The organism is Candidatus Regiella insecticola LSR1, assembly GCF_000143625.1.
Taxonomy (GTDB): Bacteria; Pseudomonadota; Gammaproteobacteria; order Enterobacterales; family Enterobacteriaceae; genus Regiella; species Regiella insecticola.
On sequence record NZ_GL379589.1, the window covers coordinates 550,373 to 652,272 of the forward strand.

Annotated in this window: 87 protein-coding genes, 2 tRNA genes and 17 pseudogenes; 53 read left to right on the top strand and 53 right to left on the bottom strand. The window is 42.6% G+C overall.

The window, feature by feature from the left end; translation table 11 throughout:
* Positions 1–489, bottom strand: a pseudogene (locus tag REG_RS03075) (IS5-like element ISRein1 family transposase); the annotation flags it as partial.
* A gap of 215 nt (positions 490–704) precedes the next feature.
* Between REG_RS03075 and istA the strand changes: the two are divergent.
* Positions 705–2,592, top strand: a pseudogene (istA, locus tag REG_RS14020) (IS21 family transposase).
* Positions 2,593–2,818: 226 nt separating this feature from the next.
* Here the strand turns inward: istA and REG_RS03090 are convergent.
* The 3 genes and pseudogenes from REG_RS03090 to REG_RS14025 form a co-directional block, all read right to left on the bottom strand.
* Positions 2,819–4,095 (bottom strand): annotated as a pseudogene (locus REG_RS03090) (PqiB family protein); the annotation flags it as partial.
* A complete protein-coding gene (gene yebS, locus REG_RS03095; RefSeq protein ID WP_260200185.1) occupies positions 4,064–5,299 on the bottom strand; it encodes a membrane integrity lipid transport subunit YebS in 1,236 nt (411 codons plus the stop codon). The gene yebS and the pseudogene REG_RS03090, both read right to left, overlap by 32 nt.
* Complete coding sequence (locus REG_RS14025; protein ID WP_260200175.1) at positions 5,188–5,478, bottom strand: hypothetical protein; 291 nt, start codon at positions 5,476–5,478, stop codon at positions 5,188–5,190. Before REG_RS14025 ends, yebS begins: the two co-directional genes overlap by 112 nt.
* Before the next feature lie 325 nt (positions 5,479–5,803).
* On the opposite strand from REG_RS14025, the gene proQ reads away from it, so the two are divergent.
* From proQ to REG_RS03125, 5 genes are all read left to right on the top strand, one after another.
* Positions 5,804–6,442, top strand: a complete 639-nt coding sequence (gene proQ / locus REG_RS03100; RefSeq protein WP_006704425.1) for an RNA chaperone ProQ — start codon at positions 5,804–5,806, stop codon at positions 6,440–6,442.
* A gap of 18 nt (positions 6,443–6,460) precedes the next feature.
* Positions 6,461–8,509: a carboxy terminal-processing peptidase gene (gene prc / locus REG_RS03105; RefSeq protein WP_006704426.1), complete on the top strand. Its 2,049-nt coding sequence runs from the start codon at positions 6,461–6,463 to the stop codon at positions 8,507–8,509.
* A 140-nt stretch (positions 8,510–8,649) separates the two neighbouring features.
* The gene (gene htpX / locus REG_RS03110) at positions 8,650–9,537 is read left to right on the top strand and encodes a protease HtpX (RefSeq protein WP_006704427.1); all 888 of its coding nucleotides are present in this window, start codon (positions 8,650–8,652) and stop codon (positions 9,535–9,537) included.
* 276 nt (positions 9,538–9,813) lie between these two features.
* Positions 9,814–10,637 (top strand): IS5-like element ISRein1 family transposase gene (locus REG_RS11840; RefSeq protein WP_260200023.1). Its coding sequence is split into 2 segments (ribosomal slippage): positions 9,814–10,201 and positions 10,201–10,637, totalling 825 coding nucleotides; the frame shifts between segments, so codons are not numbered across the junction.
* A gap of 23 nt (positions 10,638–10,660) precedes the next feature.
* Positions 10,661–11,488 (top strand): N-acetylmuramoyl-L-alanine amidase, encoded by an 828-nt coding sequence (locus tag REG_RS03125; RefSeq protein ID WP_006704428.1) that lies wholly within the window; start codon positions 10,661–10,663, stop codon positions 11,486–11,488.
* 262 nt (positions 11,489–11,750) lie between these two features.
* On the opposite strand, the gene REG_RS14550 is transcribed toward REG_RS03125, so the two are convergent.
* A complete protein-coding gene (locus tag REG_RS14550) occupies positions 11,751–11,948 on the bottom strand; it encodes a group II intron maturase-specific domain-containing protein (RefSeq protein ID WP_407078942.1) in 198 nt (65 codons plus the stop codon).
* A gap of 284 nt (positions 11,949–12,232) precedes the next feature.
* Between REG_RS14550 and REG_RS11845 the strand changes: the two genes are divergently transcribed.
* A protein-coding gene (locus REG_RS11845; protein ID WP_260200023.1) for an IS5-like element ISRein1 family transposase occupies positions 12,233–13,056 on the top strand; the annotation gives its coding sequence in 2 pieces (ribosomal slippage) (positions 12,233–12,620 and positions 12,620–13,056; 825 coding nt in all).
* 23 nt (positions 13,057–13,079) lie between these two features.
* A complete protein-coding gene (locus tag REG_RS03145) occupies positions 13,080–13,325 on the top strand; it encodes a hypothetical protein (protein ID WP_039906993.1) in 246 nt (81 codons plus the stop codon).
* A gap of 483 nt (positions 13,326–13,808) precedes the next feature.
* Here REG_RS03145 and groL read toward each other — a convergent pair whose 3' ends face one another.
* From groL to REG_RS03160, 3 genes are all read right to left on the bottom strand, one after another.
* The gene (gene groL / locus REG_RS03150) at positions 13,809–15,449 is read right to left on the bottom strand and encodes a chaperonin GroEL (protein ID WP_039906994.1); all 1,641 of its coding nucleotides are present in this window, start codon (positions 15,447–15,449) and stop codon (positions 13,809–13,811) included.
* 58 nt (positions 15,450–15,507) lie between these two features.
* Positions 15,508–15,798 (bottom strand): co-chaperone GroES, encoded by a 291-nt coding sequence (locus tag REG_RS03155; protein ID WP_006704431.1) that lies wholly within the window; start codon positions 15,796–15,798, stop codon positions 15,508–15,510.
* Positions 15,799–15,988: 190 nt separating this feature from the next.
* Entirely contained in the window at positions 15,989–16,456 is a 468-nt protein-coding gene (locus REG_RS03160; protein WP_039906996.1) for an FxsA family protein, read from the bottom strand.
* Between the two features lie 461 nt (positions 16,457–16,917).
* Between REG_RS03160 and aspA the strand changes: the two genes are divergently transcribed.
* Positions 16,918–18,384 carry an aspartate ammonia-lyase gene (gene aspA / locus REG_RS03165; RefSeq protein WP_050749308.1) on the top strand — a complete coding sequence of 489 codons (1,467 nt, stop codon included), beginning with the start codon at positions 16,918–16,920 and terminating at the stop codon, positions 18,382–18,384.
* A 193-nt stretch (positions 18,385–18,577) separates the two neighbouring features.
* Positions 18,578–20,311 (top strand): protein-disulfide reductase DsbD, encoded by a 1,734-nt coding sequence (locus REG_RS03170; RefSeq protein ID WP_039906997.1) that lies wholly within the window; start codon positions 18,578–18,580, stop codon positions 20,309–20,311.
* A 156-nt stretch (positions 20,312–20,467) separates the two neighbouring features.
* On the opposite strand, the gene REG_RS11850 is transcribed toward REG_RS03170, so the two are convergent.
* Genes REG_RS11850 through sdhE form a run of 3 tightly spaced genes read right to left on the bottom strand, consistent with a single transcriptional unit; the run spans position 20,468 to position 21,235 of the window.
* Positions 20,468–20,767 carry a protein YgfX gene (locus REG_RS11850; RefSeq protein ID WP_087943358.1) on the bottom strand — a complete coding sequence of 100 codons (300 nt, stop codon included), beginning with the start codon at positions 20,765–20,767 and terminating at the stop codon, positions 20,468–20,470.
* Complete coding sequence (locus REG_RS14555; protein WP_176603400.1) at positions 20,656–20,988, bottom strand: protein YgfX; 333 nt, start codon at positions 20,986–20,988, stop codon at positions 20,656–20,658. Before REG_RS14555 ends, REG_RS11850 begins: the two co-directional genes overlap by 112 nt.
* Positions 20,969–21,235 carry an FAD assembly factor SdhE gene (gene sdhE, locus REG_RS03180; protein ID WP_039907155.1) on the bottom strand — a complete coding sequence of 89 codons (267 nt, stop codon included), beginning with the start codon at positions 21,233–21,235 and terminating at the stop codon, positions 20,969–20,971. The genes REG_RS14555 and sdhE overlap by 20 nt, the downstream gene beginning before the upstream one ends.
* 45 nt (positions 21,236–21,280) lie before the next feature.
* On the opposite strand from sdhE, the gene ygfZ reads away from it, so the two are divergent.
* Complete coding sequence (gene ygfZ / locus REG_RS03185) at positions 21,281–22,258, top strand: tRNA-modifying protein YgfZ (protein WP_006704436.1); 978 nt, start codon at positions 21,281–21,283, stop codon at positions 22,256–22,258.
* Positions 22,259–22,299: 41 nt separating this feature from the next.
* Positions 22,300–22,428, top strand: coding sequence for a hypothetical protein (locus REG_RS14030; protein WP_260200178.1), 129 nt, complete (start codon positions 22,300–22,302; stop codon positions 22,426–22,428).
* Here the strand turns inward: REG_RS14030 and REG_RS03190 are convergent.
* A pseudogene (locus REG_RS03190) lies at positions 22,393–23,432 on the bottom strand (ISAs1 family transposase). The gene REG_RS14030 and the pseudogene REG_RS03190 sit on opposite strands and share 36 nt — an antisense overlap.
* 223 nt (positions 23,433–23,655) lie before the next feature.
* On the opposite strand from REG_RS03190, the gene REG_RS13675 reads away from it, so the two are divergent.
* Positions 23,656–23,820 carry a hypothetical protein gene (locus tag REG_RS13675; RefSeq protein WP_218015659.1) on the top strand — a complete coding sequence of 55 codons (165 nt, stop codon included), beginning with the start codon at positions 23,656–23,658 and terminating at the stop codon, positions 23,818–23,820.
* Between the two features lie 95 nt (positions 23,821–23,915).
* On the opposite strand, the gene REG_RS03200 is transcribed toward REG_RS13675, so the two are convergent.
* The 6 genes and pseudogenes from REG_RS03200 to REG_RS03220 form a co-directional block, all read right to left on the bottom strand.
* Positions 23,916–24,188: a BrnA antitoxin family protein gene (locus tag REG_RS03200; protein ID WP_039907000.1), complete on the bottom strand. Its 273-nt coding sequence runs from the start codon at positions 24,186–24,188 to the stop codon at positions 23,916–23,918.
* Positions 24,172–24,453, bottom strand: a complete 282-nt coding sequence (locus REG_RS03205) for a BrnT family toxin (protein ID WP_006704440.1) — start codon at positions 24,451–24,453, stop codon at positions 24,172–24,174. The genes REG_RS03200 and REG_RS03205 overlap by 17 nt, the downstream gene beginning before the upstream one ends.
* A gap of 401 nt (positions 24,454–24,854) precedes the next feature.
* Entirely contained in the window at positions 24,855–25,430 is a 576-nt protein-coding gene (locus REG_RS03210; protein WP_176603401.1) for an ATP-binding protein, read from the bottom strand.
* 4 nt (positions 25,431–25,434) lie between these two features.
* Complete coding sequence (locus REG_RS13075; protein WP_176603402.1) at positions 25,435–25,722, bottom strand: hypothetical protein; 288 nt, start codon at positions 25,720–25,722, stop codon at positions 25,435–25,437.
* 442 nt (positions 25,723–26,164) lie between these two features.
* A pseudogene (locus REG_RS14035) lies at positions 26,165–26,595 on the bottom strand (helix-turn-helix domain-containing protein); the annotation flags it as partial.
* 199 nt (positions 26,596–26,794) lie between these two features.
* Positions 26,795–27,238 (bottom strand): YmfL family putative regulatory protein, encoded by a 444-nt coding sequence (locus tag REG_RS03220; protein WP_006704441.1) that lies wholly within the window; start codon positions 27,236–27,238, stop codon positions 26,795–26,797.
* Between the two features lie 199 nt (positions 27,239–27,437).
* On the opposite strand from REG_RS03220, the gene REG_RS11860 reads away from it, so the two are divergent.
* Positions 27,438–28,261 (top strand): IS5-like element ISRein1 family transposase gene (locus tag REG_RS11860; protein ID WP_260200023.1). Its coding sequence is split into 2 segments (ribosomal slippage): positions 27,438–27,825 and positions 27,825–28,261, totalling 825 coding nucleotides; the frame shifts between segments, so codons are not numbered across the junction.
* 70 nt (positions 28,262–28,331) lie between these two features.
* Here REG_RS11860 and nadD read toward each other — a convergent pair.
* The 4 genes from nadD to leuS are packed head-to-tail and all read right to left on the bottom strand — an operon-like array spanning position 28,332 to position 33,460.
* A complete protein-coding gene (nadD, locus tag REG_RS03235; protein ID WP_006704442.1) occupies positions 28,332–29,117 on the bottom strand; it encodes a nicotinate-nucleotide adenylyltransferase in 786 nt (261 codons plus the stop codon).
* Positions 29,110–30,141 (bottom strand): DNA polymerase III subunit delta, encoded by a 1,032-nt coding sequence (holA, locus tag REG_RS03240; RefSeq protein WP_006704443.1) that lies wholly within the window; start codon positions 30,139–30,141, stop codon positions 29,110–29,112. The genes nadD and holA overlap by 8 nt, the downstream gene beginning before the upstream one ends.
* Entirely contained in the window at positions 30,138–30,821 is a 684-nt protein-coding gene (gene lptE, locus REG_RS03245) for an LPS assembly lipoprotein LptE (protein ID WP_087943366.1), read from the bottom strand. Before lptE ends, holA begins: the two co-directional genes overlap by 4 nt.
* A 17-nt stretch (positions 30,822–30,838) precedes the next feature.
* Entirely contained in the window at positions 30,839–33,460 is a 2,622-nt protein-coding gene (gene leuS, locus REG_RS03250; protein WP_006704445.1) for a leucine--tRNA ligase, read from the bottom strand.
* Between the two features lie 246 nt (positions 33,461–33,706).
* On the opposite strand from leuS, the gene REG_RS03255 reads away from it, so the two are divergent.
* The 4 genes and pseudogenes from REG_RS03255 to REG_RS03270 form a co-directional block, all read left to right on the top strand.
* Complete coding sequence (locus REG_RS03255) at positions 33,707–34,168, top strand: hypothetical protein (RefSeq protein WP_006704446.1); 462 nt, start codon at positions 33,707–33,709, stop codon at positions 34,166–34,168.
* Between the two features lie 486 nt (positions 34,169–34,654).
* Positions 34,655–35,134, top strand: coding sequence for a thioredoxin-dependent thiol peroxidase (bcp, locus tag REG_RS03260; protein WP_006704447.1), 480 nt, complete (start codon positions 34,655–34,657; stop codon positions 35,132–35,134).
* 251 nt (positions 35,135–35,385) lie between these two features.
* A pseudogene (locus REG_RS03265) lies at positions 35,386–35,793 on the top strand (M48 family metalloprotease); the annotation flags it as partial.
* Between the two features lie 162 nt (positions 35,794–35,955).
* Positions 35,956–36,958 (top strand): annotated as a pseudogene (locus REG_RS03270) (M48 family metalloprotease); the annotation flags it as partial.
* Between the two features lie 66 nt (positions 36,959–37,024).
* On the opposite strand, the pseudogene REG_RS03275 reads toward REG_RS03270, so the two are convergent.
* Positions 37,025–37,486: pseudogene (locus REG_RS03275) on the bottom strand (IS3 family transposase); the annotation flags it as partial.
* Here REG_RS03275 and REG_RS13080 point away from each other — a divergent pair.
* The 4 genes from REG_RS13080 (at position 37,487) to REG_RS03295 (ending at position 41,491) form a co-directional block, all read left to right on the top strand.
* On the top strand, positions 37,487–37,636 hold the full coding sequence (locus REG_RS13080; RefSeq protein WP_176603403.1) for a hypothetical protein: 150 nt from the start codon (positions 37,487–37,489) through the stop codon (positions 37,634–37,636).
* Between the two features lie 337 nt (positions 37,637–37,973).
* Positions 37,974–38,797, top strand: a protein-coding gene (locus tag REG_RS11865) for an IS5-like element ISRein1 family transposase (protein ID WP_260200023.1) whose coding sequence is annotated in 2 segments (ribosomal slippage) — positions 37,974–38,361 and positions 38,361–38,797 — 825 coding nt in all. Because the reading frame shifts where the segments join, the coding sequence is not laid out codon by codon here.
* Between the two features lie 508 nt (positions 38,798–39,305).
* Positions 39,306–39,764, top strand: a complete 459-nt coding sequence (locus tag REG_RS03290; RefSeq protein ID WP_006704449.1) for a BON domain-containing protein — start codon at positions 39,306–39,308, stop codon at positions 39,762–39,764.
* 302 nt (positions 39,765–40,066) lie between these two features.
* Positions 40,067–41,491 carry a hypothetical protein gene (locus tag REG_RS03295; RefSeq protein ID WP_141553601.1) on the top strand — a complete coding sequence of 475 codons (1,425 nt, stop codon included), beginning with the start codon at positions 40,067–40,069 and terminating at the stop codon, positions 41,489–41,491.
* A gap of 376 nt (positions 41,492–41,867) precedes the next feature.
* Here the strand turns inward: REG_RS03295 and purL are convergent, their stop codons facing one another.
* The 10 genes from purL to REG_RS03345 form a co-directional block, all read right to left on the bottom strand.
* Positions 41,868–45,836, bottom strand: a complete 3,969-nt coding sequence (gene purL, locus REG_RS03300; RefSeq protein ID WP_039907004.1) for a phosphoribosylformylglycinamidine synthase — start codon at positions 45,834–45,836, stop codon at positions 41,868–41,870.
* Positions 45,837–46,217: 381 nt separating this feature from the next.
* Entirely contained in the window at positions 46,218–47,198 is a 981-nt protein-coding gene (gene lafU / locus REG_RS03305) for a putative lateral flagellar export/assembly protein LafU (RefSeq protein WP_006704452.1), read from the bottom strand.
* Positions 47,199–48,056, bottom strand: a complete 858-nt coding sequence (motA, locus tag REG_RS03310; RefSeq protein WP_006704453.1) for a flagellar motor stator protein MotA — start codon at positions 48,054–48,056, stop codon at positions 47,199–47,201.
* 7 nt (positions 48,057–48,063) lie between these two features.
* On the bottom strand, positions 48,064–48,765 hold the full coding sequence (locus REG_RS03315) for a FliA/WhiG family RNA polymerase sigma factor (RefSeq protein ID WP_039907167.1): 702 nt from the start codon (positions 48,763–48,765) through the stop codon (positions 48,064–48,066).
* A gap of 4 nt (positions 48,766–48,769) precedes the next feature.
* Positions 48,770–49,099, bottom strand: a complete 330-nt coding sequence (locus REG_RS11870) for a flagellar basal body-associated FliL family protein (RefSeq protein ID WP_006704455.1) — start codon at positions 49,097–49,099, stop codon at positions 48,770–48,772.
* 163 nt (positions 49,100–49,262) lie between these two features.
* The gene (locus REG_RS10670; protein ID WP_006704456.1) at positions 49,263–49,958 is read right to left on the bottom strand and encodes a flagellar hook-length control protein FliK; all 696 of its coding nucleotides are present in this window, start codon (positions 49,956–49,958) and stop codon (positions 49,263–49,265) included.
* Positions 49,933–50,301, bottom strand: coding sequence for a hypothetical protein (locus tag REG_RS03330; RefSeq protein ID WP_006704457.1), 369 nt, complete (start codon positions 50,299–50,301; stop codon positions 49,933–49,935). The genes REG_RS10670 and REG_RS03330 overlap by 26 nt, the downstream gene beginning before the upstream one ends.
* Positions 50,302–50,352: 51 nt before the next feature.
* A complete protein-coding gene (fliS, locus tag REG_RS03335) occupies positions 50,353–50,736 on the bottom strand; it encodes a flagellar export chaperone FliS (protein ID WP_006704458.1) in 384 nt (127 codons plus the stop codon).
* Positions 50,737–50,754: 18 nt separating this feature from the next.
* Positions 50,755–52,029 carry a flagellar filament capping protein FliD gene (fliD, locus tag REG_RS03340; RefSeq protein WP_039907005.1) on the bottom strand — a complete coding sequence of 425 codons (1,275 nt, stop codon included), beginning with the start codon at positions 52,027–52,029 and terminating at the stop codon, positions 50,755–50,757.
* 216 nt (positions 52,030–52,245) lie between these two features.
* Complete coding sequence (locus REG_RS03345; protein ID WP_039907007.1) at positions 52,246–53,088, bottom strand: flagellin; 843 nt, start codon at positions 53,086–53,088, stop codon at positions 52,246–52,248.
* Between the two features lie 617 nt (positions 53,089–53,705).
* On the opposite strand from REG_RS03345, the gene REG_RS14045 reads away from it, so the two are divergent.
* Together REG_RS14045 and REG_RS03355 are read left to right on the top strand one after the other, a co-directional pair.
* On the top strand, positions 53,706–54,833 hold the full coding sequence (locus tag REG_RS14045) for a winged helix-turn-helix domain-containing protein (protein WP_006704461.1): 1,128 nt from the start codon (positions 53,706–53,708) through the stop codon (positions 54,831–54,833).
* Positions 54,808–55,254: a hypothetical protein gene (locus REG_RS03355; RefSeq protein WP_039907008.1), complete on the top strand. Its 447-nt coding sequence runs from the start codon at positions 54,808–54,810 to the stop codon at positions 55,252–55,254. The genes REG_RS14045 and REG_RS03355 overlap by 26 nt, the downstream gene beginning before the upstream one ends.
* Before the next feature lie 90 nt (positions 55,255–55,344).
* Here the strand turns inward: REG_RS03355 and REG_RS03360 are convergent, their stop codons facing one another.
* Positions 55,345–55,692 carry a YegP family protein gene (locus tag REG_RS03360; RefSeq protein ID WP_006704463.1) on the bottom strand — a complete coding sequence of 116 codons (348 nt, stop codon included), beginning with the start codon at positions 55,690–55,692 and terminating at the stop codon, positions 55,345–55,347.
* Between the two features lie 357 nt (positions 55,693–56,049).
* On the opposite strand from REG_RS03360, the gene mrdA reads away from it, so the two are divergent.
* The 15 genes and pseudogenes from mrdA (at position 56,050) to tadA (ending at position 69,673) form a co-directional block, all read left to right on the top strand.
* Positions 56,050–57,945 carry a peptidoglycan DD-transpeptidase MrdA gene (mrdA, locus tag REG_RS03365; protein WP_006704464.1) on the top strand — a complete coding sequence of 632 codons (1,896 nt, stop codon included), beginning with the start codon at positions 56,050–56,052 and terminating at the stop codon, positions 57,943–57,945.
* The gene (gene mrdB, locus REG_RS03370) at positions 57,935–59,047 is read left to right on the top strand and encodes a peptidoglycan glycosyltransferase MrdB (protein ID WP_039907009.1); all 1,113 of its coding nucleotides are present in this window, start codon (positions 57,935–57,937) and stop codon (positions 59,045–59,047) included. Before mrdA ends, mrdB begins: the two co-directional genes overlap by 11 nt.
* 51 nt (positions 59,048–59,098) lie before the next feature.
* Complete coding sequence (locus REG_RS13085) at positions 59,099–59,257, top strand: hypothetical protein (RefSeq protein WP_176603370.1); 159 nt, start codon at positions 59,099–59,101, stop codon at positions 59,255–59,257.
* A gap of 19 nt (positions 59,258–59,276) precedes the next feature.
* Positions 59,277–60,445 (top strand): annotated as a pseudogene (dacA, locus tag REG_RS03375) (D-alanyl-D-alanine carboxypeptidase DacA).
* Between the two features lie 23 nt (positions 60,446–60,468).
* Positions 60,469–60,732 (top strand): DUF493 family protein YbeD, encoded by a 264-nt coding sequence (gene ybeD, locus REG_RS03380; RefSeq protein WP_006704468.1) that lies wholly within the window; start codon positions 60,469–60,471, stop codon positions 60,730–60,732.
* A 108-nt stretch (positions 60,733–60,840) separates the two neighbouring features.
* A complete protein-coding gene (lipB, locus tag REG_RS03385; RefSeq protein ID WP_006704470.1) occupies positions 60,841–61,494 on the top strand; it encodes a lipoyl(octanoyl) transferase LipB in 654 nt (217 codons plus the stop codon).
* 12 nt (positions 61,495–61,506) lie between these two features.
* Positions 61,507–62,472: a lipoyl synthase gene (gene lipA / locus REG_RS03390; RefSeq protein ID WP_006704472.1), complete on the top strand. Its 966-nt coding sequence runs from the start codon at positions 61,507–61,509 to the stop codon at positions 62,470–62,472.
* Positions 62,473–62,861: 389 nt separating this feature from the next.
* Positions 62,862–64,661: a translation elongation factor 4 gene (gene lepA / locus REG_RS03395; protein WP_006704473.1), complete on the top strand. Its 1,800-nt coding sequence runs from the start codon at positions 62,862–62,864 to the stop codon at positions 64,659–64,661.
* A gap of 236 nt (positions 64,662–64,897) precedes the next feature.
* Positions 64,898–65,896 carry a signal peptidase I gene (lepB, locus tag REG_RS03400; RefSeq protein ID WP_006704475.1) on the top strand — a complete coding sequence of 333 codons (999 nt, stop codon included), beginning with the start codon at positions 64,898–64,900 and terminating at the stop codon, positions 65,894–65,896.
* A 10-nt stretch (positions 65,897–65,906) separates the two neighbouring features.
* On the top strand, positions 65,907–66,062 hold the full coding sequence (locus REG_RS13090) for a hypothetical protein (protein ID WP_176603404.1): 156 nt from the start codon (positions 65,907–65,909) through the stop codon (positions 66,060–66,062).
* Positions 66,044–66,751 carry a ribonuclease III gene (gene rnc / locus REG_RS03405; RefSeq protein WP_006704476.1) on the top strand — a complete coding sequence of 236 codons (708 nt, stop codon included), beginning with the start codon at positions 66,044–66,046 and terminating at the stop codon, positions 66,749–66,751. Before REG_RS13090 ends, rnc begins: the two co-directional genes overlap by 19 nt.
* Positions 66,748–67,680 (top strand): GTPase Era, encoded by a 933-nt coding sequence (gene era / locus REG_RS03410; protein WP_006704478.1) that lies wholly within the window; start codon positions 66,748–66,750, stop codon positions 67,678–67,680. Before rnc ends, era begins: the two co-directional genes overlap by 4 nt.
* Before the next feature lie 313 nt (positions 67,681–67,993).
* Positions 67,994–68,746, top strand: a complete 753-nt coding sequence (gene pdxJ / locus REG_RS03415; RefSeq protein ID WP_039907012.1) for a pyridoxine 5'-phosphate synthase — start codon at positions 67,994–67,996, stop codon at positions 68,744–68,746.
* Between the two features lie 32 nt (positions 68,747–68,778).
* Positions 68,779–69,159, top strand: a complete 381-nt coding sequence (gene acpS / locus REG_RS03420) for a holo-ACP synthase (RefSeq protein ID WP_006704481.1) — start codon at positions 68,779–68,781, stop codon at positions 69,157–69,159.
* Positions 69,160–69,187: 28 nt separating this feature from the next.
* Positions 69,188–69,673 carry a tRNA adenosine(34) deaminase TadA gene (gene tadA, locus REG_RS03425; protein WP_050749303.1) on the top strand — a complete coding sequence of 162 codons (486 nt, stop codon included), beginning with the start codon at positions 69,188–69,190 and terminating at the stop codon, positions 69,671–69,673.
* A gap of 84 nt (positions 69,674–69,757) precedes the next feature.
* Here the strand turns inward: tadA and REG_RS13680 are convergent, their stop codons facing one another.
* The 4 genes from REG_RS13680 to REG_RS03445 form a co-directional block, all read right to left on the bottom strand.
* Complete coding sequence (locus REG_RS13680) at positions 69,758–69,991, bottom strand: hypothetical protein (RefSeq protein WP_039907014.1); 234 nt, start codon at positions 69,989–69,991, stop codon at positions 69,758–69,760.
* 50 nt (positions 69,992–70,041) lie between these two features.
* Positions 70,042–71,145: a C80 family cysteine peptidase gene (locus tag REG_RS03435; RefSeq protein WP_176603405.1), complete on the bottom strand. Its 1,104-nt coding sequence runs from the start codon at positions 71,143–71,145 to the stop codon at positions 70,042–70,044.
* Between the two features lie 84 nt (positions 71,146–71,229).
* Positions 71,230–71,541: a hypothetical protein gene (locus REG_RS03440; protein WP_006704484.1), complete on the bottom strand. Its 312-nt coding sequence runs from the start codon at positions 71,539–71,541 to the stop codon at positions 71,230–71,232.
* 26 nt (positions 71,542–71,567) lie between these two features.
* Entirely contained in the window at positions 71,568–72,743 is a 1,176-nt protein-coding gene (locus tag REG_RS03445; RefSeq protein WP_006704485.1) for a hypothetical protein, read from the bottom strand.
* A gap of 71 nt (positions 72,744–72,814) precedes the next feature.
* On the opposite strand from REG_RS03445, the gene REG_RS11875 reads away from it, so the two are divergent.
* The 5 genes and pseudogenes from REG_RS11875 to REG_RS03465 all read left to right on the top strand — a co-directional run bounded on the left by REG_RS11875 (position 72,815) and on the right by REG_RS03465 (position 78,268).
* Positions 72,815–73,638, top strand: a protein-coding gene (locus REG_RS11875; RefSeq protein ID WP_260200023.1) for an IS5-like element ISRein1 family transposase whose coding sequence is annotated in 2 segments (ribosomal slippage) — positions 72,815–73,202 and positions 73,202–73,638 — 825 coding nt in all. Because the reading frame shifts where the segments join, the coding sequence is not laid out codon by codon here.
* 252 nt (positions 73,639–73,890) lie between these two features.
* Complete coding sequence (locus REG_RS11095) at positions 73,891–74,124, top strand: hypothetical protein (protein ID WP_071985159.1); 234 nt, start codon at positions 73,891–73,893, stop codon at positions 74,122–74,124.
* Positions 74,049–74,534 (top strand): annotated as a pseudogene (locus REG_RS14470) (THUMP domain-containing protein); the annotation flags it as partial. The gene REG_RS11095 and the pseudogene REG_RS14470, both read left to right, overlap by 76 nt.
* Positions 74,535–74,657: 123 nt before the next feature.
* A pseudogene (rlmKL, locus tag REG_RS03460) lies at positions 74,658–76,364 on the top strand (bifunctional 23S rRNA (guanine(2069)-N(7))-methyltransferase RlmK/23S rRNA (guanine(2445)-N(2))-methyltransferase RlmL); the annotation flags it as partial.
* Positions 76,355–78,268 (top strand): ABC transporter ATP-binding protein, encoded by a 1,914-nt coding sequence (locus REG_RS03465; RefSeq protein ID WP_006704487.1) that lies wholly within the window; start codon positions 76,355–76,357, stop codon positions 78,266–78,268. The pseudogene rlmKL and the gene REG_RS03465, both read left to right, overlap by 10 nt.
* A 416-nt stretch (positions 78,269–78,684) precedes the next feature.
* On the opposite strand, the gene REG_RS03470 is transcribed toward REG_RS03465, so the two are convergent.
* The 8 genes and pseudogenes from REG_RS03470 to REG_RS03505 all read right to left on the bottom strand — a co-directional run bounded on the left by REG_RS03470 (position 78,685) and on the right by REG_RS03505 (position 86,628).
* The gene (locus REG_RS03470; RefSeq protein ID WP_176603407.1) at positions 78,685–79,203 is read right to left on the bottom strand and encodes a hypothetical protein; all 519 of its coding nucleotides are present in this window, start codon (positions 79,201–79,203) and stop codon (positions 78,685–78,687) included.
* Positions 79,175–80,170, bottom strand: coding sequence for a hypothetical protein (locus REG_RS03475; RefSeq protein ID WP_006704489.1), 996 nt, complete (start codon positions 80,168–80,170; stop codon positions 79,175–79,177). Before REG_RS03475 ends, REG_RS03470 begins: the two co-directional genes overlap by 29 nt.
* Before the next feature lie 53 nt (positions 80,171–80,223).
* Positions 80,224–81,047 (bottom strand): IS5-like element ISRein1 family transposase gene (locus REG_RS11880; RefSeq protein WP_260200023.1). Its coding sequence is split into 2 segments (ribosomal slippage): positions 80,224–80,660 and positions 80,660–81,047, totalling 825 coding nucleotides; the frame shifts between segments, so codons are not numbered across the junction.
* A gap of 141 nt (positions 81,048–81,188) precedes the next feature.
* On the bottom strand, positions 81,189–81,758 hold the full coding sequence (gene lolA / locus REG_RS03490) for an outer membrane lipoprotein chaperone LolA (protein ID WP_260200186.1): 570 nt from the start codon (positions 81,756–81,758) through the stop codon (positions 81,189–81,191).
* Positions 81,759–81,902: 144 nt separating this feature from the next.
* Positions 81,903–83,432: pseudogene (locus REG_RS14560) on the bottom strand (DNA translocase FtsK); the annotation flags it as partial.
* A 462-nt stretch (positions 83,433–83,894) separates the two neighbouring features.
* A pseudogene (locus REG_RS14565) lies at positions 83,895–84,428 on the bottom strand (DNA translocase FtsK 4TM domain-containing protein); the annotation flags it as partial.
* 61 nt (positions 84,429–84,489) lie between these two features.
* Positions 84,490–84,983 (bottom strand): annotated as a pseudogene (gene lrp / locus REG_RS03500) (leucine-responsive transcriptional regulator Lrp).
* A 151-nt stretch (positions 84,984–85,134) separates the two neighbouring features.
* On the bottom strand, positions 85,135–86,628 hold the full coding sequence (locus tag REG_RS03505; RefSeq protein ID WP_006704492.1) for an isocitrate/isopropylmalate family dehydrogenase: 1,494 nt from the start codon (positions 86,626–86,628) through the stop codon (positions 85,135–85,137).
* Positions 86,629–86,776: 148 nt separating this feature from the next.
* Between REG_RS03505 and mnmA the strand changes: the two genes are divergently transcribed.
* From mnmA to phoQ, 4 genes and pseudogenes are all read left to right on the top strand, one after another.
* A complete protein-coding gene (mnmA, locus tag REG_RS03510; protein ID WP_006704493.1) occupies positions 86,777–87,880 on the top strand; it encodes a tRNA 2-thiouridine(34) synthase MnmA in 1,104 nt (367 codons plus the stop codon).
* A 241-nt stretch (positions 87,881–88,121) separates the two neighbouring features.
* Positions 88,122–88,749, top strand: a pseudogene (gene hflD, locus REG_RS03515) (high frequency lysogenization protein HflD).
* 17 nt (positions 88,750–88,766) lie between these two features.
* Positions 88,767–90,170, top strand: coding sequence for an adenylosuccinate lyase (gene purB, locus REG_RS03520; protein ID WP_039907018.1), 1,404 nt, complete (start codon positions 88,767–88,769; stop codon positions 90,168–90,170).
* Between the two features lie 205 nt (positions 90,171–90,375).
* Positions 90,376–91,427: pseudogene (gene phoQ, locus REG_RS03525) on the top strand (two-component system sensor histidine kinase PhoQ); the annotation flags it as partial.
* Between the two features lie 203 nt (positions 91,428–91,630).
* Here the strand turns inward: phoQ and lolE are convergent.
* From lolE to lolC, 3 genes are read right to left on the bottom strand one after another with little or no spacing between them, the layout of a single operon-like run.
* A complete protein-coding gene (lolE, locus tag REG_RS03530) occupies positions 91,631–92,911 on the bottom strand; it encodes a lipoprotein-releasing ABC transporter permease subunit LolE (protein ID WP_006704495.1) in 1,281 nt (426 codons plus the stop codon).
* Positions 92,911–93,618, bottom strand: coding sequence for a lipoprotein-releasing ABC transporter ATP-binding protein LolD (gene lolD / locus REG_RS03535; protein ID WP_006704496.1), 708 nt, complete (start codon positions 93,616–93,618; stop codon positions 92,911–92,913). The genes lolE and lolD overlap by 1 nt, the downstream gene beginning before the upstream one ends.
* Complete coding sequence (lolC, locus tag REG_RS03540; protein ID WP_006704497.1) at positions 93,611–94,813, bottom strand: lipoprotein-releasing ABC transporter permease subunit LolC; 1,203 nt, start codon at positions 94,811–94,813, stop codon at positions 93,611–93,613. Before lolC ends, lolD begins: the two co-directional genes overlap by 8 nt.
* Positions 94,814–95,085: 272 nt before the next feature.
* Between lolC and mfd the strand changes: the two genes are divergently transcribed.
* Positions 95,086–98,520 carry a transcription-repair coupling factor gene (mfd, locus tag REG_RS03545; protein WP_039907178.1) on the top strand — a complete coding sequence of 1,145 codons (3,435 nt, stop codon included), beginning with the start codon at positions 95,086–95,088 and terminating at the stop codon, positions 98,518–98,520.
* Between the two features lie 40 nt (positions 98,521–98,560).
* Here mfd and REG_RS10675 read toward each other — a convergent pair whose 3' ends face one another.
* Entirely contained in the window at positions 98,561–98,971 is a 411-nt protein-coding gene (locus REG_RS10675) for a hypothetical protein (RefSeq protein WP_006704499.1), read from the bottom strand.
* A 163-nt stretch (positions 98,972–99,134) separates the two neighbouring features.
* On the opposite strand from REG_RS10675, the gene REG_RS03555 reads away from it, so the two are divergent.
* The 3 genes and pseudogenes from REG_RS03555 to REG_RS03565 all read left to right on the top strand — a co-directional run.
* On the top strand, positions 99,135–99,488 hold the full coding sequence (locus REG_RS03555; RefSeq protein WP_006704355.1) for an IS630 transposase-related protein: 354 nt from the start codon (positions 99,135–99,137) through the stop codon (positions 99,486–99,488).
* 14 nt (positions 99,489–99,502) lie between these two features.
* Positions 99,503–99,934: a transposase gene (locus REG_RS03560; RefSeq protein WP_006704140.1), complete on the top strand. Its 432-nt coding sequence runs from the start codon at positions 99,503–99,505 to the stop codon at positions 99,932–99,934.
* A pseudogene (locus REG_RS03565) lies at positions 99,935–100,381 on the top strand (S-adenosylmethionine decarboxylase); the annotation flags it as partial.
* An 82-nt stretch (positions 100,382–100,463) separates the two neighbouring features.
* Here the strand turns inward: REG_RS03565 and REG_RS03570 are convergent.
* The 3 genes from REG_RS03570 to REG_RS14050 all read right to left on the bottom strand — a co-directional run bounded on the left by REG_RS03570 (position 100,464) and on the right by REG_RS14050 (position 100,849).
* Positions 100,464–100,539 (bottom strand) — tRNA-Lys (locus REG_RS03570).
* Between the two features lie 26 nt (positions 100,540–100,565).
* Positions 100,566–100,641, bottom strand: a tRNA-Val gene (locus tag REG_RS03575).
* Positions 100,642–100,723: 82 nt separating this feature from the next.
* Entirely contained in the window at positions 100,724–100,849 is a 126-nt protein-coding gene (locus REG_RS14050) for a hypothetical protein (RefSeq protein ID WP_260200179.1), read from the bottom strand.
* Positions 100,850–101,016: 167 nt separating this feature from the next.
* Here REG_RS14050 and REG_RS03580 point away from each other — a divergent pair, with 167 nt between their 5' ends.
* The gene (locus tag REG_RS03580; protein WP_039907020.1) at positions 101,017–101,898 is read left to right on the top strand and encodes a hypothetical protein; all 882 of its coding nucleotides are present in this window, start codon (positions 101,017–101,019) and stop codon (positions 101,896–101,898) included.
* Positions 101,899–101,900 lie beyond the last annotated feature (2 nt).

Sequence of the window (101,900 nt, forward strand, 5' to 3'; positions counted from 1 at the left end):
AGCTTGTACAGATGACTGCTTTACTTTTTTTATCAACGAGCACTTGTGTTTTTAAGGTGTGTCGTTTCTTTTTTCCTGAGTAAAACGGCTTTTGTTTTTTTGGGGACGTTCAATCGGCGTTTCTGTGGCATCAATAAGAACCAGCTCATACTCCCTATCCCTTTTTAATACAGCTTTGCGTCCAGGTAGGGCAAAATCAGGATGCTTTATTAGCGTATTCTCTATCCATTTAATCGTTTCATAGCATGTGCTCTCACTCACGCCATAGCTTTGGCTGACATGAAAATAAGTGCGATATTCTCGTATATACTCCAGTGCCATTAATAAGCGCTCTTCTAAACCCCGCTTGGGTTTCCGACCTCCTTTCCCTTGCTTACTCTTATCTGCTTCATTCAATATCTTTATCATCTTTTCAAATGTACTGCGTTTAACACCCGTTAAGCGACGAAATTTTTCCTCTTCCAGTACTTTTATTACTTCATATTTCATGGCGGCTCCTTGTTCAGGAGTGTTTTACCAAAATTCTTATATGAATGCTAGTTTCCGAAGAGGTCTATTCAAGGCGATCACTGAATAACATTGAAGGAGATCACTTTTTCGGCAAAATGTTATTGAGCGATCTCCATGAATATTATTAGTTCAGCTTGTCCTCTGTAGGTGTGTTTTTACCGTTATCCTGCCGTTTTATTGACGAGCAGATAACCATGTCGGCATTCCGTATATCGATGAGAAAACTAAAAGAAATACTCAGGCTAAAATACCGTTGTCAACTGAGCCATCGTCAGATTGCAAAGAGTTTATCCGTCTCCCCCTCAGTGGTGTCTCGTTACCTCAATCAGGCTGCACAACTTGGTATCAGGGATTATCCGCTTTCTCCGGAGTGGAATGAGCTAAATTTACGGGCAGCGTTCAAACAAACCCCGGTAAAAAAGAAAAAAAGCTCGCTGCCTGACTGGAGCCTGATTTGTCAGGAACTGAAGCATAAAATCATGACGCTACAGCTGTTATACGAGGAATATCAGCAGCAAAATCCAGCCAATCATTACAGGTATGCCCATTTTGCCGCCTCTACAAAAGCTGGCAGCAAGTGCAATCCCCGTCGATGCGACAAACCCACAAAGCGGGAGAAAAGCTGTTCGTCGATTATTGTGGCCCCACCCTCAACGTCACTCACCCCAAAACGGGTGAACAGCGCACAGCTCAGGTGTTTGTGGCGGTTCTCGGGGCGTCAAATTACACCTATGCCGAAGCTACCTGGAGTCAATGCTTAGAAAATTGGGTGATGAGCCATGCGCGTTGTTTTGACTTTTTCGGGGGGGTGCCTGAGTTATAGTGCCGGATAATTTAAAAAGTGGCATCGATAAAGCGTGTCGTTACGAGCCTGATTTAAATCCGACCTATCAACAACTTGCCTACCATTACGATACCGTCGTGGTAGCGGCGCGCCCTTACAAACCCAAAGATAAAGCCAAGGTTGAAGTGGCGGTACAAATTGTTGAACGTTGGATAATGGCTAAACTGAGGCGAGAGACGTTCTACAGCTTGAAGGCGTTAAATCAGCGGATACAGGAGTTGCTGATAGAACTCAATAACAAGCCGATGAAAAAGCGACCGGGCAGCCGCTTAAGCCAGTTTCAACAGATAGATAAACCGGTGTTAAAACCCTTGCCACGCTTACCCTATCGCTATACGCAGGTGACACAAGTCCGCGTCCAGATGGACTACCACGTTGAAGTGGATAAGCATTATTACTCCGTCCCGCATACGTTACTGAAACAAAAATTAGAAGCGCATGTCAGTGGAGAACTTGTCAACCTGTTTCATCGGGGTGAGCTAGTCGCGGTACATCCACGCTCACACGACGTGGGCGGTCACTCCACGCTAGAAAATCATATGCCTGAAGCCCATAAACAACAGGGTCGCTGGACAGCGTCCCGTGTTGACTACTCAGCGTCACGCCAACTCGATAAAGCCACTATCCGCTCACTGACACAAGGGGAATGGTTGAAACACCATCAAAATATACTGATTACCGGCGCTACCGGTTGCGGCAAGACTTGGTTAGCCTGTGCACTCGGTCACCATTATTGCCAGCAAGGGATGAGCGTCTTTTACTTCAGGCTCAAGCAACTGCTAGCACAAATGTACCTGGCACAAGCCCAGGGCAGTTATCGAAAATTACTGGATACATTAGCCAATTGCTCGCTTTTGCTACTCGACGATTGGGGATTAGAGCCACTTAACTCTCAGCAGCGGGGAGATTTATTGGAGCTAATCGATGCCAGATACGATCGTACTTCCACACTCATCACCAGCCAGCTCCCTGTTGCTAATTGGTACCAGATGATCGGCGAATCCACTCATGCCGATGCCATTTTAGACCGATTGCTGCACAATGCTATCAAACTAGAACTAAAGGGCGAATCAATGAGAAAATCAATAGACCTCTTCGGAAACCTACTGCGTGATACGGATCCTGCGTTGTCCGGTGCGCGCAATCCTCATGTACTTTATGTTAACGAAGGTTGCTGTGCGCCGGGCGCCTTGACTCCGCATAACGAACTACGGTTTCCAAAGAGGTCTAATGAATAAATTGACTCAAGGAGATCACTCAGGCTAACTTAAATCTCGTTCTACAGAGACGCTGAATAAGTGATCTCCTTCATTTTATTGAGTGATCTTCTTGATGATAATATGCACTTACACAGCGCCTGCTCTTTAAACTCTTCCGAATACGTCGGTTTTTCCATGATTATATCGCCTCTTTATTAGTTCCCATTAACGAAAATTAGAGGCGACAACTAGACTGACACTGGGGGCCATTGAGCATAATAGGCTGGCCGCGACGTCAATACCGTAACTTTGCGGCGCGCTCAATTGTAATGACAAGACATTGGGCTGTTGTAGCAAACTACTGCTGCTATCAAGCACGGTAAAATGTTTTTTTGGCGCCCCCTCGCCCGGAAACAGCTCTAAGGTATTGCCGGTCAGCAGTTCGCTTAATTTCACGTCATTCAGACTCACGCGCGGGCTTTTCATTTCAATACGACTGCCGGTACGCATTAAATCAATCACCGAAGGATCGATAGCCAATTCACCACGCACTTTTTTGTCAGCTTGCAGTATTAATTTCGTCAGTATTCCTACTTGTAATCCTTGGTAGATTAAGGGCGTGCGCCCTTCTTGCAAATTATTACCATTAGGCAAATCTAAGGTAATAGAAACCCCGCGTTGGCTATGAGCCAAATCCGCATACAATGGGAAGGTTTGATCCATGGTGGCATGAAGGCTATCGGCAGGAGAATCAAAAGCAATCGCGCCATTCACTAACGCACTGATGTTTTCCATTTGTATCGAAACACCATTAAGACTGAACGCGCCTTTAAAGCCAGATACATTCCAGAAACGGCTGTCATCTTTAACCAGGGTAATAAAACGAGGGTCAATCAGGACATCAATAATCACCCCTCGATGGGCTTGACCGCTGTTTTTTTGCAAACCACTTTCCGCCGCAAGACGATAATCATAAACTTTGCCTACCGGAATTTTACGATAATAAACCAGTGAGCCGATATTGAGCGAACCGAGATCATTGGCTTGCAGATGGATCATCAATTCACCGGTGTTTTGATGAAATTTGGGCTGCGTATCGAGGGCGATAAAATGCGTTTTCGGTTTACCGTTACCCGGCATCATGCCAATATAATTCCCGCCTACCAACGCATCTAGCCCAGAGACACCGGCCAAAGACGCTTTCGGTGTCACCAGCCAGAATTGCGTGCCGCTCAGTAGCTGGTCTTTCAACTCATTTTTGATATTCGCTTTAACTTCAATCTTGCTGAGGTTGTCCGTTAAATTGACCGACTGCACCCCTCCCACATCTACCCCTTGGTAACGAATAGGCGTACGACCGGCGACAATCCCAGCGGCAGATTGAAAATCAATAGTAATTTCTACCCCACGCTGTTGCCAATTGTTATAAACCAAACTGCCAGCAATCAACAAAGCAATAAAAGGCAGCAACCAAAAAGGAGAAATTCGGTATTTATGCTTAATTTGCGCTTCAATCGGTGTAGTCGGTGTTTCCTGTGGCATGTTCATCCCAAATCAATCGGCTGTCTAACCATTCAACAGCAAGAATAGTCAAAATGACTGCTGCTCCAAAATAAAAAGCAGCAGGGCCCATGGTAAACACAATAATCTGATCTCGATTAATCAGTGACATCATTAATGCAATAACAAATAAATCTAACATTGACCAACGACCGATCCAGGTGATGATGCGTAACAAACGTATCCTGGTTTTCAAGCTGTGCTGTGTCTTTAGATGAATGCTAAGCAATAACGTCAGCAAGATAATAATCTTACTTAAGGGAACCAGCACGCTAGCGATAAAAACAATCGCCGCAATCGAAAAATGGCCTGCCGAGGCCAATGAAACCACGCCAGAAAAAAGGGTATCTTCTATCCGCATCCCGTTGGCATAAACGACTGACATAGGCAATAGATTAGCAGGTAATAACAATAGCATCGCGGCAATCAACGCCGCCCAGGTTTTTTGTAAACAATGGTGACAACGGCGCTGCAAATGCAGATGGCAGCGTGTGCAACACTGGCGCTGATCAGGATAGCCACTGTAATGGCAATGATGACACACCAACAGTTTCTGCATCATTTCGTAGCATCCGAGTGAAAATGATGGCTGAGGATAAAATCGTTGCCATAATTGCTCAACATTCAAATGTATTAAAATTAATAACGTCAATAATGTTAAAAATAAATAGGCTATCAGACCCACTCCCGCACTAATCTCGGCATATTCGTTTACTTTTATACAAGTGACGATGATACCGATAAGATAAATATCCAACATGACCCATTCTTTTAACTGCTCCAGCATTAATAAGACTGGACGTAAATTTAGCCCCATGCGACTACCGAGGGTTAAATAAAGCAGAGAAAAACTGAGGATTAAAGGCGCACCTATCGTACAAAAAGCCACCATACTGGCGGTGAAGGGATCACCCTGACGAGATATCTGCCAAATACCGCTAAACAAGCTGGCATCAATCCAAGTACCGAGCAAGCGAATACTGATTAATGGCGAGCAAAAAGCAAAGGGCATTAACACCAGCATCGCGATCACGATCACCATCAGGCGATTAAGTGACCAATCCTGCCCCATGGCTATTTTTGCTCGGCAGCGAGGACAATAAGCACGTTGTTTTTTATGTAGAACAGGCAAATTAAACAGCAGATCACACTGGATACAGCGCTGAATACATCCATTCGATAACACATGATCATGATGAAGGGGCGGCATTTATACGCCTTTGATCGGGTAGGTTTCATAATTATAATATACCCCTCGCCTTTCAAGTTACGACGGCGTTGGCTGCGGGTGTTCGCCGAATCACTTAGTATGTCTACGCTCATCGGTCGGTCGCCCTGGCCGCCTTGCCGTAACTCGAACTTCATTGGGTGTAGACCTCTTTCGAAACCTACTGCATGACACGGATCCTGCGTTGCCCGGTGCGCGCAATCCTCATGTACTTATGGCAATGAAGGCTGCTGTGCGCCGGGCGCCTTGACTCCGCATCATTCGCTACGGTTTCGAAAGAGGTCTAATAACGGATGGGTGTTCTTATTTACGCTACACAGTAATTTTTGCAATAAGTTTATACTTATCCATTCCATTTTTACGAACTTATGTAACATCAGGTGGTAATTGTTAATCATGCCATTATAATGACGACTGTGACGCCGATGCTGATTGGCAAACTCGTTGTAATCAGGAAACTTCATGGAAAATCAACCTAAGTTGAACAACAACAAAGAAATTATAGCTTTTTTAGCCGAACGCTTTCCGCAATGTTTCACCACAAAAGGTAAAGCGTTTCCATTAAAAATCCGTATCTTTCAAGACTTAGTCGCACGAATTGAAGAGCTCAATAACGTCAGTAAAACAAAATTACGCGCCGCGTTACGACGTTATACCTCAAGTTGGCGCTACCTTTACGAAATAAAAATAGGCATTGAACGTGTTGATCTAGAAGGTAATCCCTGTGGAAAATTGGAACAACAACACGTTGATCATGCTAAAAAACAACTAGAAGAGGCCAAAGCACATCTACAGCTAAAAAAAGCAGAACAACAAATTAAAAAACCGAAACCCGCGGCACCGAATGCTAAAATTCCCACACAGCAACAACCCAAGCATTCACCGCTGCCAGATTCAGCGCATCAAATAGTAAAGCCGATCCCCGCCTCTTCTACGCCTTCGACAACGATGCCTGAACTAAAAATTGGTCAAACAATTAAAGTCAAAGCGGGGCAAAAAGCAATGAATGGAACGGTATTAGAATTTGTTAAGAATGGCATACGAGTACAGCTCTCTTCTGGTCTGGCGATGATTGTACGCGCTGAGCATTTGCAGCTCTGATACAAGGCGAATTTAAGCATGAACAAATTAGTCAAGCTCACCGTCGTTGCTTGTTTGTTTTTAACAACGGGCGGCAGGTGTGCACAGGATAAAATCCACCGTATTGATCAGTTACCACAGTTGCATCAAGAGCCTCAGCACGAAACCGTCAGTAAACGTATTACTTCACGCTTCCTTCACTCCCATTATCGTCAATTTGATCTAGACGACACATTCTCTAGTCAAATTTTTGATCGCTATCTCAATATGCTTGATTACAGTCACAATGTCTTACTGGCATCTGATATAGCGCATTTCGCGGCTAAAAAGACAGAAATAGGTAACGAATTAAAATCGGGTCAATTAGACACGCCCTACGCATTATTTAATCTCGCCCAAAAACGACGCTTTGAACGCTACCAATATGCGCTCTCTCTACTCGACAAGCCGATGGTTTTTACCACTAACGATAGTATTGATCTTGATCGTGCTAAAGCACCCTGGCCAACTAGCGAAGCTGAATTAAATAAACTTTGGGATGCTAAAGTTAAATTTGAACAGCTCAATCTTAAACTGAGTGGTAAAACAGACAAAGAGATTAAAGACACACTGAACAAGCGTTATTATTCAGTATTAAAACGCATTGTACAAAGTAATAGTGAAGATGTGTTTCAACTCATTGCCAATGCATTCGCCCGCGAGATTGATCCGCATACCAGTTACCTCTCGCCACGCAATACAGAACAATTTAATACCGAGATGAGTCTGTCTTTGGAAGGCATTGGAGCAGTGTTACAAATGGATGAGGATGATTACACCTTAATTAATTCCATCGTTCCAGGGGGGCCGGCGGCAAAAAGCAAATCGATTGTCATTGGGGATCGTATCGTGGGTATTGCTCAGGAAAATAACTCCATGGTTGATGTGGTTGGTTGGCGTTTGGACGATGTGGTGGCATTAATAAAAGGCCCCAAGGGCACTAAGGTGCATTTAGATATTTTACCCGCAGCTAAAGGCAGCAAACATAAAACCGTTACCTTGATTAGAGAACGCATTCGCTTAGAAGATCGGGCAGTAAAAGTGTCAATAAAAACGGTCGATAAAAAGCAGGTCGAAGTATTTGATATTCCTGGTTTTTATGTTGGATTAACTGAAGATGTAAAAGTCCAGTTACAAAAATTAGCCGCAAAAAATATCCAGAGTATTGTTATTGATCTACGCGGTAATGGCGGTGGTGCTCTGAGTGAAGCGGTGTCGCTTTCCGGATTGTTCATCCCCAGTGGCCCTGTTGTTCAGATACGTGATAATAACGGCAAGATACGTGAAGACAGTGATACCAATGACCGTATTGACTATACCGGCCCATTGGTGGTCTTGATCGACCGTTACAGCGCCTCTGCTTCAGAGATTTTTGCTGCCGCTCTACAAGATTATCAGCGGGCAGTGATCGTAGGTGAACCTACCTTTGGCAAGGGAACAGTGCAGCAATATCGTTCACTCAATCGTATGTATGACCCACTATTGCGGCCAGAATGGCCGATACTGGGTTCAGTGCAATATACCATCCAAAAATTTTATCGGGTGAATGGGGGCAGCACCCAGCGTAAAGGTGTCAAACCGGATATTGTTATGCCAACGATTAGCGATTCAGAAGAAACGGGTGAAAGCCTTGAAGATAACGCGCTACCCTGGGACAGTATTCCAGCGGCAACTTATGCCAAAGTAGATAATTTACACCCCTTAATTGCGGCTCTAAGCAAGGAACATGCAGCACGGATAGCAGTTGATGCTGAATTCCAAAATATTAAACAAGACATTGCTCGCTATAACGCATTAAAAGATAAAAAGAACATCGTTTCACTTAACTATGATCAACGTGTCAAAGAGAATCAAAATGATGATGCAATTAGTTTAACCCGTCTCAATGAACATTTTAAACGGCAAGGTAAGAAACCATTAAAATCATTGACGGATCTGCCCAAAGACTATCAAGCACCGGATCCTTATTTGGATGAAAGTGTTCGTATTGCACTTGATTTGGCTTATTTCAGCAACACGAAAATTAACAATAACGAGATTAAAAATTAAAAACACAGCATTAGATATCATTACGCTGCAATAACACTTGAAAATTTTCCAAATGGCCATAGGATAAGTGCAATGATTCAATATACTGGCTGAGTTAATACTGCAAACAACAGTGGCCAAAAAATAGGGAATAAATTTTTATGATGCGTATAGCGCTTTTTCTGCTTACCAACCTAGCGGTAATGCTTGTTTTCGGATTAGTACTTAGCTTAACAGGAATCAAATCAAGTAGTATGTCAGGTCTGATGATTATGGCGGCACTATTTGGTTTTGGTGGTTCCATTGTCTCTTTGCTACTCTCTAAGTGGATGGCATTACGTTCAGTCGGAGGCGAAGTCATAGAACAACCACGTAACGAAACTGAACGCTGGTTACTCGATATCGTTCAGCAACAATCAAAGCAAGCGGGCATTGCGATGCCTCAAGTCGCTGTTTACCCCGCCCCGGATATCAATGCTTTTGCTACCGGAGCACGCCGAAATGCTTCCTTAGTGGCGGTCAGTAGTGGGTTATTAGAAAACATGAGTCGTGATGAAGCAGAAGCGGTTATTGCTCATGAAATCAGCCACATTGCTAATGGTGATATGGTAACCATGACGCTGATCCAGGGCATTGTAAACACCTTCGTGATTTTTATCTCACGCATCATTGCTCAAGCGGCTAGTAGTTTTCTTTCTGGCGATAGAGAAGAGGGAAGCGAGGAAAATAACTCAGGTAATCCCATCGTCTATTTTGTCATCTCTATGGTATTAGAGTTAGTCTTCGGTATTCTTGCTAGTATGATTACGATGTGGTTTTCACGTCATCGTGAGTTTCATGCGGATGCCGGTTCGGCCAAATTGGTCGGGCGTGAAAAAATGATTGCCGCTCTACAACGATTAAAAACCAGCCATGAACCGGAAGAAGCCAGTAGTATGATGGCATTTTGCATCAATGGTAAATCGCGATCTTTCAGCGAATTCTTCATGTCGCATCCACCACTGGATAAACGTATAGAAGCACTGCGTTCAGGACAATATCTAAACTAGTCAAGACTTCTTTCATAACCCCTACTATAAGCTACTGCGTGATGTGAATTTCTGCGTTACGCGGTGCTCGCAATCCTCATGTATTCGCATGAGCACTACGGTTACTGTGCGCCGAGCACCTTGCCTTCACACCACTAGCGACGGTTCTGCAAGAAATCTATTGTATGCTTAAATAAAACATCACGAATATCACTGGGAAAATAACACAATAGACCTCTTCGGAAACTAGCATTCATATAAGAATTTTGGTAAAACACTCCTGAACAAGGAGCCGCCATGAAATATGAAGTAATAAAAGTACTGGAAGAGGAAAAATTTCGTCGCTTAACGGGTGTTAAACGCAGTACATTTGAAAAGATGATAAAGATATTGAATGAAGCAGATAAGAGTAAGCAAGGGAAAGGAGGTCGGAAACCCAAGCGGGGTTTAGAAGAGCGCTTATTAATGGCACTGGAGTATATACGAGAATATCGCACTTATTTTCATGTCAGCCAAAGCTATGGCGTGAGTGAGAGCACATGCTATGAAACGATTAAATGGATAGAGAATACACTAATAAAGCATCCTGATTTTGCCCTACCTGGACGCAAAGCTGTATTAAAAAGGGATAGGGAGTATGAGCTGGTTCTTATTGATGCCACAGAAACGCCGATTGAACGTCCCCAAAAAAACAAAAGCCGTTTTACTCAGGAAAAAAGAAACGACACACCTTAAAAACACAAGTGCTCGTTGATAAAAAAAGTAAAGCAGTCATCTGTACAAGCTTTACGAATGGGAGGCGCCATGATTTTAGGTTGTTTAAGGAGTCTGGTGTGCGAATACATCCTGACATCAAAACAGTTACCGATACAGGTTACCAAGGGCTTGGCAAGATTCATTCAAACTCGGCGTTGCCTAAGAAAAAGACAAAGAAAAATCCCTTAACAAAAGAAGATAAACGCAACAATCGTGCGTTATCAAGCCAGCGTGTATTAAACGAACATGTCATTGGTATGATTAAAAGATTTAAAATTGTATCAGACCGTTATCGAAACAGGCGAAAACGTTTTGGATTAAGATTTAATCTGATTGCTGCAATTTATAATATGGAAATTAGATAAATGATAGTTTCCGAAGAGGTCTAATGAATAGATTGTCAATTCTGTTTCTCATACTGTTAATGGCTGGATGTAGCTCTGATCGATTTGTTGATCGAGGTGACTATAAAGCGGATACAAGTTTCCCTGCTGTTGGTCAAAATGATCGGGTAAGTTCTTTAGTTCTACACTACACGGCGCTCAATGACGAAAAATCAATAAAAGTCCTCACCCAAAGACAAGTCAGTGCCCACTATCTTGTTCTTGAACATCCTGAAAAAGAGCGAGGTAAACCTGTCGTTTTACAATTGGTTGATGAAAAGGCAAGAGCTTGGCACGCAGGTGTCAGCAATTGGCGAGGCCGTAGTAATTTAAATGACTCTTCTATCGGAATTGAAATTGTTAATTTAGGTTATACCAAAACGTTTTTCGGTAAAAAATGGTATCCGTTTAATCAGCAGCAGATCGAACTGATTACCCATTTAACCAAAGATATTGTGAAGCGTTATAAGCTTGATCCAACCAATGTCATTGCTCACAGTGATATTGCACCACTCAGAAAATCCGATCCAGGCCCTCTTTTTCCATGGAAAGGCCTAGCTAGCATAGGGGTGGGAGCATGGCCAGATGAAAATGTGGTCAAAAAATACATCGCGCATAGAGATAAATACGCGATAGCTTCAGTCAGTGAGATCCAAAAAGCATTGGCCAAATATGGTTATACTATCCCGCAAACGGGTGAATTAGATAAAGAAACCAAGCGAGTTATCAGCGCCTTTCAGATGCATTTCAGACCCGCCGATTTTAGTGGCACGCCTGATGTAGAAACGGAAGCCATTGCCCTGGCACTGGTAGAGAAATACCGCTCTAAATAATACGCTTTTATCCTCATACTTTTCAGTGTGAGGATAAAATGTAGGATGCCATTATTATTTTTTGTATGGCAGTAAAAAAATCAAATACGGGTCGAGTAGCCCAAGGGGATCTCACCCTCAGGCTCTCACGCAACCGGACGTGAATCTCTCGATTCATCCGGCTCCTATCGTCCAGCACGGGTAATCGACCAATGGACAAAGAGTCTTGGCCAGAGCGTGACCACAGGCTTAAGCCACGCTGTCGCCCTTGAGGCACTATTACCTAGCCGTTTGTATTTCCGTTTGGCCAACGCACAAGTGCAAAATCGAGTTGGTCAAAGAGCGAGGCTAATTTCGACTTGTAGAACTTACCGTAATAGTTCATCCAGCCCAGTAGGACGCGATTGAAGCTATCGGCCAGCTTCTTGATCGTCAACTGTGTCCATCGATGTATTTTCCAACTTCGAATCTTCTCGCGCATCGCTTTGGCAGATTTCACGCTCACTGCGGGCAGAAAACTGAGGAACAATGTACCATCACGACGTTGTGCACATCGCGGTTGGAATCTGTACCCCAGAAAATCGAAGTGGATCACTGGATAGTGACCTTTCCTCGACCCATCCTTGCAGTAGACCACTTTCGTCTTGTCCGGGTGAAGGGCAGGGCGGGATCCAACTCATTAATTAATCAATTTTAGATTAGACCTCTTCGGAAACTAGCATTCATGAGGAATTTTGGTAAAACACTCCTGAACAAGGAGCCGCCATGAAATATGAAGTAATAAAAGTACTGGAAGAGGAAAAATTTCGTCGCTTAACGGGTGTTAAACGCAGTACATTTGAAAAGATGATAAAGATATTGAATGAAGCAGATAAGAGTAAGCAAGGGAAAGGAGGTCGGAAACCCAAGCGGGGTTTAGAAGAGCGCTTATTAATGGCACTGGAGTATATACGAGAATATCGCACTTATTTTCATGTCAGCCAAAGCTATGGCGTGAGTGAGAGCACATGCTATGAAACGATTAAATGGATAGAGAATACGCTAATAAAGCATCCTGATTTTGCCCTACCTGGACGCAAAGCTGTATTAAAAAGGGATAGGGAGTATGAGCTGGTTCTTATTGATGCCACAGAAACGCCGATTGAACGTCCCCAAAAAAACAAAAGCCGTTTTACTCAGGAAAAAAGAAACGACACACCTTAAAAACACAAGTGCTCGTTGATAAAAAAAGTAAAGCAGTCATCTGTACAAGCTTTACGAATGGGAGGCGCCATGATTTTAGGTTGTTTAAGGAGTCTGGTGTGCGAATACATCCTGACATCAAAACAGTTACCGATACAGGTTACCAAGGGCTTGGCAAGATTCATTCAAACTCGGCGTTGCCTAAGAAAAAGACAAAGAAAAATCCCTTAACAAAAGAAGATAAACGCAACAATCGTGCGTTATCAAGCCAGCGTGTATTAAACGAACATGTCATTGGTATGATTAAAAGATTTAAAATTGTATCAGACCGTTATCGAAACAGGCGAAAACGTTTTGGATTAAGATTTAATCTGATTGCTGCAATTTATAACATGGAAATTAGATAAATGATAGTTTCCGAAGAGGTCTAGTGATATCTGTTCCAAAAAATGAAGCATTGATTGAAAATAGTATCAAGTCGACAGGTCTCCCAGATGATCTGGTAAAGATACTGGATGCAAAAGATAAAACATTAGATAGAACTTTAGATGGAGGAGCATCATTATTATCAGAGGTCATGTCCTCATTACGTGATAATGAAAATACAGTGAGTCATAATAATTTTAATCGTAATATATATAGTGATAGCACTAATTTCTTGGCGGTAGGAAATTAGTGTTTTCGTATAATTTTTATTTATTTTTTCTGAACGGTTTATTATAAATTTAAGGCCAAATAGAAAAAATATATTTGGCTTTCTGGCATTTTTTCCTTTTTGTTATTAATCGATATCTCTATCTCGCACTCCTATTATTATTTAACCAGTAATAAATCAATTTTTCTCAAAAATCGAGCGGTTAAATTTTATCTGTTTTAAATCAAAACCAATCAATTTTACTGATTATTATTCAGTAAAGGGTAAAAATTATAAAGTGCGTTTGTTGTAATATACCCAATAAATTTCGAGTTACGGCAAAGCGGCAATCAATCGAATCCCAGGGGTGTGGTACGTGACAGAGGATGAATGATCGCTGCCAAAAACGCGGCGACTTGAAAGGCGAAGGGTATAGACAATAAAAAAACAGCGAACAGATGATCTGTTCGCTGTACTATAGATAGTGGACTTTGTAGAAAGTAGAAACTTTCTACGCAGCGGAGATTACATCATTCCGCCCATTCCGCCCATACCAGCAGCGCCCATATCAGCACCTTTGTTTTTATCATTCGGCAAATCACCAATCATACAAGCAGTAGTAATCATTAGGCCGGCAATAGATGCAGCATATTGCAATGCAGAACGTGTCACCTTGGTTGGATCCAAAATGCCGATTTCTACCATATCACCGTACTCTTCAGTCTGTGCATTGTAGCCGTAGTTACCTTTACCACTTTTTACATTATTAGCGATAACAGAGGCTTCTTCACCCGCATTGATCACGATTTGACGTAATGGGGCTTCCATCGCGCGTAAGGCAACTTTAATACCGACATTTTGGTCTTCGTTATCACCTTTCAGATTACCGATCAACGCAGCAGCACGGATCAAGGCCACCCCACCACCAGCAACCACACCTTCCTCTACTGCGGCACGAGTGGCTTGCAGCGCATCTTCCACACGCGCTTTTTTCTCTTTCATTTCTATTTCAGTAGCAGCACCTACCTTAATCACCGCTACGCCACCAGCAAGTTTCGCCACACGCTCTTGTAGTTTTTCTCTGTCGTAATCGGATGTGACGTCTTCAATCTGTTTCTTGATAGAACAAACACAGTCAGCTATAGCAGCTGGATCACCTGCGCCATCAATAATAGTAGTATTATCTTTAGTGATAATGACACGTTTTGCTTGACCTAAATCTTTCAAAATAGTTTTTTCAAGCTCTAGACCAATCTCTTCAGCAATAACAGTACCTTTAGTTAGTACAGCAATATCTTGCAACATGGCTTTACGACGGTCACCAAAGCCAGGTGCTTTAACCGCAGCTACTTTGACAATACCACGCATGGTGTTAACTACCAGTGTTGCCAATGCTTCACCTTCAACATCTTCAGCAATAACGAGCAGTGATTTACCTGCTTTCGCGACAGCTTCCAAGATAGGCAGCAGTTCACGAATATTACTTATTTTCTTATCGACTAACAGGATAGACGGAGTGTCAAGCTCAGCAGTCATAGTATCTTGCTTATTACAGAAATAAGGAGACAAGTAACCACGATCAAACTGCATACCTTCTACCACATCCAGCTCATTTTCTAAACCGGAGCCATCTTCAACGGTAATAACACCTTCTTTACCGACTTTTTCCATCGCTCTCGCAATCAATTTACCGACGGTTTCATCAGCATTAGCAGAGATAGTCCCAACTTGGGTGATAGCTTTGCTATCGGTGCAAGGCTTAGAAAGTTTTTTCAGCTCTTCTACAGCAGCAGTCACCGCCTTATCAATACCACGTTTTAAATCCATTGGATTCATGCCGGCAGCAACGGCTTTTAAGCCCTCAGTAATGATAGCTTGTGCCAATACAGTTGCTGTAGTAGTACCATCACCCGCGGCATCATTAGATTTAGAGGCAACCTCTTTTACCATCTGCGCGCCCATGTTTTCGAACTTGTCTTCGAGTTCGATTTCTTTAGCAACAGAAACACCGTCTTTAGTGATAGTAGGGGAACCAAAAGATTTATCTAACACCACATTGCGGCCTTTAGGTCCCAAGGTTACTTTTACTGCATCAGCAAGAATATTCACACCGCGTAACATTTTTTTGCGGGCGTTATCGCCAAATTTTACATCTTTAGCTGCCATGGTTCTTTCCCTCAAATTCGTTCAGTTCAGAAAATTGATTGATCGTACTACTTACGCTTTACGCTTCAACAACTGCCAAAATGTCACTTTCTGACATGATCAAAACTTCTTCATTATCGATTTTTTCTACTTTTACGCCGTAGCCATCATTGAAAACAACAACATCACCTACTTTTACATCTAACGGTACGACTTTACCGTCTAAGATACGACCGCTACCGAAGGCAATGACTTCACCACGGTTTGATTTACCCGCCGCTGAGCCAGTCAGAACAATACCACCCGCAGATTTGCTTTCAGCTTCTTTGCGCTTGACGATAACACGGTCATGCAATGGACGAAATTTCATCTTTATCGCTCTCCTGTAGAAAAGTTCGTATCGAATTTAGAATTGATACCCGTTTATTTTAATCAGCGGGACCATGGTTCACTAAGTGGGGGCATTATCACTTCCTTCAAGGGAGAAGCGAAAAAATTTTTCAGGAGCAAACATTTCTTTGAAAAAGGTCAAAAACGCGCTCAAAAAGCTCCTGTTTTTCTTACTCTTTATCGTTTTGACGCTTTTCTAGCCGATCGGGAACGTCATCTTTACGTTGATATTCACCATCAAAAATCTCGCCAGTACGAGAGCTCCCTGTAGTAGCAGAAGCATAAATATTTAAATGAGGCATTAATTTAATTATCAATAACTTTTGCACTAATGGTAATAACAATAATAATCCCAAAAAATCAGTAAAAAATCCTGGTATCAACAATAAAAATCCAGCTAGAATTAATGAAACACTTTTCACCATTTCCTGGGCTGGGCTCTCACCTGTCGCTAATCTTTGTCGCATTTGTATTAACGTTTTTATCCCCTGATTGCGTACCAAAGAAATACCAACGCAGGAGGTAAAAATGATTAATAATAACGTGATAGCCACACCCAAAACCGCAGCGACTTTAATAAATAAAGAAATTTCTATGTATGCTAATGAAAATATTACGATAAACGGTAACCAACGCACCCTGCTCTCCCTAATGATTTAAAAAATCAAGCTTATATGCCCTTCGCCTTTGAAGTTGCCTTCGGCTGCCAGGGCGACCGATGAGCGTATACCCAATGAATTTCAAGTTACGGCAAGGTGGCAATCAATCGAATCCCAGGAGTTGTACAGGTAGTACATGACAGAGGATGAGTGATCGCTGCCAACGCTGCCGTAATTTGAAAGGCGAAGGATATACAAATAAATACTATAAACACTGGAGGTAAAATTTGAGCCAACCAGATTGACATTGTGGGTGTTTAGGATGCTTTCAAGTCTAACGGTGCGAATTTTCATTATTACTTCACTCATGAAGCTATACCATACCAGCAATAAATAAAACGCTTTATTATTACACTAATCGCCTACACCAACTAAAATTAACCTGTCAATAATCACCCCAAATTTAGATAACACTTACCGAGGGTTTTATGTCAAATAGCATGGGTATCAAAAAAAATCAGGCAGCCGCAGAATACCGTACCGAAAAGGATTTATTAGGTGAAAAAAAAGTCCCCATAGAGGCATATTACGGTATTCATACTCAAAGGGCGATTGAAAATTTTTGTATTAGTGATAGTAAAATCAATGATATCCCTGAATTTATTCGTGGCATGGTGATGGTAAAAAAAGCAGCGGCCATGGCAAATAAAGAACTGAACGCCTTTCTTTCAACAGAAGAAGAAAATGATCAAGAAAAAATAAAAAATGCAGAAAGAATAGCCCACGCCATTATAGAAGCTTGCGATATAATGCTCGAAGGAAAATACATGGATCAGTTCCCCATTGATGTGTTCCAAGGTGGGGCGGGCACTTCATTCAATATGAATATTAATGAAGTGCTTGCTAATATTGGATTAACATTGATGGGACGTAAAAAAGGAGAATACCAATATCTCAACCCCAATGATCATGTTAATAAATCTCAATCGACTAACGATGCTTACCCCACAGGGTTTCGAATCGCCGTTTATAATTCAATCCTGAAGTTAATCGATGCAATCGCATGTCTTAGGGAAGGTTTTGGCAGAAAATCGGGAGAGTTCTGCGAAATTTTAAAAATGGGACGCACCCAGTTACAGGACGCCGTCCCAATGACATTAGGACAAGAGTTTAAGGCTTTTCAGGTATTAATGAGTGAAGAAATAAAAAATATAGCACGTACTGCTGAATTTTTACTTGAAGTAAACTTAGGGGCGACTGCGATTGGAACCAAACTTAACACACCAGACAATTATCAAGATAAGGTGTTAGAAAAATTACGTGAAGTGAGTGGATTGAAATGTGTCCCAGCGGAAGATTTAATTGAAGCCACATCTGATTGTGGTGTTTACGTTATGGTACATAGCACACTCAAGCGCTTAGCGGTTAAGCTATCGAAAATTTGCAATGATTTACGTCTACTCTCATCAGGCCCACGAGCAGGCTTGAATGAAATTAATCTACCGGCGTTGCAAGCTGGCTCTTCGATCATGCCAGCTAAAGTCAATCCAGTGATCCCTGAAGTGGTTAATCAAGTCTGTTTCAAGGTGATAGGTAATGATCTTTGTGTAACAATGGCGGCGGAAGCGGGTCAACTACAGTTAAATGTCATGGAACCGGTCATCGGACAGGCAATGTTTGAATCGATCCATATTCTGACAAATGCCTGCTACGCTCTGCTGGATAAATGTGTTATTAGTATCACCGCCAATAAAGAAGTTTGTGAAAATTTTGTTTTTAATTCAATCGGGATCGTCACTTATCTTAACCCGCATATTGGTCATCATGAAGGTGATGAGATCGGTAAAATTTGTGCTGAAACCGGTAAAAGCGTGCGTGAAGTAGTATTGGAGAAAGGTTTGCTATCCGAAAAGAAACTTGACAGCATTTTCTCTGTCGAAAATCTGATGCATCCAACCAACCTGTAAGACTATAAAAAAACGACTAGAACCACTATCACTTTTATACCCAATGAATTTCGCGTTACGGCAAGGCGGCCAGGGCGACCAACCGATGAGCGTAGACATACTACCTGATGAGGCGAGTACCCTCAGCCAACGCCCCATAACTTGAAAAGCAAAGGGTATAGTCTCGCTTCATAGGGAAATCAATATCACTGTTATGATGCATCGTATTTTTACCTTGGCGCTACTGCTCTGTAGCGTCTTTTTATCGACGCTACAATATCTCCATGCTGAGCCTATCAAACCATTGAATCAAGAGGCTGAGCAGAACGAATTTATGCCTTCCCAACGTGCGTTTGCCTTTGATTTTAAGCAACAAGACAATCAACTTGTGCTGCATTGGCAAATCCAACCCGGTTATTATCTTTACCGTCAACAATTAAAAATAGTACCGCAACAAGCCATGTTAGGCGCATTTGTGATACCTGAGGGCATCAGTTATCAAGACGAATTTTATGGCGCAATACCTATTTTTAAACAAGAATTGACAGTCACCCTCCCCATCACGCGAGCAGCAGAAGGCTCCCATATCCAAGTAACTTATCAAGGATGCGCGGCGGCGAGATTTTGCTATCCACCAGAAACCCGTACTATTCCACTGCATGCGATTACGCCTAAAGATCCACAACTTCCCTTACAGAGATCGCTCAACCCCACTGAACTGCCTTTCTCTCCGTTTTGGGCTTTATTGATCGGTATAGCCATTGCCTTTACCCCTTGTGTATTACCGATGTATCCCCTAATTGCCGCGATTATTTTGGGGTCTGAAAAGCCTCGAAGTCCGCGGCAAATCTTCTGGTTAGCTTTAACTTACGTGCAGGGCATGGCACTGACTTATACTCTTTTGGGATGGGTTGTCGCGCGGGCAGGACTACAATTCCAAACTGCGCTACAGCACCCTTACGTGCTTTTTACTTTATCTGCACTTTTCATCCTATTGGCACTATCGATGTTTGGCTTTTATTCAATCAATTTACCTAGCCACTGGCAGACGCGCTTAGTAGCGTGGAGCAACCATCAAAAAAGTGGTTCAGTGGCAGGCGTTTTTATTATGGGAGCATTAGCGGGTCTGATCTGTTCTCCCTGTACTACAGCGCCCCTCAGCGCCATCTTGTTGTATATTGCACAGAGCGGCAATACACTCGCCGGGGGAGCTACCCTATACCTGTATGCATTAGGAATGGGTCTCCCTTTAATTATAGTGACCCTCTTCGGCAACCGAATATTACCCCGTAGCGGCCTGTGGATGCAGTACACTAAGGAAGCATTTGGTTTTGTTATTCTGGCTTTGCCCGTATTTCTGCTCGAGCGAGTATTAGGCAACATTTGGGGAGCGCGGCTTTGGAGCTTATTAGCTGTCATCTTCTTTAGTTGGGCATTCGTCTCAAGTTTAACCTTCCAGCAACGTTGGAAGCGTTTGATCCAAATATTACTATTAGTTAGTTTGTTAATCGCAGTACAGCCGCTACAAAACTGGGTATTTACTGCGGATTTATTTTCTAGAAACATTAAGCATTATTTACGTTTCCAGCGTGTTGAAAATTTATCACAATTACATGAAGCACTCAGGCAGGCAAAAGGCAAATCGGTGATGTTGGATTTATATGCCGATTGGTGTGGTGCTTGTAAAGAATTAGAAAAATATACCTTTAGTGATCTAGAAGTGCAGAAACGATTGGCGAATACGGTATTATTACAAGTCGATCTGACCAAAAATAGCCCCGAACAATTGGCAATACTAAAAAAACTACAGGTATTAGGATTACCCAGCATCCTCTTTTTTGATCCACAAGGGCAGGAGATAAATCAAGCACGGATCAGCGGATTTATTAATGCTCGCGACTTTACCATTCATCTACAGAATAAACCTCTTTCCAAACCTGCTCTGTGACGCGAATCCTGCTTTGCCCGGTGCGCGCAATCCTCATGTACTTCATGTTAACGAAGGTTGCTGTGCGCCGGGCGCCTTGACTTCGCATAACGAACTACGGTTTGGAAAGAGGTCTAATGTTTTATTCTGACGCAATGGCCAATAGGCTTTAAGCGCTTATTCGCTATCGCCTAAGCCTTGCATAAGCTGGCAAAGCATACGCCACTCCCTTTCTGTCATGCTGTCAGATGCCAACCACAAACGCCGATATATACCCTTCGCCTTTGAAGCTCCCGCGTTGTTGGCTGCGGGTGTTCGCCGAATCACGTAGTCATCTACGCTCATCGGTCTCACCCCCTGGCCGCCTAGCGGCAACTGCAAAGGCGAAGGGTATATTTTATGATTAGCTTGGCTAGCAATACGCCATAACGGGTGATCCAAGGAGGTTGGATGATGTTCCATTGTTGCTGATTCCATTCCAACACATTGTCAGTATTCAATTTTATCATCATGGGACGGTACTTTATTTGACGCTGAAAATATTCAAATGTAATCGACGTCAATAATAGAAAACAAACAACAGCACCACCTATCGGCCAAGGCGTAAGCAAAATCAAGCAGGCTAACCCTACATATATCAAAAGTGAAAACCAACGAGTGCGCAATGAAACACGCAACTTACATTGCCAGCGAGCCACGCGCTTTATTTCTCATTTGAATTAATTTAATCATTCTTTGTAACTCGCTATCTTGTGGTTCTCCATAATTCATTAACCAATTAAACAAATCGGGATCATCACTCTTTAGCAAGCGCATAAACAAGCCTTTATCATCATTACTTAAAGTCTCGTATTCATATTCAAAAAACGGCATAATGACGATGTCTAACTCACGCATACCACGGCGACACGCCCAGTAAACACGGGCTTTATTATCGATTTTCACATTCTGGATTTTCATATCCTGATAGATACCTCAGGTAATATCATTATGGCTCATATAATTTCGTTTCCTGCACAAATTCCTCATGCTTCATCCCAATTACCCTTAACCCTTATGACTTTAGATGACTGGGTTTTAGTGACAATAACAGGAGTGGACAGAGTAAACTATCTTCAAGGTCAAGTCACCGCTGATGTCGCAGCAATGACAGCTGAACAACATATTATGACTGCACATTGCGATCCGCGTGGAAAAATGTGGAGTAATTTACGTTTGTTTCATCGAGAAGAAGGACTCGTGTTTATTGAACGCCGTAGTGTATTGGACAATCAACTAAAAGAATTAAAAAAATATGCGGTGTTTTCTAAAGTTAACATCAGTGTAGATACAAAAGCAGTACTATTGGGCGTTGCAGGATTAACGGCAAGAGAAACACTAGCCACTTTATTTTCAACGCTACCAAACACAAAGCATCCCGTGGTACAGCAAGGCATCACGACATTATTACATTTCACTCAACCTACAGAACGTTTTCTGCTAGTAACTGACGCCTTCCAGGCACAGCAATGGATAGAAATATTGCGTTCTCGCACTCAATTTAACAATAGTAATCAGTGGATGGCATTAGATATCCAGGCAGGCTTTCCTATTATCGATGAAAAAACCAGCGCATTATTTATACCTCAGGCAACAAATATCCAAACTTTAGGTGGTATTAGTTTCACTAAAGGCTGTTATACCGGGCAGGAAACTGTCGCGAGGGCGCAATACCGGGGTGCTAACAAAAGAGCGCTATATTGGCTGGCGGGCAACGCCAATCGTGTTCCCCTACCTGGCGACGATCTTGAATGGCAATTAAATGAAAATAGTTGGCGCCGAACAGGGACGGTATTATCAGCAGTACAACTGAGTGACGGCACCCTGTGGATCCAAGCGGTGCTCAATAATGATTTCACTGAAAACACGAATCTGCGCGTACGAGACGACAACAGCAGCCAGCTCAGGATACAACCTTTATACCCATAGCCCTTCAAGTTGCCGCTAGGCGGGGTCAGGGCGCGAGACCGATGAGCGTAGACATACTAGCTGATGGGACGAACGCCCGCAGCCAACAACGCGGCGACTGCAAAGGCAGGGCGGGATTCCACTTTGCTGATATTTTATCCAAAAATAAGTTGACTGCGAAAATCGGCTGACCAGGCGGCTTTTCTACGTTTACTGGCAATGCTGTCTTGTTTGCCTTTATGTTGTTTAATCAGGCTCAAGGCAACACGATTGAAAAGCGCCATATGGGCGGCGCCCTCCGGCGCCTTTATCGAGAGTTCATCTTCTTTAAACACCACATCCAGAACCCAGTGAAGTTGATTTTCTATCCCCCAATGTTGCCGAATCGCCAATGCCGCTTGTTCTGCATTTAAAGGGAGTGAACTGACATACCAACGCGAACGACAGTGGGTTACCTCATTCTTTGTTCGCTCACTGGCTACCTCAATAAAGGTGCGAATGGAAGGCCATTTGGCTTTTAATTCCTCCGGTAATTCCGCATTGATTTGCATGACGGTGCGTTTCTCTACTCGCCCCTGTCCCTGATTAGTCTGCGTGTATTCATGCACTTTATCCGTGTAATAGGCGGTAGCAAATAGTGTCTTTTGGTTGGCTTTAAGCGGCACGACAAAATCACCGTTGCGTTGCGTGATAAGTGATAACGTTGAGGTTTGGCAATGCAATGAATCGAGCGTCACAACCGCATTATCCAACGCTAATGCATCGATGATTTGACGAGCGAGTTCGCCTTCTTTGCCCTTACTGTTTGCCGCTTTTTGATAGAGCGTAATACCGGCGTCAACATCATAGGCACTGACGGTATGTAAGGCGGTACAAATCTCTTCAGACCAGCTTCTGCGTAAGGTTTTACCGTCGAGTGCTATCAGCGTCCTACCCGTTCGCTCACGTCGTTCATTAATCCATGATAGCAAGGTTTGAACCAGTAAATCCGTATCTAATGCATTGATAATGTTAGCAATGCAATGGCGGCGGGGGATGCCGTTTTGATAAGTGCCATACTTTGATTGATTTCCATCCCGAGGCTCCACTTAACCACCGTGGCAAAAACTAAGAAAATCACATCGATCAATTGGTGCTTAATATTGATATCTTTACGTGGGTCAGGAATCAGGGCTAATTGCTTTAAAATGCTCATGGTTAGATATTCATTAGGACAAATACTCTTATGATCATTCTGCCTACATAGAGTTCAAATTAAAGTGGGATCCCGCCCTGACTGCAAAGGCGAAGGGTTATACCCTACTATCATGATAAAGGCAAGACTTCAGGGCTTAACACATCGACAAAGCGCTCTTCATCTTGCTCGCTAACGCGACGATCACCGCCGCTCCAACTCAACTGCGACAGCAAACAAACTCATGAAAACTGGTTTTTGTACTGAGATGAGTCTAGTCCTTATTTGGCATCAAATAAAAAGACTAGCAGAAGGAGAGCAAATTACATTCACTATGCGTAAAATCAGCGATCACTGTTGGGTGGAAATGAAAACAAAGGATAATATTGACGTACAATGGCACAAATAACAGGTCGAAATTAATGGGTAACTTATTGATAAATAATGACTGAAAAGTTGTGTTTTGTTGCCTATTTTTATAGTGTAAAATCTAGGTGAGGACAATTACTCGCTCTGAATTTTCGATAACATAGCTCCCCGTAGAATACAGTTCATACGTGACTGATAGCCGTCCCCTTGTGATTTGAGCCATTCTACGACGTCTGCATCTATACGCACGGTAAGTTGTTTTTTCAGTGGGCGGTAGAATTTCCCCCTTACAGCACCTTGCCATTCTTCCTTGCTCGTTGCCGGAATATCTGAAAAATCTATTTTGTTTTCTGGCTTCGCCGCCAAAAGGGCGAGTTCTTTTCGAATAGATTCAGGAATTTTGTTCATACACCTTCCTCTCAGTTTTACTTGCTCGTCGTGCTGAAATAATACGGATATGTTCTTCTCCGTCATCATTCCAGGTATGTGCGACTAATAAAAGTGCAATATTGTCGATCATGCCGATAGTTTGCCATCTTAATTCGCCCCCTTCAGTGCGATCTTGACGTGTTATGTGCCAAGGATCGTCAAATACTAACTTGGCGGCTGTGAAGCTAATACCATGTTTGCACTGATTATTTTTGTCCTTTGTTGTATCCCATGAAAATTTCAATTTGTCGCACCTAAACTGTAATTACATAATTGTAATTTAAACAACTTAAAGATAAAAGTGAATTCTGAGTGAACAAGGGGACTAAACGAGAAAAATGTGAGGATTTTAGATGTTAACCAAGTAATACTGGAAATTAGTATGGATGGTGATGTGGCATGTTCGAGGGGAATAACATTACGTACCATACCTTTTTGAGGGAGACTGATAGTTGTTGATATTTTTTGATGTTTCGTTACGTAATAAATACGATCATTTTATTATAAATCAATATGTTAAAATTTATTCTACTATAATTTTTGCCTCGGGCATGTCGCCAATAGCTATTCAGGGTGGGCGGGTAAGGCAGCACGAGTCGGTATGGGTTCATGTTTGCTCTGTCCTTGCGGTTGCCGGTTGATGGCTTATGCTGCACGGGTGCGATAGCTCTCCCAGGTAAACGCCAAGGTGCAGCAGCCGCCTTCGTGCATGCGATCGAGCACCCGTTCTCCAAGGTAGGCCGACAAGGCTTCCCTAGGTAAATTGCTTAGCAGCAACGTCGGTTTCATGTTTTCATAGCGGGTGTTGATGATGTCAAATAAAATCAGTTTTTCTGTCTCACTGCCAAATTGCACGCCGATTTCATCGATAATCAACAGATCGATACCGGTCACCCGTTTCATCACCTGGGATTCTGTTTTTGTCGCCTCTTTCGCCCAGGTATTCTTGACCTCGCGGGTCAGACGTAAGGCGGAGGTCAATAACACCGAAGCCTGATGCACGCTGATGATGTGTTTGGCAATCGCCACCGCCAGATGATTTTTGCCGGTGCCGGGTTTACCACACATCACCAAACCGCCGCCCTGAGCCAGCCGCTCCGGCCATTGCCGGGCATAGCCCTGACACACCTGGTGACAACGTTGTGAGGCGGTGTTAACGGGCTGATACGAGTCAAAACTAGCACTGGCAAAGCGAGCCGGGATACCCGTCTGGCTCAGCAAATTTTTAAAACTGTGCCTGATTTTGCTGTCGTTCTGAGGCGATACGCTTTGCCAACGCCGCAATTTTGGCACGTAAGCAAGCAGGGCATTCTGTTTCCTGCTGGACGTGGGGTAGCACCTGCAAGGTTCTACGCCGTTGTTCAAATAGGCCATGTTGCAAGCAATGCCCCTCGCTCACCTCCACCTGTGTCCCCACGATGTCTTTCAGGGGCGCCAAGGCATTTTTTAACCGCTCTTCCAGATGACGCAACGCTTGCTGCGCGTCATTAGCATTTTTTTCGATGATATTCATCGTGTTACCCTTTCATCCACGCCGGCAACACCGTGGTGCCATAGTCTTGACTGGCGAAATTGTCTCCGGAAACCGACTTGAATTTTTGACGGGCGTAACCCACCCCCATGGCTTGCTTGTTTTGGTAATTGAGCTTGGCACTGGCGGTGCTGAACCAACTTTTTGGCCTGTCGTGACTAAATTCCAAATCCAAGCGTGTTAGCTCTGCGGTTAACGCGAGATGCGGAAAAAGGGCTTGCCAGCGGGCAAAATCCTGTGGGTTCAAGCGAATAACACTGCCCTCAAAGGCGTAGCGGCTCGACAGGGGAGTACTGGCCGTCTGAGGGTCAGCAGGAGCACGGTTGGGTTGAGCAGAAAATCTTTCCCCGTTGGGGATGAGACCTTTTGGCTTGCTAGACCCACTTCCTCTCTCGATTGAATGAATTTTGCTCGCCGTTTGGGTGTTAGGTTCTATGACTGGTTCAAAAGAGTGACTGATTCTGGTGCCAGCAGGCGGCATAGGGGTGCCAGCAGAGGTGGCATAGGGCTGTCACTCTGCGGCATAGCTATTATGCTATCTGCTGGCACAGGGGCTGTGCTTTTTGGCGGCATAGGGGGTGCATTAAGATGCAGGTAATACAGGTTAGAGGTGTTGCCTTTGCCATTGTTAATGCCCAGGCGATTTTCTTTACGCAGCAGTCGCTGCTGTATCAGGGTATCGATATGCTCTCTGACGGCACTTTTGCTGCATTCACAGTAATCAGCAATGTGTTGATAGGAAGGCCAGCATTCGCCTTGATCGTTAGCATTATCAGCCAATTTGAGTAAAATCAGTTTTCTCAAGGGATTTCCTACTTTGATACTCATGGCTTCTGTCATTAATTTCATACTCATTGCGTGCTCCTTAAGCTGCCTTTTCCCTGGTTTTCAACACACCTGCGTCAATGGCTCTTTTCATATTGTCGTGAAGTGACTCCACCCACTTGGCGATGTCTCGACTTCCTATGCTGGGGTTTACGGCGTTGGATAATGCATTCATAATCACTCCGTGTGTTTGTGTAGGGTTACTGTTCTGTCGCAGTAACGGTTTTTTTTATTTACCGTAAACTTGCAGCGTGGCACGGATTTCGCCATCTCGTGTCGCGATGTGTTTCCGGTGCGCCTCTAGAATTTTCTGTTGTGCTTGCTCATTGATTGAACCGTGGTTTCTGATCGCCTCCAGAATTAACTGATCGACCGCACTGCGTTTCACTGCGGTGTTCAGGCACATATGATGCAATTCCACCGTATCTACCTCCGCCGACGGCGTCGGTACTACTATGGCATCCGAACGGGTAGCGAAATACTCAGCCACTAAACTGGAGCCACTCAGCGTTTGCAGTGCGACCAGTTCATCAATGCTAAAAAATCGACTCCCTTTATTTTCATACAAGTGATTGTTAAATTTCGATTCGGATATGCCTAAATAAGCCGCCGCGACCGCCCTGCCTCCGGTCACTCGTTCACACAGCCGGTTAATTAATGCACGTTTATCCATAATTTGCTGTGTTCCTTTTGGGTTAACTATTCTTTTTTATTATGAGAAAGTAGTGCATATTATCATCAAGAAGATCACTCAATAACATGAAGGAGATCGCTCAATAACATTCAAGGCGATCACTGAATAACATTAGACCTCTTCGGAAACTAGCATTCATGAGGAATTTTGGTAAAACACTCCTGAACAAGGAGCCGCCATGAAATATGAAGTAATAAAAGTACTGGAAGAGGAAAAATTTCGTCGCTTAACGGGTGTTAAACGCAGTACATTTGAAAAGATGATAAAGATATTGAATGAAGCAGATAAGAGTAAGCAAGGGAAAGGAGGTCGGAAACCCAAGCGGGGTTTAGAAGAGCGCTTATTAATGGCACTGGAGTATATACGAGAATATCGCACTTATTTTCATGTCAGCCAAAGCTATGGCGTGAGTGAGAGCACATGCTATGAAACGATTAAATGGATAGAGAATACGCTAATAAAGCATCCTGATTTTGCCCTACCTGGACGCAAAGCTGTATTAAAAAGGGATAGGGAGTATGAGCTGGTTCTTATTGATGCCACAGAAACGCCGATTGAACGTCCCCAAAAAAACAAAAGCCGTTTTACTCAGGAAAAAAGAAACGACACACCTTAAAAACACAAGTGCTCGTTGATAAAAAAAGTAAAGCAGTCATCTGTACAAGCTTTACGAATGGGAGGCGCCATGATTTTAGGTTGTTTAAGGAGTCTGGTGTGCGAATACATCCTGACATCAAAACAGTTACCGATACAGGTTACCAAGGGCTTGGCAAGATTCATTCAAACTCGGCGTTGCCTAAGAAAAAGACAAAGAAAAATCCCTTAACAAAAGAAGATAAACGCAACAATCGTGCGTTATCAAGCCAGCGTGTATTAAACGAACATGTCATTGGTATGATTAAAAGATTTAAAATTGTATCAGACCGTTATCGAAACAGGCGAAAACGTTTTGGATTAAGATTTAATCTGATTGCTGCAATTTATAATATGGAAATTAGATAAATGATAGTTTCCGAAGAGGTCTATTGTTGTTAATAGACTTTTGCGATCCGTTATGGGTTTCAAGTGATCATTAACGATATAACCCCTTTAACTCAATATATTGCTGAACTGCAGGCGGTAACAGATTATCGCAGCGTTGTCCTTGATGATAACGGTGACGAATATCGGTAGCGGAAATATCTAATAATGGTGTATTGGCCAAATAAATATAACCTTTTGGCTGATGACAGAGTTTTTTAACGTCTTTTATTTGATATTTATCTAACCACTGTTGCAGTTCAGGAATCGGTTTTTCATTAACATGATGGGGGCGAGCACAAACCAACAAATGGCAAAAATCCAGTAGTGATAACCAACGCTGCCACGTAGGCAAAGACAGTAATGAATCCTCACCAATAATAAACGCTAATGGCATTTTATTCCCCTTTTCCAGGCGCACCCTCTCAAGAGTATCAACAGTGTAAGAAAGACCATCATGCATAAGCTCTCGTCTATCCACACTAAATAATGGATTATCCGCCACGGCTAATTCAACCATTTTTAAACGTTGTTGGGGACTGGCTTCCGGTTGCCTACGATGGGGAGGAACATGGTTAGGCATTAGCATCACATGTTGTAACCCTATCTGACGCGCTAATGACTCTATTGGCCGTAAATGACCGTAATGAATGGGATCGAAGGTACCGCCTAGTAAAGCATGTAGCTTATACCCTTCGCCTTTCAAGTTACGGCGGCGTTGGCAGCTCGCACTCACCCTGTCATGTACTACTGTACACTTCAGGGATTCGCTTGATTGCCGCCTTGCCGTAACTCGAAATTCATTGGGTATATTTATATCAATATGTTTGCTAGACATTTAAAAAACTCTCAGCTAACACTTCACCGCACAGCAGCATGGATAGTGTTTCTAATCCAGGCCATATTGAATAACTGTGATCATTTTTAAAATGGATTTCTATTTTTGTGAGCAAATGAATGGCTTGGTAAATTTGTTGTATCGAGAGACGTTGCAGTGCCTGAGTCAAGGCATTACGGCGATTTTGCCAAACGTGATACTGCTCGAACAGCACAGTTAAACCCGTTTGTTTCATCTGGCGTTTGAGTGTTGTCAATAATAATAATTCACGTTGTAATATTCGCAACAGAATAACAGGGGTATCCTCTTCTTGTTGCAGTTTTTTCAATATATGCCAAGTTCGTTGACGTGATCCTGCCAATACCGCATCTAACCAATGATAAGGGGTGAAACACGCCGAATTATGCACAGCTTGTTCGACACGCGGCAAGGTGAGTTTACCATCAGGGTAGCATAACGACAGTGTTTGCAATGCTTGAGAAAGTGCTAACAAATTACCTTCATAACAATCACACAGTAACAAAATTGCCGCCTCATCCACCTCCAGTTTCATTTTTTTGGCACGAGTATTCATCCAACGCGGAAGCTGGGTGTGATCCGGTGTTTGACAGTTAACTAATACCGCATTTTGGCTTAATGCCTTATACCACTGACTATTTTCTTGAGTTTTGATCAATTTATTGATACCCAGTATCAATAAAATATCAGGATGTAGCAAAGTCACTAACTTAATGAGCTGTTGACTCATCAAGGCGCTTAATCCTGTTTCCGGAAAAGTCAGCGATAATATCTGACGGCTAGCAAAAAGACTTAAGGACTGACAAATACTAAAAATCGCCTCCCAATCAGTATGTGCATCTAATGTAATATTAAAATATTCACTGAAATTATGTTGCTGAGCAGCATGATGGAGACTTTCTTGGCTCTCCTGTCGCAATAACGGATCGTTACCACAGAATAAATAGCAACCGTGCAACCCTGCATTCAATTGCCTGGCAAGCTGCTGCGGATAGATGCGGATCATCGTTGATTAAGACGTTGCGTATACCCTTCGCCTTTGAAGCCGCCGCGTTGTTGGCTGCGGGGATTCGCCTCATCAGGTAGTCTATCTACGCTCATCGGTCTCACCCCCTGGTAGCCGAAGGCAACTTCAAGGGCTGTGGGTATATCATTAATAGCGAGTGGTTCATTTTTTTGATTCTCCTTACTGTCACTGTTTTCAACATCCACCGTCAATAGTTTTCTTATTAATTGTTCAGCAGCCTGATCGCGCATTTGTTGATGAATAATTTCACTTTCAGCCTCTTTGGCTAACGCGGTTAATGGATTATCAAAGAAAGAGCGAAAAACCGTGACATCGAGCGGATAAATGCCCCGTCCTGGCATCAAAATTTGCGTCTGCACTTTTAACGCTAACTGATTTTCCGCACTGGTTCCGTTTTTAAAAATGGATACTGTGCTTTGACTGTCAGATGAACCTATAATGCGTAACGTTGGCAGATCTTTACGTGTCGCGTCATCAACAATATTCACATTGTTAAGCCGCAATTGCTGACGGATAGATCTGGTTAATGAACCGTAAGGATCACTGCTTTCCAGTAGCATGTTTTGTAGTTTTGCGGGTACCTGCGTACTGCCCCGTAAATGAAAACCACAGCCAGTACTCAACAGTACAGCAAGTCCCAGCAGCAGTATGCCAATCATACGTCGCACTATCCCTCCTATTTGTTTTCAAAAGTTTCATTTTTGACCTGACGAGTCTTAACAGTAACCAAATTCATCAGTTTACCAGGAACATAAAATACCTCAGGCTTGGTCAACTCGTCTAAATATTTAGTCACTGAATATTCTCGACACGCATACTCATAAACTTGTTCTTTTTTGGCATCAACAGGCACAGTGATTTTGCCACGTACTTTGCCGTTGACTTGTACAATCACTAAATTAACTTCTTCAATCATTGCCTGCTGATCGACAACCGGCCAAGGGGCGGTATCAATATCGCCTTCACCCCGTAATTGTTGCCATAGGATAAAACAAATATGGGGGCTGAATGGATATAACATTTTCACCACCGCCAACAATGATTCTTGCATCAATGCGCGAGCGGATTCAGTATCCTGTGGTGCATTATTAAGCTGTTTCATTAATTCCATGATAGCTGCTATAGCGGTATTAAATGTCTGACGACGGCCAATATCGTCAGTAACTTTAGCGATAGTTTTATGGAGATCACGTCGCAAAGATTTCTGTTCGGGATTTAAACAAGTCTTGTCCAATTCTTGCGTAGCGCCTTTTCCAACATGATTAAAAACCAGGCGCCAAAGACGTTTCAAAAAGCGGTTCGCCCCTTCAACGCCGGATTCTTGCCATTCTAATGTCATTTCAGCGGGCGCAGCGAACATCATAAATAATCGCACCGTATCCGCCCCATATTTTTCGACCATTAATTGTGGATCGATGCCATTATTTTTCGATTTTGACATCTTACACATGCCAGTATACTCAAGCTGATGACCTTCATTATCGACCGCTTTAACGATACGCCCCTTATTATCGCGTTCGACAATGGCATCAATCGGAGAAACCCAAATCCGTTGACCATTATCACCAATATAATAAAACGCATCCGCCAACACCATGCCTTGACAAAGCAAACGTTTGGCAGGCTCATCAGAATTAACGAGGCCAGCATCGCGCATCAATTTATGGAAGAAACGAAAATACATCAAATGCATGATGGCATGCTCAATACCGCCGACATATTGATCTACCGGTAACCAATAATTAGCAGCAGCAGGATCTAACATACCGCGATCATAGTTTGGACAGGTATAGCGCGCATAATACCAAGATGATTCCATAAAAGTATCAAAGGTATCCGTCTCACGCAGACCCTGCAAACCATTAACGGTCGTTTTAGCCCACTGTGGATCGGATTTAATTGGGCTGTTAATGCCATCCATTATTACATCTTCTGGCAGAATAACGGGCAACTGATCGGCAGGAGCGGGAACTACACTACCGTCTTCCAGGGTGATCATCGGGATAGGTGCCCCCCAATAGCGTTGACGCGAAACCCCCCAATCACGCAAGCGATAGTTAACTTTTTTCTGACCCGCACCGACCGATACGAGCTTATCGACAATAGCATTAGCGCCATCTTGATGATTCAAACCATCGAATTGATTTGAATTAAATAACCTACCTTTTTCAGTCATCGCTTGTTGATTTAAGTCAGGCACTTGATCATCAGCGGTCAATATTACCGCTTTAATCGGCAAACCATATTTTACAGCAAATTCCCAATCGCGTTGGTCATGAGCAGGAACTGCCATCACAGCACCGGTGCCGTAATCCATCAGCACAAAATTGGCGATCCAAATCGCAATTTTTTCGCCGCTGAGAGGATGAATAGCAAACAAACCTGTTGCCATGCCTTTTTTTTCCATTGTCGCTACGTCAGCTTCAGCAATTTTAGTATTACGGCATTGCTCGACGAATTCAGCCACGCCGGAGTCGATGGCAGCCACTTGTAAAGAAAGTGGATGACCTGCCGCTACCGCTAAGTAGGTGACCCCCATAAAGGTATCAGGGCGCGTACTGTAAACCGTTAACTTTTCTTTCATACCCACAACATCGAAACTGATTTCCACCCCTTCAGAGCGACCAATCCAGTTCCTTTGCATGGTTTTCACTTGCTCTGGCCAGCTTTCTAGCTTGTCTAGATCATCGAGTAATTGATCGGCGTAAGCAGTAATTTTAATGAACCATTGCGGGATCTCTTTACGTTCAACTTTACTATCACAACGCCAACAGCATCCATCGATCACTTGCTCATTAGCCAATATGGTACGATCATGAGGGCACCAGTTAACCGCTGATGTTTTTTTATAGGCCATGCCTTTTTGATATAACTGGGTAAAAAACCACTGTTCCCAATGATAATAATCCGGTTTACAGGTCGCAATTTCACGATCCCAGTCGTAACTGAAGCCCAATAATTGCAACTGTTTCTTCATATAATCGATATTTTCATAAGTCCAAGGGGCAGGAACGGTATTATTTTTCACCGCCGCGCTCTCTGCCGGGAGACCGAAGGCATCCCATCCCATAGGCTGTAAAACATTTTTACCTAACATAAGTTGGTAGCGAGAGATGACATCACCGATAGTATAATTACGAACGTGCCCCATATGCAGGCGACCAGAAGGGTAAGGTAACATCGAAAGGCAATAGTATTTTTCTTTACTGCTGTCCTCGACCACCTTAAATGTTTTTTTCTGCTGCCAATGAAGCTGTACCTGTGGTTCGATATCTTCTGGACAATATTGTTCTTGCATAGCGGCGGCTAATCCTATTAATAATAAAAATTTTTCCTATCCTCCTAGCATAACTGATAAGCAGTGGAGGCAACAACTGCCAACAGAAATCTAAGAACAGGCGCTAAGGAGCGAATTGTGCTGGCAAGCTGCTGTCAGTAGAAATCTACTTCCCCGCTCATACATTTGATAATGAACTATAATAAGATTATTTATTGATCAGATAACGCATTTGTTATTTTAATCTAATGTAATAGCGAGGTCATTATGCAACTATTTAGAATAAATTTAACAAACCTTGTCGAAGAAATAAAAAAAAACTATTCACAATATGATGAAATAAGGACTAACCTTAAACAAGTTGGAAATACCTTTCATAAAAGTTGTCCTGCAATTACAGCAAGAAAAAAAGAATTTTTGTTTAATAATTTAAATAAAAAAATTAAAGCCGTAAGAAAGATTATTGATCATAAATTGGCAACCACAGACAAGAAAATTATTCGATTAAAAAATAAAAATTCAATTACCATTGAAGCAGCAGAAAACTTTATTATTGAAGGTAGAGATTCTAAGATTGTCGATTTATTAATGGGAGAAAATTGCTTCTGGTATAAATTAGGCGAAAAAGAATCAAATCGAAACGATTTATTTAAAGCAGTAGAATTATTTAAAAAACAAAAAAAATATAAGGCACTGCTGGAGGAAATTAATCATGGTATTAAATTATAATCGTACTTGCCGGAAAAAATTAAAATACTTATTTACTTTATATAAATTGTGCTGTTAGAGATCTTTTTCATCGGTTGAGCCGCCATAGAAAGAAAATGCACAATAGACACTAGACCTCTTCGGAAACCTACTGCGTGATACGGATCCTGCGTTGTCCGGTGCGCGCAATCCTCATGTACTTTATGTTAACGAAGGTTGCTGTGCACCGGGCGCCTTGACTCCACATAACGAACTACGGTTTCCAAAGAGGTCTACTATAAGACTTCTCGAAAAATCGTAGTGTACAATCAGGCAAACACAGCGCAGAATTCATGCCATGCAGTCGGCTATGCAACAAGTCTATTTTATCTGGCGTAGACACAAATTATTAAACAACTTTCAAACAATTATGTACAGAGCGGAATACACTGGGCACAATTAGTATTAGACTTCTTGCATAAATCTATTATGAATTATTCATAGCCTAGATCAGACGGAGAGCTAATAATGAACACATTAAAAGCCGGTGATAATGCGCCGGAATTTGTTTTACTCGATCAGAATGGCCTGAAAACCAGCTTGGCAGACATTCCGGGAAAACGCGCCTTAATTTATTTTTATCCCAAAGCCATGACGCCAGGTTGTACCGTTCAGGCCTGTTGTTTGCGTGACAATATGGCTAAATTGGCGGCAGCTAACGTCGAAGTAATGGGGATAAGCACCGATAAACCCGAAAAACTCCTCCGTTTTTTCGAAAAAGAATTATTAAATTTTACCCTGTTATCTGATGAAACACATGAAGTCGCTGAAAAATTTGGCGTGTGGGCGAAAAAATCTTTTATGGGAAAAACGTACGAGGGGATCCATCGAATTAGCTTTTTAATTGATGAAGCAGGCAAAGTAGAAAAAGTGTTTGATGATTTTAAAACCAGCAACCACCATGATATCGTGCTTAATTATTTACAACAAAAAACCACATCGAAATAAAAATAACAACTTTTAACCGGTGATCGTCCTGCATTGAGCAAAGAAAAAAACCTTCATGGATTGGCGATGTCATAAATAGTATTAGACCTCTTTCGAAACCTACTGCGTGACACGGATCCTGCGTTGCTCGGTGCGCGCAATCCTCATGTACTTATGGCAATGAAGGGTGCTGTGCGCCGAGCGCCTTGATTTCGTATCACTCGCTACGATTTCGAAAGAGATCTATTACATCAAAAGGAGAGTTTTTTTATATGGTTTTTTTCAAGCTCAGCAAAACAGTGATCACCCTATTAAGCCTCTTACATTGCTGGCCAACCACCGCCGCGGCAGTATCAGATCCGCTACCTGATATCGGCACAACAGCGGGCGGTATACTTAGCATCAATCAAGAATTGGCGCTGGGTGATTTTTATCAGCGCCAAATGCGTGCTCGGGCACCCATAATTAATGATCCACTGTTAAGTCAATATATTAATCAATTAGGTAATAAATTAGTCCTCAATGCGCATTCGGTTCTGACACCTTTTCATTTTTATTTAATTAATAACGATCTGATCAACGCTTTTGCTTTTTTTGGTGGCAACGTGGTATTACATTCGTCCCTGTTGTGGCATACCGAAAATGAAAGTGAATTAGCTTCGGTCATTGCCCACGAAATTGTACATGTCACCCCAGGGCGGGATCTAACTCATTAATTAATCAATTTTAGATTACAAAACACACAATTTGTGTATATTAATTAAACATATGAGAAAATTTCGTCTGCGAAATGCTTAAATATTGATCTTATTGATGACAAAAAATACAAAGTGGAATCCCGCCCTGCATGTCACCCAACGTCATTTAGCGCGTGCCATGGAAGAAACAAAAAGCACAGCTCCACTAACCTGGGTCGGCATGCTAGGTTCTGTTTTGTTAACCATGGCTAATCCACAAGCAGGAATGGCAGCACTAAATTCAACTATCGCCGGTAACCAACAAGGTATTATTAGTTTTACTCAGTTAAATGAGCAGGAAGCCGACCGTCTTGGGATTCAAATTTTGCAACGTTCGGGGTTTGATCCACAAGCAATGGCGAGTTTTTTGCGCAAGCTAGCTGATCAAGCCCGTTATGCTGACGTCCCTCTTGAGATATTACAAACTCACCCCTTACCAGAGAGTCGTGTATCGGATGTACGAAATCGCGCAGATCAGATGCCAGCACGTCCCGTGAATTCTTCACAAGAATATTGGTTTGCAAAGGTACGTATTCTTGCCATGTATTCACAAAAAAATAACTTGCGGGATGATTTATTTACTCGCCTTAATAAAAGCACTCGCGAGCAACAATTAGCCGCTAAATATGGTCAAGCCATTATGTTTTTTCAAACTAAAAATTATGGCCATGCTCGTCATATATTAGAGCCTTTATTAGCACAGCAACCGGATAACATCTGGTTTCTTGATTTAATTACCGATATCGATCTGGCAGAAAACAAAAATGAGAAGGTATTACAGTTAAATCTCGCTAACGCCTACATTAAAGGAGGCCAACTGGTTGCAGCCAGTAAATTATTATATTCCTATACCTTCGCTTATCCCGATGATCTGAATGGCTGGGATTTACTGACCGAAGCGATGGCGAAACAAGGGAAGCGCGATGAAGAATTGGCGGCGAGGGCGGAGCGTTTAGCGCTCTGTGGTGCTCTCTCTCAAGCCATCGAAGTATTAAGTAATGCCAGCACACAGGCAAAGCTCGGTAGCCTGAACCAAGCACGCTATGATACGAGAATTGATCAATTACGGGCATTAAATCAGCGCTTTCGCCAATATACCTCTTTCTAAACCTACTGCGTGACGCGAATCCTGCGTTGCCCAGTGCGCGTAATCCTCATGTACTTTTTGTGGTGGTCAAGTAAAATTGGCCAGTATCTTGTGTTCCTCCCAGTACAGCCGCTCGGATTCATTTGGTGTTAATCCGCCGTTGTATTGATGAGGGCGAGTTTGACTGTAGTAGCCAATGAGATAATCAATAATGTCCTGCTTGGCTTGTTGCCCAGTTGGATAGCCTGCTTTGGGTAGCCATTCGGTTTTGAGGCTTCTGAATAGGCGTTCCATAGGAGCGTTGTCCCAACAATTTCCTTTGCGGCTTAGACTTTGGGTCATACGATAGCGCCAAAGTTGCCGCCTGAACGTAAAGCTAGTGTAATGGCACCCTTGATCCGAATGAAACATAACGCCATTGGGACGCCCTCTTGACTCATAAGCCATACACAATGCCTTGCAAGTTAATTCACTGTCTGGGGAGGAAGAGAGTGCCCAGCCTACCGGTTTACGGGCAAACAGGTCTATCACCACGGCGAGATATACCCAATGAATTTCGAGTTACGGCAAGGTGGCAAGGGCGACCGACCGATGAGCGTAGACATACTACGTGATTCGGCGAGCACCCGCAGACAACAAAGCCGTAACTTGAAAGGCGAAGGGTATAAATCCAACGATTTGCTGCCCAGATGTAGGTAACGTCGCCGCACCAAACCTGATTAGGGGCAGCAACAGCAAACTGACGCGCTAACAGGTTAGGAATGGCCAAATGCTCTTGTGCCACCTTTTTATGTAACGCTATACCCTTGTTTTGTCACTAATTGAGCTGCTTCTAGCTTAAATTCAGCGCTATAGGGTAGTTTGGGTTTCTTCTTCATTATTCCACCTGTTTTGATAACCTGAGTTTATCACTTGGTTTTTATCAGGTGGCCAAATTAACTATGCCACTACACTGCCGTAAGGAAATATTAGACCTCTTCGGAAACTAGCATTCATATAAGAATTTTGGTAAAACACTCCTGAACAAGGAGCCGCCATGAAATATGAAGTAATAAAAGTACTGGAAGAGGAAAAATTTCGTCGCTTAACGGGTGTTAAACGCAGTACATTTGAAAAGATGATAAAGATATTGAATGAAGCAGATAAGAGTAAGCAAGGGAAAGGAGGTCGGAAACCCAAGCGGGGTTTAGAAGAGCGCTTATTAATGGCACTGGAGTATATACGAGAATATCGCACTTATTTTCATGTCAGCCAAAGCTATGGCGTGAGTGAGAGCACATGCTATGAAACGATTAAATGGATAGAGAATACGCTAATAAAGCATCCTGATTTTGCCCTACCTGGACGCAAAGCTGTATTAAAAAGGGATAGGGAGTATGAGCTGGTTCTTATTGATGCCACAGAAACGCCGATTGAACGTCCCCAAAAAAACAAAAGCCGTTTTACTCAGGAAAAAAGAAACGACACACCTTAAAAACACAAGTGCTCGTTGATAAAAAAAGTAAAGCAGTCATCTGTACAAGCTTTACGAATGGGAGGCGCCATGATTTTAGGTTGTTTAAGGAGTCTGGTGTGCGAATACATCCTGACATCAAAACAGTTACCGATACAGGTTACCAAGGGCTTGGCAAGATTCATTCAAACTCGGCGTTGCCTAAGAAAAAGACAAAGAAAAATCCCTTAACAAAAGAAGATAAACGCAACAATCGTGCGTTATCAAGCCAGCGTGTATTAAACGAACATGTCATTGGTATGATTAAAAGATTTAAAATTGTATCAGACCGTTATCGAAACAGGCGAAAACGTTTTGGATTAAGATTTAATCTGATTGCTGCAATTTATAATATGGAAATTAGATAAATGATAGTTTCCGAAGAGGTCTATTGAAAAACAGCCGAAAGTGAATACGCATCGCCACGACGGCCGGAGTACATTTTTACGTGCCCGCATCATCATGATAAAGGCAAGACTTCAGGGTTTAATACATCGACAAAGCGCACTTTATCCTGCTCGCTAACTTGACGCTCACCGCCGCTTCAATTACGACAGTAAGCAGACTCATAAAAACTGGTTTTTGTACTGAGATGAGTCTAGTCTTTATTTGGCATAATATAAAAAGACTAGCAGAAATGGCATAAATAACAGGTCGAAATGAATAGGTAACTTATTGATAAATAATGACTGAAAAGTTGTGCGTTGTTGTGTTTTGTCGCCTATTATGTAAGCAAAAATATTTTATTTATTTGTTTTTAATGGATTATTTTTCCTTACTGTAACTATCTTGATAATAGTCTATATTGTTTACTGAAATAACCGGTTAATACTTTTCACTAACTACTGGTTTCATAACTAACACAGGAATAGATGGATGAAAAATAAAAAATTTACTTATTCACTTATAGCCGCCGCTTTAGGGATGGCCAGTATGAGCGGTAGCCTCTTCGCTAAACCCGTATCGAATAAAGCAGAAAATTCGGTTGAACAAACAGGAAGCAAAATCGATGAAGTGGTGTCGAAAGACCCTGCTCAGGCTGAAAGAACCGCCGCAGAGGCCGCTAAAGCGGGCGGTGCAAAACCACCGAGCGAGAGCCAATCCATCACTGCATCTGCCCATGATGCCTTCATTACCACCAAAGTAAAAGCGGTATTACTCGCGACCAGTGGCGTACCTTCACATGATGTAAAGGTAGAAACTAATAGCGGTGTGGTGCATCTTAGCGGTGATGTAGAAAATAAAGAACAAATAGAAAAAGCACAAAAAGCGATTGAAGATAAAAAAATTGACGGTGTGAAAAGTATTAAAAATGATCTGAAGGTTAAACACTAGTACTTTGGCCGGCTGGTCGTTATATCGACCAGCTTCAAACAATAAAAAACACGTTATCTCGTTAAAATAAAAAATTATCTAAGTTGATCCAATAAATAATAATTCTGTTATGCTATATTGGTATTTGCATTATAAATATTATTTATATTCGATCATTTAAATATTAATTCATGTTATGAACTAGGAAGTAAGATAGAAGATTTATCCGTTGTAAATTATTAATGCATAATATTACCTTGCATATTAAGTTAATAAATATACAATTTTATTTATATAAAAAATCAAATAATGGATCCTCATATATGAATCAATATTTATCTCACACTAATACCCTTGCGTTAATTGCGGGTGGCCCCTTTCCTACTATAAGCATGCAAGACTATCGTTCATTAAACGCCATCAATAAAATGATCGTAGATAAAACCGCTCAGCTCCATCGATACAATAATGATACTTCATCCGCTATTGGTGCAGAAAAAAAATATAAAATCGTTGACGATAATGCGCACATACATATACAAGAATTTAAAGATAATAAATTAATCAATGTTTTTATACTTAACTATATCGATGATAATTTCATCGGCTATGAAGAAGTCATCAATAAGTATGATAAAAATAATCAACTCGTCAGCTGCTCACGTTCTACCTACGATATCAATAATCATTTTACTTACCGGGTAGTGTCTCACTATAACACTAGAGGTGAGTTGGTAAATACCGTTAAAACCCTATTTGAATACGATTCAAGTGATGTGATGACAGGCAGTCTTGAACTAAAGTACGATGCCAATAATCAATTAATTCAGAAAGTAAAATCGAAATATGATCTCACTGAGAGGGGCATGAGTATCAGAAAAAGAGAATTTAACTACGATACCAAAGGTTTAATGACTGACAGTAGTGAAGCCGTCTATGATGCTCAGGGTCTGTTAACTTATCATACTCAGTCAGAATATAACGCCAATAAAAAAATGGTTAAGCAAATAAATAGCGAATTTGATTACGATCCAAAGGGTCGTTTGTTAACGGAAAATCAAATACATTATGATGCAGATAATCAACCCACTGAATATGTAAAAAATTTCCAAGATTATGGCACCGAAGGACGTTTACTGAAAAAAAGCACGTCAAGATATGACCCAAAAGGTGTATTGATCGGCACTGCTGAGGTTAAGTATCAATATGATGCTAATGGCCAATTGGTTTCCCAGCAAGAAGCGGAATATGACGCCGATAAAAAAATCGTTGGCACAAATAGCATGACATTTAATTATGATGCTGAAGGTAACTTATTAACTATCCGGCATGAATTTACCGATCAAAAAGATAAATTAATTCATCTAATCGAATCAAAATACGATGATGATAATCAGTTTATAGGTCGTAGTGAAGTCGATTATTTCTATGATAGTGAGGGTAAATTATTTAAGAAGTGCACTGAACATTACGATGCTAATCAAAAATTAATCAATAGCTTTTTTTTAACAAAAGAAAATACTGAAGCCCCGCTTACCACTAATGCAACTGAATCTGAGGTTAATCAAAGTGACCTATTGACCAATGCCGATAGCAAAAACAAAGAAGTTAACTTAATGGACACATTAATCGCAGAAATTCATGGCTGGGCAAACCCTGAAAAAATAAATCTTTTCAATGTTATGTCCAACGTGCCCAATGCATTTTTACCGACATTACCCACACTTCTGGTGAATAGATTTAATTAGCTTTTAGCTTCTCAGAGCCTGTTCCAAATCTTTAGGCTCTCAGTGGCTAATGTTAACGATTAAAAAATAGACTTAAAATAATATTTTTAGTGATGGTAGGAAATTAAAAAACGGCTCAGAGAGCCGTTTTTTTATACCCACCGTCCTTCAAAGCTGCCGCTAGGCAGCCAGGGGGCTGATGAGCATATAGCTGAATCGGTACATGACTGGGATGAGCGATCGCGGCCAACGCCGCCGTAACTTTAAAGGCGAAGGGTATAGCCGAATTAGTTTAATTTGATTCAAGGCGGAGGAGCGCAGACAGTACAAATAGTACGGCAAGCGACGACAACGCAGAATCAAATTAAACTGCTTTGGCTATATATAATCAATTATGCTATTTAAATCGCTTACCTGCATTACGAAACATACGCATCCAAGGGCTGTCTTCACCCCAGTCCGCGGGATGCCAAGAATGGCTAACCGTACGGAAAACACGTTCTGGGTGCGGCATCATGATGGTCGCCCTGCCACTGGTACTGGTTAGCGCTGTGATCCCCTTGACAGAGCCATTTGGATTAGCGGGGTATTGCTCAGTGCATATCCCTTTATTATCGACAAAACGGAGTACCACCTGATTTTTTTCTTCCAATAGCGTTAAATCTTTATCTGCTACTGCAACTCGCCCTTCACCATGTGAAACAACAATAGGTAAACGTGAACCGGCCATATCCTGTGTAAATAAACAAGGGCTGGCAACCACTTCCACTAAGCTGAAACGCGCCTCAAAACGTGTCGATAAATTACGCTTAAAATGAGGCCAATGCTCTGCGCCAGGAATTAATGCCCGTAAATTAGACATCATCTGACAGCCATTACAAACCCCTAATGCCAACGTGTTTGAGTGATGAAAAAAAGCGGTAAATTCATCTCGTAAGCGGTTATTAAACAGAATAGATTTCGCCCATCCCTCACCGGCACCTAACACATCGCCGTAAGAGAACCCCCCACAGGCAACCAAGGTTTGAAAATCGGTTAAATTTATTCTTCCCGTGAGTAGATCACTCATATGCACATCGACAGCATCAAACCCCGCACGATGAAACGCCGCCGCCATTTCAACCTGAGAATTCACCCCTTGCTCACGCAATACCGCCACTTTTGGCCGTATTCCCTGGGCAATATAAGGCGCTGCAATCTTTTCGTTGAGATCAAAAGTTAATTTCACGTTTAAACCGGGATCAGTATTGTCTTTTTTCGCCTGATGCTCTTGATCAGCGCACTCTGGATTATCACTTAACCGCTGCATTTGCCAGGTGGTTTCAGCCCACCAGCAACGTAAAGTGGTACGACTCTCCTGGTATAGCTCTTCATTGCCGTGGCGGATAATAAAATCATCCCCGGCAGTCGCACGGCCTAAATAGTGCACGCAATCTGCTAAACCATGGTCGGCTAAACATTGTTCCACTTTGCTACGCTGCTGAGCAGAAACTTGGATCACCGCGCCCAATTCTTCATTAAATAGCGCCGCTAAGGTATCTTCCCCTAAGGATGCAATGTTCACATCAATACCACAGTGTCCTACAAAGGCCATTTCGGCTAATGTCACCAACAAACCGCCGTCAGATCGATCGTGATAAGCCAACAGTGCGCGATCGGCAATCAAAGATTGCATCGCATTAAAGAAACCGGCTAATTGGGACACATTACGAATATCAGCCGCTTTATCCCCTAATTGTCGGTAAACTTGCGCCAAGGCGGTTGCCCCCAATCCATTGTGACCCGCCCCTAAATCGATCAATAAAAGCGCATTTTTATCATTATTATCTTTTTTATCATCACGGTCTTCCGGAGCAAGCTGTAGCTGTGGCGTGACGGTACTACGAACATCTTCAACCCGCGCAAAGGCCGTGATCACCAATGACAATGGCGAAATCATCTCCCGTTGTTTATCGCCTTGCTGCCAACAGGTTTTCATCGACAGCGAATCTTTTCCTACTGGGATAGTTAAACCGAGCTCCGGGCAAAGTTCCTTGCCCACCGCACGCACAGCATCAAACAACCCAGCATCTTCACCTGGATGATCCGCGGCAGACATCCAGTTAGCCGAAAGCTTAACCCGTTTTAATTCGCCAATCTGAGTCGCGGCAATATTGGTCAATGCTTCACCGACCGCTAAACGCGCAGAGGCAGCAAAATCCAACAGCGCCACTGGCGCGCGTTCACCAATAGACATCGCTTCGCCATGATAACTGTCTAAACTGGCACTGGTGACGGCACAATCGGCTACCGGAACTTGCCAAGGCCCCACCATTTGATCGCGCGTCACCATTCCCGTCACACTGCGATCGCCTATGGTGATCAGGAAGGTTTTTTCAGCTACCGTCGGGAGATGCAGAATACGCTCTACGGCGTCAGCAATGGCGATCTTTTCACGATTCAGCGCTTCAGCGCAGACGGGTAAACGAGTCACCTCTCGTACCATTTTGGGCGGTTTTCCTAATAATATATCCAGTGAAATATTAATAGGCTGATTATTAAATTCACTATCCTTCACTGTCAGATCTTGTTTTGCGGTGGCTTTACCAATTACCGCATAAGGCGTACGTTCACGCTGACAGATTTCATCAAATTCTTTCATTTGATCGGGATTGACTGCCAACACATAACGTTCTTGTGATTCATTACACCATATTTCCAATGGGCTCATGCTGGGATCATCGCTCGGGATGGCGCGTAATTCAAAATCTCCGCCCCGCCCCGCATCATTGACTAATTCCGGCATCGCATTTGACAGACCCCCTGCGCCGACATCATGAATAAATAAGATTGGATTCTTATCGCCCCGCTGCCAGCAGCGATCGATCACTTCTTGGCAACGGCGTTCCATTTCTGGATTATCCCGTTGTACCGAAGCAAAATCTAACTCTGCCCCTAACTGGCCAGAGGTGACCGAAGAGGCAGCGCCTCCCCCTAAACCGATATTCATCGCTGCACCACCGAGGACGATCAGCTTTGCGCCGACAGGAATTTCACCTTTTTGTACATGATCAGCGCGAATATTGCCTATCCCCCCCGCCAACATAATCGGTTTATGATAACCCCGTAATTCATAGCGATTTTCATCGCTATTATCGCTCTTCAACCGAGCCTTCACCCGTTCTTCATAAGTGCGGAAATAGCCCAATAATGCCGGGCGGCCAAATTCATTATTAAATGCTGCCCCGCCAAGAGGCCCCTCGGTGATAATATCCAATGCAGTGGCAATACGATCCGGTTTACCGAAGTCTTCTTCCCAAGGTTGTTCAAACTTAGGAATACGTAAATTAGAAACGGAAAAACCGACTAAACCGGCTTTCGGCTTAGCACCCCGCCCGGTGGCACCTTCGTCACGAATTTCACCGCCTGAGCCAGTAGCCGCTCCCGGCCAAGGAGATATCGCCGTCGGATGATTATGCGTTTCCACTTTCATCAAAATAGGCGTTTCTTCTTGATGATAATCATAGATCCCAGTCTCAGCATCGGGGAAAAAACGTCCGACTCGTGATCCCTCCATGACTGCCGCATTGTCTTTATAGGCTGATAACACATAGTCTGGCGTTTGCTCGAAAGTATTTTTAATCATGTTAAATAACGAACGAGGTTGCTTAATACCATCAATAACCCAATCGGCATTAAAAATTTTATGACGACAATGTTCTGAATTGGCCTGCGCAAACATATACAGCTCAACATCGGTTGGATTACGCTCCAAACGAGTAAAAGAGTCGAATAAATAATCAATTTCATCCTTGGCTAAGGCAAGACCGAGCTGGTTATTAGCGTGCTCTAATGCGGTGCGCCCTTGGCTCAGGATATCGACCTGTTTTAAAGCAGGGGGTATATGAGAAGCACTTTGAGGAAAAATCTCTTTCGCGGAGGGAAAATCGGTAAATACCGCTTCAACCATACGATCATGCAGCATTGCTGCCAACTGCTGCCATTGCGTCGATGTCAACTCGACACTTTGAATATAAAAAGCCACGCCTCTTTCTAGACGTAATACCTTAGATAAACCACAATTATGCGCAATATCACTGGCTTTAGAAGACCAGGGAGAAATAGTACCTAATCGCGGTGTTACCAGCAGTAAACGCCCTGGCACAACGCGCTCTGAGGTAGCTTGCCGAGGAGAAACAGAAGAATCATACTCAAGCAAACGTGCCAGCTTAGTGTTTTCCTCTGCATTTAATGGAGCACTGAGATCAGCAAAATGAATATATTCAGCGTAGATATCATCTACCGGTAAACACAAATCCTTACAACGAGACAGCAGTTTAGTGATTTTAAAAGCCGACAAAGCGGCAGAGCCGCGCAGTATTTCCATAAGCAAAGTTTCTCTTGTTTGCAAAGCATTGGGGGACAGCATTAAGCGTCTGTTCAAAATCTCTTAACCCCACACAAGAGATTTCGAACAGACGCTAAAAAAACGCGGTGCCATTATAGTCAATGCTTAGCGATGACGAAACTGCTCTGTCGCTATCACCTGTTTTCTTCCTTGCCACGCAAAACCATCTCGTCATCAAAAATACCCCCCGCTTTCGACAGTACATTCAATGGCAGATCAACCATAAAATCAGTTGGTACCTCGATCTCATGTAATAATTCAAAAAATTCATTCCATGTTTTGGCACCGGGTCAATTCGACAACACTACATCGCCGGTCGTATCGTCTCGCGTGACATACACTTCGTCATCTATCATTTTTCTATCTCAGTTTGAGCTCTTTTGTAAGGTGATCACTTAAATCGGTTTGGATCACCTTTGTATGCTGATCACTCAAATCGGTTTGGATCACCTTTGGGTTATGATCACCAAAAAATTGATACAGCATCTCGGTGGCGGCTTTCGTCAACACCATAATTTCAATACGACGATTTGCGGCGCCTAAAGGATCCTTTTCATCAAGCAACATCTGATCAGCCATCGCGTTGATTTGTAAAATATGAGCATCATCTAATCCTCCTCTTTCTAACGCCCGTCGCGCCGCCATCGCCCTTTCTCCTGATAGATTCCAGTTGTTATAAAGCTCTTGATCACGATAACGCGCACCATCGGTATGACCGGTAATAATAACTTTATTATTGAGATCATTTAAAACAGGGGCTAATTCAGCTAATAAGCGTGTGAAAAAAGGCGTGAGCAATGCACTACTCAGCGGGAACATTTCTCGCTTTTTATCGTCCTGTATCAAAATGCGTAACCCTTGTGGAACCATTTCTATGTTTAAATTGGATTGCGCATTATGTGCTTTGCTGATTTCCAGTACCATCCGCGATAGATCTTGCATTTCTGTCGCCGATTTATCGACAACCTCTTTGCGTATTTGATCGGGCTCCTTGAAAGGCTCCTTCAAACGATTTTCGCGCGCCCTTTCTTTCATGCTGTCACGTGTCTTATTGGTGTGAAGCATCTCAAAATTTTTGTCTGCGCCATTTTTATTCTTCAACGGAATAGAAAGAAATGACTGATTAGAGAATATGGTATTGCCATGGATATGGGACATAATTTCATGTCTTTCTTCTTCCGAAACGGCTCCGACTATCCATAACACCATAAACAACGCCATCATTGCCAAAGTAAAATCAGCAAAGGCGACTTTCCAAGCCCCAGTATGAACACCAGCATGATGTTTCTTGGCGGAACGTTTGATAATGGTGGTATGTGTACTTCGAGCTTGCCCTCTCATTTAGGCGCCTTCCATTTTGTTGATCCAGGAATCAAGGGTGGCGAAAGTGGGTTTATTATCAAGCGGTAACATTTTACGCCCTGAATCCACTGCCAATAAGGAAGGTTTACCCGCGACATGATTGACCAAAACGATACGGACACATTCGAAAAAAGAAAGTCTCTTTTTCATTTCTTGCTCCATGGCATTGGCTAAGGGATCCATAAAGCAATAACAAATAAATACCCCGAGGAAGGTGCCGATCAATGCCGCGGCAACTTTAATACCAATTAAAGCAATGGAGCCATCTATCGATTGCATGGTAATAATAATACCTAGCACCGCAGCACAAATACCAAAACCAGGCATGGCTTCTGCTGTCCGTTGCATAGAACGCGACGGCACCAGCAGTTGTTCCTCAACAGCGCCTAATTCTTGCTCTAGAATACCTTCTAGTTCATGTTCATTTATCTTGCCCATCGCCATTAAACGAAAATTATCTGAGATAAAGGTGACTAAACCTTTATGTTTCAAAATAAGCGGGTATTTTTGAAATAGCGTACTATTTTCCGGAATTTCGATATGTTCATCTAATTTTTTCAATCCTCCTTCATCAACCATTTCTAATAATTCATACAATAACAACAATTGTTGTTGAAATTCTAAAGTATATTGATTTTTACTGACGACACTTTTTATTTGTTGCCACATTTCTACTAATACATATTTAGGATTAGCCAAAATCATGGCACCCATCCCAGCCCCTAAAATAATAATAATTTCGCCTGGCTGCCAAAAAGAGGACATAATGCCTCCCGACATTAAATAACCGCCAATAACGCAGAACATAATAATAATCAAACCCAATAACTTCTGCATAACTTCCTCAATGGCTACAAAATTTTTTAATTTTTTCTGCTATTTTTTTATTTAGTTGACAAACTCTCGCTTCAGTCAGCTCTAATACCAATGCAATTTCCTTCAAACTCAGTTCTTGCTGATAATAAAGACTTAAAATAAGCTTTTCTCTGTCATCCAATGTACCAATGGCTTGCCTGAGACTGTCTTGGATAATCATTTGCTCCTCTAACTCTCGGCTTTGCAGCGCATCGTTATGCGTTTCTAACGAGAGAAGATCATCTAAACTTTCCATAGCCTTGGCATTTTCTAATAACAGATACTCTTGATATTCTTGCGGGGTAATGGATAACTCTGCGGCAATCTCATCGTAATTAGGTTCATGCCCTAACCTTTTTCCCAATTCTCTTATCGCTTCGTTTGTTTTGTGTGTTTTTTGCCTTAATCTTCGGGGACGCCAATCATGCTCACGCAATTGATCCAGTATTGCACCGCGAATACGATGCACCGCATAAGCGGCAAATTGTTGATCGGGATGCCCATAGCGGCGCAGAGCCTCAAGCAATCCCATTAATGCAATTTGCTGCATATCTTCTCTTTCTAAAACGCTGTCGGCTTGAAACGATAGCTGCCGAACGACACGTTTTACTAGGGGTAAATAAGCATCAAGATATTTCCCTTCATCCAGAGAGGTCAATGCTATATTTTCATCAATACATATCATTGTCATAGAATTATTGAAAAACCATTTTACTAATAACAACATCATCGAATGGCATAGGAACTTTTAATTCATTAAAGTTTCTTTGATATTCACTCATTAAGCTTTGGCGTAAATCAGCAATAGTAAAACTACGGATTTCTTGATAATTCATACCAGAAAGTAAATTCACAGTGGCACCACGAATGGCAGGTGTTAGCGCTGTTACTTTTTTAACATCCGCGTCATCACCGGTGGCAATGCCCAATTCTAATAGCATATAACGCTCTTCATCATCGATATTCTTAAGCGTGATAACCATATTTTTAATTTCAACAAACTGTACCGGTTTACTTCCCCGCACAAAATGTTTTGGGCACCATATGGGTGGATTAATTCGCTCCTTTTTATATTACGCTGATAATTAAATGCCATCCATCCAGCAACAACAGTGGCAACAATAACTAAAAATATCAGTATTTTTGACCTCTTAGACATAATCATAAATAACCCACTAAACTAATCCATTAAACGGTTGCTAAAAGAGTGCCATCACCACCTGCACTCTGCTCTTCTTCAATAGTCATATTTCCAGCAGCACTGATGTGTGATCCTGATTCAAGTGTCCGTTGTTTCTGTTGTTGTTGTTTGTCACCAGAAGAAATTTGCACTTCCACCTGATGGGTCGTCACTGACGTTAGATTTTGCCGCAGTTCGTCACTGCTTTGTTGCAACATATGATAAATATCCCCTTGACTGGCATTAATCTGAATCTGTAATTTTCCCGCGTTGACACTGACAGAAATATCTATTTTTCCCATCTCAGGGGGATCAAGACGAATACTGGCGTGCTGCGTTCCCTTTTCTATTTGCAGCTTTAATCTTTCCCCCAGCAGCGTACGTAATTGCTGTGGCCATTGATCTTTATCGTTTGTTAGAGTGAACGGTTTCTCTAAAGCGCTAATCCCCTCCCCCGCTGGAGCATGATTTAAATTAGATTGCGCTATTAAGGTTGTTGGCACATTGGTTGGATTAGCAGGCGTCGGATTTGAGCGTACAATGAGGCTATCAGATGTCTCCTTTGCGTTTGCCGTGACCAAATTGACTTTAGTTTCAGCCGTTGACCATCGCCCCGGTGTTTCTACTGATATTAAAGGGGGGTTTTGGCTGAGAGCGGATGCATTATCATGCTCAGCATCAGATGAGGATACAGATTGCTGCATCCCCATCGGCGCTAAATAAGGTGGCAAAGAGGCTAATAGCGTCTCTAATAACGGCTGATTTTGCGCTTATTGCCTCATTGTGAGGCATTTTTTCCTGCCCTTGCGCCGCTAACACAAAATCCAAAGGATCAACAACAACAGCCGGGCTGTCGATTTCTTCACTCACAAAGCTAGCCGGGGTTAAGGGGGGGGATAGATCGGCTCCCATCTGCGTGAATACATCATTAAATGTTTCCCGCAACTCTACAGCCCCAGCCTCAGATATTTTAGAGATTGCAATAGGTATTTTGTTTTCGCTTTTTTGCCCGCTTGGTAGCGCAGAATTGATCGACGGCGTATTCACTTTACTGTCCTCTTATCAGCGTTGCATAAATTTCCATTCATTCCTTATTCCTTATTTTTTTCCTAATGTTTGCCAACCGTTATAAAGATTAGTGATGATGCCTTCGACCTCTACAATTAACTCGATGGATAACTGATTACTGGCGTCATACAGCCGATACACACAATAGTCATATAAACGTGCTAAATTCGCCGCAACGGAGCCGCCGTTGTCAAAATCGAGCACTGCCGTCAACGCATTGATAATATCAATGCATTTATTGACGCTTGTCGCCTTGTGTTCATAACGCTTAGCTTTGATATGGCTTTTGGTTCGTATCAACTCATCCATCAGCGCTGAAAACAACATCAACACCAGTTGATGCGAGGTCGCAACACAAGCTTGAGCAGCGATATCATCCTGCTGATACAAACGATAATCTTGGTTTTGATACATACACCGGGTTCCGTTTTTCTAATAATTGCGCCTTGACGGGAAATGAGTTTCGACGAACCTTTTGTTCTTAAGCTCATTTATTGCATTTTGTCTTAATCTTTTTTCTGACTCTTCTTTAAATTTCTCCAGCGCTGTCTGGTGTGCTTTTTCCTTAGCGGTAAGCTCCTTATCTTTTTCTGCTAAGCGCCTTAAATTCAATTGAATAAAACTCTCACTGCTTTTACCTTTAATGTTTTTGGGAGGATCAAAATAAACCGATAACTTATTTATCATACGGTTAACCAATCCGTTTTCTCCGTTAAATATTGTCGTCAAAGCGTTAGGATTTTGTTTTAATAAAGTGGCTAAATTTTTATCAACTGTCAGTTTTCCGCTTCTTTCTATTTGTACCACTCGTGTCTTCAGTTCTCTTATTTCATTTAGACATGAACGTTTTAAGTTAATAATATGGTCATTACCGGCAGCATCGAGTGCGTTATATGCCTGAACAAATTTTTCTACTTGTTGTGTCGTTGCTGATGTATCGAGAGAAAGAGAGAAAGAGACGGGACTAGAGCCGGTAAGTTTTTTCAGCTCAATGGAAAAGCCGGACACAATATCATCAAATTGATTGCTTGGATTGCTCGTTGCTTGGCCATCAATATTAATGTGTGCATCTTGCGCTTGGCGCTCCTCTCCTCCAGTCAATAGGCTGGAAGTCACGCTCATTGTATTGGCGACACCGCTTTCACTGCTTGCTAAGCTAAATGTTTTTTTGCCATCGAGACGATAAATTAAAGCAACGATTCCTTTATTATCGGGATGCGTATTGATAGCTTGTTGCAAACCTTCTAACGTCTTGTTCTGTAGTGCAGATAAATCGATTTCAAATGACTTACTGTTGATGGCCAATGTTAATAAACCACTCGCCTTAGCAATCTGATCATCATCAAGGGATTTATAAATAATTTTATGCTCACTGGCTAACGCGAGCACGTCCACTGTATGCGAACTTCTAATCGCTTTACTATCGTGGCTGATCTTGACGTATTTTTCTTGAGGATCACTGCTGATAACAGAATTTTGTACCATATCAGCATTATTCAATACGTTAAGATCAGCACGAAAAGTCTCTAATGTCTTTTGGAATTCTCCCCATCTATTTTCTTCAGCCTGAAAAATTTTTCGTTCATTTTTTAAGCTAACATTTTTTAAGCTAACGGATTGAGCATAAAACTGATTCTTCGCCATTTCTTCAGCCTGTTTTTTAAACTCAGGATTATCGATTTTAAATCCACTAATACTATCAACCATTATCCCTCTCACTATGTTGAAGTGATCCATATCTTAATTAAATGCAATAAGCATACCAACAATAAGCCATTGATTTAAAACTATATAAAAATCATTGCGGAAGCATTTTTTCTCTTTTTGGTTTCTAGCGGAAAGCGGCAATAAAATGAGTACTAAAAACACCGCCCTAAAGCGGTGTTTTTAATTATCGAAAATCTAAACTAAAGTTTGAGGGCTTTAATTCAATACACTACGTACCAATGATTGCTGTGCTTCTTGCTTTTTAGCCAACATCTTCAAAGACAAATCATTGTTTTGCATCGCATTATGAAAATTTTCCATTTCTTCAGCGAGATTGATAGCCGTTAGGTTGCTTTGAGAATCAGTGTTGCTTTTTAATGTATTGTTTACACTATTGGTTATGTGCCCCAAAAGATTAATATTGACAGATAACTCTGCACGTATATTACCTAACTGTTGCCGTGCTTTACTTAATATATCAATGGCTTTGGCGGGAACATCAGCAGCAGCTAGATCTAAGCTTTTAAGAGCATCAGAATCCCCCGCCTTAATAAGGTCACGTAATGCCTTTACGGCTTCTTTTAAGTTCAGTTTTAACTGATCGTCTTTGCCGGTACCCGTTTGGAATTTCAGCCCTGCCTCACGGCTCAACAGGCCGTCTTCACTCAGGATTTTTTCGTTTCTGTAGTTACTCTTTTCAAATATAGACTCCAATTGCTCGCCCAATTTGTTAAATTCTTTGGTTTGTGCCGCTTTCTCTTCAGCGGAAAAGGTATCATTAGCCGCCTGCAAAGCCAGATCATCCATTTTCACAATGATCGCGCCTACTTCTTCTAACTCACCCTTCATTGTTTGCAACATAGAGGTTGCGTCAGAAAGGTTACGCAAAGTAACACGTGTCCCACTAGCAGCCGCTTTCATACCGTTAAGAATTTGTTCTTCAGATGGACTTAAATTACGTGAATTACGGGCAACTTTATCCGAAGCTATATTCATTTCTTTGTTACTGTCTCTAATCGCTGCATGGGCATTAGTCGAAGTTATTGAGCTTATTGGCATGATTAATATCTCCTTAATGAAGGGGCTACCTATTAGCTCCTTGTTGGTACCTGATATAAGCGACATTTGCATCGGAGAAATTAAATCAATTTAATTAAGATAATCGGCGATTAAAATAATAAAATCAGGGATAAAAGGAATGAGAAATCGACATTTTCTGGCTAATTTTAAATAAAAAATGGCTTATTTAAGCTTGTTATAAAATTATTTATATCGGGTCAAATAAACATATTTATTACATAATTAATTATATTTATTAACATTCGCTGAATTCAATTGAAATCTTTATCATGGCAGTATGAAAATTAAATATTTATCAATTAAATTCAATAATATAGAAAAACAATTCAATCTTGGCTTGACGCAAAATCAAAAGAAATCAGTCTATTAATCATCAAACTATTGATTATTTTTTCTTTGTAGAGTAAAAATATTAAATTGATTAAATAACTTAAATTTTATTTAAAATGTCTATCTCTTGTTTCAACAAGGTTGAAAAACACAAAATTAAAAAAAAGACAATCAAAAATATTCATTGTCTTATATTAAAACTATTATCATTTAGGTAAAAATAAGGATTGACATGACACTTTTTTCTTATATGTTGAATCATTGCCATGAAAAAACGTTTATATTCTGTTAATAATTGGCGGGTTGATCTTTATTCCGGGTGCATGACTCATCAATATTCTGGTGAGACAAAACGCCTTGGTGAGTATCAGCTGAAATTGCTCGATATCTTGTTACAGCATGCGGGCGAGATCCTTTCTCGTGATCAACTGACCCATTTAGTGTGGGAAAAACGTGTGATTGGTAACAATAGCCTGCCCAATGCAATTCATACCTTGAGGAGTGCGCTGAATGATAATAAAAAACAACAGCGTATTATTCAAACCATCCCTAAAAAAGGTTATTTACTCGATGCTTCTTATTGTATCGCTATCGAAAAAGAGGATCACTCATCGGCAAATGAGAACATGCCTCCGAAAAATATACCCTTCGCCTTTGAAGTTGCCGCTAGGCGGCCAGGGGGTGAGACCGATGAGCGTAGACAACTACGTGATTCGGCGATCCCCCGCAGTCAACAATGCGGCGGCTTCAAAGGCGAAGGGTATAACCTCACTGATGACAATAATCATGATGCGGATAAAGATCAAAATAAACCATATCAAGATAATAACAGCGCTTTTCAGCCAGCTGAAAAAGATCGCTTTCAGCTAGCAGTAACCCATTGCCCAAACTTTAGCGAAAAAAAATCGATTCTGGTTTCTTGGTGGTTGTTAGCAAAAAAAATATTTTTATTAGCGAGAGTCAAAATAATTTTCGCTATTTTATTAACCATTGCGGTGAGTGGCTGCATTTTGTTTGTTATCGATCCTCATAACCATTCATCATCCCATTTCTTTGCCGAAGAACAAAAACAGAGCCTTTATAGCCATATCCGTTTATTTAAAATAAAGGATCCGACGCAACGCATAAAAAATGAAGACGATCTTCATGATAGATTGAAAGATACGCTGTTTTTACTTAATAAAAACAGTAAAACAAAAAAAATGCACTTGAGTATTTATTATCATCTATCACTAGACAAACTCGATTACACCTTCGTCATTGAGAATGATTGTAAAAAACAACAGCTCAATATGAGTATCTACCATTGGCGTCTTGACAATAAAAATCTAAATCATCTCATTTACCGTGAAACAGAGAGAAAGATGAATGAAATTCTTCCCTGTGATAACTAATTTTATCCTGTTAATAATAATCCAATGGCTAGCCTCGTCTTCCGTTTTCAGTGCTAGCGAAATGACAAATAAAAAAATAAATCACCTACAAATTGGTTTTTACGATTTACTGTCGAAAAAAAAAGAAATTTATGATGTCAAAATAGTTATCAACCAAAATACACTGCTCAGTACTATTGTTGACCCTAATGATAATCGCTTTATTTTTAAAGGGAAGTTCGTGCAAAAATCTTTACCAGGACGGCCACTTGAATACCATTACACGCCTATTTTTTACCATAATCCCACTTCCGGTCTTATGGTCGATGGATTAATAGATGATTTTACACAGCATAATACGCCACCCTTTACCCCAATATGGGTAAACGGACAATTAATAATGTTTGGACAAGGGGGAATATTTGTTGATGAGAACGGATGATTTTTATTCAAAAAAGTAGACTTCTGGCAAAACCTACTGAAGATTTAACTTCGTACTACGCAGTAGGTTTTGCCAGAAGTCTATTAAAAATCACAGTTCCTTATCGCTAAGATCGCGCACATCCGTTGTCTTGCCATTACGACTAACAGAAGCGATCCCCTTTTGGGCTGCCGCATCAGAATTGTAAAATTCGCTCTTACCAATGACTTGATGATTTTTAGCTTTCAATAAGAAATAAGGTTCATTTCTAACATTAAGCTTCACTTCATATTGCTTCTCATCGGGGGAATTGGTTTGTACCGAAGCAATACCATTTTCTGCCGAGGCTTTACTAACATACATCTCACTCGTCAAAATAATCTCGTGGTTGCCTGCTTTTAAATTAAAATAATATTGCCCGTTTTTCGCTTTTTTAATTTCATAGTAACCGTTAATCATGATATTTTCCTTTCTTTGTTGGCTAGAAATCTCTAACCAGTTTAGTCTAGGTTAACAGTTTTGCTGTTATTTAGAGCAATTATTTAGAGCAATATTTGTTCTTATGAAGGGAAGTTTTATCTTAACCTGTTATTTTGGGGGGTAACGTGGTGCTCCCTCTTTTTTTACGATATATTTTATTCAATGCGCTGTAAAACCCCGCCTTTCAAGGCGGGCTCCCCTCAACAATTTCAGTCAGAGAAGGTATCAACGCACAATCAGTATCAAGAGCCATCAACATCAATAAGAGCAGCCACCCTTACCCATCGGGGATAATTGGAAGATCAACCTGAATAATAATGAAATAGCATTAGCCGAATGAAAAAAAAATGTACCTCTTTTCGTGATTACTCAGCAGAGTCTGACCTTTTCGTTCGCCGTGCTTTAATTGCCGTTTTTGGTGTTCTAGTGTTAAGCGCGGTTTTAATCGCGAATTTATACCATTTGCAAATTACTCGTTTTGAAATTTATCAAACACGTTCTAATGAAAATTGTATCAAGCTGGTTCCCATTGCACCAAGTCGTGGCATTATTTATGCCCGTAATGGCGAGCCATTAGCGTTAAATCGTACTATTTATCAGCTGGAATTGATGCCAGAAAAAGTAGAAAATTTGCCGGCAACACTGAAAGCATTACGGCCAATCGTTGAATTGACCGACGAAGATATCGCTAATTTTGAAAAAGAACGCAAACGTTCACGCCGCTTTACTTCAATTGTACTAAAAACCCCTCTTACCGAAGTACAGGTTGCGCGTTTTGCCATCAATCAATTTAATTTTCCCGGTATAGAAGTCAACGGCTATCAACGGCGTTATTATCCCTATGGGGCTAGCTTGACTCATGTCATCGGCTATGTTGCCAAAATCAACGATAAAGAAGTGGAACGCCTGAATAAAGAAGGCGTGCTAGCGAATTACGCCGCAACGCATGATATAGGTAAATTGGGAATAGAACGTTACTATGAATCCATTTTACACGGCAAAACAGGTTATGAAGAAGTGGAGGTTAATAATCGAGGCCGAGTAATAAGGCAATTAAGGGAGCAACCTCCGCAAGCGGGAAAAGATATTTATTTAACATTGGATTTAAAATTACAAATCCACATCGAAAAATTAATTAGTGGCAGCCGTGCTGCCGTGGTGGTGACTGATCCGCGATCCGGCGGTATATTAGCTTTGGTGTCTAATCCAAGCTATGACGCAAATTTATTTGTCAATGGCATTTCGACGAAAAATTATCAAACATTACTCAATGATCCTAACCGCCCTCTCATCAACCGTGCTACTCAAGGCGTTTATCCGCCCGCCTCAACGGTCAAACCTTATATCGCAGTTTCAGCGCTGAGTGCCGGAGTGATCAACAAAAATACCAGCCTGTTTGATCCTGGCTGGTGGCAATTGCCTGGCTCAGAAAAACGCTTTCGTGATTGGAAAAAATGGGGTCATGGTCGTGTCAATATTGTGAAAGCCATAGAAGAATCATCCGATACTTTCTTTTATCAGATAGCGTACGATATGGGTATTAATCGATTATCGGAATGGATGACAAAATTTGGTTATGGTGAGTACACTGGCATCGATTTATCCGAAGAAGCTTCCGGTGTAATGCCAACCCGTGAATGTAAGCAAAAACGTCATAAAAAACCTTGGTATCTAGGAGATACTATCCCCGTGGGCATAGGTCAAGGTTATTGGAGCGCAACCCCCATTCAAATGGCAAAGGTGTTAATGACACTGGTCAACAACGGGGTTGTCAAAAGTCCTCATCTATTATCAAACACAAAAATAGAAGGCGTATTGATACCTTACCAACAGAAAGAACAGGTTCAGATGAGCGATATTGATTCCCAGTATTGGGAAATAGCAAAAGAAGGGATGTATGGTGTTGCTAATCATCCTAATGGTACCGTTCACAAAAGTTTTGCAGACGCCCCTTATAAAGCGGCGGTTAAATCAGGTACTGCACAGGTTTATAGTTATGAAACCTACAATGCAAGTAAAATTGCCGAACGTTTGCGCGATCATAAATTAATGACGGCCTTTGCGCCTTTTAATAATCCAAGGGCAGCCGTTACTATTGTGTTGGAAAACGGGGGCTCGGGTGCCAGTATAGGAAGTATTACACGCCAGATCCTCGACTATACGCTGCGCAATGACAACGGAGCGGAACGTCAGCTCCCCAACACAGAAAGGCCATTACGCGATGACGGATAATCACCAAAAACAGGCGCTCTTGTCTAAAATTCATATCGATATACCGTTACTGATCTGTATTTTGCTCTTATTAGCTTATAGCGCCTTTATTATGTGGAGTGCCAGTGGGCAGGATGTCGGCATGATGGAGCGTAAGATCACACAGATAGTGTTCGGTTTGTTTACGCTGTTGCTGATGGCGCAAATCCCGCCACGAACCTACGAAAACTGGGCCCCTTATCTTTACCTTATTTGTATTTTCTTACTGGTGCTGGTTGATGTATTTGGCCAAATCAGCAAAGGAGCAAGGCGCTGGCTTGATCTCGGTTTTATCCGTTTTCAACCCTCCGAAATTGCTAAAATTGCAGTACCTTTGATGGTGGCACGTTTTATGAATCGTGATCTTTGCCCGCCATCGTTTAAAAATACCCTGATCGCCCTCATTCTTATTTTTACTCCCACTTTATTGGTAGCAACACAACCCGATTTGGGCACCGCGATCCTTATTGCACTCTCTGGCTTATTTGTGCTGTTCCTCGCAGGAATGAGTTGGCGTTTAATTAGCGTTGCTGTTTTATTGATCGCTGCTTTTATTCCTATTCTTTGGTTTTTTTTGATGCATGATTATCAGCATGATCGCGTCATGATGCTGCTTGATCCGGAAAAAGATCCTTTGGGAGCCGGGTATCACATTATCCAATCAAAAATTGCCATTGGCTCCGGGGGATTATTCGGTAAAGGTTGGTTACATGGTACTCAGTCACAGTTAGAATTTTTACCTGAACGCCATACTGACTTTATTTTTGCTGTCTTGGCGGAAGAATTAGGATTATTCGGCGTATTAGTTTTATTAGTACTTTATTTATCTATCATTATGCGAGGCTTGATCATCGCCGCTCGTGCACAAACCACTTTTGGCCGAGTGATGATCGGAGCCTTGATGCTGATTTTGTTTGTTTATGTTTTTGTTAATATTGGTATGGTAAGTGGGATCTTGCCCGTTGTGGGCGTACCTTTGCCTTTAGTTAGTTACGGAGGCTCAGCCCTCATTGTCTTAATGGCCGGATTTGGCATTATTATGTCAATACATTCCCATCGAAAAATGTTATCCAAAAATTTATAAAATATACTCTTCGTCTTTGAAGTTGCCTTCGGCGGCCAGGGCGACCGACCGATGAGCGTAGGCACGCTACGTGATTCGGCGAACACCCGCAGCCAACGCCGCCGTAACTTGAAAGGCGAAAGGTATATCAACTTTTGTTATAGTGGCGGCACTATTGACTTGTTTTTACTGATAGCGGGACAGCTGATGAAACATATTTTTAATCAATAGCATCGTGTTTTTCAGTGCGATGGTGATAGGTACCACTTCTTTCGCGGACACCTCTTTTACAAAAAATACCAGTTTAAATAATCCTCTCCCTAACGTACCTAAGATAAACGCTGAAGCTTATATTTTGATGGATTATCATTCAGGCCAAGTTTTAGCAGAAGACAATGCAGATGCCCGACGTGACCCCGCCAGTCTCACTAAAATAATGACGAGTTATATTATTGGGCAAGCGGTTAAGTCAGGAAAAATCAGTCATAGTGATCGGGTTACCATCGGTACCGATGCCTGGGCAACCGGTAATCCTCAATTCAAAGGCTCTTCCTTGATGTTCCTCAAACCAGGTGATAGCGTTTCTGTTGCTGATCTGAGTCGAGGCATTAATCTACAATCCGGTAATGACGCCTGTGTTGCTATGGCGAATTATGTTGCAGGTGATCAAGATCACTTTGTTAGCCTAATGAATAATTATGCAGCGACCCTCGGACTACAAAATACACATTTTAAAACCGTACATGGGTTAGATGCGCAAGGGCAGTACAGTTCGGCTCGTGATATGGCATTGATTAGCCAAGCATTGATTCGCGATGTACCTGAAGAATACGCTATCTATAAAGAAAAAGAATTTACCTTCGATAAAATTCGGCAATGAAACCGTAACAGTTTACTCTGGGATAAAGATTTGCAGGTGGATGGGATCAAGACCGGCTATACTAAAGCAGCGGGTTATAATCTCGTTACCTCGGCAACCCAAGGATCCATGCGTTTGATCTCGGTAGTATTGGGCGCGAGTTCAAGTAAAAAACGTGAAATCGAAAGCAAAAAATTGCTGACCTGGGGTTTTCGTTTTTTTGAAACCGTGGAGCCTTTGAAAGCCAATAAAGAATTTGCCTCAGAGCCTGCTTGGTTTGGCGACAGTGATCGCGTTCAATTAAGTGCAGAAAAAGATGTCTACTTAACTATTCCACGCGGTAGAATGGCTGATCTGAAAGCCAGTTATGTTCTCAATAGCACAGAGCTCCACGCGCCCCTCTGGTAAAAAATCAAGTGGTAGGTACCATTAATTTTCAACTTGATGGTAAAACCATCGATCAGCGTCCTTTAGTCGTCATGAATGAAGTAAAAGAAGGTGGTATCTTCAGCCGTGCTCTCGACCATATCATTCTGCTATTTCATCGCTGGTTCGGTTAAAGAAAAAGGAATAAAAATAAATAATGAAAACAAAATTAAATGAACTGCTTGAATTTCCTTGTTTTTTTACCTACAAAGTAATGGGGATCGCTGATCAAAAATTACCTGATCAGGTGGTTGAGGTAGTGCAACGCTACGCGCCAGGGGATTACGCACCGAAAGTGACAACCAGCAGCAAAAATCGCTATCATTCGATCTCTATTACCATTAAAGTGGTGAATATTAAACAAATAGAAACCTTATATAGAGAATTGGCAAATCTGCCGTTGGTTCGTGTGGTCTTGTAGCCAAATCATGTTAACTTGATTTAAGTGTTGTCGTCGCTTGCCGTACTATAACTCTTCGCCTTGAATAAAATTAAAATGATTCGGCTACACAAATATAAATGAAATGCTATGTCAACATGTTCGCCTCCAGAGCACATTATTTTGCGACAACTCGAGTTAAAACCCTACCATCTGGTATGGCAGGCGATGCACGATCTGACAGAACAGCGCAAGCCAACAACGCTAGACGAAATCTGGCTGGTACAACATCACGCTATTTTTACCCAAGGGAAAGCGGGTAAAGCTGAACATCTCCTGGCACCGGGTGACATTCCGGTTTTTCAAAGTGATAGGGGAGGACAAATTACGTATCATGGCCCAGGTCAGCAGGTGATGTATTTGATGATAGATCTCAACCGGTTAAAGATCAGCCCACGTCAATTAATTACAGCAATGGAGAAAACAGTAATACAAACATTAGCTTGTTTCGGTATTCTTTCTTACGCTGATGCTAAAGCGCCTGGTATTTATGTTCAGCAACAAAAAATTTGCTCTTTAGGCTTACGAATACATAAAGGTTGCTCGCTACATGGATTAGCACTGAATGTCGCCATGGATCTCACCCCTTTTTCGTCTATCAATCCTTGCGGTTATGCGAATATGAAAATGACGCAAGTCAGTGCATTGGTGAGTAGCCCTATTACGCTTGAAGAGATACAACCGATTTTGGTCAAAAAATTTATCCAACAGCTTGGTTACCGCAACCTCCTCCAACTCCAATAGAAATTTTATAATATGAACAAACCGATCCACATCGAGCCAGGAATAAAATACCGTGATGCCGATAAAACAGCATTAATTCCGGTTAAAACGGTGATGAGCGAGCCTGAGCCATTATTAGCTAAGCCTGACTGGCTGAAAATAAAACTGCCGGTTGATTCCCATCGTATTCAAGCCATCAAAGCCGCCATGCGTAAAAATGGTCTGCATTCGGTATGTGAAGAGGCATCTTGTCCTAATCTCTCTGAATGTTTTAATCATGGTACCGCGACTTTTATGATATTGGGCGCCATCTGCACTCGCCGTTGCCCCTTTTGTGATGTTGCACATGGGCGCCCCCTGGCACCCGATAGCAATGAACCCAAAAAATTGGCGCAAACCATTAAAGATATGGGGTTGCGTTATGTGGTGATCACCTCGGTAGATCGCGATGATTTACGTGATGGCGGCGCGCAACATTTTGCTGATTGTATTGCGGCGATCCGCGCAGAAAATCCAGGCATTAAAATTGAAACATTAGTACCTGATTTTCGTGGACGTATGGATCGGGCGTTGGATATTTTAGTTAACCCCCCCCCTGATGTATTTAACCACAATCTGGAAAATGTGCCCCGAATTTACCGGCAAGTACGTCCAGGCGCAACCTATGAAAAGTCTCTAAAACTATTGAAAGCTTTTAAAGCGGCACACCCCAGTATCCCAACCAAATCAGGCCTCATGGTGGGGTTAGGTGAAACTAAAGCAGAGATTATTGAAGTTATGCAAGATTTGCGGCGCCATGATGTCACTATGTTAACCTTAGGACAATATTTACAACCGAGTAGGCACCATTTGCCCGTGCAGCGTTATGTAAGTCCAAGTGAATTTGATGAAATGAAAGAGCAAGCTACGGCGATGGGATTTACTCATGCGGCTTGTGGTCCTCTTGTTCGTTCTTCTTATCATGCCGATTTGCAGGCTAAAGGGGTAGACGTGAAATAATGTCATTCTTTACTAGACCTCTTAAGCACTACGTAACTTAGAATTTTCACCACCTATGTTAGGTTATGCAAGCAGTCTAGTGTAATATGCCGGCAAATTTGAATTGATATACCCTTCGCCTTTGAAGCCACCGCGTTGTTGGCTGCGAGCCCTCGCCCGAATCACGTAGTATCTCTACGCTCATCTGGTCTCACGCTCTGGCCGCCTAGCGGCAGCTTCAAAGGCGAAGGGCATATAGCCGAATCAGTTTAATTTGATTCAAGGCGGAGGAGTACAGACAGTACAAATAGTACGGCAAGCGACGACAACACAGAATTAAATTAAACTGATTCGGCTATAGTGTATAAAAAACAGCAATCACCTCTCTAACTAAGAGCAAGAATTTATCAATGAAGTTAATACGAAATTTCTCCATTATTGCCCATATTGATCACGGTAAGTCAACCCTATCTGACCGTCTTATTCAGATCTGCGGCGGATTAACCGAACGTGAAATGGCGGCACAAGTGCTCGATTCTATGGAATTAGAACGCGAGCGTGGCATCACGATTAAAGCACAAAGTGTTACGCTAAATTACCAAGCTCAGGATGGTCAGACCTATCAGCTTAATTTTATTGATACCCCCGGGCATGTTGATTTCTCTTATGAAGTCTCCCGCTCATTGGCTGCTTGTGAAGGCGCATTATTGGTCGTTGACGCAGGTCAAGGGGTTGAAGCGCAAACATTAGCTAATTGTTACACCGCGATGGAAATGGATCTGGAAGTGGTGCCGGTGCTGAATAAAATTGATCTGCCGGCGGCTGATGCTGATCGTGTTGCGCAAGAGATTGAAGATATCGTGGGTATTAGTGCTATTGATGCGGTTCGTTGTTCAGCCAAAACAGGGGTTGGTGTAGCCGATGTGCTGGAACGTTTGGTACGTGATATTCCCCCACCAACAGGAAATATTGAAGGGTCATTACAAGCTCTGATTATAGATTCGTGGTTTGATAATTATTTAGGCGTAGTTGCTTTAATTCGCATTAAAAATGGCACCCTGCATAAAGGCGATAAAATTCAAGTCATGAGCACAGGGCAAAGTTATCATGCTGATCGTTTAGGGATCTTTACACCAAAACGGCTTGATCGCGATCAATTAAATTGCGGCGAAGTCGGCTGGGTAGTCTGTGCCATCAAAGACATTTTGGGCGCGCCGGTAGGGGATACCCTGACGTTAAGCCATAAACCGGCTGAAACCCCCTTGCCTGGCTTTAAAAAAGTGAAACCACAGGTTTATGCAGGTTTATTTCCCATCAGCTCTGAAGATTATGAAGTTTTCCGTGATGCACTTGGCAAACTCAGCCTGAATGATGCTTCGTTATTTTATGAGCCTGAAAGTTCTACTGCGCTAGGGTTTGGTTTTCGATGTGGTTTCCTTGGATTACTACATATGGAAATCATTCAAGAACGTCTGGAACGTGAATACAATCTTGAATTGATTACTACAGCCCCCACCGTGGTATATGAAATACAAACCACCAGCAACGAGATTCTATACGTTGATAGCCCATCAAAACTGCCCCCATTAAATAATATTCAAGCGTTACTGGAGCCCATTGCCGAGTGCCATATGTTATTACCACAGGAGTATTTAGGTAACGTCATCAAACTCTGTATCGAAAAACGTGGGGTGCAAAAAAACATGGTTTATCACGGCAACCAAGTTGCCTTGACTTATGATATTCCCATGGCTGAAGTGGTGCTTGATTTTTTTGATCGTCTGAAATCAACCTCCAGGGGTTATGCTTCGTTAGATTATAATTTTATTAGATTTCAAGTGGCGGATATGGTGCGGGTTGATGTGCTGATTAATAGCGAGCGTGTCGATGCGTTGGCGTTGATCACCCATCGTGACAACGCCCAATATCGGGGTCGTGATTTAGTAGAAAAAATGAAAGAATTTATCCCACGTCAGCAATTTGATATCGCCATTCAGGCCGCTATCGGTAATCACATTATTGCCCGCTCTACGGTAAAACAATTGCGTAAAAATGTATTGGCAAAATGTTACGGCGGTGATGTCAGTCGTAAGAAAAAATTATTACAAAAACAAAAAGAAGGCAAAAAGAGGATGAAACAAGTTGGCAATGTTGAACTCCCGCAAGAAGCCTTTCTGGCTATTTTACACGTTGGTAAAAATAGTAAGTAATAGAGCTCTTTCAACACCGCAACAGCAACCTTCGTTGCCATATAGCCGAATCAGTTTAATTTGATTCAAGGCGGAGGAGCGCAGACAGTACAAATAGTACGGCAAGCGACGACAACACCGAATCAAATTAAACTGGTTTGGCTATAAGTACATGAGGATTGCGCGCACCGGGCAACGCAGGATTCGCGTCACGCAACAGGTTTCGAAAGAGGTCTAATCAATAGGAGATAGATTGCATGGCTAATATATTCGCCTTGATTCTAGCTATAGCAACGCTGGTGACAGGGACTATTTGGTGTTTTGAGCGTTTTAAATGGGGTCCAGCCCGCCTGCGAAAAGTGGCGGCAATGAATGCGACGGCCAGTACACTGCCTAACAGCATGAGCAATACAGTAGAGAGCGATACACTGACAAAAATGGCCAAACAACCCAGTTGGATAGAGCATGCGGTTTCTATCTTTCCGGTATTAGCACTCGTCTTTGTTATGCGTTCATTTATCTATGAGCCTTTTCAGATCCCTTCAGGCTCAATGATGCCGAATTTATTAATCGGTGATTTTATTTTGGTAAAAAAATACGCTTATGGCATTAAAGATCCCATCACTCAAACAACACTGATCCCAACCGGTCATCCTAAACGTGGTGACGTTGCTGTGTTTAAATATCCGTTAAATCCCCGCTTAGACTATATTAAACGGGTTATTGGCTTACCGGGTGATCGAATCAGTTATGATCCAATAACAAAACAGATAACCGTGCAACCGTCCTGTCCCACGGGTAAAGCTTGTGATGAAAGCTTAAGTATCAGTTACAGTGGATGGCAGCCTAGCGATCAGGTACAGCGCTTTCGCTTTCAGGGTGACGGTGATCCCAGCTCGGGCTTTTTCCAAATCCCGCTCAATAAAGAGATATCTGATGAAGAGATCCGTTTGTATACCAATAATGAACATATGGGCTCAGCGGCTTACTCTATTTTAGCCGTCCCTGGCGCTCACGATCAGTTGGGTTCCTATTATCAACAAGGGAATTATCCACTTGCTCAATGGGTCGTGCCTGAAGGTCATTATTTTATGATGGGTGATAACCGAGACAATAGTGCAGACAGTCGTTATTGGGGCTTTGTACCAGAGCGTAATTTGGTGGGTAAAGCGACAGCTATCTGGATGAGCTTTGAGAAGCAAGAAGGTGAATGGCCAACGGGAGTACGCTTCAATCGTATTGCGAGTATTAATTAGTCTATACCCAATGAATTTCAAGTTGCAGCGTCGCGGCCAGGGCGTAAGGAAGATGAGCGTAGACATACTACGTGATTCGGGCGAACACCCGCAGCCAACAACGCAGCGGCTTGAAAGGCAAAGGGTATATTTAATATATGGTAAGCCATGGATCCTATCATCATAAAAAAATTAGAAACAAGGCTAGGCTATGCTTTTAAACAGCGCGCGCTTTTAGTGCAAGCACTGACGCATCGTAGTGCCAGCAGAACACATAATGAGCGCTTAGAATTTTTGGGTGATGCTATTTTAAATTTTTTTATTGCTAAAGCGTTATATCAACGCTTTTCTGACATCAATGAAGGGGATATGAGTCGAATGCGCGCAACTTTAGTCAGAGGCAAAACCCTGGCTGAGATAGCACATGAATTCGATCTAAGTGATTATTTGTACTTAGGAAAAGGCGAATTAAAAAATGGAAAAAGCCCGCGCGAATCGATTTTGGCTGATACGGTAGAAGCGCTTATCGGTGGAATATTTTTAGACAGCGACATACAAACAACCGAACGACTGCTGTTAACCTGGTATGAAAAACGATTAGCGGAAATCAGTCCGGGTGAAAAACAAAAAGATCCGAAAACCCGCTTACAAGAATATTTACAAAGTCACCATCTTCCGCTGCCTTCTTATTTAGTCACACAAGTTCATGGCGAAGCACACGAACAAAAATTTATTATTCACTGTAAATTTATTATTCCTTGTCGAGAGAATAATTTGACTAAGCAGGAAATAACAGTGAGAGGCTGCGGATTAAGTCGTCGCAAGGCTGAGCAAGCAGCAGCGGAAAAAGCATTGATAAAACTGGAGCTCGTATGAGCGAGAAAGAAAAACAGCACTGCGGCTTTGTTGCCATTGTTGGACGACCGAATGTGGGCAAATCCACTTTGCTCAACGCATTATTGGGACAAAAAGTTTCCATTACCTCACGTAAACCTCAAACTACGCGGCACCGTATTATGGGGATCCATACCGAAGGGGCTTATCAAACCATTTATATCGATACCCCAGGATTACATATTGAAGAAAAGCGTGCCATTAACCGCTTAATGAATCGAGCGGCAAGCAGCGCTATCGGCGATGTGGAGCTGATTATTTTTGTCGTTGAAGGAACGCATTGGATCGCCGATGATGAAATGGTAATGAACAAGCTGAGCCATGTGAACTGTCCAGTATTACTGGTCATCAATAAAATGGATAATGTCACCGATAAAGCGAAACTCTTACCGCATATTGATTTTCTGCGTAAAAAAATTAATTTTATTGGTATTTTACCTGTTATCGCTGAAGTGTCAGAAAAAAAACAGCAGGTACAAGAGAGGAAGAATCTTGATACCATCGCCGATATTGTACGCAAACACATGCCAAAAGCTGAACATCATTTCCCTGAAGACTACATCACTGATCGTTCTCAACGTTTTATGGCATCAGAAATAATCCGTGAAAAACTCATGCGTTTTCTCGGCGAGGAGCTGCCTTACTCCGTTACGGTTGAAATTGAGCACTTTACCACCAATGAAAGACAAGGATACGATATCAACGGCCTTATTTTAGTAGAGCGTGAGGGGCAAAAAAAAATAGTTATCGGTGATAAAGGCGCGAAAATTAAAGAGATCGGGACTGAAGCCCGTAAAGAGATGGAGAAGATGTTTGCCTGTAAAGTACATTTAGAATTATGGGTAAAAGTCAAATCAGGCTGGGCGGACGATGAACGAGCGTTGCGTAGCCTGGGCTATGGCGACGATTAGACCTCCTCCGAAACCTACTGCGTGATACAGATCCTGCATTGCCCGGTGCGCGCAATCCTCATGTACTATTGTACACTCCGGTTGCTGTGCGCCGGACGCTGCGCCGGACGCCTTGACTCCGTATCACTCGCTACGGTTTCGAAAAAGGTCTATACCCTTCGCCTTTCAAGTTACGGCGGCGTTGGCTGCACACTCTCATCCCAGTCATGTACTACTTGTACACTCCTGGGATTCGCTTGATTGCCGCCTTGCCGTAACTCGAAATTCATTGAGTATATTAAAGTAAAGCAATTTTTAAGCGTAAGGAGTGGTTATGACTGATCTACGGCTAGGCGTTAATATTGATCACATTGCGACATTACGTAATGCCCGTGGAACGAATTATCCTGATCCCATTTTCGCAGCTGGTATCGCCGAGCAGGCAGGAGCAGATGGCATTACCGTCCATTTACGTGAAGATCGACGCCATATTACGGATCCTGATGTCGAACTTTTACGCAAAACCATCAGCACCCGTATGAATCTGGAAATGGCAGTGACCAAAGAGATGATCGACAACGCCTGTCAATTAAAACCGCATTTTTGCTGCCTAGTGCCTGAAAATCGGCAGGAAATCACCACTGAGGGCGGGCTGAATGTCGTGGATCAATTGGAAACCATCACAGCAGCGGTAGAAAGGTTGTCAGCGGTCGGCATTCAGGTCTCATTATTTATCGATGCGGATAATGATCAAATTGATGCGGCAGTTAAGACAGGTACCCCTTATATTGAAATTCACACCGGTGCCTATGCGGAGGCTGCTGAGCTGGATAGAGATAACGAATTAGAGCGTATTACTAAAGCAGCACGCTATGCCACAGCACAGGGCTTAAAAGTTAATGCCGGCCATGGTTTACATTATCATAATGTAAAATCGATAGCGGCACTGCCAGAAATTCATGAGCTCAATATTGGCCATGCTATTATTAGCCGCGCAGTGATAACCGGGTTAGATGCTGCGATCAGAGACATGAAACAATTAATGAGAGAAGCGCGTCATTGCAGCACGGCGAACAGCCGTAGCTAACAAAGCCGCGACTTGAAAAGCGAAGAGTATAAATGGCTATTTTGGGATTAGGTACAGACGTTGTCGAAATCCAGCGTATCGCATCCATTGTAGAGCGCAATGGAGAAAAATTGGCACGGCGGATCCTTCACCCTTCTGAACTTCAATGCTATTTACAACATTCACAAGCAGTGCGTTTTCTCGCAAAACGTTTTGCCGTCAAAGAAGCCGCGGCAAAAGCGCTGGGAACGGGGATGCGCGATGGTGTCGCGTTTAACCAATTTGAGCTAATTAATGACAGCCTAGGAAAACCGATACTGTACTTACATCGTCGTGCTTTAACACTCGCCAACCAGCGAGGCATGAAATTTCTGCATGTATCGATCACCGATGAAAGGCATTATGCTTGCGCTACCGTTATTATCGAAGGCTAGCCCTGGCCAGAGCAAAAATATAAAAATAATGATTCTTACTGAACATAATGATGAACATTGGATGGCGGCGGCGCTGAAATTAGCAGCGCGGGCGCAAGCGGCAGGCGAAGTGCCTGTAGGCGCAGTGTTAGTTCTACAGAATAAAATAATTGGTGAAGGCTGGAATCAACCTATTATTCATCACGATCCTAGCGCACATGCAGAAATTATGGCATTGCGTCAAGCAGGGCAGCAGCAAAAAAATTACCGCTTACCCGACGCCACTTTGTATGTCACTTTAGAGCCCTGTGTGATGTGTGCCGGTGCCATGATACATAGCCGCATTAGCCGTTTAGTCTATGGTGCCAATGATAATAAAATCGGCGCTGTGGGCGCGTTAACCCTGTTAAACCATCCTGCGATGAACCATCAGGTTGAGATCACTGCTGGGGTATTGGTTGATGCATGCTCACAGATGCTCAGTACTTTTTTCAGCCAACGGCGCCAACAACAAAAAGCGCAAAAAATGGGTTAAAAAACGTTTTCAACCTAAACCAAAATTTTTTAATAATTTGCGACCGCTGTACCAAAAGCCACCAAATACAGCGGATCGTAAAAATTAACTCGCCCTTGCGGTGGTCACCCAATCCGGTCGCTGCGAAGGCAGAAGAACCTCATCTCTTACCCCTAGGCTCTCCTTTTCTCCATCGAAAGCATTTATCGCATCCCGCATGCCCGCGCTATCAGCCGGCACTTTACTGACTATTGCAGCAGGGCTCTCTGAGCTTAACAACGGAGTTAACTCAAATACGCCTTCAGCCTCGCCGTCAGGGTTATTGCCGGTAATTGTCAATGTAGTTGTCGCCTAGGATTTTACATCCTGGGCGACAACTACATTGACAATTACCGCCTTTCCTTCGCCCTGTCCACGCCTTTAATCAAGTTTTTATCCGATGAAATGATAGCTTGACGGTCTTGTACGGTTTCAACAACTTGATGCAACGTCGATTCTTGTGACGCTAATGGAGAGTTTTTTGAGGCCGGCCGCTGTTGCCGATTCTGTGGTAAATAGCGCGTACCTGTTTCATCCCGCCGTAAACTGACCCGCACGTTACGGGCAGAGACATCTCCCCTCTCCGGCGTCATCGAGGGATAACGGCGACGACCTCTGCCCTGTTCGCTGACTGCCCTACTGATGCCGATTTCAGTGGCATAGCCGACGATTTCGCCTGGGTGCATGCCTCGCTTAAGCAGCTCGGGAGCCATCTTAAATAAAAAGCCATCGGTTTTTTCATCATTAACCAAGGCACAGCCAATTAATAATAATTTATCAATATTTTCAGGGACAGCATGGGGAAATTGCGTTCTTAATTCCTGATGAATCTGCTGGGTCACCGCCGCTAATTCCGGAGCACTGTAACCCGCCAGCGTGGTATTATCATGCGCATCATGCTCACCTCCCCGTCCGTGACCGACAAAAAACAGGCTCAACGCGCCTGCTAATGCCGCCGGCTCCCCATACACTAAACGCAAATTGCCTTGCTTATCGCGCTGATAAATCACCGCCTCGTTGGGGTGCTTACCCGCTAGATCCGACGCTGCACGCAAGCTGATATCATCATTTTCCAGCTGAATAATGACACGGCTCTTTCTCTCACCGCCTACCACTGTCTGTTGTGGATTAACAGTCGGCTTTGCCCAGTCAGCCACATTATCGCGCTCAACCTGTCCGGGAGCACTCAGCAAGCCACTCACGACAACAGAAGATGCAGGCACAGGATAATGTGCGCCTGCTTGCTGATGATGATTTCCGAGATTTTCACTGATCAGATCTGAGGGGGTAAGAGAAGGCGATAACTCAATAAAATCGTACATCTTCACCGTACTTCCCGTACGATTCATGACTATAGGTACCGCATAATCAATGGTAATTTGTGAGGAAGTCTGATGCTCTCGATCAATAATCTGACTGAGTTCAACTTCGGATATATAACTACGTATTAACACCGGGTGAGCATTAATAAAGTGACTGATCATGCTCTTGGTTTCAGGCCATGATTGGCCATTCCATTGTGTTCCTTGAAGCGAAATTTATTTTTTTCCTACAAAAAGCAGACGAACTTTCTTCTGACCCGGCAACATTTGCATTTCGTGGTTAGCTATTTTCTGTGCAAGTGTTGCATTCTCTCCGCCAAGCCGATTCCCATTAGTTGAATAAAGATTGCCATTAATATCAACCAAGGTTCTGTATCTACTGTCTTCACTTAACCATCGACAGGCCATACGCATTTCTTCATGGTTATTCGGATTAACTACCGCTATTTGATGAGCAAAGTTAGCACCACTAAAACGACGCTCGTTAGAATAATAATAGTTACGGATATTGCGTGTCGCTCCTGGCATAGTTATTTCGTTAATATCTAATACAGTTAACCCTTTCCTCTGAGCCTTGTAAATATGCCATCGTATATATCTGAGTTTGCGCCTGCAAAAGTGCGCTCACTCAGATCACGCAGCTCGTTGTCAAAATCATCATGTTGCGCGATGTCACTCACCCTGACGGCGCGTTGCCCATCACTGCTAACTAACCAAATACGATCAAATGAAATACCCTCCAGAGGAACAGAAACATGTATTTCCCCGGCAACGACTAGGTCGTTTGTAACGGTATTATTTGGATTGAGTAGCATATTATCTGCTACCGGTATGGCTTCAAGGCCGCGTGTATCGAGTAAGTAAACGAAACCATCTCTTTGTCGTTGACGCAAAGGTTCACTTCTCTCATCATCCGAATCGTCTGAATCAACAAATGAATAATATTCTTCATCATCCTGGTAACCATAGTGAAATTGGCTTGCACCGCCTGGGTTTATGCGGCCATACTGAAAAGCATCTTGATAGACGCTGCTGGTATATAATGTGTTACCGCTGGTATGCTGGGTATAAAAATTGTCACCAAATCCAAGCATGTATTTATCTTGGCTGAGTTCATAGGGGGTGCGGTGATCACCACGAAATACGCCACGGATATCGGTTCTAAAAAGCGCGCCCATAGCATTGCGTTGATAACCCCGACTTTGGGTAAAAGACCGCAAGAATGCACGGTCAAAAGAATCAATCAGCGTGTCACTACTAGAAAAATTACTCATAGAAAGATCCGGATACTTTATCAACTTAGCCAGCATAGCATTAGAAAGCTGTCTGATATGCTCGAATATATGGAGATTATTGGGATCTATCGACGTCCGTCGATGCTCCTCCGCCCAGGGTGGGATGCGGCCAGTACTCATCAATTCAGCCCTGAACCTCTGTCGTAATTCACCCCCCATATTAAAGCTGCGCCACAATGTCATCGCATCCTGATCGGGATGTAATGCCTGCAATATTTCTAGCGCGCGTTTTTCTTCTTTTTCAAGCCCCAAATATCCAGGCTGATAATAACGTTCTTGATTGTTCTCATGCAGAGGCTGAACCTCGGGTATTACTATTGGTACGTCCATAACGCGCCAGCCGGCAATAGAATGGTAGCCAGCCGCATCTTTTTTACCAGGCTCAATTAAAGATAAACTCATACCCGCACCCGATTGTTCAACAGCTTGTAACATAGATTAGACCTCTTCGGAAACTAGCATTCATATAAGAATTTTGGTAAAACACTCCTGAACAAGGAGCCGCCATGAAATATGAAGTAATAAAAGTACTGGAAGAGGAAAAATTTCGTCGCTTAACGGGTGTTAAACGCAGTACATTTGAAAAGATGATAAAGATATTGAATGAAGCAGATAAGAGTAAGCAAGGGAAAGGAGGTCGGAAACCCAAGCGGGGTTTAGAAGAGCGCTTATTAATGGCACTGGAGTATATACGAGAATATCGCACTTATTTTCATGTCAGCCAAAGCTATGGCGTGAGTGAGAGCACATGCTATGAAACGATTAAATGGATAGAGAATACGCTAATAAAGCATCCTGATTTTGCCCTACCTGGACGCAAAGCTGTATTAAAAAGGGATAGGGAGTATGAGCTGGTTCTTATTGATGCCACAGAAACGCCGATTGAACGTCCCCAAAAAAACAAAAGCCGTTTTACTCAGGAAAAAAGAAACGACACACCTTAAAAACACAAGTGCTCGTTGATAAAAAAAGTAAAGCAGTCATCTGTACAAGCTTTACGAATGGGAGGCGCCATGATTTTAGGTTGTTTAAGGAGTCTGGTGTGCGAATACATCCTGACATCAAAACAGTTACCGATACAGGTTACCAAGGGCTTGGCAAGATTCATTCAAACTCGGCGTTGCCTAAGAAAAAGACAAAGAAAAATCCCTTAACAAAAGAAGATAAACGCAACAATCGTGCGTTATCAAGCCAGCGTGTATTAAACGAACATGTCATTGGTATGATTAAAAGATTTAAAATTGTATCAGACCGTTATCGAAACAGGCGAAAACGTTTTGGATTAAGATTTAATCTGATTGCTGCAATTTATAATATGGAAATTAGATAAATGATAGTTTCCGAAGAGGTCTATTGATAATCACTGAATCTATTTTCTAGCGGATAATGAAATTGATCGAGAAAGGCTCTAGCCACCTCAGAAGAATAATAAGGGTCAATATTTTTAACCCTCTGGATTAATGTGTTTTGTTCTGTTACAGAAAGAGATGCTATACCGTAGCCGGGCATAATAACTGTCCTTAATAATATAATGAATATTTTGGTTTATTTTATGAAATAAATATTTCAATACTTATACCCAATGAATTTCGAGTTACGGCAAGGCGGCAAGGGCGACCGACCGATGAGCGTAGACATACTACGTGATTCGGCGAGCACCCGCAGACAACAAAGCCGTAACTTGAAAGGCGAAGGGTATATGAACGGAAAATTTCGCGCAACGGTCAAACGAGAATTTATATGGATCCATTATTGCCCTCGATTTCCAATAAAAAGGGCCTCAATAAATTATTTGCCAGTACTGCGCAAGGGTTAGAAGAACTATTAAAAAATGAACTACAAGACTTAGGGGCTGACAACAGTAAAGTCGTTCAGGGCGGCGTCTATTTTCAGGCTGATGATCGCCTGTTGTATCGAACTTTACTGTGGAGTCGCTTGGCATCACGCATTTTTTTACCCCTTAATGAATTTCAGGTTAATGATGATCAGGATCTTTATCTTGGCGCGCAGGCTATCGATTGGCCGGCTATTTTTACTGTCGATAAAACCTTTGTTGTCCACTTCACCGGGGTTAATCATGCCATTCAGAACAGTCAATATGGCGCATTAAAGGTCAAAGACGCTATCGTTGATCGTTTTATCAGCAAAGTAAAACAACGTCCATCGGTAACGAAACAACAGCCAGACATTAGTATTCATGTTTTTCTACGGCGTGATATACCCACAGCCCTTGAAGTTGCCGCTAGGCGGCCAGAGTGTGAGACCGATGAGCGTAGACAACTACGTGATTCGGCGAACACTCGCAGCCAACAACGCGGCGGCTTCAAAGGCGAAGGGTATAAAGTTGTCATATCGCTTGATCTGAGCGGTAACAGCCTGCATCAACGAGGGTACCGAGACAGTTCGGGAGGGCAGGCACCACTCAAAGAAAATTTGGCCGCAGCAATTATTCTTCGCGCCGGTTGGCAAAAAGGCACACCGCTGATTGATCCTATGTGTGGCTCAGGCACACTGTTGATTGAAGCCGCAATGATGGCGACAGATCACGCACCGGGTTTACATCGTCAACAGTGGGGATTTAGCGCCTGGCGTGATTTTAATCACAGCTTGTGGAGCGAACTGATGAGTGAGGCGCAAGCGCGGGCAAGCAAAGGATTGAAAACTACCCCGGCTTATTTTTTTGGAGCGGATGCCGATCCCCAGACGATCAAAATCGCGCGCGCCAATGCGGAAAGAGCCGGAGTAGCTAGCTTGATCCGCTTTCAGCCACAGGATCTCAGTCAATTGGCGAATCCTTGGCCAACCGCCCCTGCCGGCTGCGTTATCAGCAACCCTCCCTATGGGGAACGCCTGGAGAGCGAGCCGGTATTGATTGCCCTGTACAATTTATTGGGACGGATCATGAAAACCGCCTTTGCCGGTTGGCGTCTCTCTTTATTTAGTGCGTCGCCAACATTAATCAATTGCGTGCAACTGCGTGCCGAACGAGAATTTAAAGCCAAAAATGGTGCGCTGGATTGCATACAAAAAAATTATCAATTATCCGCTTATTCAGAACAGGCAGGACAGAAAGAAACCCTTCACCTGGCCAAAGATTTTGCCAACCGCTTAGGTAAAAATAAACATAAATTGGATAAATGGGCACAGCAGCAAGGAATTGAATGCTATCGTTTATACGATGCCGATTTACCTGAATACAATGTCGCCATTGATCGTTATGGCAGTAAAATTGTGCTACAAGAATATGCTGCGCCAAAAACCATTGATGCCAAGAAAGCCCGTCAACGCTTGTTTGACGCCATTCATGCGACGCTGCAAGTATTGGCGATCCCTGCCAATCAACTGGTGATCAAAACCCGTGAACGGCAAAAAGGAAAAAATCAATACCAGAAATTAGCCCAACGGGACGAATTTTTTTTGGTGCAAGAATATAACGCTAAATTATGGGTTAATCTGACCGATTATCTCGACACTGGATTGTTTCTTGATCATCGTATTACCCGCCAAATGCTGGGGAAAATGAGTCAGGGAAAAGATTTCCTCAATTTGTTTGCCTATACCGGGGCAGCGAGTGTTCATGCAGGGCTCGGTGGGGCGAAGAGTACCACCACGGTAGATATGTCCCACACTTATTTAGCCTGGGCTGAGAAAAATTTGCGCACAAATGGATTAACCGGCCGCCAGCACCGTTTAATTCAAGCCGATTGCTTCGCGTGGTTAGATCAGCGTCTGGATCACCCTACAGCGCAATTTGATGTCATTTTTATTGATCCGCCGACTTTTTCTAATTCCAAACGTATGGCCAATACCTTTGATGTACAGCGTGATCACTTACCATTAATGAAAGCCATTAAACCCTTATTGCGCCGTAACGGCACGATGATCTTTTCTAATAATAGGCACGGCTTTAAAATCGATGTCGACGGCATAACCGCCCTGGGGCTAACCATCAAAGAAATCACGGCAAAAACACAATCACCCGACTTTGCTCGCCATCGTCAAATACATCACTGTTGGTTGATAACCCACACCGGTGAGGAAAAATTATGTCATTAATCAGCCTGTCTGGTGCTTACCTGTCTTTCAGTGATGCACCTTTATTAGATAATACCGAGCTACACATTGAAGCGAATGAGCGCCTGTGTTTAGTGGGACGCAATGGCGCGGGGAAATCAACCCTACTGAAAGTTCTCAATAAAGAAATGGAATTAGACAGTGGACAGATTATTTATGCACAAGATTTAGTGGTGTCACGTCTGCAACAAGATCCCCCGCGCAATGTAGAAGGCACCGTATTTGACTTTGTCGCTGAAGGGGTAGCACAACAAGCTAAGCATTTACAAGCGTATCACGCCACTTTACGGCTGATTGAACGCGATCCCAGCGAAAAAAATTTGCAGCAGTTATCGGCATTGCAGGACATTTTGGATCATCAAGATTTATGGCAATTAGATAATCGTATTCATGAGGTACTAGAACAGCTTGGTTTATCCGCCGAGGCACTACTGTCGTCACTCTCCGGAGGCTGGTTACGTAAAGCGGCGCTTGGCCGCGCTTTGGTCAGTTCACCACAACTGCTATTGCTTGATGAACCGACCAATCATCTTGATATTAAAACCATTGATTGGCTGGAAGGCTTTTTAAAAGAATTTCAGGGCAGCATGGTGTTTATTTCTCATGATCGGGCTTTTATTAAGGCGATGGCAACCCGCATTGTCGATTTGGATCGAGGAAAACTCGTGTCATGGCCAGGCAATTATCAACAGTATCTTGCCAGTAAAGAAGAAGCCTTAAGGGTTGAAGAACTGCAAAATGCAGAATTTGACCGTAAATTGGCGCAAGAAGAAGTCTGGATCCGCCAGGGCATTAAAGCGCGACGTACCCGTAATGAAGGCCGTGTCCGCGCGCTAAAAGCCTTGAGAGAGACGCGCTCACAACGCCGTGAAGTGATGGGCACCGCTAAAATGCAAGTGGAAGAAACCCTGCGCTCAGGCAAAATGGTTTTCGAGTTAGAAAAGGTCAATTATCAAATTGGCGATAGCCCGTTAGTAAAAAATTTCACCGCACAGGTACAACGTGGAGATAAAATCGCCTTAGTCGGCGCCAACGGCTGCGGTAAAACCACCTTATTAAAATTAATGCTGGGTCAACTTAAAGCCGATAGCGGTAAGATACATTGTGGCACCAAGTTGGAAATCGCTTACTTTGATCAGCATCGTGCCAAGTTAGATCCAGAGCGCACGGTGATGGACAATCTTGCCGAAGGAAAACAAGAAGTGATCATCAATGGCCGTTCACGTCATGTCTTAGGCTATCTGCAAGATTTTTTATTTCACCCTAAACGCGCGCTGAGCCCGGTTAAAGCCTTATCCGGAGGGGAACGTAACCGATTATTGCTCGCCAAATTATTTTTAAAACCGAGCAACCTATTAATTTTGGATGAGCCGACGAACGATCTGGATGTCGAAACACTGGAATTATTAGAGGAGAGAGTAGACAGCTATCAAGGCACGGTATTATTGGTCAGCCATGATCGTCAATTTGTTGATAATTCAGTCACTGAATGCTGGATTTTTGAAGGCGGCGGCCAAATCGCTAAATTTGTCGGCGGCTATTCTGAGGCGCATCAACAGCGCGCGGCGAGCAGGCCGCTGGGGCAAACAACAAAAGCGCAAACGGTAAAAACCATGCCTGCTGCCAAAAATGACACGGTAAAAAAAGAGACCAAACAGCAGGCAAACAAACTCAGTTATCATTTACAAAAAGAATTGGATCAACTGCCTGAAAAAGTAGAGCAATTAGAAACCAAAATAAGCCAATTGCAAGCGCAAATCAGTGATCCATCTTTTTTCACTAAAGCCTACGAAGAAACGCAGCCGCTGCTTAAAATGTTAGCCGAGACAGAGCAAGCATTAGCCGAAGCCTTTAACCGCTGGGAATATTTGGAGGCGCAACAATAGACCTCTTTGGAAACCGTAGTTCGTTATGCGGAGTCAAGGCGCCCGGCGCACAGCAACCTTCGTTAACATGAAGTACATGAGGATTGCGCGCACCGGGCAACGCAGGATTCGCGTCACGTAGTCGGTTTGGAAAGAGATCTAATAAAAATAAAAAAAGCCTATAAAGACCTGGGTCTTTATAGGCTACTGCCGTGTTTTTGTTCGGAAGTTTACAGGATAACAAATTTATCAATCAATCTCCCCTAGCGCTAGAGCCTCATCCAGCTCCTGTTACCCGCAAAGCCTCCTTAATTTTTTCCAAGGTGCCCGCTTTCTTCTCCGAATCAGGCTGACTCATCCCAGACAACGCTACCTGAAAGGCATCATCTTCATCATCTTCGGAGACAAAAAGGTGACTTTCTAGCTTAGATAATCCATTAACACCCGGCCGTCACCATTTTTGTCCAGATACTCGCTGCGGGAGTCTCCTTCGCATCATCAGCAGGCGTCTCAAAGGGAGCATCAGTCTTGGTTGTATTTGCTCGTTCCCAACCGCTCACTTCTTCTTCAGCATCATAATAATCATCATCATCCATATCATTCGCATTCTCAGCAGAAGTCTCAAAGGGATCCTCCGTATCATCCATCCCCAGTCCCTCAAAGGCTCTGCTTATCCCATCTCCACCGAAAAACCCAGAGAAAATTGCTTTTGTTGTTTGTGTCCAGGCGCTCATTGCTGGAGCTGAAGCCTCATCATTATCATCATCGTCATCCATATGATTCACGCTCTCAGCAGGCTTTTCAAAGGGATCCGCCGTCTCCGTTGACCCAAACAGCCCTCCCTGAAAAGCATCCTGAAAGGCATCGTTAATGGCGCCGCCTATCTCCTCTTCATTGAGTAATGTACAAGTCTTCGTAATATTATCGTCAATCTTCCCTGTAACACTTTCTACCACCTCTGCAACATTCTTTACTACCACTACAGCACTCTTTGCGGTCTCTGTAGCAGCCACAGCCCCTGCCGCATACCACAGCCCCCTTTGCAGTCTCCGTAGCAGACTCTGCAACATTCTTTGCCGCCGCTAGAGCACTGGCACGGCCCTGTTCCATTTTTTGTTTTAACCATCCCTCGGGTTTTTGCTGAAAAGCGCACCATGTGGCTAGCATGGTACTTGTTACTGCTGGCAAGATCATGATAATAACTTGAGACTTGAGATCTAGGCAAAGAACATTGATCGCATTTTTTAAGACAGGACCCGCATATTCTTGTATTGTAGACTTTTCTATGCCTTTAGGGAGAAAGCTTAACCCAACGTCTACCATTTTGTGGCCAGCTAACAGCATTAAGCTGCCTCGAATATCCCCATAACTCAGGCATGTGAGAAACGCTGCCCATTTATCGCCAAGCACGGCGCCGTCTGCTGCAGCCATTCCTATCTTACTACTTCCGTCAATTCCAAAAAATGCCGCAACGATACTCGCACTGAGTGTGCTACTCAATTGTGCTATCGGCGGATTATTACATTGATAACTTATCTGCTCAGTGTGAGCCGCGGCAACCGCTCCTGCATTAATTGCTGCACTCGCTCTTTTTGTTTGATTTGTTTTAGCGCCAAACCAGCCTAGTATGTATCCGACGCCAGCCGTCATGGCAGCGACGGTTTGGCTACCCCCATTTATTAATGCCGTTGCTGCTTCCTGTCCTGCCCCAATCTTGGCCTGCGTCGCCTCAGATTGTCCTTCGGCTAACTTTGCTGCTGCTGTTGCCATCTTTTCAGATAGTTCAGGAGCCCAGTAAGAAACTACGAAATACAACCCGCTCAACAACAATAAGCCAGCCAGTGAAACGGGTAAAATAGGAGGAAAAAGCGTACCAAGCAATAAAGTTACTACGGAAACACCTAAATATGTAGCCGCGGTCACTTTACGCAGATAATCAACTTGTGCAAACAGTAGACCTCTTCGGAAACTATCATTTATCTAATTTCCATATTATAAATTGCAGCAATCAGATTAAATCTTAATCCAAAACGTTTTCGCCTGTTTCGATAACGGTCTGATACAATTTTAAATCTTTTAATCATACCAATGACATGTTCGTTTAATACACGCTGGCTTGATAACGCACGATTGTTGCGTTTATCTTCTTTTGTTAAGGGATTTTTCTTTGTCTTTTTCTTAGGCAACGCCGAGTTTGAATGAATCTTGCCAAGCCCTTGGTAACCTGTATCGGTAACTGTTTTGATGTCAGGATGTATTCGCACACCAGACTCCTTAAACAACCTAAAATCATGGCGCCTCCCATTCGTAAAGCTTGTACAGATGACTGCTTTACTTTTTTTATCAACGAGCACTTGTGTTTTTAAGGTGTGTCGTTTCTTTTTTCCTGAGTAAAACGGCTTTTGTTTTTTTGGGGACGTTCAATCGGCGTTTCTGTGGCATCAATAAGAACCAGCTCATACTCCCTATCCCTTTTTAATACAGCTTTGCGTCCAGGTAGGGCAAAATCAGGATGCTTTATTAGCGTATTCTCTATCCATTTAATCGTTTCATAGCATGTGCTCTCACTCACGCCATAGCTTTGGCTGACATGAAAATAAGTGCGATATTCTCGTATATACTCCAGTGCCATTAATAAGCGCTCTTCTAAACCCCGCTTGGGTTTCCGACCTCCTTTCCCTTGCTTACTCTTATCTGCTTCATTCAATATCTTTATCATCTTTTCAAATGTACTGCGTTTAACACCCGTTAAGCGACGAAATTTTTCCTCTTCCAGTACTTTTATTACTTCATATTTCATGGCGGCTCCTTGTTCAGGAGTGTTTTACCAAAATTCCTCATGAATGCTAGTTTCCGAAGAGGTCTATTGCCATAAGTATATGAGGATTGCACGCACCGGGCAACACAGGATCCGCGTCACCTAGTAGGTTTGGAAAGAGATCTATTGGCGCTGATCATCCAGCGTTACCTCCTTCGGTAAAGTAAAAGTAAATTTACTCATATCAACCTCAGTATTTTTCTGATCCTGCAAGCGATAAGCACTGCGCTGACCACTCTGTTCAATCAGAGTAAAGGTTTTAATCATTCCACTTGTGGTAACACTAATGGTAAATTTTTCTAAATTACCTTTAGCCTTTTTAGGCGTTAATTCAAAATCATCATTTTGTTGTTTGACGTTATATTGCCTCCAATCATTCAGGTTATTGCGCGTCATCAAAATAAATGGCGTATTATCGGTGGCATCTTTTAGCCAGGTGGCTGTTGCTTGTTCAACCAAAGGGGTATAAAACCATAGGGTTTCACCATCGGAAATCAATACACTCTCATCTGGCGATGTTATATGCCAATTAAACAAATTCGGCCGTTTTATCCATAGTTCGCCCGCCCCTTGTTGCACTACATCGCCCTCGGCACTGGTCACTTGTTGTGAAAAAGTGGCATAAAAACTATTCACTTTAGCCAGGCGAGTTTGTAGATTTTGTCTGGCATCAGCCCAAACCGGCGTAGACATGAAGCCAATAACTATCGCATGACAAAAAAATAAACCAGAGCACAATAACGCCCTACCCCTTTTCGTTATTTTCATTACATTTATCCTTTTATAGCCGAATCAGTCTAATTTTATTCAAGCTGGGAGGAGCACAGATTGGCTATATTACCCCTCGGGTGCCAATACTTCACGATTACCGCTATGATTAGGAGCACTGACAATTTGTTGGGCTTCCATCTGTTCAATAATACGCGCAGCACGGTTATAACCGATACGAAATTGGCGTTGCACCGCAGAAATCGAAGCGCGCCGTTTTTCCAACACAAAATTGACGGCTTGATCAAACAACGGATCTAATGTTTCCTCTCCTCCCGCCGAATTCCCTCCTTCATTTTCTTCACTTTCACTGAGAATATTTTCAATATATTGCGGACGACCACGGGCTTTCCAATCGTTAACTACCGCATGCACTTCTTGATCTCGGACAAAAGCACCGTGGATCCGAATCGGAATAGAAGAATTCGGCGCCATGTAAAGCATATCCCCCATACCCAGTAAGGACTCTGCTACCGCCTGATCAAGAATAGTACGAGAATCAATTTTGCTAGAAACAGTAAAAGCAATACGGGTAGGAATATTCGCTTTAATTAATCCGGTAATCACATCAACTGACGGACGCTGAGTGGCTAATACCAAATGGATGCCTGCCGCTCGTGCTTTCTGTGCTAATTGGGCGATTAATTCTTCTACTTTTTTACCTACCGTCATCATCAGATCAGCAAATTCATCCACCATCACCACAATATAGGGCAGTTTTTCTAACATAGGCGGGGAGAGCCCCATGCTCTCTTTCGGTTTCCAAAAAGGATCAGGGATCGGTCTACCCATATTTTCAGCTTGCAAAACACGTTCATTATAATTAGCCAGATTACGCACGCCCAATGCTGACATCAGTTTATAACGCCGCTCCATCTCGGCCACACACCAACGCAATGCATTAGCCGCATCTTTCATATCAGTGACCACTTGGGTTAACAGATGTGGAATACCTTCATAAACGGACAATTCCAACATTTTGGGATCAATCATGATAAAGCGTACTTCATCCGGCGTGGCTTTATACAAGATACTGAGGATCATCGCATTCACCCCAACGGATTTACCTGAGCCCGTGGTACCTGCCACCAACAGATGGGGCATTTGCGCTAAATCAGCAACAACAGGTTGTCCCGCTATGTCTTTACCTAACACCATCGCAAGCGGGGAACGGGTTTCGCGAAATACAGGGCAATCGAGTACTTCTCGTAGATAAACGGTTTGCCGATAAGGATTCGGTAACTCTAGCCCCACATAAGGTTTACCGGGGATCACTTCGACCACTCGTACCGCAATGGCAGAAAGTGATCGCGCCAGATCACGCGATAAACTGGAAATACGCGCCGCCTTTACCCCAGGCGCTAAATCTAAATCGAAACGGGTGATGACAGGACCTGGTGAAATGCCAACCACTTTTGCTTTAACACGGTAATCCGCTAAACGGGTTTCAACCAAAAGCGCGGTTTGCTTTAACGCCTCGCGGTCTACCTGCGGCTTTTCACTCGAGGGGGACGAGAGGAGATCAAATGTGGGTAAAGGCGTGGTGGGTTTAACTAAAGGCGAATCATTACGCATCAAAAACGGATGAATTAAGGTATCGGGTAAGGTCTCGGGGACTGAAGCCACAGCCTCATCGGCCATTTTTGTATTATCGGAAGATAAAGTAGCCTCATCAGATTGAGCAACCGGTGCATTTTCGATATTTTCTTTTGGCGCAGTAAAGAATTCAATCGATGGTAATTTTGCTTTATTGGCTTCATCGGTCAAGCTTGTTTCGCTGGTTAAGGGAGGTTCATCTAAAAAACAGGCAGAAGGCTCCTCTTCTTTTACCTCTTTTACTTCATTTATTTCTTTTATTTCACTACTTATTTCATTTTTAGCGCTCGATGAAAGAGAAAACAATCGATCATCATCAGTGATTGTCGTCTGTTCAATTGCCGTAGGTGAAATTGCCGTAGGTGATACAGCTAATTCAGCGGATTGATGGCGATAACCTTTCTTATGACGGTAGTCACAAATAAAGTGCAGGCCATTTAATACCACCCATACTATCTTTTCAGCGATTAACAACCATGACCAGCCGGTAAAAAGCGTCAGACCCGCCCCCCAAATAAACAAAAGACATACCGTCCCAGCGGTACTATTGAAATTTAGCAACATCAGATTACCGAATAAACTACCGATGACACCACCAGAAGGGAAATAATAAAGATCATCAATACTTAATGCCGCCAAACTGCATGCAGAAAGCACTAACGCTAAACTACCAATTAAACGCAAAGAAATAAAAAAATAATCAAAGGGTTCATTACTCTTCTTTTTGTGCCGCAAAACAATCTGACAAAAAGTAACGCCTAACAAAGGGATCACATAAGCGACTATGCCAAAAATAAAAAACAGCATATCGGCAAGCCAAGCCCCCACTCCCCCACCAAGATTATGAATGGGTTCGTGCCAAGCAGTTTGTGACCAACTCGGATCAGAAGGATTAAAACTGATTAACGATACCATTAAATAGCCAGCAAAAAGCACCATCATAATAAGCCAAGCTTTAAGAAAAAATCGTCTTCTAACCGTTGGTTTTTTAGCGGGCATAGTATTATTTTGTATATACTCCTGGTTCAAGCAACCTCCTTCAAATCAGTTATCCGTTTTATCAACTCGTTTTAATAAATAATCTACTGCTTTGTTTTACTTCTTCCATTGTTACGTAAGTACGAGTGTCATGAACCCCTGGCAAACGTAGCAAGGTGTTACACAATAATTTACGGTAAGAGGAGATATCTGGCACCCGAATTTTCAGCAAATAATCAAAATCACCCGACACCAAATAACATTCCTGTACCTCTGGCAATTTTCTCACTGCAATATTAAATTGTTCGAATACATCGGGGGTGCCGCGATTTAAGGTGATTTTAACCAAAACTAGCAGTCCCGCATCCAAATAATGGGGATTAAGCAGTGCGGTATAGCCGTGAATAAAATTTTTTTCTCTAAACGGCGCACCCTTTCTAGACAGGGTGTGGGTGACAAGCCGACACATTTTGCCAATTTAACGTTTGAGACACGGCCATCTTTTTGTAATTCATTAAGGATATTACGATCAATACGATCAAGCTCTTTCCACGAGCGTTTTTTATGATCCATCATTATTTTAGCGCCTATTTACATATACCCAATGAATTTCGAGTTACGGCAAGGCGGCAATCAAGCGAATTCCAGGAGTGTACAGCAGGTAGTACATGACTGGGATGAGTGCGAGAAGCCAACGCCGCCGTAATTTGAAAGGCGAAGGGTTATATTACATATTTTCGATAATATCATCAGCAAATTCGCTACACTTTCTTTCCTGAGCATCCTGCGTAAAACGAGCAAAATCATAGGTTATCGTCTTATTTTTAATCGCGTTGGTAATGCCTTTTATCATTAAATCGGCCGCCTCGTTCCAATCCATATGACGTAACATCATTTCTGCAGAAAGAATAATCGAGCCTGGATTGGCTTTATTTTTACCTGCATATTTGGGCGCCGTTCCGTGGGTTGCTTCAAACAGCGCACATCTATCACCGATATTGGCACCGGGAGCAATCCCTATTCCGCCGACTTGTGCCGCCAACGCATCAGAAATATAGTCACCATTTAAATTCATACAGGCAATCACGTCATATTTTTCAGGACTCAACAAGATTTGCTGTAAAAACGCATCGGCAATCACATCTTTAATAAGAATATCCTTGCCATTCTTAGGATTCTGAATTTTCATCCAAGCGCCACCTTCGAGCGGACTGGCACCAAATTCTTCGCACGCAAGCTGATAGCCCCAATTTTTAAAAGCCCCTTCGGTGAATTTCATAATGTTACCTTTGTGCACTAAAGTAACAGATTGGCGATCATGATCGATGGCATATTGAATCGCCGCTCGAACCAAACGCTGCGTCCCCTCTTTGGTACAAAACTTCACACCGAGACCACATTCTTTACTGAAATTATGTACATAATTTTTCTTTATAAGACAGCGACAAAGAGAGTTATGTACTGCGCCTTTTTTACAAAAAAGAGAACAAAAAAAGGAGCAAAACTTCATTCCAAACCAACATTTTTTACTGAAATCATGTGCTGTACCTTGCTTACACAGAAATTTAGATTCAGCTACCTCCATTTCGCAACAAAGGAATTTCATCAGCTTATCTGCCTCTGCTGAACCCGCTTTCCATTCGATCCCCGTATAAATATCTTCTGAATTCTCACGAAAAATAACCATATCCGTCAATTCAGGATTTTTAAGTGGGCTAGGGACACCATCAAAATAACGGACGGGACGTAAACAAATATAGAGATCAAGCTCTTGGCGCAAGGAAACATTTAACGAGCGGATCCCGCCGCCAACAGATGTGGTCAGTGGGCCTTTGATCGCCACAATATGTTCTCTGATCAAACCAACCGTTTCAGCCGGCAACCAAGTATCATTGCCATAAATATCTTTTTGGTAAATTTTTTTCGCCTTCTCACCGGCATAAATTTCCATCCAGGCTATTTTACGTTTTCCTTTATAAGCCTTCTCTACCGCGGCATCCACCACTTTGATCATCGCAGGAGTAACATCAACACCAATGCCGTCACCTTCAATAAAAGGGATAATCGGATTGTCTGGAACCCATAGTTTTCCATCCGTCTCATACCGTATTTTTTTACCCACTGAAGGCGCAACCACTTTATTTTCAAATGTCCCTTGTGAGCCTCCTGTAAATTTTCTATCACCGGGCGGAATAGGCGGAATAATCGCTTCATTTGTCATATAACCTCTCCTTTAAAAGCGGTAATCAATAATATTTCTGCAATGCACCCATCAAGGCAACGTGATAAAATTCTGTGCTTTATTTTAGAGACTATTCGAAATCTCTCGAGCGATGCTCAAGAGATTTCGTTAAATTAGTGAGCATGATATGTCAGATCATAGCCAGAAAAAGATTATAGTCGGTATGTCCGGTGGGGTCGATTCTTCCGTTGCCGCCTATCTGCTTAAGCAACAGGGGTACCAAGTCGCTGGACTCTTTATGAAAAATTGGGAGGAAGACGATAACGATACCTATTGTGGGGCAGCAAAAGATCTCGCCGATGCACAAGCCGTGTGTGACAAGCTTAATATCAATTTACACCGGGTTAACTTTGCCGCTGAATATTGGGATAACGTTTTTAAATTGTTTCTAGCAGAGTATCAAGCGGGACGAACACCTAATCCCGATATCTTGTGTAATAAAGAAATAAAATTTAATGCTTTTTTGTCATTTGCGTGCGAAGAGCTCGAGGCCGATTATATTGCCACCGGTCATTATGTTCGCCGCCACACTAGCGCGGGTAAAAATTGCCTGCTGAGAGGACTAGATGACAATAAAGATCAAAGTTATTTCCTTTACACTTTGAACCAACAACAACTGGCACGAAGCCTGTTTCCTATCGGTGACCTGAAAAAATCAGAAGTTCGTAACATTGCTGAACAGTTAAATTTGATCACAGCAAAAAAGAAAGATTCCACTGGCATCTGTTTTATTGGCGAACGTAAATTTCGTGATTTTCTTGCTCGCTATTTACCCGCACAGCCGGGGTCAATCATCAGTGTTGATGGACAAGATCTCGGGCAACATCATGGATTAATGTATCATACCTTGGGTCAACGCAAGGGTTTAGGCATTGGTGGAATCAAAGAAGGTAATGGCGCACCCTGGTATGTCGTCGATAAAAATATCGCCACTAACACTTTGCTCGTCGCACAAGACCACAAGCACGCCAAATTAATGTCTCATGGATTAATTGCCCAACAATTATCTTGGATCGATCTCCCCTCACTGACATTTCCTTTGCGTTGCATGGTAAAAACCCGTTATCGTCAGCAAGATATTCCCTGTACTGTTTTCTCTAAAGCGGAGAACAGTATTGAGGTTCGTTTCGAACAACCGATTGTGGCTGTAACGCCGGGTCAATCCGCTGTTTTTTATCAAGGCGATATTTGCCTCGGAGGGGGGATTATTGAACAACGCTTACAGACGTAACTTTAGGTTAGGTAAACTATGCTTTTTCGCTCATTTTTTTCTCATGAGCTTCTCTAATATAAATAGAAATTGTTGTAACTAATAAAAGAAACTAATATGAAAAAATATAAGATAGAATGAATTCTCAATTTTCCAAACTTGAATCTTCACTCAGCAAACTCAATCATCAATTAATACAATAGACCTCTTTGAGTAGGTTTACGAAGAGGTCTAATAGAAGATTTCGTTTACAGGAGTAACAGTGGCAAAAAATTATTATGATATTACGCTCGCACTGGCTGGTATATGCCAATCTGTGCGCTTGGTTCAGCAATCCGCTCATGAAGGACTGTTTAATAGTGATCGCTACAATCATGCCCTCCACGCCTCACTTAATAGCTTGCTAAAAATTGATTCTACTTCCACGCTTGCTGTTTATGGCGGGAGCGAAGCCGAACTTCAAGTGGGATTGGAAACACTACAAAGTGTATTAAATGTCAATCGAGAGACCTTAGCCTATACCCTTAGCCTAATGGTGCTAGAACGTAAACTCAATGCAAATCAATCCGCACTCGATACCTTAAGTCAACGTATCTCACCACTTTGATCGACAATTGACGCATTTTTATATTGATTCTGACACTATACTAAGCGCTTTAGCATCAATATACATTGATGTCATCAGCCCTCTCGGCCCTCGCATTCAAGTGACGGGATCGCCTGAAAAACTAAAAAACAGGCTAATCCAAAATAAAATTCGAGCAATTTTATTGGCCGGTATCCGTTCCTGCGTGCTTTGGCAACAGTTAGGAGGAGGACGCTTACAATTAATGTTTCGCCGTCATCAGTTGCTCAAACAGGCACAGACTATTCTCGCCCGCATTCAATAAAACCAGGAGTTATACCGATGAAGCTATCTTCACTCACTGCACTATCACCGATTGATGGGCGCTACAGCAATAAAGTTGACACCTTACGCGCCATTTTCAGCGAGTTTGGATTGCTGAAATTTCGCGTACAAGTTGAAGTAGGTTGGTTGCAAACCCTGGCGGCTTGTCAGGAAATCGACGAAATTTCCGCTTTCACTCCTCAGGCAATAACCTCCCTTAATCACATTGTCGACACCTTTAATGAACAAGATGCCGAACGCATCAAGGCTATCGAAATCACCACTAACCATGACGTTAAAGCGGTTGAATATTTCTTAAAAGAAAAAGTGGCGGCGATGGATGAACTCAAAGCCGTATCTGAATTTATTCATTTTGCTTGCACTTCCGAAGATATCAATAACCTTTGTCATGCTTTAATGTTAAAAACAGCGCGTCAAGATATCATTTTACCTCAGTGGAAAATGATTATTTCTGCAATCAACACCTTGGCTCAAGAGAATCGAGAGGTAGCGCTATTATCTCGTACCCACGGTCAACCGGCTACACCGAGCACAGTGGGTAAAGAATTTGCCAACGTCGTCCACCGTTTGCAGCGTCAATATGCTCAGTTAGAAAAAATAGCGATCCTGGGGAAAATAAATGGCGCAGTAGGCAATTACAATGCCCATCTTGCCGCCTACCCTGCCCTTAATTGGCACCAATTCAGCGAAAATTTCGTCAAATCACTCGGCATTAGTTGGAACCCCTATACCACACAAATCGAACCACATGATTACATTGCCGAGCTATTCGATTGCATTGCTCGCTTTAATACTATCCTGATTGATTTTGACCGTGATATTTGGGGATATGTCGCTTTGAATCACTTCAAACAAAAATCGATCGCGGGTGAGATAGGCTCTTCGACTATGCCGCACAAAATCAATCCTATTGATTTCGAAAATTCCGAAGGCAATCTTGGGATAGCAAACGCGATATTGGGTCATTTAGCGAGAAAATTACCGCTATCTCGTTGGCAACGCGATCTGACCGATTCTACCGTACTGCGTAATCTTGGTGTCGGTTTAGCGCATTCATTAATCGCTTATCAAGCAACATTAAAAGGCATAAAAAAATTAGAGGTCAATACAGAACATTTATCAACTGAACTGAATAATAATTGGGAAGTATTGGCAGAGCCGATCCAAACTGTCATGCGACGTTACGGCATTGAAGCGCCTTATGAGAAATTAAAAGCGCTGACACGGGGGAAAAAAATAGCGAGGCAGGATATCCATAAATTTATTGAAGGATTAGCGCTACCAGAAGAAGAAAAAATACGTTTAAAACACATGACCCCACTTAATTATATTGGTCAAGCGGTCGATCTAGTTAATGAGCTAGTAAAAAATTCTAATCAGCCAAATGATGATGTTGGTTGATACTCATCATTAATTAGTACATTTCATCGCGTATTAATTTAACTAAAAAATATAATAATTATTATAAACAATAAAAAGCATATAGAATTATCTTGAAATATATTATATGCTTTTTATTGTTTTAGTTGAAGAATATAACATGCGAGTTTTGGTTGTGGAGGATAATGCGCTGCTGAGACATCACCTTGCCGTGCAACTGCGAGAAATGGGTTATCATGTAGGTTATCTTGTTAATTTTAATAAAAATACTTTTCGTGATCATCGAGGAGAAAGCAATTTATTTTTCAGTTTCGCGCAATGGAAAAATAATAAGCTGACCGTTGCTATTCCTGCTGATATCGAACTTAATATCCCAACGCTGGCGCTGATCTATGATGATAATGGTAATATCTTATGGCGCCAGCGACATGTGCCTGAATTAGAGCCGCATATTAAAAAGAGCTGGCTAAGAAAACCCGGGTTTTATGAAATTGATACCGGCGTCGATATCAGTAGCGTTATGCTAGGTGACAATTCTGCCGCGCAATCTCAATTAAGAAAATATGAGGCGAGTGCACTCAGTCATTCAGTTTCTGTCAATATTTATCCTGCCACCCTCAAATTACCACAGCTTACCATCGTGGTCATCGACACCATGCCGCAAGAATTACAACGCTCAGATCAGGTCTGGAACTGGTTTATTTATGTTCTCCTGGCGAATTTACTGTTAGTGGTACCTCTACTCTGGCTGGCTGCTTACTGGATTTTGCGTCCCATCAAAGCGCTAGTGAATCAAGTCGGTCAGCTAGAGAAAGGAACACGCGAACAGTTGGATGAAAATCCCCCCCGTGAGCTATTGAGTCTGGTACGTAATCTGAATATTTTACTGAGACATGAGCGTCAACGTTACAATAAATACCGCACTACACTTTCTGATCTTACACACAGCCTAAAAACACCGTTAGCCGTGCTGCAAAGTATAATACATTACGTTCGCTGCGAACTGACAAACAAACCACCATTGAAAGCGTAGAGCCTATTATGCTGGAGCAAATAGGACGAATTTCACAACAGATCGGCTATTTTCTTCATCGCGCCAATATGCATTCAGAACATAATGTGCTCAATAGAGAAATTCACTCGGTTCCTACCCTGCTCGATAGTTTGTGCAATGCCTTAAACAAAGTCTATCAACGCAAAGGGGTGGTGCTGACATTAGATATGTCGCCTGAAATTACTTTTCTCGGCGAAAAAAATGATTTTATAGAAATGCGAGGTTATGAAGACAATCACACACCGAAAATAGACTTGATTCTACATTAGTATTAGTAACTTCGCTCATTCTGCTTCTCTTTATTGCGAAAAAATAAGAGATGCAATCATAATTAAAAACATCAATATATTAATAGGTATAACACCATATATTGCTATTGCTATTGCTATTGCTATTGCTATTGCTATTGCTATTGCTATTGCGCAGCTCACCGCCCACTCAACACCCGCACTGGATCAACACGGCTGGCACAGCGTGCAGGGTACCAACTTGCTAGCAAGCTCAGTAAAATCGCCGTTATTAGTACATAAATGACATCACTTGCATGTAACTCCGAAGGCAGGAAATCAATAAAATAAATATCTCCCGAGAGAAAAGAACGGCCAAGCCATTTTTCAAACTGACTAATAATTGCGGTTAATTTTAAAGCAATAACACTGCCCATTATCACACCACTTAAACTACCCACCAGCCCCGTCAATAAACCATACCAAATAAAAATGGCACGAATCAGACTATCTTTAGCCCCTAGGGTACGTAATATTGCAATATCACGGCTTTTATCATTTACCGCCATCACGAGTGTTGAAACAATATTAAAACTGGCCACACCGATAACCAATATCATCGCTAAATACATAATAGAGCGGATCATTTGAATATCACGGTACATATAGCCATAAGTTCCCATCCAACTACTAAATTGAACGTAGGCCTGTGTCACTTCAGCCGCATCACGTGTCAATTGATGGGCATTAAAAACATCAGAAACTTTGATGGCAATACCGGTCACACTCTGACCCATCTCTAAATACTTTTGTGCATGCACTAATGGCAACATCGCGAGGCTATGATCTAACTGACCGCTTAGCTGAAACAGACCGGCTACCCGTAACCGGATACGTTTGGGTTGCAGTAATTTCATGGAGGGATCGTTATTAGAAATCATAAGCGTCAACCAGGCGCCTTGTGTTACGCCTAATGCATCAGCCAGTCCCTTTCCTAAAATGATTTGTTGCTCCCCCGCCCGAAAATCATCCCAAGCAGAGTTGATCATAAAATGCGGTAACGCGCTCAATTTTTTTTCCGCTTGTGGATCGACCCCTTTTATTTGTACTGCTCGTAGCTGTGATCCACTTTCAATCAAACCGGTAAACTCAATATAAGGTGCTGCTGCAATAATTCCTGTGACCTGCTCAATGCGCTCTAAGAGAGATGGCCAACGATTAAACGGCTGTTCAACAAAAGCGATTTTACCGTGCGGTACCACAGCTAACACTCGGTTTTTTAATTCGCGTTCGAAGCCATTCATTGCACTCAAGCCCAGGATCAACACCGCCACCCCCAAGGTGATCCCTAAAGTCGAAATCACCGAAAGCAGCGATAAAATGGGATTACCCGCATTAGCGTTGGTTTTATCCCCTCCCCGCGCGCGGCGGCCACAACTAAAACGTAAAGCAATAAGAAACGACAGTGGCCAAGCAAACATTACTGTGCCTCCGTGGGCAATTGCAGATGCCCGTCACGCATTTCAAGTTGTCGGTGTAAACGTTTTGCTAATTGCAAATCGTGGGTCACCACTAAAAAAGCGGTTCCTTGGCGTGCATTCAATTCCATTAACAAATTAAAAATACTGTCCGCATTATATTGATCTAAATTGCCGGTAGGTTCATCGGCCAATACTAACGAAGGATGATTAACCAAGGCTCGGGCGATGGCGACCCGTTGACGTTCACCGCCAGAGAGTTCTGCCGGACGATGATGGCCACGTGATGCTAACCCCACCTCTACTAACATCGCGTTCGCTTTATCCTGCGCGTATTTTGCATTCTTACCTGCAATCAATAATGGCATGGCGACATTTTCTAACGCAGTAAAATCAGGCAATAAATGGTGAAATTGATAAATAAAACCGAGTTCAGTATTGCGAAGTTCTGCTTTCATACTAGAGGATAAGCGATGAATAAAACGATCTCGATAGATGACTTCACCTGAAGTCGGTGAATCTAACCCGCCGAGTAAATGTAATAAGGTACTTTTCCCCGATCCCGAACTTCCCACAATGGCCATCATTTCGTTAGGCTGCATAGTAAAAGTGACATTACGTAATACTTCAGTAGACAAGGCGCCTTGTTGATAACTTTTACATAGATTTTCACATTGCAAAAAATTTTTATTTTGAAGAGGACTATTCATAGCGTAGTGCCTCGGCGGGCTGAGCAGCGGCGGCGCGCCAGGCAGGATAAAATGTCGCTAACAGTGCAATCAACATGGTTAACAAAGCAATCAGCGCGACCTGTAGAGGATCGATCGCAACCGGTAACAACGCCCCTTCCATCAGCAAACCTAACATCGGCACTATGTTCGCCAATTGACTGACGATCCCTACCCCCATCATCGCCCCTAATAACGCGCCAATAATACCCGCACTGGCACCTTGTACCATAAATACCATCATAATTTTGCCTCGCTTGAGACCCAGTGTTTGTAAAACCGCCACTTCGCCCTGCTTCTCCATAATCAATAAACCTAATGAAGTAATAATATTGAATGCCGCTACCGTAATAATGAGGCTTAATAACAGTCCCATCATATTTTTTTCCATGCGTACCGCCTGGAAAAGTTCACCTTTACGGGAGCGCCAATCCTTCCATATTGTTCCTGCCGGTAATGGCTGATTTTTTAGGCTGTCAACCGCTAACGGATGCGCTAAAAATAGGCGCCAACCGGTGATATTGCCCGGCGCATAATGCATCAGACGTGAAGCATCTTGTTGGTTTAGCAATAATTGATATTCATCAACTTCACTGTCGGCAACAAAAATTCCGCTGACATTAAACAAACGCTGGCTGGGGATCCGCCCTAACGGAGTAAACTGACTCGCATTTGGCACCATAAGACGTAGGGTATCGCCCTGCCTAACACCGAGTTGCTCTGCCAATCTTCCGCCAAGAATAAGATTGTATTTACCGGGCTGTAACACTTCTTTATCGGCATTAACTAAAAATTGCGTCAGTGGCTCGTATTGCTGAGGATCGATCCCTAACATGACTGCTACCCCTACATGATGATTGCTTTGTAATACCACCTCAGCGGTGGTTAATGGAACAATATTAGTTACACCTTGTAGCCCTTGAAGCGTAGCAGCCGATATTTCATTTGGATTAAGCGATCCCTGCTTAGTCGTGATCAAAACCTGTGGCATCAATCCCAGAATATTATTTTGTAAATCACGCTCAAAACCATTCATCACCGACAACACCAGCACCAACGCCATTACACCTAGCGTGATACCAATAGTAGAAAGCCATGAAACAAATCGACCAAAGCCGTTAGAAGTTCGTCCACGCAAATAACGCAGACCAATAAATAATGAGATAGGTTGATGCATGAAATCGCCTTAGACTATTAGAGGCTATTGCTAACATTACGAGATCGGTGATAATAAAGGTTGCATCCATTTTATGAAACCACCCATGTGTAGATATGCGGAGCCTATCCCAAAATTAACACAAGTACTAAAATAAGCGGCTTATACCTATACCCAATGAATGTCGAGTTACGGCAAAGTGGCAATCAATCGAATAACGCCGCCGTAACTTGAAAGACGAAGGGTATATTAGCCGAACCGAGATGATTCAACTATTTATGTCACAATCAATAATAGATAAACAATACCGTTATTTACTCCCGCAACAGCCCAACGATAAGCGCCAAATAGGTCAGCTGGTGGGTAGCGCCTATGCAATTGAATGCGCAGAAATCATAGAGCGCCATCCAGGGTTAGTGATATTAATCACGACAGATATGCAAAGTGCGTTACGTTTACGTGATGAAATTCCGCAATTTACCAAACAACCTATTGCTATCCTTGCCGATTGGGAAACTTTACCCTACGACAGTTTTTCTCCCCATCAGGATATTATTTCTGCGCGTTTATCGAGCCTCTATCAATTACCGATTATGAATAGCGGCGCCCTCATTTTACCCATCAATACCTTGATGCAACGGGTTTGTCCCTATCAATTTTTACAGGCTCACGCGCTCGTCATGAAGACAGGCCAACAGCTTTCTCGCGATAAGCTACGAGCACAACTTGAACAAGCGGGTTACCGTAGTGTAGATCAAGTCATTGAACACGGTGAATTTGCCAGCCGAGGAGCATTACTCGATCTCTACCCTATGGGCAGTAATGAGCCTTACCGCATTGATTTTTTTGATGATGAAATCGACAGTTTGCGCCTATTTGATGTGGACACACAGCGCACACTGGCAGAAGTAAAGCAAATTAATTTGCTACCCGCACACGAATTTCCTATCGACCAGAATGCTATTGAATTGTTTCGTAGCCAATGGAGAGAGCACTTTGAGATACGCAGAGAGGCCGAACACCTGTATCAACAAGTCAGTAAAGGCATTTGGCCAGCAGGAATAGAATATTGGCAGCCGCTGTTTTTTAGCCAACCCTTGCCAACATTATTTAGCTATTTTCCAAACAATACCCTGCTGATCACTATCGGTGATTTAGAATCTGCCGCCACCGAGTTTTGGCGCAATCTTAATCAACGCTATGAAAGTCGGCGTGTCGATCCGATGCGGCCATTAGTCGCACCAGACAAATTATGGATCAACAGCGATACCCTTTTCTCGCAATTAAAAGCCTGGCCGCGGATACAATTAAAACAGGACAAATTAGCCACCAAGAGTGCCAATACCAATTTATCTTACCAAGCACTGCCTGAACTCGCCGTCAAGAGCGGACAAAAAAAACCGTTGGATAACCTTCACCGGTTTAGCGAAACCTTTACCGGCAGTATCGTATTTTCGGTAGAAAGTGAAGGCCGAAAAGAAATCTTGCTCGATTTATTAACACCAATCAAACTCCATCCCACCTTGATTACCCAGCTATGCCAAGCAAGCCAACCCGGACATTATTTGATGATCGGGGAGGCTGAACAAGGTTTTCTTGATCAGGAGCGGCAATTAGCCTTCATCTGTGAAAGTGATCTACTCGGTAAACGGGTTAACCGAAGGCAGCAAGATAATCGCCGTACCATCAATACCGATAGCTTAATTCGCAGCTTGGCGGAATTACGTCCCGGCCAACCGGTGGTACACCTAGAACAAGGCGTGGGGCGCTATCAAGGGATGACAACCTTGGAAGCAGGCGGCATCAAAGCTGAATATTTAATACTCAGCTATGCTGAGCAGGATAAACTTTATATTCCAATATCCTCGCTACATCTTATTAGCCGCTATTGCGGTGGCTCAGAGCAAGATGCGCCAATACATAAACTGGGTGGTGATGTTTGGCAGCGTGCACGACAAAAAGCAGCCGAAAAAATACGCGATGTGGCGGCAGAATTGCTTGATACTTACTCACAACGCGCTGCCAAGCCTGGCTTTCAATTTCAACAAGATCACCAACAATACCGGTTGTTTTGCCAAGACTTTCCTTTTGATACCACCCCAGATCAAGAAAAAACGATCAATGCAGTCTTAAATGATATGTGTCAACCCTTAGCCATGGATCGTTTGGTCTGCGGTGATGTTGGCTTCGGTAAAACCGAGGTGGCGATGCGCGCCGCATTTTTAGCCATCGTCAATAAAAAACAGACGGCAGTATTAGTGCCAACAACCTTGCTAGCGCAACAGCATTTCGATAATTTTCGCGATCGCTTTGCTACCTGGCCAGTAAAAATAGAGATGTTGTCACGCTTCCGAAGGCCGAAAGAGCAACAAGCCATTTTTCAACAAGCCTATGAAGGTAAAATTGATATTCTCATTGGCACCCATAAATTATTACAACCTCACTTGCATTGGAAAGATCTCGGTTTATTGATTGTCGATGAAGAGCATCGTTTCGGCGTACGCCATAAAGAGCAAATCAAAGCCATGCGTACTGATGTCGATATTCTTACACTGACAGCAACACCGATACCTCGCACACTGAACATGGCAATGAGTGGGATGCGAGATTTATCAATTATTGCCACTCCCCCCGCGCGACGTCTTGCGGTAAAAACCTTTGTACGTGAATACGACGAACTTTTACTACGCGAAGCGATTCTCCGTGAAATATTGCGGGGCGGACAGGTTTTTTATCTGTATAACGACGTTGAAAAAATTGAAGGCGTCGCCACAAAACTGGCGGAATTAGTTCCCGAAGCCCATATTGCTATCGGTCACGGACAGATGCGCGAACGCGATCTCGAACGTGTAATGAATGATTTTCATCATCAACGCTTTAATATTTTGGTTTGTACCACCATCATTGAAACCGGAATCGACGTTCCCAATGCCAACACCATTATTATTGAACGTGCCGACCGTTTAGGCTTAGCGCAACTGCATCAGTTACGGGGTCGCGTTGGGCGTTCACATCATCAAGCTTATGCTTATCTGTTAACGCCCAATATCAAAAGTGATGCTAAAAAACGCCTTGAAGCCATCGCTTCACTCGAAGAATTAGGTGCGGGTTTTGCTCTAGCCACACACGATTTAGAGATCCGCGGCGCAGGCGAATTATTGGGTGAAGATCAGAGTGGACAAATGACCACCATCGGCTTTTCTCTCTATATGGAAATGTTAGAAAATGCCGTTAATGCATTAAAAGAAGGGCGCGAACCCTCACTTGAAAATTTAACCCGTCAACAAACAGAAATTGAAATGCGCATGCCGGTGTTGCTGCCAGATGACTTTATTCACGATGTTAATATTCGCCTATCATTTTATAAACGTATTGCCAATGCGAGTGATGATACTGAGCTCAATGAACTCAAAGTGGAATTGATCGATAGGTTTGGCAAATTACCCGATGCAACAAACTATTTATTACAAACCGCCTCTTTGGGGAAAAGAGCGCAAAAATTAGGCATTAAACGGATAGAAAGTAATGAACAGGGAGGATTTATTGAATTTGACATCAATCATCAAGTTGATCCCGCTTATTTAATCGAATTGCTACAAAACCAACGGCATATTTATCGGTTGGACGGTGCTAGCAAACTTAAATTTATACAAGATTTAAGCAACAGAAGACAACGATTAAAATTTGTTGAAGAAGTACTTAACAACTTTGAACAACATCTTTTGTAGTGAATTTAATCAGCCGGCCAGGCCAGCTTAATCAACGCAACTATATGCTGATAATCGCGACTTTCTGGACGGTCAGCGTATTGGCTAGGAAAATGGTGTCGAGAAATTGATCGAGGGTGATATTAAAGCCATCGCCATGCACCCCAATAGTACCGTCTTGTCGTTTAAAAGCAGTGACTGCATGCTGACGCTGGCCAATAAGCCAAACCGTGAGGTAATGCGCGTTGCTTGCCACCCGTGCCTGGTCGCCAATCCGTGTTTTATCTTCTAGGATAACGTCACCACAGAGTTGCGCGGTGCTGAAAATGTGGCTTTGACCGGACGCGGATGCTCTACCCATCACGCGGGCACGACCATAGACCCGAGCTTCGCCTTGAATTTGAGTCTGATCTCGCGCCCAGGCGCTGCCATAAATCCAAGCGCCATTAAATACACTCGCCTGGCCGTACACTCGTGCGGTGTTAGATACTTGAGCTTTATGAAATACCTTTGCCTGACCGGATATCTTTGCATCATCGTAAACATGAGCCCGACCAAAAACTTGGGCGTTATGGCTTAAGTGTTATAAATTGACGTACAATATCGAAATGATTTATTGACCTATAAATACCAAAATGACTTATCCCTTAAAATTTCGTCAACATGTATTGGCTTTCAAAAAGAAAGAAGCCCTCACTTATGCTGAAACCGCCGACCGTTTTGGTGTAGGAAGTGCCAGTTTGATGCGATGGGCGAAACGCCTGGAGCCTTGTTTGACGCGTAATAAACCCGCTACCAAAATAAACAGAGCGGCGTTGATTCTGGATGTGGAAACCTACCCTGACGCGTCTCAGCACGAGCGGGCGCCACGGATGGGTGTGAGTGCCAGGGGTATCTGTGATGCCTTAAAGCGGGCGGGTTTTAGCTATAAAAAAAACATTTTATCCCCCCAAAGCCGACGTCCAAGCTCGAAAAGATTTTCAGACTAAGCTCCAGGGCTAACGTGGATGAAAGCGGTTTTGCTCATGATATGCCGCGTCTTTATGGTTATTCAGTGAAAGGGAAGCGCTGTTACGGCCAACACGATTGCCATGCCAAAGCACGTACTAATGTCATTGGTGCACAGCTTAACGGAAAATTAACTACGGTTTGTACCTTCGACTGCCATATCAACAGCGATATTTTTTATGCCTGGGTCACCCAAGATTTACTGCCAAAATCCCCTCCAGGGGCAGTCCTTGTGATGGATAATGTGCGCTTCCATAAACGCCAAGACATCCAGACTGCTATACAGAAAGCTGGCTTTATTCTCGAATATCTCCCCACGTATTCTCCTGACATGAATCCCATTGAGCACAAATGGGCTCAAGCTAAAGCCCTTCGCAGAAAGCGACTATGTGATATCGATACCTTGTTTTCTGACCCTTTATTTTAAATCAATTTATACCGCATAAGCCATACCGATGGATTATGTACCTTTCGGGCTGACATCGAAGTTTCTACTTGTGGCCTTATCTCACCGTTAAACGCACTGGATTATCTCATCGAACAGCTAAAATCAGATATTGTTACGATAGATTACCGCGTAAGAGGTTTCACCCGTGATGCTAAGGGCATCAAACATTATATCGATCATGAAATCAATTCGATTCAGAACTTTATATCTAAGGATATGAAACAGCGTTATGACATGATGGATGTGAACGTTTATCAGGAAAATATTTTTCATACAAAAATGATGCTGAAAGATCTTGACCTCAAACACCACCTGTTTGACACAAAACCTGAACAATTCAATCACGAAGAAAAAGAAGATATTATCTGTAAATTACATGACGAAATAAAAGAAATTTATTACGGACGTAATCTATCTAAACTTTGATAAAACCAAACAAAAAGCCCATTCAAAGTCTCTAGCGATTTTGAATGGGCTTTAGCATTTTTTACGTACTGATGAAGTAATTTGGTGGGTCGTGCTGGATTCGAACCAGCGACCAATTGATTAAAAGTCAACTGCTCTACCGACTGAGCTAACGACCCGAAAAATAGTAGGTAATAGCAAAAAGTGGTGGGCGATACCAGATTCGAACTGATGACCCCCTCCTTGTAAGGGAGATGCTCTACCAACTGAGCTAATCGCCCGTCGTATTGTGGAAACGAATTATAGGGATAGTTTCAAGTGAGTCAATGTTTTTTAAACTGAAATCGATCGTCCGCAGCAAATTTAGCCACTATACCCTTCGCCTTTGAAGCCGCCGCGTTGTTGGCTGCGGGTGTTCGCCGAATCACGTAGTCTATCTACGCTCATCGGTCGGTCGCCCTGGCCGCCTTGCCGTAACTCGAAATTCATTAGGTATATCCCCCCAATCAATCTTCTCATCGATTATCAGGATCCGATTCATCATTCCCATTTTTATAAAAAGTCATTTTCTATTAGATATGAACAAGTAATTATTACTTATTACGGCTATCTACTACCCTTAAATATAACGAGGCTTTTTTGGGAAGGAGCTTATTATGATTAATATGTCAGTGAGTTTGCCTATATTATCCATTCCTCAAACCGGTGAAGGGGCTCATTCTAGCGAGTCAAATAAGATCTTACTTTGTATCGGCGATGAAGGATCTCGCACTTCAATAAGAGAGCCACATTTTTCAACAAGTAGCGTCACCGATTCCCTCGTTAACAAAGGGTTAATAAGAAATGAAATGATTGAACCAATGCAATACACGCTAGAAGAATATAAAAAAAATAATAGACTGGCAGTAATCAAATGTCATGGCTCTACGAGTCCTTGCCTAGAGCTTTTTAGTCGTACTCGCGGAGAGTTTGGTGATACCACAACATTAGAAAAAAGTATCAATCTTAGTGATTATCAATTTCATCAGTCAATGGTAGATTATGATAATGAAGATTTTGTGAGTATCCACTTTGATGAAAATGCTAACACTACAGATACAGAGCATTTATTAACAAAAACAAACGCTAAAAATGGTATTGATGATTGTTATATTAAAAACGTTCTATTAAAAGAAGTGAGTCGTTATGGCAAACCAGTGACCAGGTTGAAGCTTATCGCTTGGCTGGCTGAAAAATTATTTGGCATTTATGGTGTAGGGCAAACTAACTCTGCCTCTTGTGCTAAATCAGTGGTTGATACTGTGCAAACAAAAATATTACACCGTGCCATGCCTAAGGCTAAAGAGGCTGACGCTACCGAGCTCGGAATCAAAAATATGGAGCTTAAGTGTTGTGGTTCTATTCAACAACTTGCTATCAAACTCGCAAAAAATAAAAAAAATATAAATGGTGTCCTAGTGATCCCACAGAATACAAGCTGGGGCGTTCTTTTTCCGCCTGACACGCGAGCATATCTGCAATGTTGTGACCATCAATAATC

What these genes read in the sequence shown, in the direction of transcription:
- REG_RS03465 (WP_006704487.1), top strand. Translation starts at nt 76,355, where the DNA reads ATGTCATTAATCAGCCTGTCTGGTGCTTACCTGTCTTTCAGTGATGCA.
- mrdB (WP_039907009.1), top strand. Translation starts at nt 57,935, where the DNA reads ATGACGGATAATCACCAAAAACAGGCGCTCTTGTCTAAAATTCATATC.
- mnmA (WP_006704493.1), top strand. Translation starts at nt 86,777, where the DNA reads ATGTCAGATCATAGCCAGAAAAAGATTATAGTCGGTATGTCCGGTGGG.
- rnc (WP_006704476.1), top strand. Translation starts at nt 66,044, where the DNA reads ATGGATCCTATCATCATAAAAAAATTAGAAACAAGGCTAGGCTATGCT.
- lolE (WP_006704495.1), bottom strand. Translation starts at nt 92,911, where the DNA reads ATGTTTGCTTGGCCACTGTCGTTTCTTATTGCTTTACGTTTTAGTTGT.
- REG_RS03555 (WP_006704355.1), top strand. Translation starts at nt 99,135, where the DNA reads ATGACTTATCCCTTAAAATTTCGTCAACATGTATTGGCTTTCAAAAAG.
- purL (WP_039907004.1), bottom strand. Translation starts at nt 45,836, where the DNA reads ATGGAAATACTGCGCGGCTCTGCCGCTTTGTCGGCTTTTAAAATCACT.
- lolA (WP_260200186.1), bottom strand. Translation starts at nt 81,758, where the DNA reads ATGTCTACGCCGGTTTGGGCTGATGCCAGACAAAATCTACAAACTCGC.
- REG_RS03440 (WP_006704484.1), bottom strand. Translation starts at nt 71,541, where the DNA reads ATGCCAGGAGCGACACGCAATATCCGTAACTATTATTATTCTAACGAG.
- lolC (WP_006704497.1), bottom strand. Translation starts at nt 94,813, where the DNA reads ATGCATCAACCTATCTCATTATTTATTGGTCTGCGTTATTTGCGTGGA.
- REG_RS03445 (WP_006704485.1), bottom strand. Translation starts at nt 72,743, where the DNA reads ATGTTACAAGCTGTTGAACAATCGGGTGCGGGTATGAGTTTATCTTTA.
- lafU (WP_006704452.1), bottom strand. Translation starts at nt 47,198, where the DNA reads ATGAGAGGGCAAGCTCGAAGTACACATACCACCATTATCAAACGTTCC.
- REG_RS03355 (WP_039907008.1), top strand. Translation starts at nt 54,808, where the DNA reads ATGAAATTCTTCCCTGTGATAACTAATTTTATCCTGTTAATAATAATC.
- REG_RS13075 (WP_176603402.1), bottom strand. Translation starts at nt 25,722, where the DNA reads ATGAATATCATCGAAAAAAATGCTAATGACGCGCAGCAAGCGTTGCGT.
- tadA (WP_050749303.1), top strand. Translation starts at nt 69,188, where the DNA reads ATGATTCTTACTGAACATAATGATGAACATTGGATGGCGGCGGCGCTG.
- REG_RS03345 (WP_039907007.1), bottom strand. Translation starts at nt 53,088, where the DNA reads ATGCCAATAAGCTCAATAACTTCGACTAATGCCCATGCAGCGATTAGA.
- acpS (WP_006704481.1), top strand. Translation starts at nt 68,779, where the DNA reads ATGGCTATTTTGGGATTAGGTACAGACGTTGTCGAAATCCAGCGTATC.
- fliS (WP_006704458.1), bottom strand. Translation starts at nt 50,736, where the DNA reads ATGTATCAAAACCAAGATTATCGTTTGTATCAGCAGGATGATATCGCT.
- era (WP_006704478.1), top strand. Translation starts at nt 66,748, where the DNA reads ATGAGCGAGAAAGAAAAACAGCACTGCGGCTTTGTTGCCATTGTTGGA.
- motA (WP_006704453.1), bottom strand. Translation starts at nt 48,056, where the DNA reads ATGCAGAAGTTATTGGGTTTGATTATTATTATGTTCTGCGTTATTGGC.
- REG_RS11095 (WP_071985159.1), top strand. Translation starts at nt 73,891, where the DNA reads ATGAATTTCGAGTTACGGCAAGGCGGCAAGGGCGACCGACCGATGAGC.
- REG_RS14550 (WP_407078942.1), bottom strand. Translation starts at nt 11,948, where the DNA reads ATGCGCGAGAAGATTCGAAGTTGGAAAATACATCGATGGACACAGTTG.
- REG_RS03125 (WP_006704428.1), top strand. Translation starts at nt 10,661, where the DNA reads ATGAATAGATTGTCAATTCTGTTTCTCATACTGTTAATGGCTGGATGT.
- prc (WP_006704426.1), top strand. Translation starts at nt 6,461, where the DNA reads ATGAACAAATTAGTCAAGCTCACCGTCGTTGCTTGTTTGTTTTTAACA.
- REG_RS10670 (WP_006704456.1), bottom strand. Translation starts at nt 49,958, where the DNA reads ATGCAGCAATCTGTATCCTCATCTGATGCTGAGCATGATAATGCATCC.
- REG_RS03255 (WP_006704446.1), top strand. Translation starts at nt 33,707, where the DNA reads ATGCAACTATTTAGAATAAATTTAACAAACCTTGTCGAAGAAATAAAA.
- pdxJ (WP_039907012.1), top strand. Translation starts at nt 67,994, where the DNA reads ATGACTGATCTACGGCTAGGCGTTAATATTGATCACATTGCGACATTA.
- REG_RS03155 (WP_006704431.1), bottom strand. Translation starts at nt 15,798, where the DNA reads ATGAAATTTCGTCCATTGCATGACCGTGTTATCGTCAAGCGCAAAGAA.
- REG_RS14050 (WP_260200179.1), bottom strand. Translation starts at nt 100,849, where the DNA reads ATGAATTTCGAGTTACGGCAAGGCGGCCAGGGCGACCGACCGATGAGC.
- REG_RS03360 (WP_006704463.1), bottom strand. Translation starts at nt 55,692, where the DNA reads ATGATTAACGGTTACTATGAAATTAAAAAAGCGAAAAACGGGCAATAT.
- lepA (WP_006704473.1), top strand. Translation starts at nt 62,862, where the DNA reads ATGAAGTTAATACGAAATTTCTCCATTATTGCCCATATTGATCACGGT.
- REG_RS03580 (WP_039907020.1), top strand. Translation starts at nt 101,017, where the DNA reads ATGATTAATATGTCAGTGAGTTTGCCTATATTATCCATTCCTCAAACC.
- REG_RS03295 (WP_141553601.1), top strand. Translation starts at nt 40,067, where the DNA reads ATGAATCAATATTTATCTCACACTAATACCCTTGCGTTAATTGCGGGT.
- purB (WP_039907018.1), top strand. Translation starts at nt 88,767, where the DNA reads ATGAAGCTATCTTCACTCACTGCACTATCACCGATTGATGGGCGCTAC.
- REG_RS03505 (WP_006704492.1), bottom strand. Translation starts at nt 86,628, where the DNA reads ATGACAAATGAAGCGATTATTCCGCCTATTCCGCCCGGTGATAGAAAA.
- fliD (WP_039907005.1), bottom strand. Translation starts at nt 52,029, where the DNA reads ATGGTTGATAGTATTAGTGGATTTAAAATCGATAATCCTGAGTTTAAA.
- REG_RS03200 (WP_039907000.1), bottom strand. Translation starts at nt 24,188, where the DNA reads ATGAACAAAATTCCTGAATCTATTCGAAAAGAACTCGCCCTTTTGGCG.
- REG_RS13675 (WP_218015659.1), top strand. Translation starts at nt 23,656, where the DNA reads ATGAAAACTGGTTTTTGTACTGAGATGAGTCTAGTCCTTATTTGGCAT.
- REG_RS03315 (WP_039907167.1), bottom strand. Translation starts at nt 48,765, where the DNA reads ATGACAATGATATGTATTGATGAAAATATAGCATTGACCTCTCTGGAT.
- aspA (WP_050749308.1), top strand. Translation starts at nt 16,918, where the DNA reads ATGGGTATCAAAAAAAATCAGGCAGCCGCAGAATACCGTACCGAAAAG.
- REG_RS03220 (WP_006704441.1), bottom strand. Translation starts at nt 27,238, where the DNA reads ATGGATAAACGTGCATTAATTAACCGGCTGTGTGAACGAGTGACCGGA.
- lipB (WP_006704470.1), top strand. Translation starts at nt 60,841, where the DNA reads ATGTCAACATGTTCGCCTCCAGAGCACATTATTTTGCGACAACTCGAG.
- REG_RS11850 (WP_087943358.1), bottom strand. Translation starts at nt 20,767, where the DNA reads ATGGAATCAGCAACAATGGAACATCATCCAACCTCCTTGGATCACCCG.
- lepB (WP_006704475.1), top strand. Translation starts at nt 64,898, where the DNA reads ATGGCTAATATATTCGCCTTGATTCTAGCTATAGCAACGCTGGTGACA.
- proQ (WP_006704425.1), top strand. Translation starts at nt 5,804, where the DNA reads ATGGAAAATCAACCTAAGTTGAACAACAACAAAGAAATTATAGCTTTT.
- nadD (WP_006704442.1), bottom strand. Translation starts at nt 29,117, where the DNA reads ATGTCTAGCAAACATATTGATATAAATATACCCAATGAATTTCGAGTT.
- ybeD (WP_006704468.1), top strand. Translation starts at nt 60,469, where the DNA reads ATGAAAACAAAATTAAATGAACTGCTTGAATTTCCTTGTTTTTTTACC.
- REG_RS13080 (WP_176603403.1), top strand. Translation starts at nt 37,487, where the DNA reads ATGAATTTCGAGTTACGGCAAGGTGGCAAGGGCGACCGACCGATGAGC.
- lipA (WP_006704472.1), top strand. Translation starts at nt 61,507, where the DNA reads ATGAACAAACCGATCCACATCGAGCCAGGAATAAAATACCGTGATGCC.
- htpX (WP_006704427.1), top strand. Translation starts at nt 8,650, where the DNA reads ATGATGCGTATAGCGCTTTTTCTGCTTACCAACCTAGCGGTAATGCTT.
- REG_RS14045 (WP_006704461.1), top strand. Translation starts at nt 53,706, where the DNA reads ATGAAAAAACGTTTATATTCTGTTAATAATTGGCGGGTTGATCTTTAT.
- REG_RS03290 (WP_006704449.1), top strand. Translation starts at nt 39,306, where the DNA reads ATGAAAAATAAAAAATTTACTTATTCACTTATAGCCGCCGCTTTAGGG.
- REG_RS14025 (WP_260200175.1), bottom strand. Translation starts at nt 5,478, where the DNA reads ATGAAGTTCGAGTTACGGCAAGGCGGCCAGGGCGACCGACCGATGAGC.
- REG_RS13085 (WP_176603370.1), top strand. Translation starts at nt 59,099, where the DNA reads ATGAGCGTAGGCACGCTACGTGATTCGGCGAACACCCGCAGCCAACGC.
- leuS (WP_006704445.1), bottom strand. Translation starts at nt 33,460, where the DNA reads ATGCAAGAACAATATTGTCCAGAAGATATCGAACCACAGGTACAGCTT.
- REG_RS03170 (WP_039906997.1), top strand. Translation starts at nt 18,578, where the DNA reads ATGATGCATCGTATTTTTACCTTGGCGCTACTGCTCTGTAGCGTCTTT.
- holA (WP_006704443.1), bottom strand. Translation starts at nt 30,141, where the DNA reads ATGATCCGCATCTATCCGCAGCAGCTTGCCAGGCAATTGAATGCAGGG.
- lolD (WP_006704496.1), bottom strand. Translation starts at nt 93,618, where the DNA reads ATGAATAGTCCTCTTCAAAATAAAAATTTTTTGCAATGTGAAAATCTA.
- mrdA (WP_006704464.1), top strand. Translation starts at nt 56,050, where the DNA reads ATGAAAAAAAAATGTACCTCTTTTCGTGATTACTCAGCAGAGTCTGAC.
- REG_RS14030 (WP_260200178.1), top strand. Translation starts at nt 22,300, where the DNA reads ATGAGCGTAGACATACTAGCTGATGGGACGAACGCCCGCAGCCAACAA.
- bcp (WP_006704447.1), top strand. Translation starts at nt 34,655, where the DNA reads ATGAACACATTAAAAGCCGGTGATAATGCGCCGGAATTTGTTTTACTC.
- REG_RS13090 (WP_176603404.1), top strand. Translation starts at nt 65,907, where the DNA reads ATGAATTTCAAGTTGCAGCGTCGCGGCCAGGGCGTAAGGAAGATGAGC.
- groL (WP_039906994.1), bottom strand. Translation starts at nt 15,449, where the DNA reads ATGGCAGCTAAAGATGTAAAATTTGGCGATAACGCCCGCAAAAAAATG.
- lptE (WP_087943366.1), bottom strand. Translation starts at nt 30,821, where the DNA reads ATGATTGGCATACTGCTGCTGGGACTTGCTGTACTGTTGAGTACTGGC.
- ygfZ (WP_006704436.1), top strand. Translation starts at nt 21,281, where the DNA reads ATGGCTCATATAATTTCGTTTCCTGCACAAATTCCTCATGCTTCATCC.